The sequence below is a fragment of the Micromonospora sp. NPDC049139 genome (assembly GCF_055586845.1).
Genome location: NZ_JBVJHK010000002.1, coordinates 337,163 through 449,707, shown reverse-complemented (window position 1 = coordinate 449,707; position 112,545 = coordinate 337,163). Strand labels below are relative to the sequence as shown.

Here is a 112,545-nt window from a genome sequence, read left to right as displayed (position 1 = left end):
AGCAGCAGCGGCAGGCGGGCGTCCTCGGTCCAGCCGGCGCTGGTGACCCGGGCCTTCAGCGACCAGGTGCCCGCGGTGCGGCCCCCGTTGAGGGCGGTGAAGTCGATCGTGGCGGTGGCCCGGTGCACGACGTGCGCGGTGCCGTCGCCGGCGGGCACCCGCTCCGTGGCGAACGACACCGGCAGGAAAACCTCCTCGCTGGTCTGCCCGCGGCGGGCGACGACGTCCAGCCTGCTGCGGCCGAGCGCCCCGGTGAGGTCGCGCAGCTCCCGGTCCAGCCCGTCGACCGGGAGCACCAGCAGGTCCCGGCCGCCGTCCTCGGCGAAGGCGAGCGGCCGCCCGGCGGACACCAGCCGGGCGGAGACGTCGACGGTCAGCGTCCTGCCGGCCCGCTCGATGCGGTCGACGGCGCCGACGGCGCGGACGCCCGTCTCCCACTCGGCCAGCCGGCGCAGGTCCGCGACCCGGCCCTGCTCGGCGAGGTGCGCCAGCACCCGTTGCAGCGGGGGCAGGCCGGCGGCGACCTCGGGCGCGAACCGCTCCCGGATCACCCCCTGGATCTCCCGGACGACCTGCGCGAGCCACTCCTCGGGGGCGTCGAGCATCCGCCGGCCGCGTACCCGGTTGAGCATCTCGTTGCGCAGCCATCGCCGGTGCAGCCGGTCGCGCAGCGGCCCCGGCTCGGTGTGCGCGTCGACGATGTCGAGCGCCTCCCGCAGGCTGGCGTAGTACTCCGCCGGGTCCAGCCGGCTGGCCGTGACGTTCCCGGCGTCGCCGCGGCGGGCGTGGTGGTAGCAGGTGTAGTCCGACAGCACGCACGTCCGCCTCGACAGGAGGTACGACCGGACCACCATCCGGTGGTCCTCCAGGCGCCGCGGCGGCCCCTCCGGGAACCGCAGCCCGTGCTCGTCGAGGAAGGCGCGGCGGAACATCTTGTGGCAGGTGAGGCTGTCGATCAGCGGCGAGTTGGCGAGCGTGGCGTCGAACCGGTTCCGCCGGAACAGCTCGCGCGGCACGCCGCGCCCGTGCCCGGCCATCCGGCCGACCACCACGTCGGAGTCGTGGGCCCGCGCGCAGCCGTACATCCGTTCGAGCGCCTCGTCGCCGAGCCAGTCGTCGTCGTCGGCGAACAACACGTACTCGCCCCGGGCGTGCGCGACGCCGAGGTTGCGCGGCCGGGACGGCCAGCCCGAGTTCTCGATGCGCAGCACCCGGAAGTGCGGGTGCTCGGCGGCGATCTTCTCGAGCCGCTCGGGCGTGTCGTCGGTCGAGCCGTCGTCGACGAAGACCGCCTCGAACTCCGTCGCAGGCAGCGACTGGCGCAGCAGCGAGGCCACGAGTTTCTCGATGTGCGGCCCGCTGTCGTGCGTGGGAACCACCACGCTCACCTTGGGCAACGGCGTTTCGCCGGTCATGATCCTCCCCGTGTGTCGGTCGCCGGCGGACCCCGGTCCGTCCCGGCCAGCGGTGACCCCGCTCTAGAGTGGACGCATCACCGGCCGTCGAGGTTGCGGGCGGATTTCCGTGAGGTTCCCGGTCACGGGGACCGGACCCTAGGGGACTCGGGCCGCGAGGATCAGGGGAGCGCCGGGGGCGTGCCGCTCCCAGCAGGGGCGTCGGCCTCCTACGCTGGACGTCGTGACACTGATCGCGACCGAGTCGCTGACCAAGACGTACGGGGGTGGGGTCACCGCGCTGGCCGACCTGACCGTCGCGGTCGAGCCGGGGATCATCGGACTGGTCGGCGCGAACGGCGCCGGCAAGTCCACGCTGATCAAGATCCTGCTCGGCCTCCTCGCCCCGACCAGCGGGCGGGTCCGGGTGCTCGGGCTCGACCCGACCACCGACTCCGCCGGGGTCCGCGCCCGGGTCGGCTACATGCCCGAGCACGACGCCCTGCCGCCGGACCTCTCGGCCGCCGAGCTGGTCACCCACCTCGGCCGGATCAGCGGGCTGCCGCGTACGGTCGCCCGCGAGCGGGCCTCCGAGGCGCTGCGGCACGTCGGGCTCTACGAGGAGCGCTACCGCCCGGTCGGCGGCTACTCCACCGGCATGAAGCAGCGGGTGAAGCTCGCCCAGGCCCTGGTGCACGACCCCGACCTGCTGCTGCTCGACGAGCCGACCAACGGCCTCGACCCGGCCGGCCGGGACGCCATGCTGGCCCTGGTGCACCGGATCGGCACCGAGTTCGGCATCTCCGTGCTGGTCTGCTCGCACCTGCTCGGCGAGGTGGAGCGGATCTGCGACACGCTGGTCGCCATCGACGGCGGGCGGCTGCTGCGGGCCGACCACATCTCCGCCATGACGTCGGCCACCGACGTGCTCGCCGTCGAGGTCAGCGAGGGCACCGAGGAGTTGGCCGCCCGGCTCGCCGCGCTGCGCCTGCCGGTACGCCGGGACGGGCGGCTGCTGCTCGTCGAGCTCGCCGACGACGCCACCTACGACCTCATCCTCGGCGCGGTCGCCGAGCTGGACCTGCCGCTGCACCGGCTCGACCAGCGCCGGCACCGGGTCGCCGAGCTCTTCGCCACGAGGGAGCCCAGCCATGCCTGAACCCACCGGTGTCATCCACGACATCGGCTACCAGCGCTACACCGGCCCCCGCCTGGGACGCCGGCAGGTCTTCGGCGCGCTCTACCTGCACGGGCTGCGTACGGCGTTCGGGTTCGGGCGCAGCGCCAAGGCCAAGATCTTCCCCTGGCTGGTGGTCGGCATCGTCACCGTGGTGGCCGCGGGCCTCACCGCGGTGCGCAGCCAGATCGGCGAGGCGGTGATGACGTACGCCCAGTTCGCCGACAACATGAGCTGGCTCGTCATCTTCTTCGTCGCGGTGGTTGCCCCCGAGCTGGTCTCCCGGGACCTGCGCAGCGGGGTGCTGCCGCTCTACTTCTCCCGGCCGCTGCCCCGGTCGGACTACCCGCTGGCCAAGCTGCTGGCGCTGGTGACCGCGCTCTGGCTGCTGCTCGGCGGCCCGCAGCTGGTGATGTTCCTGGGCGCCGCCTTCACCACCGACGACGGCATGCGCGGGGTCTGGAACGAGCTGCTGGACCTGCTGCCGGGCCTGCTCTACGCCGGGCTCTGGGCGGTGGTCTTCGCCTCGGTCGGCCTGCTCGTCGCGTCGCTGACCGGCAAGCGGGCGTTCGCGGCCGGCGGGATCGTGGCGGTGTTCCTGATGACCACCCCGGTCGTCGGCACCCTGTCGATCATGCCGTCCCGGACGGTCAACGAGCTGGCCTTCCTCGCCTCGCCGTCCACGCTGGTGCGGGGCGTCGGCGACTGGGCCCTCGGCGACCTGCTCCCCAAGGGGCAGGAGGGGCTCATGATCGGCGACTTCGGCCCGGTCTACGCGGCCGCCGCCGTGCTGCTCGTGGCCGGCTGCGTCGCCCTGCTGCTGCTGCGATACCGGAAGGTGGCCGCCCGATGACCACGACGAGCGCCGAGCCCGCGGCGGGGGCCGCGACCGCCGCCAGCACCCTGGACCTCGCCGGCGTCTCCCGCTGGTACGGCAACGTGGTGGCGGTCAACGACGTCAGCATGACCCTCGGGCCCGGCGTCACCGGGCTGCTCGGCCCGAACGGCGCGGGCAAGACCACCCTGCTGCACATGATGGCCGGCTTCCTGGCCCCGTCGCGCGGCGCGGTGACCCTGGACGGCCGGCCCACCTGGCGCAACCCGGAGGTCTACCGCCGGTTGGGCCTGGTGAGCGAGCGGGAGGCGGTGCACACCTTCCTCAGCGCGTACGAGTTCGTGCTGGCGAGCGCGAAGCTGCACCGGCTGCCGGACCCGGCGGCGGCGGCCCGCCGGGCGATCGCCCTGGTGGAGATGGAGGGGGCGCAGGACCGCCGGATCGGCACGTACTCCAAGGGCATGCGGCAGCGCGCCCGGGTGGCCGCCGCGCTCGTGCACGAGCCGCAGGTGCTGCTGCTGGACGAGCCGTTCAACGGGATGGACCCGCGTCAGCGGCTGCACATGATGGAGCTGCTGCACCGCCTCGGCGACGCCGGCCGGACGATCCTGTTCAGCTCGCACATCCTGGAGGAGGTCGAGCAGGTCTCCGGCACCGTCCAGGTGATGGTCGCCGGCCGGCTCGCCGCCTCCGGCGACTTCCGCACCATCCGCCGGCTGATGACCAACCGGCCGCACGTCTTCGCCGTCCACTCCACCGACGACCGGGCGCTCGCCGTGGCGCTGATGGCGGAGGCGTCGGTGACCGGGGTGGAGTTGGGCCGCGCGGGGCTGACCGTGCGGGCCGGCGACTACGGCGCGTTCACCCGCGCGCTGCCGAAGATCGCCCTGGCGAAGGGCATCCGGGTGCGGCAACTGGTGCCCGAGGACGAGTCCCTGGAGAGCGTCTTCTCCTACCTGGTGGAGGCCTGAGCATGTCTACCGTTTCCTGGATCACCGCGCGGGGGCTGTTCGGGCGTCGCCGGTTCCTCCTGCTGGTGCCGCTTCCGGCGGTACTGGTGCTGCTCGCCGTGCTCTCCCGCTCGCTCGGGGTGGACCCGGGCGAGTGGGGCCCGCCGGTGCTGGTCGGCCTCGGCCTGGCCGTGGTGCTGCCGGTGGTCGCGTTGATCGTCGGCACCGGCGTGCTGGGGGCCGAGATCGACGACGGCACGGTCGTGCACATCCTGACCAAGCCGCTGCCGCGCTGGCAGATCGTGCTGCCGAAGCTGGCGGTGGCGACCGGCGTCACGGCGGTCACCGTCGCGGTGCCGCTCTACGTCGCGGGCGTGCTCGCCCATTCCGTACGCCTCGGCCTGGCGCTCGCCGCCGCCGCGGCGGTCGGGGCGCTGGCGTACTCGGCGCTGTTCGTGGCGCTGAGCCTGCTCACCCGGCGGCCCGTGCTGCTCGGCCTGGTCTACGTGCTCATCTGGGAGGGGCTGCTCGGCAACTTCGTCAGCGGCACCAAGGTCCTCTCCATCCAGCAGTACGTGATCGCCCTCGCCGATCGGCTGGCCCCCACCGGGCTGCTGGAGACCAGCGTCTCGGTGCCGGTGGCGGCGGTGATGACCGTGCTGATCAGCGTGGGCTTCACGGTGCTGGCGATCGACCGGCTCCGCTCGTTCAGCGTGGCCGGCGAGACGAGCTGACCCCCGCGTGACGGCCGTCCGGGCGGCCCGACCCCCGATGGTAGGGCTGGCCGGATGGACCGGGCCGCGCCACCCGGCGAGGCTGTGGAAGTGAGTGCGGAAGCGGGTCTGGTCATGTCGCGCGATTCCTACCCCGGTGCCGGCCGGCACTGGCTGGTCAGCCTGGCGGTCGCCGGGCTCGCGGCGGCGGCGACCACCACGGCCGCCCAGGCCAGCGGCCACTTCCATTGGTGGGCGGGGTTCGTACTGATCCCCGGGGCACTGATCGCCGCCGTCGGCGGGCCGCTGCTGGCCCGGGGCGGCGGGCGCGCCTTCGCCGGCTACGTGATCGCCTGCCTCGGCACGCTGGTGTTCGCGGTCGGGGCGCTGCTGATGTTCGGCGCCTTCGGCAGGGGCTGGCCGCTGATGGTCATCCTGCCGTGCCTGGCGGTCGCCGGCACCTACCACTGGCGGCCGGTCCACCCGCTGGCCCGGGGGTTGCACCGGGCGGTCGCCCTGCTGGCGCTGGCCGGCGCCCTGCTGCTCGGCGGGGCGCTGCAACTGACCCGCGTCGGCCTGGTCGACGTGGGGACCGCCCCGATGTGGGGCGCGTTCCTGATGCTGGCCGGGGTGATCGTGCTGGGCAACGCCGTCGAGCTGACCCGGCACCGGATGCCGTACCGACTCCAGGCGATCACCCTGCTGGTCGGCCCCGCCGTCGTCGCCTTCCTCCTCGGCCTGCGCCTGCTGCGCGGCTGGTGACCCCGCCGCGCCCCGTCGGGCGCGGCGGGGCCGCGCTCAGAAGGCGCAGGCGATCACCAGCTCGGTGGTGCGGTCGGGGAGCAGGTCCAGTTTCGTGATCCGGCCGGCGGCGCGGAGGTCGTCGGCGATCACGGTGAGCTGGTCCAGCAGGGCCGCCGGGCCGAGCGCCTCGGCCAGCGGCACCTCTGCCCGCATCGACAGTTTCCGCTCCGACTTGGCCCGGCGCACCTGGCTGAGCGCGTCCCCGGCCAGCCGCAGCAGCTCCGGCTCGCCGGCGCCCTCGATCGCCCGGCCCACCTCGTACGTGGTCGGCCAGGGCGCGCGGTGCACCGAGCCGTAGCGCCACCAGGACCAGACCTCCTCGGTCGCGTACGGCAGCACCGGGGCGAACAGCCGCAGCTGCACCGAGAGCGCGGTGGCCAGTGCCGCCCGGGCCGAGTCCGCCCCCGGCCCGGAGCCGTAGGCGCGCTCCTTCACCAGCTCGATGTAGTCGTCGCAGAACCGCCAGAAGAACGACTCGGCCGCCTGCAACGCCGCCGTGTGGTCGTACGCCTCCAACGCGGCGGTCGCGGCGGCGACCACGCCGGACAGTTCGGCGAGCATGGCGCGGTCCAGCGGCTCGGTCGCCGGGGCGCGCAACGCGTCGGCGGCGCCCAGCCCGAGGGCGAACCTCGACGCGTTGAGCAGCTTGGTGGCCAGCCGCCGGCCGACCTTGATCTGGGCCGGGTCGAAGGCGAGGTCCATGCCCGGCTTGCCGTTCGCCGCCCAGTACCGCACCGCGTCGGAGCCGTGCTGCTCCAGCAACGCCATCGGGGTGACCACGTTCCCCTTGGACTTGGACATCTTCTTGCGGTCCGGGTCCAGGATCCAGCCGGAGAGCACCGCGTCCCGCCAGGGCAGCACCCCGTGCTCCAGGTGCGAGCGGACCACGGTGGAGAAGAGCCAGGTACGGATGATCTCCTGCCCCTGCGGGCGCAGGTCCATCGGGAAGACCCGCGCGAACAGGTCCGGGTCGGTCTCCCAGCCGCCCACGATCTGCGGGGTCAGCGACGAGGTGGCCCAGGTGTCGAGCACGTCCGGGTCGCCGACGAAGCCACCCGGCCGGCCGCGCCGGGACTCCTCGAACCCGGGCGGGGCGTCGCTGGACGGGTCGACCGGCAGCGCGGACTCGTCCGGCGTGAGAGGGTGGGTGTAGTCCGGCTCGCCAGCGTCGTCGAGCCGGTACCACACCGGCACCGGCACGCCGAAGAAGCGCTGCCGGCTGACCAGCCAGTCACCGGTCAGGCCGCCCACCCAGTGCTCGTAGCGGTGCCGCATGTGCTCCGGCACCCAGCGCAGCTCCCCGCCCCGGGCCAGCAGTTCCTCGCGCAGGGCGGCGTCCCGGCCGCCGTTGCGCAGATACCACTGCCGGGTCGAGACGATCTCCAGCGGCCGGTCGCCGCGCTCGTAGAACTTCACCGGGTGGGTGATCGGGCGCGGCTCGCCGACCAGGTCGCCGCCGTCGGCGAGCAGCTGCACCAGCGTCCGCCGGGCACCGTTGACGGTCTGCCCGGCCAGCGCCGCGTAGGGCTGCGTCGGCACCCCGGCGGGCGCCTCCGGCAGCAGCCGGCCGTCCCGGCCGATCACCACCCGGGTGTCCAGCCGCAGCTCCCGCCACCAGGTCACGTCGGTCAGGTCGCCGAACGTGCAGACCATCGCGATGCCGGTGCCCTTGGCCGGGTCCGCCAGCGGGTGCGCCCGCACCGGCACCTCGACCCCGAAGACCGGCGTACGCGCGCTGCCGCCGACCAGGTCCGCGTACCGCTCGTCGCCGGGGTGGCAGACCAGCGCCACGCAGGCCGGCAGCAGCTCCGGCCGGGTGGTGTCGATCAGCACCTCGCGCCCGGCCGGCCCGGCGAACCGCAGCCGGTGGTACGCCCCGGGCCGCTCCCGGTCCTCCAGCTCCGCCTGGGCGACGGCGGTGGCGAACCCGACGTCCCACAGTGTCGGGGCCTCCGCCTGGTACGCCTCGCCCCGGGCCAGGTTGCGCAGGAACGCCCGCTGCGAGGTCGCCCGGGCCACCCGCCCGATCGTCGTGTACGTCAGCGTCCAGTCCACGGACAGCCCGAGCCGCCGCCACAGCGCCTCGAAGACCTGCTCGTCGGCGACCGTCAGCCGCTCGCACAGCTCGATGAAGTTGCGCCGGGAGACTGGCGTCGGGTCCCGGCGGGCGGCGTCGTCGACGGGGGCGGCCGGCGGCACCCACGACGGGTCGTACGGCAGCGTCGGGTCGCAGCGCACGCCGTGGACGTTCTGCACCCGGCGCTCGGTCGGCAGGCCGTTGTCGTCCCAGCCCATCGGGTAGAACACCGCCCGCCCGCGCATCCGCTGGAACCGGGCCACGATGTCGGTGTGCGTGTACGAGAAGACGTGGCCCATGTGCAGCTCGCCGGATACGGTCGGCGGCGGGGTGTCGATCGCGTACACGTCCGAGCGCTCCTTCGAGCGGTCGAACGCGTACGTGCCTTCCTCCTGCCAGCGGCGCGCCCAGGTCTCCTCGAGCCCGTCCAGGGTCGGACGCTCGGGGACGCCGGCGCGGGCCGTCCTCGCCGTATCAGTCATCCGTCGATGGTAGGCACCGGCCAACGGCCGGACCACGGGTTAACCGGCGTGCCACGATGGATGTCGTGCCGACACTCCCGCTGAGCCCCGACGAGCTGCTCACCACCACCCGCTCGGTCCGCAGGCGGCTGGACCTCACCCGGCCCGTGCCGATGGAACTGGTCCGCGAGTGCCTGGAGATCGCCCTCCAGGCGCCGTCCGGGTCGAACCGGCAGGGCTGGCAGTGGATCGTGGTGACCGACCCGGCGAGGCGGGACCTGATCGGCCGGATCTACCAGCGCGCGGCGCACGGCTACCTCGCCTCGGAGCGCTCGGCCGCCCGGCTCTTCGCCGACGACCCGGAGCGGGCCGAGGTGCAGCGCCGGGTGGGGGAGAGCGTGGCCTGGCTCGCCGACCGGATGGGGCAGGTGCCGGTGCTGCTCGTCCCGTGCATCCAGGTGGACTCCGGCGAGCTGCCGGCCGGCAACCAGGCCGGGCTCTGGGGGTCGGTCCTGCCGGCCGCGTGGAGCTACATGCTCGCCGCCCGGGCGCGCGGCCTCGGCACCGCCTGGACCACGCTGCACCTGGCGTACGAGGCGGAGGTCGCCGAGCTGCTCGGGCTGCCCGCGACCGTGCGACAGGCCGCGCTGATCCCCACCGCGTTCCACACCGGGGAGGGCTTCCGGCCGGCGCGGCGGCAGCCCCTGGACGAGGTCCTGCACGTCGACCGCTGGTGAGCCGCCGGCGCGACGGTCGATCGGCCCGGTGCCGGCGACCCGGTCACCGGGCCGCCGGCCGGGTCAGCGGGGGACCGGGCCGCTCAGCGGGCCCTTGGTGGCCAGCCGGATCCGCAGGCCCCCGTAGGTGCGGGCGTTCGCCCGGTCGAGGATCGTGGAGACCGGGGCGTACGAGTTGCGCTCGTTCGGGTTGGTGCACGCGCCCTGCCCCGGGTCGCCGTGCGACAGGATGCCCAGCGCCTTGCCGTCGGCCTCGGTGAAGAGCGGGCCGCCGCTGTCGCCCGGGCGGGCGCAGATGCGCACGTCGATGCCGCCGCTGGTCTTGCCGATGATCTCCCCGCAGCGGGTGCCGGGCACGTAGCCGGCCCCGGCCCCCGAGTCGACGTACTGCTCGCCGGCCTTCGGCGTGTACGCCGCCCCGGTGGCGCAGACCACCCAGCCGGGCTGGATGGCGCTCCACGGCACGTGCCCGGTGATCGCCACGTCGCGGCTGCCCCCGGTGGCGCACCGGGGGTTGTCCGGCACGCACCAGTAGTTGACCAGGCTGGGCACCTGCGTGGCCCCCGCCGGGTACGCCCACCGCCCGATCGCGCCCGGCTGGTACGGCATGATCGCGTAGTCGTACGGGTAGGCGTTCTCGGCCAGCCCCGACCTCGACGACTCGACGGTCATCGGCACCTTCGGGCCGAGGAACTGGTGCCAGGTGCGGTCCACCAGTTGGTGCCGCCCCCCGACGACGCAGTGCCCCGCCGTCAGCACGTACGGGTCGCGCAGCCCGACGAGCACGTTGAAGCCCGTCGTGCAGCCGCCCACGGTGCCGTCGTCGCGCGGCACGTCCAGCCGGATGCCGCCGCGCATCGGCGCCCGCGCGCAGTCGCGCGGGTCGCAGGCCTTCTGCACCACGGTGTCGGCGACCCGGGCCTGCGCGCGGGCCGGCACCCCGGCGGCGCGCAGCGCGTCGGCCAGCCGGGGATCGTCGGCGGCGATCCGGTCGCCGGTCAGCACGACGACCTCGTTGGTCCGCTCGTCCACCACCACGTCGGCGCCGGCCGTGGCGTCGAGCGCGGTGGCCAGCCGGGTCGCCGCCTCGGTGAGCTGCCGCAGCGGGTGACGCACCGGCACCACCCGGACGTGCGCCGCGTCCGGCATGCCGGTCAGCGCCGCCCGGACCGGTTCGACGCCGGTGGCGGCGACGGTCAGCACGCCGCCGGCGGCCTGGTCCAGCCACATCCCGCCGTACGCGGCGGGGAACTCCGTGGCGAGCCGGGCGGCCAGCGGCGCGGACAGCTCCTGGAGGGCGAGCCGCCGGGCCGCCTCGCCGGCGTCGACCCGGTAGCGGTCGCGCAGGTAGGAGACCGAGGCGGGGCTGTCGGCGGCGACCTCGGCGGCCGGGCGGCCCCGGAGGGCCGCCGCCGCGCCCGGCGTGGCACCGCCTCCGGGGCGGTTGCCGAGTCCGCTGTCGGCGCGGGCCGGCGCGCCCGTTGGGGCGGCGTCGTCGCCCGGCGACGCCGGGGATTCCTGCGCGGTGGGCGTGGCCGGCGTCCGGCCGGCGTCGCCGAACGGGATCCCGGCGACCGCCGCCGCCCCCAGCGCGCAGGCGACGACCACCCCGGCCACCAGCACCCGTCGTCCGAACCGCACTCGCAACCTCCCCCGTCGCCGCCGTCGGGACGACCACCCGGTGGACGCTCCGCTCGGCGCGGTGAGTCTAGTGGCACCGGTGATCTTCGTGGGGCCCGCCGACCGGGGGCGGCGGGGGCGCCACACGGACCGTGGCTCACACCAGCGAGTCGCGCCACTGCCGGTGCAGGGCGGCGTAGCGGCCGCCGGCGGCGGCGAGCCGGCCGGGCGGGCCGTCCTCGACGATCCGGCCGCCGTCGAGCACCAGCACCCGGTCAGCCGTCTCCACCGTGGAGAGCCGGTGCGCGATCACCAGGGCGGTGCGGTCGCGCAGGACGGTGCCGAGGGCGCGCTGCACCAGCCGCTCGGTCGGCACGTCCAGCGAGGAGGTCGCCTCGTCCAGGACCAGCACCATCGGGTCGGCCAGGAACGCCCGGGCGAACGCGACGAGCTGCCGTTGCCCGGCGGAGAGCCGGCCGCCGCGCCGGTGCACCTGCGTGGCGTACCCCTCGGGGAGGGCCGCGATGAAGTCGTGCGCGCCGATCGCCCGCGCGGCGGCCTCCACGGCGGCGTCGTCGGCGCCGGGACGGCCGAACCGGATGTTCTCCGCGACCGTGCCGCCGAAGAGATGGGTCTCCTGGGTCACCAGCACCACCGCGCGGCGCAGCTCTGCGTCGGCGACCTCGCGCAGGTCGACGCCGTCCAGGCTGACCGTGCCGGCGAGCGGGTCGTGGAACCGGGCGAGCAGCTTGGCGACGGTCGACTTGCCGGCGCCGGTCGGCCCGATCAACGCCACGGTCTGCCCGGCCGGGACGGCGAGGTCGAGCCCGGCGAGGATGGGCGCGTCCGGCCGGTAGCCGAAGGTGACCGCGCGGAAGGCGACCGCCCCGCGCCCCGGTCCGGCGGGCAGCGGCACGGGCCGGGCCGGCTCGGCCACCGAGGGCCGCTCGTCGAGCACCCCGGCCAGTTTCTCCAGGGCCGCCGTGGCCGACTGCAACGAGTTGTAGAACTGGCTCAGCTCCTGCATCGGCTCGAAGAACCGCCGCAGATAGAGCAGGAACGCGGCCAACACCCCGATCCCGGTCGCCCCGCCGAGCACCCGCCAACCGCCGTAGCAGAGCACCACCGCCACGGTCACGTTGCCGATCACCTTGATCCCCGGCGAGTACGTCGCCATCAGCCGGAACGCGTGCCGGCTCGCCACCCGGTAGTCGTCGTTGACCGCCGCGAAGATCCGCTGGTTGCGCGGCTCCCGGCGGAACGCCTGCACCGCCCGGATGCCCCGCATCGACTCCACGAAGTGGACGATGACCAGCGCCACGGTCTCCCGGGTGCGCCGCCACGCGTCCGCCGACGCCCGCGCGAACCAGCGGGACAGCCAGAACAGGAACGGGAACGCGAGCAGGGTCACCGCGGCCAGCGGCGGGTCCAGCCAGAGCAGGATGCCGGCCACCGACAGGATCGACAGCACCGCCAGCACCAGGCCGTCGATGCCGCCGCCGACCAGTTCGCCGATCGAGTCCAGGTCGCTGGTGAGCCGGGAGACCATCCGGCCGGAGGTGTACCGCTCGTGGAACGCCACCGACAGGCGCAGGAAGTGGCCGTACACCCGCTGGCGGAGGTCGAGCAGGATGGCCTGGCCGATCCGCGCGGAGAGGGTGAGGAACCCCCGGCGGGCGGCGTACTCGACGACGGTGGCGGCGGCGAACGCGGCGGCGACGGCCAGCAGCGGGCCGGGCTCGCCGGCCCGCAGCGGCGCGATGGCCCGGTCGATGCCGAGCATGACGAGGTACGGCCCGGCCATCGCGGCGGCGTTCTGGCCGAGCAGCAGCGCGACGGCCAGCCCGAGCCGGCGCCGGTGCGGGCGCAGCAGGTCGCGCAGCAGTACCCGGCTGCGGGCCCGGAGCCGGGCCACCGCCTCCGGCGCGGTGTCCTCGGCGTGGCTGCGGTCGGCGTCGGGGTCGGTGGCGACGCCGCGCCACCGGGTGAGGTCCGCCCCGCCCGGGTGGGCGGCCTCGCCGGTCACGACCGCACCAGGCCGCGACCGTCGGGCGGCGCCGGGGCCGGCTCGGCGGAGAGCACCGCGCGGTACGCCGGCACGTCGGCGAGCAGTTCGGAGTGCCGCCCGACGGCGGTGATCCGGCCCTCCTCCAGCAGCGCCACCCGGTCGGCGAGGGCGATGGTGGAGGGCCGGTGGACCACCAGCAGCGCGGTCGTGTTGCGCAGCACCCGCTTCAACGCGGCCTCTACAAGGGCCTCGGTGTGCACGTCGAGCGCGGAGAGCGGGTCGTCCAGCACGAGCAGCGCCGGCCGGCCGAGCACCGCCCGGGCCAGGGCCAGCCGCTGGCGTTGCCCGCCGGAGAGCGACAGCCCCTGCTCGCCCACCCGGGTGGCCAGCCCCCACGGCAGCTCGTACGCGAAGTCCGCCTGGGCCAGCGCGAGGGCGGCCCGGACCTCGTCCTCCCCGGCCTCCGGCCGGCCCAGGGTGAGGTTTTCCCACACCGACATGGAGAACAGCGTCGGCTCCTCGAAGGCCACCCCGACCAGCCGGCGCAGCGAGGACAGTCGCAGGTCGCGCAGGTCGTGCCCGTCCAGGGTGATCCGGCCACCGGTCACGTCGTGCAGCCGGGGCACCAGGGAGAGCAGTGTGCTCTTGCCGCAGCCGGTCGCCCCGACCAGCGCCACGGTCTCGCCCGGCTCGACGGTCAGGTCGACCTCCCGTAGCACCGGCGCCCCGGTGCCCGGGTAGCGGAACGAGACCCGCTCGAAGCGCAGTCGGCCGTGCACCTCGCCGCGGCGCAGGGCGACCGCGCCCGGGGCGTCCACGATGGCGGGCGGGCTGTCCAGCACCTCCAGCACCCGGTCGGCGGCGGTCGCCGCCTCCTGGCCGTTGGCGACGATCCAGCCCAGCGACTGCACCGGCCAGATCAGCATCAGCTGGAGGCTGACGAACGCGACCAGTTCGCCGATGGTCAGCACGCCTCCGGCGGCGGCCGCCGCGCCGGCCACCAGCACCACGCCCAGGGTCAGGTTCGGCACCAGGTCGAGCAGGGCGGAGGTGCGGGCCAGCAGCCGGCCCTTGTCGACCCCGGTGTCGTGCAGCGCCTGGGCGCCGGCCGCGAAGCGGGAGGCCAGTTCCCGCCCCCGCCCGTACGCCTTCATCGTGCGCAGCCCCTGCGCGGTCTCCTCGACCAGCGTGGCCACGTCGCCCTGCTGGTCCTGCATCCGGCGGGAGGCGGCGTGGTAGCGCCGGGCGAAGCGCCGGGTGATCAGGAACAGCGGCACCGCGCTCGCCGCCACCAGCAGCCCCAGCGCGGGGTGCAGCCGGATCAGCAGCGCCACCACGGCCAGGCAGGTCACCAGGTTGAGGACCAGGAAGAACAGGCCGAAGGAGAGGAACCGGCGCAGCACCGAGAGGTCGCTGGTGATCCGGGACAGGAGCTGGCCGGACTGCCACCGGTCGTGGAAGCTGGCCGGCAGCCGCTGCAGGTGGGCGTAGACGTCGGCGCGGATCGCCGCCTCGATCCGCATCGAGGACGACGACTGCACCCAGCGCCGGATGAAGATCAGCAGCGCCTCGACCAGGCCGAGCAGCAGCGCCAGCCCGGCCAGCCGGAACAGCCCCGCCGGGTCCTGCCGCGCGACCGGGCCGTCCACCACCCGCTGCGTGACCAGCGGTACGGCGATGCCCGCCCCGGTGGCGGCGAGACCGGCCAGCAGCAGCCAGCCGAACTCGGCCGCGTGGGGGCGCAGGTAGTGGCGCAGCCGCCAGAGGTTGCGCAGCGGATGCGGGCCGGCCTCGACCCCCCGGGGAGCCGGGTCGCCGTCGCCGTCCGCAGGCACTACCCGACGGTAGCGGCAAATGTGAATGGCGCCGCTGTCAGCTTCCCGTCACGGCCGCTCGTGTCCGAGAAGCCACTTCTTCACGTCCAGCCCCCAGCGGTAGCCGCCGAGCGTCCCGTCGGTGCGCAGCACCCGGTGGCAGGGGACGAACAGGGCGACCGCGTTGCGGGCGCAGGCCGCCGCGGCGGCGCGTACGGCCGCGGGGCGGCCGGCCAGCCCTGCGAACCCGGTGTAGGTCACCGGGTCACCCGGCTTCACCTCGCGCAGCACCTGCCAGGCGTGCGCCATGAACACGCCGCCGGTGTGCTGCTCCACCGGCACGGTGTCGATCGCGGTCAGCTCGCCGTCCAGGTAGGCCGCGACGGCGGCGGTGACCGGGCCGAGGTCGGCCCGGCGCCGCAGCGGCGCCCGCAGCGTCGGGTGCATCAGGGGGAGCAGGTGCTCGGGTTCGCCGGTGAAGCCCGCCGCCCGGACCGCCCCGTCCGGGCCGGCCACGATGCTGAGCGGCCCGGCGGGGGTGTCGACGACGGTGCTGTCGTTCATGCTCATGCTGCTCTCCAGAGTCGGATCACCGCGTACGAGCGCCAGGGGCGCCAGCGGTCGGCGTACGCGTCGAGGGTCTTCGGGTCGTCGGGCAGGCCGAGGGCGGCGGCGCCCCGGCGTACCGCGAGGTCGGTGGGGAGGAGGACGTCCGGGTCGCCGAGGGCGCGCATCGCGACGTAACCGGCGGTCCAGGGGCCGATCCCGGGCAGCGCCAGCAGCCGCCGGACGGTCTCCTCCCGGTCCCCGCCGGACGCCAGGTCCAGCGACCCGTCGGCGACGGCCCCGGCCAGGGCACGGATCGTCGCCCGCCGCCCCGCCGGCATCCCGAACACCTCGTCCGGCGCCCCAAGCACCTCCTCGGCGGTGGGGAAGCCGGCCAGCCACGGCCCAGGCCCCTCCCCGCCGTCGGAAGGGTCGGGGACGGGCGGGCGGAGGTGGTCCAGCAGGCGGGTGAGGGTGGTGCGGGCCGAGCGGACGGAGACCTGCTGGCCGACGATCGCGCGCAGGGCCATCTCGAAGCCGTCGACCGAGCGGGGGAGGCGGATGCCCGGCTCGGCGGCGACCGCCCCGGCCAGGGCCGGGTCGGCGGCGAGGGTGCCGTCGACGGCGACCGGGTCGGCGTCGAGGTCGAGCAGGCGGCGGCAGCGGGCCACCGCCGGGGCCAGGTCGCGCATGTCGGTCAACCGCAGCGTCGCGGTCACGTGCCCGTCCGCCGGGGTCAGGGTCGCCTCGCCCGGGCCGTGCGGCAGCCGCAGGCCCCGGCGGTACGTCCCGTCGCGCACCTCCTCGACGCCGGGCAGCGCGCGCAGCGCGAGGAAGTCCAGCAGCGCCCCCGCGTGCAGCGGCGGGCGGTACGCGAGCCGCAGCGTGATGGTGCCCGCCCCGCCCGGCGCGGCGCACCGGCCCCGGGCGGTACGCAGCTCGGACGGGGCCGTCCCGTACACCTCGCGGACCGTGTCGTTGAACTGCCGGACGCTGCCGAACCCGGCGGCGAACGCGATCTCCGCCATGCCCAGGCCGGTGGTCTCGATCAGGGTGCGGGCGGTCTGCGCGCGCTGCGCCCGGGCCAGGGCGAGGGGGCCGGCGCCCATCTCCGCCCGCAGCATCCGGTGCAGGTGCCGCTCGGTGTAGCCGAGCCGGGCGGCCAGCCCCGGGATACCGTCCCGGTCGACCACCCCGTCGGCGATGAGCCGCATCGCCCGGCCGACCACGTCCGCCCGGACGTCCCAGTGCGGGGAGCCGGGGGCGGCGTCCGGCCGGCACCGCCGGCAGGCGCGCAGCCCGGCGCCCTGGGCCGCCGCGGCCGAGGGGAAGAACCGGACGTTCTGCCGCTTCGGCGTCATCGCGGGGCAGGACGGCCGGCAGTAGATCCCGGTCGAGGTCACGCCGGTGTAGAACCAGCCGTCGAACCGCTGGTCGCGGCTGTCGACGGCCCGGTAGCACCGCTCGAAGTCCAATTCCACGTCACCGATGATGCCCCTGCTCGGCGCCCTCGGCTCGCGGAAATCGGACGCGGCCGTGCGGGTGGGAACGGGACGTCCGGCGCGGAAAGTGTCGGTTGTGGTCGGTACCGTCCGGGCCACCAACTCAAGAAGGGGTGCGGCAATGGCGAGCGTGGCGGGTCGGGAAGCGGCGTCGACACGGGACGGGCACCCCCCGCTGGACGACGCGGTGGTGCAGGGCTTCTACGACCGGATGCGCGCGGTCGCCCCGTCCGCCGTCGGCGCGATCGAGCGGGACCGGGCCGGTGACCCGGGGCGGGCGTTCGGCGACACCGCCTGCGGTCGGCTGGTGCGTTCGCTGGACGCCGACGGGCTCCGCGCGCTGGGCATGTGGGTGCACCACTGGTGCATGCGCTTCTACGACGACGACACCCGGGTGGCGCTGCGCCTGGTCCGGGAGATCGCCGGCCGGTCCGGGCTGGGCTGGACGGCCGACGAGGTGCGCTGGATGCTCCGCGAGTCGTACGCGGCCGGTCCCGCCGCCGACGCCCGCTTCACCCTGCCGCTCGCCGCCGCCGGGGCACTGGCCCCGGGCGCCCTGCGGATCGAGCCGGTCGTCCCGCGCCAGCCCGGCCCCCGCGACTGACCGACCGTCCGCAGCCCGGCCCGCGCGACCGACTGACGGCGCGGCAGGATGGGCGGTGCCGACACCGACGGAAGGACGACCGTGCCCGCCAGCGAACCGACCATCCTCGCCACCAGCATGGGCATCTACGCTCCCCGCCGCGAGGGCGGGGCCCGGCGGGTCAACCCCGTCTTCGACCTCGCCGCCGAGCTGGCCGGGGCCGGGCCCGAGCCGAGGCTCTGTTTCCTCAACCAGGCCGAGGGCGACCAGCCGACCACGCTGGCCCGGGTCTACGAGGCGTTCGCCGGCAGCCGGTTCCGGATGACGCACCTGGCGCTCTTCCCGATGCCGAACGTCGACGACATCCGCGCCCACCTGCTCGCGCAGGACGTGGTCTGGGTGGGCGGCGGCAGCGTCGCGAACCTCTGCGCGGTGTGGCGGGTGCACGGCCTCGGCGAGATCCTGCGGGAGTGCTGGGAGGCCGGCGTCGTGCTGGGCGGCGTCTCCGCCGGCTCGATCTGCTGGCACGCCGGCGGCGCCACCGACAGCTTCGGCACCACCCTGCGCGGCTTCACCGACGGGCTGGGCTGGCTGCCCTACGGCAACGGCGTGCACTACGACAGCGAGGAGCAGCGCCGGCCACTGATGCACCGGCTGGTCGGCGACGGCACGCTGCCGACCGCGCACTGCACCGACGACGGCACCGGCCTGCTCTACCGGGGCGAGCGGCTGGTCGAGGCGGTCGCGGACCGTCCGGGTGTCTGCGCGTACGAGGTCAGCCGCGGCCCGGACGGCAGCGTGCGGGAGACCCCGATCGGGCCGCGCCTGCTCGGCTGACTCCTACCGCTCCCGGCCGCGGCGACGCAGGACCGCGTCGAAGACCTGGGCCAGCTCGGCGGCGTCCTCCCCGGCGTGGTGGGTGTGCGGCACGTCGGTCAGGCCCAGCTCGTGCTTGATCGTGCCCTTGCGGGTCCGCACCCACTCGCAGCCGGTCAGCCCCATCCAGTAGCTGCGCAGGTCGACACCGGAACCGGTGGCGCCGAACGGGCTGTGCCCGACGAACCGGGTGAAGTACCAGTGCACGAACATGCCGTCCCAGACGGCGGGGGCGGCGAGGAACACCGGGCGGCCGATCTCGCGCAGCCCGTTGACCCATCTCGCGGCGGCGCCCATCGCCTCCTCGGCCGGGGGCGCCTCCCGGAGCAGCCGGTCCCGGTCCAGCCCGGAGACGGCGAGCGCGGCCGGCACGAACTCGTCGGAGATCGGCTTCAGCTCCGTGTAGAAGGCCAGCTCCGGGTGGCCGGCGACGGCCATGCCGAGCGAGATCATGCTGTACGGCCCGGGGATCGGCCCGTCCGCCTCCACGTCGACCGCGACGTACAGCTCCGGTAGCTGGCTCATCCCGCCTCCTTGGGGTCGCTCGCGCGGAACCGTGGCACGGTAACAACGGTCGGGCGGTCTCCGGCGGCTGTTTTCCGCCGGTGTGGAACCTGCCTGTCCAAGGGCGGCGGCGAACGGCGTAAGCTGGCTCGTCGTGAGTCTCACCATCGGCATCGTCGGCCTGCCCAACGTCGGCAAGAGCACCCTGTTCAACGCGCTGACCAAGAACGACGTGCTCGCGGCGAACTACCCGTTCGCCACCATCGAGCCCAACGTCGGCGTTGTCGGGCTGCCGGACGAGCGGCTGCACAAGCTCGCCGAGATCTTCAGCTCGCAGAAGGTGCTGCCCGCCCCCGTGTCGTTCGTCGACATCGCCGGCCTGGTGCGCGGCGCCTCCAAGGGGCAGGGCCGGGGCAACGCCTTCCTGGCGAACATCCGCGACGCCTCGGCGATCTGCCAGGTGGTGCGGGCCTTCTCCGACCCGAACGTGGTGCACGTCGACGGCAAGGTCTCCCCGGCCGACGACATCGAGACGATCAACACCGAGCTGATCCTCGCCGACCTCCAGACCCTGGAGAAGGCGGTGCCGCGGCTGGAGAAGGAGGCCAAGCTCCGCAAGGACCGGGCCGCCGCGGTGACCGCCGCCAAGAAGGCCGTCGAGCTGCTCGACACCGGCGTCACCCTCTACGCGGGTGCCAAGGACGCGGGCATCGAGCTGGAGCACCTGCGCGAGCTGCACCTGCTCACCACGAAGCCCTTCCTGTACGTCTTCAACGTCGACGAGGCCGAGCTGGGCAACGCCGAGTTCCTCGACGAACTGCGCGCCCTGGTCGCCCCGGCCGAGGCCGTCTTCATGGACGCCAAGATCGAGTCCGAGCTGGTGGACCTGCCCGAGGAGGAGGCCCGCGAGCTGCTGGAGTCGATCGGTCAGCAGGAGCCGGGCCTGGACCAGCTCGTCCGGGTCGGCTTCCGCACGCTCGGGCTCCAGACGTACCTCACCGCCGGCCCCAAGGAGGCGCGGGCCTGGACCGTCCCGGTCGGCGCGACCGCGCCGGAGGCCGCGGGGGTCATCCACTCCGACTTCCAGCGCGGCTTCATCAAGGCCGAGGTGGTCTCCTACGCCGACCTGGTCGCCGCCGGATCGATGGCGGCGGCCAAGGCGGCGGGCAAGGTCCGCATCGAGGGCAAGGAGTACGTGATGCAGGACGGCGACGTCGTGGAGTTCCGCTTCAACGTCTGAAACCGGCCGGTTCCCGCAGGTCAGGAGGGTGTGCCCTCGCTCTGGGGCACGCCGGGGGCACTGTCGGCGGTCGAGCCCACACCCCGCGCCGAGGTACGGGGTGTGGGCTCCAGCGTCGAGACCGTCAGGCGGCAGTGGATGATGGCCGGGGTGCGGCAGAGTTCACCCGAGGGCGATGTCGACGCGCTTGCGGTCGGCCTTCAGCAAGAATCGGCACCCGCGAAGACCCGAGGCAGGATCGCAACAGTGTGCGTCGAACTCGCGCCCGAAGGGTGGTACAAGCAGGGTCCGTCGGTGCCCCAGTCCCAGACAACCTTCGCCCACACCGCGTAGCTGCAGCCGTTGTATATCCTGGCCGTTTGGGTCGTGGCGGTGGAGCCTGAGATATAACGCTCTACACAGTAGGGCGCATTATCGGCGTAGGCGGGCGCGGCGAGAACCGTGGCGCCCAATCCCCCGCTGACCATCGCCACAGCAAGGGCCCTCTTCGTCAACTTCTTGATCATGCTACTTCCCCGTCGATCGTGGTCAAGGCCAGCGTAGGGTTCGCGAATCCCGCAGTGAAGATTATCAATCGCATCGATCATGGGCAAGCAGCGAATTCGTTGGCCCGCCAGCCCGGCCGACCGTGAACCCCTGTGCGACCGCACCAGCGATGAACGCATCCTCACAGGTCAGGAGTCAACCGAACCGGGGGCAGTGGTGTATGTCGGAGGTATCGATGACGCCGACCCAGTGGTGGAGGCATATCTTGTGTTGCGCCCCGGGTGTGCCGCGAAAGCGAGCAACCCGTTTTCCACCCCGGCTACGCGGGCTGCTTCGCGTACGGGCGGGTCCGTTCCGCCCACCGCACCAGGTGCGGCGTCATCAGACCCGCCACGACGAACACTCCGCCGAGCAGGAGCCAACCAGGGACTCCCCAGGCGACGCAGAAGAGTGCCAGTACGGTGGGAGCGACCACGTTCGCCAGGCCGGCCCCGAACCCGAACAGTCCCATGTACTGCCCGTGGGCGTGGGCGGGAGCGAGGCTGAATCGGAGTTCCAGCGAGCCGGCTGTGTGCCAAAGTTCACCGACCGTGTGGACGACGATGCCGACGACGATGCCTGTGAGCGCCAGCCACGAGGGAAGTCCTGCCGCTGCGGCCATCGCGGCCATGCCGACGAAGAACGCCACCCCGAGCGCCGCATGGCTTTCCCGGCGGTGACACTGTCATCGACCCCTCGGCTGGCCCTGACTTGGAGCAGTACCACCAGAGCGGTGTTGACCAGTGCTGCCCCGCCGATCAGCCACCGGGGCGCGTCGGTGTGTCCGACGATCCAGAGTGGCAGTGCGAAGAGCAGCACCTGGTGGTGAATCGACATGATGCCGTCGAGCACGGTGACGGCAACATAGGCCCGGTCCTTCAACGCCTCCCAGGGGCTGGCCGTTTGCGGCGCGGGTACGGGCGGTAGCGACGGCAGTGCTGCGATGATGGCGGCACTCGCCGCGAAACTGAGCGCGTTGCCCAGCACCAGGGCCAGGTAGGCCGGACGCGTGTCGTACTGGACTGCGAGACCGGCAGCCACGGCAGCGCAACTTCCGGCGAGATTCGCGACCGAGCGTAGGTAAGCACGGTATCTGGTGAGGTCGGCACCGCCGATTCCGCGAACCAGTGGGCCACGCGCCGCTCCCCCCGCTGAACGAGCGAGTTCCCCCATGCACAGCGCCACCAGGACCAGCCAGAACGACTGCACGAACACCAGCGCCGCCATCGCTGCGCCCTGAATGGCGAGCATCCACATGTAGATCTCTCGCGGCCCTTGTCGGTCAGCGAGATGCCCGACCGGCACGCCGGCAAAAAGGCCAACGGCAGCGGCGATGCCCATTCCGAGACCAACTTGAGTCAAAGGAAGTCCGACGACACGGGTGAAGAAAAGCGCCGCGCTGACCATAAAGGCGCCGCTGCCGATCATGTTGACGAACGTTGCCAGGGCGAGAATCCGTTGCGAACGCGTATCGGGAATCAGCCCCCGTCGGACCAGCGTCGACGGCTTTTGCTCTTCATCTTCGGCCAAGTTTCGCCCGGAAGGGTGGTTGGTCTTCTGACTCTGTGGAGTCTGCACAGACTTCGGTTCCTTCCCCGTTGATTAGCTCGGCGAATCTAGCGAGATCGCAGTGAGCTCGTAATCGGTCTGTCGGCCGATACCAAGAGCCCTTAGTCGGTGCTAGCTTCAATAGCGTCGGGAGGAGGGTGTCTGAAGCCTCCCGGCGCCCACGACGACGCGCTACGCGCCGCTGTGGGGCACGCAGGGAGGCACAGGACACCGCGAATCGACATCGGCCGGGACGTCCGCGAGGCGTACGGCGTGGTCCAGCTCCTCGTGCAGCTCGTCCAGGTCAAGCCCGCCTGACCCGCCGGCCTCGGCCCTCGCGACGACGGCTCGGGTCAGCGCGGTCCCGGCGCCGGGACCGCCTCACGGCGCCGCGCGGCCTCCGGCCACGCGACCGGTGGCCCCCCGCTGCTCCCTCCCGCGAGGGAGAAGGTTCCCTCAACGACGGGAGGGGGCGGGGGCCCGCCGCCAATACCGTCGTATCCATGGTCAATCACGTTCGCGCCCGGCGATGGCCGGCGTATTCCCTGGCGGTGCTGTTCCTCGGGTACGCCGCGGGAAAGGCCGTCTTCGCCGCGCAGTCCCGGCTCGGGTTCCCGGGTGGTCCGGTCGTGTCCGCCGCCGAGCACGAGAGCTACGCCCGCGACGTCATGGGCGTGGCCACCGCGCAGTGGTCGGCGACCGCTACCGGGTTGTTGGCCGCGTGCCTCGCCGTCGCCACGGTGACGACGCTGGGGCGCCGGGTGCCGAGGACGATGATGCTGCTGGCGCTCGCCGGCATGCTGCTGGCCGTCGGGGCCGGCGCGATGATCATGGTCGTGGACGGCTTCGTCGGCATCGGTGTGGGCTGGCAGTGGTACCACGCGATCCTCGGGCTCGTCGTGATCGGGCTGCTCCTGGAGACGATCCGGTCCTACGCGACGGCGACGAAGCGTGTCGCGGCCTGATCGCGCGCGCTGGGGCGCGTACGGGGCGGCGGCCTGTGCCGCGGCCTACGGCTCGATGAAACTCGCGCAGGCGCTGGGGGCCAACGCGCTGGCCGACAAGGACCCGCTGCCCCCGGAGCTGCGGGAGCGGCTGCTCGCGCGAGACCCGCTGTTCGTGGCGAGCCACTGGGTGCTGGCCACCGCCGCCGTGGTCGGCGTCGTGGTCGCGCTGGCGACGCTGCGGCCCTGGCGGGCGGCCCTCCCGCGCCGCCTGCTGCTCGCGATCGCCGGGACGCTGGGAGTCTTCATGGTCGCCCGGTCGATTGGGGTGCTGGGGTTCGGCTTCGTCGGTGACGCGCTGCTGTTGACCGGAGTCCGCCCGCCGCCGGCCGAACACGCCGTGCTGGCTCGCGAACTGGCACGGTGGGACCTGCTGCTGTGGTCGCCGTTCTTCCTGCTCTGGGGGGTGTGCTGGACGGCGGCGGGATGGCGGCTGCACCGGAGGTCCACTGTGACCGGTGGTCCGGCGTCGGCGGTGGGTGCGGTGAGCCCTACCATCTCGCCATGATCACTCCGCCGTTGGCACCCGACGTGCTCGCCCGCTACCCCGGGCTGGAGAAGCTCGGCCGCACGGCCACCAGGCTGCACCCCCGTCGCGGGGCGGTCACGGCCACCGAGAGCCACGTCGGAGGGCCGCTGCTGTGGCCGGCCGACGAGCCCTGGCCCACCTGCGCCACCCCGTGCATGGTGCAGGAGGAAGTGCCGATCCCGGCGGAGCTGTTGGCCCGGATGCGCGAGGCGGAGAGCCGCCGTACGGTGGCGCACGTGCTGGCCGACGGCGAGATCGAGCTGCACGAGGAGCTAGCGCGGCTGGTCGGCCCGGGTTTCAGCGGTTGGGGCTCGGTGAACGGCGGCCCGACGGTGGGCTACCGGTACGGGCCGCGACCCCACCCCCGGCCGAACCCGATGGTGGCGCTGGCGCAACTGCGCGCGGCGGACGTCCCCGACCTGCCCCGGCCCGGCGGGGCGGACCTGTTGCAGGTGCTGTGGTGCCCGTTCGAGCACGACACGCCGCCGTGGGGGCCGATCGTGGAGCTGCGGTGGCGGCGGGAGGCGGACGTCACCGCCACGCTGACGGAGCCGCCGCGCGGTGAGACCGGGACGGAAGGGTACGTGCCCCAGCCGTGCCGGCTGCACCCGGAGCAGATCGTCGAGTACCCGTACATCGAGGAGTTGCCGGCGGAGCTGCGGGCGCTTGCCGAGGCGGACGAGGACGAGGAGTACCTCGACACCTTCATGGCACCCGGTTGGAAGGTCGGCGGGTACGCCCGGTGGAGCCTCACGGACCTGAGCCCGACGCCGTGCCCCCGCTGCGCCGGTCCCACCACGCTGGCCCTCGTCATCGACTCCTCGGAGCACGGAGCCGACCGGTGGCGCCCGACCCGAGCGGACGGCGCACCGGACGACGACGACCCGTACGAGCCGACCGGCGTGGTCGTCGGCCGCTATGGCGCGCTGCGCATCTTCGTGTGCCTGACCTGCCCGGACGTGCCGTTCCTGCTCGACCAGCAGTGAGGCCTGTGGTGTCGACGAACCCGTGGCTGTCCGGGCCGACCCCCACCGGGCGGCTGCCGCGCGAACGCCTGGCCGAGCGCATCCTCAACCTGCTCTCGTCGCAGAACATGTGCGTGCTCGCCACCGTCGGGCCGGACGGGCCACTCGCCACGCCGGTGCGGTACTACCCGCTCGGCTTCGCGGTGCTGTTCACTGCCGCCCCGGCGTCGCCGAAGATGCGCAACATCGCGGCCGACCCCCGGGTGTCGGTCGGCATCTTCGCGCCGCTGGTGGGACTGGCCAGCAGCCGTGGCGCCCAGGTGTTCGGCTCGGCCCGGGTGCTCAGCCCCGACGATCCGGACCGGGCGCACTACTGGTCGGCGTTCCGGTGGGAGAACGAGCACGTCGAGCGGGGCCGGTCGCTGACCGAGCCGCCCCGCGACACGCTGGTGGTGGTGGAGGCGGACCGCATCGTGTACACCGAACACTGGCTGCGGCGCGAGGGCTACGCGCCCCGACAGGTCTGGCGGCGCTCGGACTGAATGCCATCCGCCGGGCTCGATCGACCCGCGACCGCGCTCGGTCAGTCGGCGGAAGATCAACGCGGCGAGGGCGAGCCAGTCGGCCGCCACCAGCAGCCTTCAGCCCGGCGTGGCGTGGTACGGCTGTGGACGGTCCCTGGTCGGGAACGGCGCGGACCGCTGTGGTGCCGCCGTCCCTCGGGGTGACGAGGAGGTGCGACGGGCGAAAGCTCGACGCCCCGGTGGCGTCGGCGCCCCCGGCCGCCACCCGTCGTCCAGACGGGACGAGTGGAACACCATGGGTGTCAGACAGGTGCGTTGGCAGCCATGGTGTTCCACTCGCGGGAGTAGCGGGACAGGCCCCGTTGTCGCCTGCGGTCAGCCGCCGGCGGGGCGGGCCGGCTCGACCTGATCGGCGGCCAGCACAGGCAGGGCGTTCGTGACCGGGCCGCCACGCTGTTCCGCCGGGCTGCCGAGGCGGAGTGTCGCGCCCTGCTCGAGTGCGCCGGCCAGCTCAGCTGATGTGGTGCAAGATCACGTTGTGCACGTGGTGGCTCTTCTGGGCGCCACGGAACTCCACCTCGTAGGTGTGCGTGCCGACGTGGATCGCGATCGCGCCGGTGGAGAAGAACGAGCCGCCCCAGGACTTGTTGCTGACCACGCTGACGCTCGTGATCTTCGAGTACGGGATGCTGGTGATGGCGTACCGCTTGCCGACGAAGGAGCGGTCCTGGATGATCACGCGCCGGTCGGTCAGGCCGATGAAGCCCGTGCCCGTGCCGACGGCGTCGTAGACGGCGATGATCTGTTCCCCCTGGAGCAGGCCGCTCTGGATCTGCTGGAACTGCTCCTTGCGGTCGTACGTCGCGTTGGCCATGACCTCACGGTAGGCCGGGCGTGCCAGCCCAAGATCACTCTCGGCGCGCCAGGACGAGGAACTCGCCGTCGCCCCGGCCCACCGGCTCTCCGCCCCAGCCGCCGTGGATCCGCTCGACTGCGAGCCCGGCGGCCCGCAGCGACCCGCGCAGCTCGTCCTCGGTGCGGAAGCGCAGGGTGGCCGAGCTGAGCAGCTCCTCGCCGTCACCGAACAGGTAGTGGTGGGTGAAGGCGACCGTGCCGCCGTCGACGGCGGTTACCTCCGTCCACGCCCGCACCATCTCGCCGCCCGGCAGGGTGATGCGCCGCCGCGAGTCGACCGGGTTCCAGCGTTCCCACCGCCGGTCCGCCGGATCGCGCGAGTCGAACGCCAACCAACCGCCGGGCACCAACGCCCGGGCCAGGTCGGCGAGGGTACGCGCCCACTCGGCGTCGTCCACGACGAACTGCGCCACGTGGCTGGTCAGCACCGCCACGTCGTACGACCGGTCCGGCAGCAGCGCCGAGGTGCCCTCGATCCAGGTCACCCGGTCCGCGCCCCGCTTGGAGCGGGCGGCGGCCAGCGAGGGGCCGGCCGGGTCGACGCCGGTGACGGTGTGGCCGGCGGCGGCCATGCCGAGGGCGAGCCGCCCGGTGCCGCAGCCCAGGTCGAGCACCCGGGCGGCGGGCGTCTCGCAGACCCGGGCCAGAAACCAGTCGTCATCGCGCGACCAGAGGCACTCGGCGTCGTAGACCCGGACCAGCCGCGGATGGTGGAACTCGCCGTGCCGCATCGACACCGATCATGCCATCCGGTGCTGGGTGCGGGCGACTTCGTTGCGGAACGACCGGCATCCGCCGAACGTGGCGCGGGTCAGCGTCCGTTCGCGTCGGTCGCGGCCCGGACGAACTCGCGGACCCGGGCCGTGGTGTTGCTCTCGCGCCAGACCAGGCCGCGCCGGATCGGGGGCGCGTCGCGGATCGGCACGTACGCCACGTCGGGGCGGGGGTAGTAGCGCCGGGTGTGCTCGCCCACGGGCAGCACGCCCCGCCCCATCGCGACCAACGTCAGCATCTCCGAGAAGGTGTTGCCGGCCGGCCCCTTCGGCACCGGCCGCCCCGACGGGGTGTGCTCGGGCGTGCGGTCGCGCTTGAACTCCACCGAGGTCACCGCCGGGTACTGCACCACCGGGTGGTCGCCGAGCACCTCCAGGGAGACGGACTCCTGCCGGGCCAGCGGGTGCCCCGCCGGCACCGCGAGCACCCGCTCCTCCTCCAGCAGCGCCGGCCCGCAGGCCATCCCGTCGAACGGGTACGCGGCCATCAGGATGTCGATCGAGCCGTCCACCAGGCTCGGCCGCGAGTTGAAGAGCTGGACCTCGTGCACCTCGACCTGGCAGTCCGGGTGGCGCTGCGCGAACAGGGCGACGGCCTTGAGCAGCACCGGGGCGGTCCACTCGCCGAGGAAGGCGACCCGCAGCCGCCCGGTGACGCCCCGCCCCGCCTCGACGGCCCGGCGTACCGCCTCGTCCATGCCGACGACCAGCGGCGCCAGGTCGTCGGCGAGCTGCCGGCCGATGGGGGTGAGCTGCACGACCCGGCTGGTGCGGGCGAACAGCGGGGCGCCGATGCGACGTTCCAGCTTCTTGACCACGTGGCTGATCCGCCCGGTCGTCACCCGCAGGCGTTCGGCCGTCCGGCCGAAGTGCAACTCCTCGGCGAGCGTCAGGAAGGTCTCCAGCTCGTGGCGTTCCAGCACGTCGGTGTCCCGTCGTTGAATCCGGCTCAACGATCGTAGTGTGATCGCGTCTTGGTCGGCCGGGCCGGTCGGCGCATCGTGGGGGCATGGAAACGACGACAGTGACCGACTACCTGGCGGGCCTCGACGCCCCGCTGCGGGAGATCGGCGAGAAGCTCCTCCCCGTCATCGAGGCGGCGCTGCCGGGCGCGACCGGGGCGGTGTGGCACGGCCACCCGGTCTGGGGCCTCGGCGACCGGCCGGGCCGGCGACCCGTCTGCCCGGTGAAGGCGTACGCCGCGTGAGCGCCGTGCGGGTCACGGGCTTCGACCACCTGGTGCTCAACGTCTCCGACGTCGAGCGGGCGTTGGGCTTCTACTGCGACGTGCTGGGCCTGGCCCCGGTGCGGGTCGACGAGTGGCGGGCGGGCAAGGTCCCGTTCCCGTCGGTACGAGTCAGCCCGGAAACCATCATCGACCTCGTCCGTCGGGACCGGGGCGAATCCAACGTCGACCACTTCTGCCTGGTGGTGGAGCCGCTGGACTGGCAGCACGCCGTCGACGCGGGGGTGTTCACAGTCCTGGCGGGACCGGTGGGCCGGTTCGGCGCGCGCGGCAGCGCCACCTCCCTCTACGTGCGGGACCCGGACGGCAACTCCGTCGAGCTGCGCTGGTACCCCCAGGACGCCGCGTAGCCGGCGCGTAGGTCAGGGCTGGGTGACAGCGCGGTACGCGTCCTCGATGCGCGCGGCCAGCAGCACCTCGCGCTCGGTCAGCGGGGCGTTGCCGTGCCCGACCTTGATGTGCGTGTGGTCGGCGCGGCGGCTGATCTCGGGCCGCAGGTGCAGTGCGTCGGCGACCACCTTCACCCGCTCGGTGAGGGCCGCGTGCTGCGTGTCGTCGATCACGAGGGTCCGTCGGATCTGCTCACCCTCCCGGGTCCAACCGGTGAGCAGGGTGAGGGCGTCGCTGAGGTAGTCGTGCTTCGCCCGGCCGTTGAACAGCACGCGCATCACCGCACCTCCCAGGCGCCGTTGCCGGCTTGTGGCCAAATCGTCGCCGTCCCGTGTCTTGTCGGTGCCCTCTAGTCTGTCGTCGCACGGTGGGTGTGTCCACGCCCACACTTCCGTCTTCTCCTGCCCTGACGGTCGGCCACGCTACCCAAACCGCCGATTGATCTGGCACGCTGGACGCCCGTGCGGACCGAACGGGCTAACGGCGGCGGGCAGGCCGAACGACGGGACCTGAGGGTCGTCGTCGGGGCGGCGATCATCAGGAACGGCAGGGTGCTCGCCTGCGCCCGGGCCGCCCCGCCAGAGGTGGCGGGCATGTGGGAGTTCCCCGGCGGCAAGGTGGAGCCGGGCGAGAGCGAGACCGCCGCGCTCGTCCGCGAGTGCGCCGAGGAACTCGCCGTACGCGTGGAAATCGGCGACCGGGTCGGCCGCAACGTCCGGATGGCGCACGGCCGCTCCGTGCTCAAGGTGTACGCGGCCCGCCTGCTGCACGGCGACCAGCCGCAGGCGCTGGAGCACTCGGCACTGCGCTGGCTCTCCGCCGACGAGTTGGACAGCGTCACCTGGCTGCCGGCCGACGCTCCCATCGTCGCCGCCCTCCGCCCGATCCTCGTGCCCGGCTGAGCCGAAGCGGACACCCGGGCGGAAACGGGACGGGGGCCGGCGGCAACAGCCGCGGCCCCCGTCATCGTCGACGCCCTCAGTGCTTGTCCTGCTCCGGGTGGGCGAAGTTCAGGTGCTCCGGCGGCAGCGGGAAGGTCACGTCCTCGCCGAACGGCGACGGCGCCGCCGCCCGGTCGAAGGTGAGCTCCGTCAGCGGAAGCCTGCCGTGGGTGTCCACGGCCGGCGCCGTCGGCTTCGGCACCTCGCGGTGCCAGTTGACGCCGCGCTGCGCCTGCACCTCGGACTGCGGGTCGTGCGAGCCGCCCGCGTGCGAGTGCACGCCCCCGTGGGCCGCGCTGCCGTGCACCGCACCGCTGGCGTGCCCGCTGGTCACGATGGTCTGAGGCACCTGACCCCTCCGGAAGATCTTGCTACCAAGCCACACGAGGGGATCGTACCTGCGGTCGACGACCCGCTCCTTCATGGGGATGATCCCGTTGTCCGTGATCTTGATGTGCTCCGGGCAGACCTCGGTGCAGCACTTGGTGATGTTGCAGAATCCGAGGCCCTGTTCGGCCTGCGCGTACTCCTTGCGGTCGGTCCTCGCGTCGAGCGGGTGCATGTCCAGCTCCGCGGCCCGGATGAAGAACCGCGGCCCGGAGAACGCCTGCTTGTTCTCCTCGTGGTCCCGGATCACGTGGCAGACGTTCTGGCACAGGAAGCACTCGATGCACTTGCGGAACTCCTGCGAGCGCTCCACGTCGACCTGCTGCATCCGGTACTCGCCCGGGGCCAGGTCGGCCGGCGGCGCGAACGCCGGGGTCTCCCGCGCCTTCTCGTAGTTGAACGAGACGTCGGTGACCAGGTCCCGGATGATCGGGAAGGTGCGCAGTGGGGTGACCGTGACCGTCTCGTCCTCCGCGAAGGTGGACATCCGGGTCATGCAGCTCAGCCGCGGCTTGCCGTTGATCTCCATCGAGCAGGAGCCGCACTTGCCGGCCTTGCAGTTCCACCGGCAGGCCAGATCCGGGGCGTCGGTGGCCTGGAGCCGGTGGATGACGTCGAGGACCACCTCGCCCTCGTTCACCTCGACCATGTAGTCCTGCAGGTCGCCGCCGTTCTCGTCGCCGCGCCAGATGCGGAACTGGCGCTTGGCGCCGGGCTTGCCGGCCCCGGGGGACTTCTGCTCCGCCATTACTTGCCCGCCTCCTCGGCCTCGGCGTCGGCGACGAGGGCGTCGAACTCGGCGAGCTCCTCGTCCGTGAGGTACTTGGCCAGCTCCGCGCGGTCGAAGAGGCCGATCAGCTCCGCGCGCATCTTCGGCAGCGGCTTGCGCTCCAGGCGCACGGTGTCGCCGTCCAGCGAGCAGACCAGGTTGACCCGGCGCCACATCGGATCCATCGCCGGGTAGTCCTCCCGGGTGTGACCGCCGCGCGACTCCTGCCGCTCCAGCGCCGCCTTCGCGGTGCACTCCGAGACCACCAGCATGTTGCGCAGGTCCAGCGCCAGGTGCCAGCCCGGGTTGTAGCGGCGGCCGCCGCTCGCGCTGACCTTGGCCACCCGCTCGCGCAGCTCCGCCAGCCGGCTCAGCGCGTCGGCCAGCTCGCCCTCGCGCCGGATGATCCCGACGAGGTCGCCCATCACCGCCTGGAGGTCCTGCTGGAGGGTGTACGGGCTCTCGCCGGTGCCCCGCTGCAACGGTGCCAGCGCGGTCTCCACCGCGGCCTCCACCGCCGCGACGTGGACCTTCGGGCGGGCCGGCAGGCTGTCGGCGTACGTGGCGGCGTGGCCGCCCGCGCGCTTGCCGAAGACCAGCAGGTCGGACAGCGAGTTGCCGCCGAGCCGGTTGGAGCCGTGCATGCCGCCGGAGACCTCACCCGCGGCGAAGAGCCCCCGCACGGTGCCGTACGCGGCGCCCGAGTCCGGGTCCACCTCCACGCCGCCCATCACGTAGTGGCAGGTCGGCCCGACCTCCATCGGCTCCTTGGTGATGTCGACGTCGGCCAGTTCCTTGAACTGGTGGTACATCGACGGCAGCCGGCGCCTGATCTCCTCGGCCGGCAGCCGGGAGGCGATGTCCAGGTAGACGCCGCCGGCGGGGGTGCCCCGGCCGGCCTTGACCTCGCTGTTGATCGCCCGGGCCACCTCGTCGCGGGGCAGCAGCTCCGGCGGGCGCCGGTTGTTGTCCGGGTCCTTGTACCAGCGATCCGCCTCGGCCTCGTTGTCCGCGTACTGCTTGCGGAAGACGTCGGGGACGTAGTCGAACATGAACCGCTTGCCGTCGGAGTTCTTCAGCACGCCGCCGTCGCCGCGCACCGACTCGGTGACCAGGATCCCCTTCACCGACACCGGCCAGACCATGCCGGTCGGGTGGAACTGGAGGAACTCCATGTTGATCAGCGTCGCGCCGGCGCGCAGGGCCAGCGCGTGCCCGTCCCCCGTGTACTCCCACGAGTTCGAGGTGACCTTGTAGGAGCGGCCGACGCCGCCGGTCGCCAGCACCACGGCCGGCGCCTCGAAGAGGACGAACTCGCCGGACTCCCGGTAGTAGCCGAACGCGCCGGCGACCCGGTCGCCGTCGAGCAGCAACTCGGTGATGGTGGTCTCGGCGAAGACCTTGATCCGGGCGTCGTACGAGCCGTGCTCCCGCTTGTCCTCCTGCTGGAGGGAGACGATCTTCTGCTGGAGGGTGCGGATCAGCTCCAGGCCGGTCCGGTCGCCGACGTGCGCCAGGCGCGGGTACTCGTGGCCGCCGAAGTTGCGCTGCGAGATCTTCCCGTCCTTGGTGCGGTCGAAGAGCGCGCCGTACGTCTCCAGCTCCCAGATCCGCTGCGGCGACTCCTTCGCGTGCAGCTCGGCCATCCGGAAGTTGTTGAGGAACTTGCCGCCGCGCATGGTGTCGCGGAAGTGCACCTGCCAGTTGTCCCGGCTGTTCACGTTGCCCATCGCGGCGGCGGCGCCGCCCTCGGCCATCACCGTGTGCGCCTTGCCGAAGAGCGACTTCGAGATGATCGCGGTCTTCTTGCCGGCGAGCCGGGCCTCGATCGCCGCGCGCAGGCCGGCGCCGCCGGCCCCGATCACGACGACGTCGTAGTGGTGTCGTTCGATTCGCGTGGTAGAGCTCGTGTGGTGGTGAGGATTGGTCATGTCAGGGGGCCCTCTAGTTGATGAACCGCAGGTCGTTGAACCAGCCCGCAGCGACCGCCATGACGTAGAAGTCCGTCAGGGCCAGGGTGCCGAGGGTGATCCAGGCGAGCTGCATGTGCCGGACGTTCAGGGCGGAGATGAAGGTCCAGGCCCGGTAGCGCACCGGGTGCTTGGAGAAGTGCTTGAGCCGCCCGCCGATGATGTGCCGGCAGGAGTGGCAGGAGATCGTGTACGCCCACAGCATGACCACGTTGCCGAGCAGGATGATGTTGCCCAGACCGAACCCGAAGCCCTTCGGCGAGTGGAAGGCCAGGATCGCGTCCCAGGTGTTGATCAGCGAGATGACGGCGGCGGCGTAGAAGAAGTAGCGGTGCAGGTTCTGGCCGAGCAGCGGGAACCGGGTCTCGCCGCCGTAGGACTGGTGCCCGTCCGGCACCGCGCACGCGGGCGGCGACAGCCAGAACGACCGGTAGTACGCCTTGCGGTAGTAGTAGCAGGTGAGGCGGAACAGCAGCAGGAACGGCAGGGTCAGCGCGGCGTCCGGGATGATCCACCAGCCGGGCAGGAAGCTGCCGAAGTGCGAGGAGCCCTCGACGCACCGTTCGGTGACGCAGGGGGAGTAGAACGGGGTCAGGTAGTGGTACGCGTCGACCCAGTAGTAGTCGTGCATGAAGACCCGGACCGTCGCGTACGCGACCCAAGCGCCGAGCCCGATCACGGTGAGCAGCGGGGCGAGCCACCAGCGATCGGTACGCAACGTCTTCGCCGCGATGGCGGCGCGCGCCCGCGCCCCCCGCGGCCTCGTTGCCGTTGATGTCATTCGAGTCGTCTCCCTGACGGGGCCCGCACGCGCGGGCGGATCAGTTTCCGGTCGGCACGCGGACCGGCGAACCCGCACCCGCTTGCCACGTCATGCGCACACCAACGACCGCGCCGGCGATACGGCGCAGCTAAGTGACACACGTTACGCCGATCTTTGCGGGCCGTCCGCGCAAGGCAGTGTCCCGTGTGTCCCGGCCGGTGGAAAGCCCCGAACGATGATCGATGTCCGGATGTTAAGAACCTCACCGGTCGCCTGTCCGTCGTACGCACGCGACTCACCCGGAAGCGTCGCCGGCCCCGACTCCGTCGTGGAGCGGGCCGCCGGGCTCCGGTCTGTGAGCGGGCCGCGGGGTCAGCCGGAGGCGCCGCCCGTGAAGTTCCAGGAGGCCAGCCGCAGCGGTGGGGCCTCCCACCAGACGCCGTCCGTCCGGTCCGGCTGGCGTACCGCCCGGCTGCCGACGCCGAGCACCGCGCCGGGACCGAGGGCTCGGGGGTAGGACTCGGTGAAGCGCAGGTCGCGGACCGCCCGGGTCACCACGCCGTCCTCCACCAGCCAGACGCCGTTGCGGGTCAGGCCCGTGACGACCAGGCTCTTCGGATCGAGCACCCGGGTGTACCAGAGGTCGCTGACCAGCAGCCCCCGCCGCACCCGACCGACCATCCCGGCGGTGTCCCCGTCGACCACCGCACCCGCCACGCCGCCGCCCGCGCCCGCCGTGCCGGCGCCCGACGTCGCCGCCGGCGCGCCGCCGGTGGCCCCGGCACCCGTCGGCCCGGCCGCGTGCAGGCGCAGGTTGCGGGGCATCGGGCCCCACGTCGCGGCGCCGGCCAGCGCGTGCCCGGTCGAGGCCGCGCCGACCTCGACGGCGGTGCGCCGGTCGTGCGCCACCGTCCGGGTGGTGCCCGCCTCGACCAGGGTCACGGCTCGCCGGGGCGTGCCCTCGACGTCGAACGGCAGCCCGGAGCCGCCGAGCGGGTCGTCGACCAGGGTGACCGCCGGGTCGAACTGGGCCGCCCCCGGCTCGGCGAAGGACTGCCGCTCGGCGTACCGCTTGCCGTTGAAGCCGAACCAGGAGAGATTCTGGAGCAGGTCGGCGACGGCGGCCGGCTCCAGCACCACCTCGTAGCGGCCGGGCGGCAACTCGACCGGGTCGGCCGCGGCGCGCGCCTTGGCCGCGGCCCGGGCGCCGAGCGCGGCGCCGTCGATATCGGCCAGCCGGTCGGCGCAGAACCGGGCCACGCCGTCGGAGCCGCCGGTGCGGGCGATGCCGTCCATCGCCGCCTCGGCGGCACGGCCCCACGCCGAGTGGCCGGCCGAATTGGCGAACGCGGAGGAACGGTGCGCCGTGCGGCAGTAGCCGGCCGCCTCCAGCCCGCCGGCCGCCGCCACGAACGCGCGCACCAGCTCGGCCCGCTCGTCCGGCTCGGCGTACGCGGTGGCCTCGTCGAAGGTCGCGGCAGTCGGCGCCGGCGCCGGCGGGGCGAGGCCCGGCCAGGCCGGGTCGGGCGGACAGAGCCGCGCCGCGGCGAGGGTGCGCTCGACCAGCGCGCGCAGCCCGTCGGCGGTGACCACGCTGCCGCTGCCGGCGGCCGTGCGCCCGCCGACGTGCAGCCGCAGCCGGACCTCGACACCGGACTCGGCCACGTTCTGGTGGATGAACGAGTTGGCGAACCGGGTCAGCGCCAGGTCGGCCCGGGTGACCACCGCCTCGGCCTGCGCGTCGGGCCCGCCGAGCCGGCGGACCAGCTCCACCACCTGACCGGCCATCTCCAGCTCACTCATGCTGCACCCTCTTCGTTCGCGACTGCGGGACTCGCTCGCTGCGCTCGCTCATTCCTCGCGCTCACGCACGAACTCCTACCCGGACGTTGCGGAAGCGGGCCGGCGCGGCCGGGTGGCCGGTGTGGCCCACCTGGCCGGGTTGGCCCTTGCCGCAGTTGGGCGTGCCCCAGGCGACGGTCTCCGAGGAGAGCATGTCCATCGAACGCCAGAAGAGGGGACCGATGCCGGTGTAGGTGGGGTTGCGCAGCATCCGCCCACGCCGGCCCTTCTTCACCTCCCAGCCGATCTCGCAGCCGAACTGGAAGTTGAGCCGCTTGTCGTCGATCGACCAGGAGCGGTTGACGTCCATCAGCACCCCGTCGTCGGTGGCGGCGACGATCTCCTCCAGGGTGTGCGGGCCGGGCTCCAGGCCCACGTTGGTCATCCGCACCATCGGCAGCCGGGCCCAGCCGTCGGCGCGTACGCTGCCGCCGTGGTCCAGGCCGGCGACGGCGGCCGAGTCCCGGCCGGCGAGCACGCCCACCCAACGCCCCTCGCGCACCGCGTCGCGCTTGACGGCCGGGGAGCCCTCGTCGTCGAAGCCGAAGCTGCCGAGCGCGCCGGGGATGGTGGGGTCGATGGTGACGTTCATCAGCTCGGAGCCGTAGCGCAGCGAGCCGAGCTGGGCCAGGTCCAACCAGGAGGTGCCGGCGAAGGCGGCCTCCCAGCCGAGGATCCGGTCCAGCTCGATGGCGTGCCCGACCGACTCGTGGATCTGCAGGGCGAGTTGCTCGCCGCCGAGGATGAGGTCGGTCTCGCCGGCGGGGCAGGGCGGCGCGGTGAGCAGCGCCCGGGCCTCCTCGGCGATCCGCGCCGCCTGCGCGGCCAGGTCGAGCGAGGTGACCAGCTCCCAGCCGGTGGTGCCGTATTGGCCTCGGTAGCTCGGGTAGGAGCGGCGCTGGGTCTCCCCGTCACCGACGACGGTGGCGGAGATGCCGCCGCCGCACTCCCGGATCCGCTGGTCGATCCGGTGCCCCTCGCTGGAGACGAACCACTTGGCCGTGTCCCAGACCTGGTAGAGGCCCTCGGCCACGTCGGCGCCGTGCTCCGCCATCGTCCGCGTGGCACCGACCAGCAGGTCGCCCTTGTCGGAGAGCGGCACGCCGAGCGGGTCCACCACGCAGGGGGACGCCCAGCTCGCGGTCACCGCCGCGGCCGGCACCAGGTCGATCGGCGGCCCCGGGACCCGCGCGCTCGCCGTGGCGATCCGCGCGGCGCGCCGGCCGGCCTCGCGGGCGGCGGCGTCGGACAGCTCCGGTACGGCGTGGAAGCCCCAGCTCGACCCGACCAGCGCGCGGACGCCCAGCCCGATGCTCTCGTCCTGGGTCAGCTCCTCGATGTCGCCGTTGCGGGCCGACATGGACTCGTAGCGGCGGTGCATCACCCGGGCGTCGGCGTATCGGGCTCCCGCGTCGAGCGCGGCCTGCACCGCGGCGGCCGCCGCGTCGAACTCGGTCACGACGGCACCACCGGGTTGCGTTGATGATTCGCTCGCTGGCGCTCGCTCATGCGCCCGACCCTAGGCGAGCCCACCGACATCCGTCAGGCGAGCAGGTCCTCCGGCCGGATCGTGACCCGTACGGGCTCGGTCAGCTCCAGCTCGTCGCCGGCCTTGGTCACCGACCGCTCGACGTAGTGGGCGCCCTGCCGCTGGTACAGGTGCATGGTCAGGTTCTCCTGCTCCACGAGGAGGTACCACTCGATGCCGGCCGCCGCGTAGTAGTGCATCTTGAGCACCTTGTCGGTAGCGGCGTTGCTCGGTGAGATGATCTCGCACACCAGCCGCACATCGCGGGCGTCGATGACGAGCACGCGGAGATCGACGTCGTTGGTGATCACAAGGTCGGGTATCGGGATGCGTCCCGGCCGGAGCCGGACGTTCACCGCTTCCAGCACGCGTAGGCCGGCTGCCCGGACCGGTGCCCGGAGCGCGGCGCGCAACTCGCCGGAGATGTTCTGGTGAAGAGGGGTGGGTCCTGGGGTCACGTGAAGGCTCCAGTCGAAGAGCTCGACGCGGTCCTGCGTCTCGCCGAGGGCGAGGTACTCCTCTTCGGTCCACGGGCCGTCGTGGCCGAACACCGCCGCGGTCATGGTCACCTCCACCTCATCGACGGGATCCTCCCGTGACTGACGCAGCCATGGTCGCACCTGAGGTGCGTCGGATGTTTCAGTTGTGGCGGTGGATGTGCTGGTGGGGGTGTCGGAGCCCGTTGCAGAGTCGTTACGCTGTGGCCCGCTGACAGCCCTCGGTTATGTAGCTTATTTTCACCCTCAGTGATTTCCTGTAGGTTCTCTTCGTCACTGAGGGAGGCGGTCGTGGGCAGTCCGGAGTCGGCGTCGTCCGGGGAACCGGGCCGCCCCAGCGTGCCGGAGCAGCGCTCCGGCCAGGATCCGTACCTGCGGGTGAGCGACCTGCGGGTCCGCTTCGACACCGAGGACGGCGTGGTGCGCGCGGTCGACGGGGTGTCCTTCGCGGTGGAGCGGGGGCGCACGCTCGGCATCGTCGGCGAGTCGGGCTCGGGCAAGAGCGTCACCTCGCTGGCCATCCTCGGCCTGCACAACGCCAAGCGGACCACCATCACCGGGGAGATCTCCGTCGGCGGGCGCCAACTGGTCGGCCTGCCGGAGGAGGAGGTACGCCGGCTGCGCGGCCGGGACATGGCGATGATCTTCCAGGACCCGCTGTCCGCGCTGCACCCGTACTTCACGGTGGGCAGGCAGATCGCCGAGGCGTACCGGGTGCACCACCCGAAGGCCGGCAAGCGCGAGGCCCGCCAGCGCGCGGTGGACATGCTGGGCCGGGTCGGCATCCCGCAGCCGGCCCGCCGCTTCGACCAGTACCCGCACGAGTTCTCCGGCGGCATGCGGCAGCGGGCGATGATCGCCATGGCGCTGGTCAACGACCCGGACCTGCTGATCGCCGACGAACCGACCACCGCCCTGGACGTGACCGTGCAGGCGCAGATCCTCGACCTGCTGGCCGACCTCCAGGCCGAGTTCCACTCCGCGATCATCATGATCACGCACGACCTGGGTGTGGTCAGCCAGGTCGCCGACGAGGTGCTGGTCATGTACGGCGGGCGGGCCGTCGAGCACGGCAGCGTCGAGCAGGTGCTCCGCCGGCCGCAGCACCCGTACACCTGGGGCCTGCTCTCCAGCGTGCCCTCCCTGCACGGCGACGCGGACGCGGACCTGGTGCCGATCAAGGGCAACCCGCCCAGCCTGATCAACCTCCCGCCCGGCTGCGCCTTCCACCCGCGCTGCCGGTACGCCGACCGCAACGGCGACCGCTCGCGCACCGAGGTCCCGGAGCTGCGCCCGGCGGGCGCGCCCGGCCACCTGGTGGCCTGTCACCTCTCCGCCGACGACCGGACCCGGTTGTACGCGGAGGACATCGCCCACGTGGGGGTTGCCCGATGAGTGTGGAGACGGTCGAGCCGCTGCTGCGGGTGCGCGGGCTGGCCAAGCACTTCCCGGTGCGCAGCGGGCTGCGGAGCACGGGCCTGGTGCGGGCCGTGGACGGGCTGGACTTCGACGTGCGCCCGGGCGAGACGCTCGGTCTGGTGGGGGAGTCCGGCTGCGGCAAGACGACGACCGGCCGGATGCTGGTCCGCCTGCTGGAGCCCAGCGCGGGGAGCATCGAGTTCGCCGGGCGGGACATCACCCACGCCGGCCGGCGTGAGCTGCGCCCGCTGCGGCAGGACCTTCAGATCATCTTCCAGGACCCGTACGCCTCGCTGAACCCCCGGCACACCGTCGGCCGGATCGTCGCGATGCCGTTGCAGGTCAACGGGATCGACCCGCCGGGCGGGATCAAGGCCCGCGTGCAGGAGCTGCTGGAGCTGGTCGGGCTGAACCCGGAGCACTACAACCGGTACCCGCACGAGTTCTCCGGCGGCCAGCGCCAGCGCATCGGCATCGCCCGCGCCCTGGCGCTGCGGCCGAAGCTGATCGTCGCCGACGAGCCGGTCTCCGCCCTGGACGTGTCGATCCAGGCGCAGGTGGTCAACCTGCTCCGCGACCTGCAGCGCGACCTGGGCCTGGCGTTCGTCTTCATCGCGCACGACCTGGCCGTGGTGCGGCACTTCTGCCAGCGGGTCGCCGTCATGTACCTCGGCAAGATCGTCGAGATCGGCGACCGGGACGACATCTACGAGCGCCCGCAGCACCCGTACACCCGGGCGCTGCTCTCGGCGATCCCGGACGTCACCAAGCTCGGCCCGGCCGGCCGGATCCGGCTGGCCGGCGACGTGCCCACCCCGCTCAACCCGCCGTCGGGCTGCCGGTTCCGCACCCGTTGCTGGAAGGCGCAGGACATCTGCGCCACCGAGGAGCCGGCGCTGGTGCCCCGCGACGGCGGAAGCCAGGCCGCGGCCTGCCACTTCCCGGAGCGGGGGCCCGTCGAGGCCGCCCCGGCCGGGCAGCCGGCGACGTCGGCCGCCGGGCCGGCGGACGGCGCGGGCGGCGAGCCGGCGGACGGCGCGGGCGGCGAGCCGGCGGACGGCGTGGGCGGCGAGCCGGCGGGCACGGGTGCGGGCGTCGAGGAGGTGTCGAGATGAGCATGTCCCCGGTGGAGGGCGTGGCGCTGGCCGAGATCGACTCGGGTGGCGGCGCCGACGCGCCGAAGGAGAAGGGCTTCGTCGGCCGGTCGCCCGGCCAACTCGCCATGCTCCGGCTGCGCCGCGACCGGACGGCGATGGCCAGCGGGGCGATGCTGGTCTTCTTCGTGCTGGTGGCGCTCGCCGCGCCGCTGATCGAGGCGTTCTACGGGATCAGCCCGCGCGACCAGTTCCAGGCCAAGCTGGACGGCTTCGGCATGCCGCTGGGCTACGCCGGTGGCGTGTCGGGGGACCACTTCTTCGGGCTGGAGCCCAACCTCGGCCGGGACATCTTCATCCGGCTGGTGTACGGCCTGCGTACCTCGCTGCTGATCGCCTTCGCGGCGGCGGTGATCACGGCGGCCATCGGCATCGCGCTCGGCGCGCTCGCCGGCTACCTCGGCGGCTGGCTCGACGCGGTGATCAACTGGATCACCGACCTGACCCTGGCCATGCCGTTCCTGATCATCGCGTTGGCCCTGACCCCGACCCTGACGCTGCGCTTCTACGGCGAGCGGGACGCGGTCTCGCCCGCCTTCGGGGTCGGGGTGCTGATCGCCGTCTTCGCGATCTTCGGCTGGACCGGCACCGCCCGGCTGGTCCGCGGCCAGGTGATCGCGCTGCGCGAGCGGGAGTTCGTGGAGGCCGCCAAGGCCAGCGGCGCCGGGCTGGCGCACATGCTCTTCCGGCAACTGCTGCCGAACATCTGGGCGCCGATCCTGGTGTCGTTCTCGTTGGCGGTGCCGCAGTTCATCACCAGCGAGGCCGCGCTGTCGTTCATCGGGGTCGGGCTGACCGAGGAGACGCCGAGCTTCGGTCGGATGATCTACCAGAGCCTGGACTACCTCCAGACCGACCCGGCGTTCGTCTTCTTCCCCGGCATCACGATCTTCGCGCTCGTGTTCGCGTTCAACCTCTTCGGCGACGCGCTGCGCGACGCGCTCGACCCGAAGTCGTCCCGGTAGGGGTTTCCGATGGCGCGCTTCCTGATCAAGCGGATCTTCTCCGCGGTGCTCACCCTGTTCGCGGTGAGCGTGCTGACCTTCCTGATGTTCTTCGCGCTGCCCCGCGACCCGGTCAGCGGCATGTGCCCGAAGAACTGCAACCCCGAGCGGCTGGAGCGGGTCCGCGAGGAGTTGGGCCTGCGCGACCCGCTGATCACCCAGTACGCCGGCTACATGAAGGGCATCTTCACCGGGCGGGACCTGGGCAGCGCCCAGGGCGGCCGGTGCGACGCGCCCTGCCTGGGCTGGTCGTACGTCAACAACGAGGCGGTGCTGGACACCATCGCCCGGGTGCTGCCGGTGACGCTGAGCATCGTGATCCCGGCGGCGATCCTCTGGCTGCTGCTCGGCGTCGGCCTCGGCATGGTCTCGGCGCTGCGCCGGGGCACCTGGCTCGACCGGGCCGCGATCGGCTTCTCGCTGACCGGTGCCTCGCTGCAGCTCTACTTCGTCGGCGCGGTGCTGCTGCTGGTCTTCGTCTACAACCTGCGCCTGCTGCCCGTGCCGAGCTACACGTCGATTTTCGACAATCCCCTGAAGTGGGCCAGCGGCCTGGTGCTCTCCTGGGTCGCGCTGGCCTTCCTCTTCTCCGCCATCTACGCCCGGCTGTCGAGGGCGCAGATGCTGGAGACGCTCTCCGAGGACTTCGTGCGCACCGCGCGGGCGAAGGGCCTGGCGAAACCGAAGGTGTACGGGCGGCACGCGCTGCGCGCCGCGATCACCCCGGTGGTCACCATCGCCGGCCTGGACGTCGGGGCGGCGCTGGGCGGCACGGTGATCACCGAGACCACCTTCGGCATCCAGGGGCTGGGGCGGACCGCCGTCGAGGCGGTGCGCGCCGGCGACCTGCCCACCATCATGGCGACCGTGCTCATCTCGGCGGTCTTCGTGGTGCTCGCCAACGTGCTGGTCGACCTGCTCTACGCCGCCATCGACCCCCGCGTACGGCTCGGGTGAACCGCCCGTCCCGGCCGGCGTGCCCGCCCCGGGTGTCCGCCGGTCGGATGGCGGTGAAATTTATCGACAACTGTTACACAACTCGTAGGTTTTCTTCTTTACGATCCTCGGGACGTCGGCGTTCACGCCCGGCGGCACCTGGGTGGAGGAGGTAGGAGATGCGACCACGCGTGGCGGCCGCCGCAGGCGGCGCGATCGCTCTGGTTGTGGCATTGGGTGCGTGCTCGGAGAACACGGGCGAGGGCACCACGGTGGACACCAACCGGCAGCAGACCGGGGTCATCGCGACGGACCCGAAGGACTCCAAGGGCCCGGCGGCCGAGGTGCCGGGCGCCCAGAAGGGCGGCACCTTCACGATCATCCGGGAGACCCCCATCTCCCACCTGGACCCGCAGCGGACGTACTCGTTCGCCGGCCTGATGACGTCGCCGCTGTTCTCCCGTTACCTGACCACGTGGAAGGACGACGGCAAGGGCAGCCTGGTCCTCGTCGGCGACCTGGCCGAGACGCCGGGCACCAACGTCAACAACGACTGCAAGGTCTGGGAATTCAAGATCAAGGACGGGGTCAAGTTCGAGGACGGCCGCCCGATCACCTCCAAGGAGATCGCGTACGGCATCGCCCGCTCCTTCGACCCGGACCTGTCGGGCGGCCCCACCTACATCCAGGAGTGGCTGGCCGACAGCCCGCAGTTCGACACCAAGTGGGACTTCAAGAAGAACAAGACCTCGCTGCCCCCGGGCCTGAGCACCCCGGACGCGAAGACCCTGCGCTTCGAGTTCGCCAAGCCCCGCTGTGACCTGCCGTTCGCGGTCTCGCTGCCGACCACCGCGCCGCTGCCGGCCGACAAGGACACCGGCGTCAACCTGGACCACCAGCCGTTCTCGTCCGGTCCCTACAAGATCGCCAAGAACCAGGTCGGCGTGCAGATCACCCTGGACCGCAACCCGCACTGGGACCCGAACACCGACCCGGTGCGGCACCAGTACCCGGACCAGTTCGTCTGGAGCTTCGGCGCGACGGCCGACGCCGCGAACAACCGGGTGATCGCCGACAACGGCGCCGACCAGAGCGCCGTCGCCTTCAACTACGTGCCCGCCTCGCTGGTCGCCAAGGTCGCCAACGACCCGGCGCTCAAGGAGCGGACCATCCTCTCCCCGACGCCGAGCTCCAACCAGCTCGTCATCAACAACCAGCGGGTGAAGGACCTGAAGGTCCGCCAGGCGCTGAACTACGCCATCGACCGCGAGGGCCTGATCAAGTCCGTCGGCGGGCAGACCGTCGCCTCCCCGATGACCACGCTGATGCCGTCGTCGACGATCGGCTACAAGGCGTTCGACGCGTACCCGGCCGGCGCCAACGGCAACGTCGACAAGGCCAAGGAGTTGCTCGGCGGCCAGACGCCGGAGCTGGTCCTGGGCGTCGCGGACAACACGACCGAGCAGCAGATGGCCACCCAGCTCAAGGGCAACCTGGAGCGGGCCGGCTTCAAGATCACGGTCCGTAACATCCCGGACGACTCGAAGCTCGACGAGGTCAAGAAGAAGGACAACCCCTGGGACCTGTACATCGGTAACTGGGCGGCGGACTGGCCGAGCGGCGCCTCGATCCTGCCGGTGCTCTACGACGGCCGCACCATCAAGGCCGAGGGCAACAGCAACAGCGCGTACTTCAACGACCCGGCGATCAACGCCGAGTTCGACCGGATCCTGGCCCTGCCGCCGGGCGAGCAGGGCCCGGAGTGGGCCAAGCTCGACGAGCGGATCATGAAGGAGCACGCCCCGGTCGTGCCGCTCTACGTCGACGTGGCCTACCTCGTGCACGGCTCCAAGGCCGGCGGGGTCTTCGTCTCCAGCGTCTTCGGCTACCCGGCCTTCGTGAACGCGTACGTCAAGAAGTAACCCTCAGGCACCAACCGCACGGACGGGCCCCGGTCGACAACGTCGTCGACCGGGGCCTCCGCGCATCCGCCCCGCGCCGCCCGTCGTGTTAGGAAGGGCCCCTTCCTCTACCGCAGGCGTTAACAAGGTGCCCTTCCTTACAGGTGCCGGCGGACGAAGTCCAGCTCCAGCCTGAGCAGGCGTTCCGCGGTGCCGCCGGCGGCCATGTGGGTGGCCCCGGTCAGCGGGAGCACCGAGTGCGGCCGGCCGGTCGCCAGCAGCGCCGCCGAAAGGCGCAGGGTGTGCGCGGCCACCACGTTGTCGTCGACCAGGCCGTGCACCAGCAGCAGCGGCCGGGCCGACTCCGGATCGGTCACCGGCTCGCCGGCCAGCTCCACCAGCGAGTGGTGCGCGTAGATGTCCGTGCCGTCGTCCGGCAGGCCAAGGTAGCGCTCCGTGTACGCGGTGTCGTACAGCGCCCAGTCGGTGACCGGCGCCCCGACGATGCCGCACCGGAACAGCTCCGGGTGCCGCAGCACCGCCAGCCCCGCCAGCCAGCCGCCGAACGACCAGCCGCGCACGGCCACCCGGCCGAGATCGAGGTCGGGGTGCTTGCCAGCCAACGCGGTGAGTGCGTCCACCTGGTCGAGCAGCACGACGTCGGCCACCCGCCGGTGGATCGCCTTCTCGAAGGAGGGGGCCACGCCCGGGGTGCCGCGGTTGTCGACGGTGACCACCGCGAAGCCGGCGTCGGCCCACCACTGGCGCTCCAGCCAGGCCGAGCGGGCGGCCAGCACCTCCTGGTGCCCCGGCCCGCCGTAGACGTCCAGCAGCACCGGCAGCCGCCGCCCGGTGACGTAGTTGTCCGGGTAGAGCACCGCCGTCGGCAGCCGCCGGTCGGTGACCCGCTCCAGCAGCGGCAGCGGAGAATACGGCGGGGTCGCGGCGAGCGAACGCAGCACGCCCACCTCGCGCTCGCCCTGCCACACCGTCCACCGGGTGCCCGGGTGGTCGAGCGAGGCGCTGCCCACCACCAGGACGTTCCCGCCGACGGCGGCGGTGTGCCAGCCCGGGTCGGTGGTGATCCGGCGGGCGTCGACGCCGCCGCCGATCGTGGTGCGTACCCGGAACAGGTGCCGCTCGCTCGGCTCCCCGTCGCTCGCCTCCACCAGCAGGTCGGCCGGGCCGGTGCCGCCGGGCAGCCGCCCCACCACCCGCCGCACGTAGAGCGACGGCGGGGTGAGCAGGGTGCCGTCGGCGAAGAGGCAGCGGGCGTCGTACCCGTCGTGGGCCAGTTCCCCGCCGACCAGCACCCGGCCGTCCGGCAGGTGCGCCGGGGTGCCGGGGATCGGCTCCACCCAGCGCGGGTCGGCCAGCTCGGCGTGCACCTGCGTCTCGCCGGTACGCGGGTCGACCGCGAGCACCAGGCCGTGCTGCTGGGAACGGCGCAGCACGGTGATCAGCGGCCCGCCGTCGGCCCAGTGCACCGCGGTCAGGTACGGGTAGGTCTCCCGGTCCCAGTGCACGTCGACCCAGCCGTCGTCGAGGTCGAGCAGGTGCAGGCTGACCTCGGCGTTCGGGCCGCCCGCCCGGGGGTACGCGACCGTGGTCGGCGGGCTCGCCGGGTCGGCCGGGTCGTGCAGGTGCCAGCGGTCCAGCCGGGACTCGTCCACCCGGGCGGCCAGCACGGAGCGCCCGTCGGGCGCCCACCAGTAGCCGCGGAACCGGTCGAACTCCTCGGCCGCGATGTGCTCGGCCAACCCCCAGGTCACCCCGGAGTCCTCGCCGGCCAGCAGGGTGTCCGTGCCGTCGTGCTCGACCACCCGCAGCTGACCCCGGCGGACCCCCTCGGCGGCGTCGGTCACGTACGCCAGGCGCTGCCCGGTCGGGTCGGGCCGCGGGTCGAGCACCGGGCCGACGGTGGCCACCTCGACCACGTCACCGTGCACCAGGTCGGCCCGGAACAGCCGCCCGGCCAGCGCGAAGACCGCCACCCGGCCGGCGGCGTCCAGCGCGTACGAGCCGATGCCGGAGGCGCTCAGCCGCAGCCGCTCGCGCAGCGCGCGCTCGCCCGGGCTGAGCGCGTCGACGTCGACGTCCGCCCCGAGCAGCGCCGCCGGGTCGGCGACCAGCCGTTCCTCGCCGGTCGCCACGTCCAGCAGCCAGAGCGCGTCGGCCGGGTCCTCCGGGCCGGCCGAGCGCAGGAAGACCACCCGGGAGCCGTCGTCGGCCACGGCGACCGCGCGCGGCGCTCCGCGGCTGAACCGGCGGGTGCGGGCGGCCAGCTCCGGAAAGTCCACAGGCCAGATCGTAGAGCGGCGCCGGGGGTGATGTGGCCGACCTGCGTGGACGCGTCACGGCCGGCGGAGGAGAACCGCCGGATAGAGTGACCACCGTGACGACGCTGCCCGACCGCCGCCTCCTGCTGGTCCACGCGCACCCCGACGACGAGTCCATCGGCACCGGCTCGACGATGGCGCACTACGCCGCCGCCGGTGCCCACGTCACCCTGGTGACCTGCACGCTCGGCGAGGAGGGCGAGATCCACGTGCCGGCGCTGGCCCAGCTCGCCGCCGCCGAGGCCGACCAGCTCGGCGGGTGGCGGATCGCCGAGCTGAACGCCGCGTGCGCCGCGCTCGGCGTCACCGACCACCGCTTCCTCGGCGGCGCCGGCCGCTACCGCGACTCGGGCATGATGGGGCTCGCCACCAACGAGCACCCCCGGGCCTTCTGGCAGGCCGACCTCGACGAGGCCGCCGGCCACCTGGTGGAGATCATGCGGGAGGTACGCCCGCAGGTCGTCGTCACGTACGACGGCAACGGCTTCTACGGGCACCCCGACCACATCCAGGCGCACCGGGTGACGATGCGCGCCGTCGAGCTGGCCCGCGCCGAGGGCCTCGCCCCGGCCAAGGTCTACTGGACGGCCATGCCGCAGAGCGTCCTGGAAGCCGGCATGGAGCACTTCGCCGACTCGTCGGACAACCCCTTCGCCGGCATCGACCAGGCCACCGAGCTGCCGTTCTGCACGCCCGACGCGCAGATCGCGGCGCGGATCGACGCCACCGACCAGCATGCCGCCAAGGAGGCGGCGATGCGCGCGCACGCCACCCAGATCCCCGACACCTCCTGGCTCTACTCGATCGCCGGCAACTTCGGCAGCGAGTTCATGGGCGTGGAGTACTACACCCTCGCGGTGGGCGGGAAGGGCCCGGGCAGCGGGCCGTACGGCTGGGAGGACGACCTCTTCGCCGGGCTCGATGTCGCCGACGGCCCGGACCGGTCCCCGGTCGGGGCGGCCGGCCTCCGGTGACACCGCCCGCCGCGCCGATGTCGGTCGTCCCCGAGGAGAGCGCCCCGCCACCGCCGCCCGGCCGGTCCCGGCTGCTGCTCGACCTGGCCCTGCGGGTGGCCGGCGGGCTGGTCGCCGTCCTCGGCGGGGTGCTGACCGGTGTGCTGGAGCTGCTGCTCGCCACGCTCCGGGTCGGCGGGCAGCTGATCGGCCTCTCGGTGGTCCTCGCCGTCGCCGCCAACATCGCGCTGAGCTGGTTCGCCCACGAGGCGGTCGGCCGTCGCTGGGCGGTGGCGCTGCCCGCGCTGCCCTGGTTCGTCCTGATGGCGGTCGCGGCGGTCCGCACCACCGAGGGGGACCTGCTCGTCGCCGGCGACAACTGGGTCGGCCTGGCGATGATCGTGGCCGGCGCGATGACCTTCGCGGTGATGGGCTTCCGGCAGGTCCTGGCGCCGCCGCCCGTCCGTCCGGGGGACTGACGAGACACCGGATCCGGTGGTAGACATTCCTGCCAGGAAGCCCGCCGCGGAGGCGGGCGGTACGGCGGGAGGCGTGCGATGAGGGAGCGGTGGCGCGCGATCGGGATACTCGCGATCGCGCTGTTCGGGGTCAACGTGGTCGCCCGGCTGGTCATCCGGTTCGGCTTCGACGGTGACGACACCGCCGCCGCCGACCGGGTGTCGCTCGGGATGTTCGCGGTGATCGGGCTGGTGCTGGCCGTGGTCGCCTTCCTCTGGGGCAGGCGTCGGCCGGTCGCCGCCTGGGGGTCCGACATGGCCGCCGCGGTCGGCGTCGCGCTGCTGCTGACGGTGCTGGTCGGGCCGCTGCTGGTCGGGGAGAACCCGTTCGGCGGGGGCGCGGGCACGTTCTTCGCCCAGATCTGGCTCTACCTCGCGGCCACCGGCGTCGGGGTGCTGCTCGGCTACCTGCTGCTCACGGCGCTCGGCCTCGACCACCGCTCGCAGTCCCTCAAGCGGTACGCCGAGCTGAAGGCCACCAAGCCCCGCAAGGTCGTCCGTCGCTGACCCGCGCGGCTCCGGTCCACGGGCGCGCGCCGGCCGCGCCGGGACCGGCCCTGGCGCTCGTGGCGGCAGCATGGCCCTGTGCGGCTCCTGTCGAGCTGCCCCACAGATGGGGCAGGGCCCCCGCCCAGAGGGCGCGGCCCGGATGCCGGGCGCGCCTCCCGTACGCGGCGGAAGGCGACGCGGTCAGTGCGGGGCGGTGCGGGTCAGGTAGGTGTGGTGGGTGGTGAAGCCGAGAGCCCGGTAGAGGGCCACCGCCGGGGTGTTGCGCTGCTCGACCTGGAGGAAGGCGCGCGAGGCGCCGGTCGCGGCGCCCCAGTCGGCGAGCGCGCGGATGACCCGGCCCGCCAGGCCCTGCCGCCTCGCCTCGGGCCGCACCTCGATCAGGCTGAGCCCGAGCCAGCGCCCCGACCCGGTGACCGTGCCGCGGCCGATGGCGACCAGCGCGCCGTCGGCGTACACGTGGGCGAAGCGGACCTGGCCCACGGCGGTGAGCACGTGCCGGGCGGCGTCCGGCAGGCCGCCCTTGCGGCCCGCGACGACGGCGAGCCAGTCGTCCGACGGCGCGGTGGCCAGCTCGACCGGCGGTGACCCGGCGGCGGCCGGCGGCAGCCCCGCCAGGGGCACGGTCTGCACCAGCACGGGCGGGCCGCTGCCCCAGCCCCGCGCGTCCAGTTCGGCGCCGACCGGGGCGGCGAGCGGCAGCGGGGTGTTGACCAGCGCCGGTTGGCCGAGGTCGGCGTACCAGCGCTCCACCGCGTCGAGCGCGGCGGGCAGCGGCCGGTCCGGGTCGCCGACCGGCAGCGCCGAGTTGGCCCGGCCGGTCCAGCCGTCGGCCGCGCGCAGCAGCCAGTCCCCGAGCCGACCCCGGACTGCGGCGGGCCACGCCTCGTCGGCGGCCAGTTCCAGCTCGACCACGGCCGCGGCGGTGGGCCGGCGGGTCGGCGGCACCCGCTTGGCCCGGTGCACCTCGGCCACCGGGACCCGGAGCCGGCCCTGTGCGGTGGCGAGAGTGAGATGGGTCTCGCTCAGCTCGACCAGCTCGCCGAGGGCGTCCGAGAAGAGGGGCCGGCCTTCGCGAATCCCCACAATCCGGCGAACCACGATCCGGTGTCCCACATCCTGCTGTCGGAGCACGATCGACCCCCTCCCCGGCGAGATACTAGGCTCTTACCGTCGCGGGTGATCGCGGCGTGTCTTGCGGAGGAGAAGACCGGTGACCTACATCATCGCCGAGCCGTGCGTGGATGTGCTCGACAAGGCATGCATCGAGGAGTGCCCGGTCGACTGCATTTACGAGGGCAACCGGATGCTCTACATCCACCCCGACGAGTGCGTCGACTGTGGTGCCTGTGAGCCCGTCTGCCCGGTCGAGGCGATCTTCTACGAGGACGACGTCCCGGAGCAGTGGAAGGACTACACCGGCGCCAACTACGAGTTCTTCGAGGACCTGGGCTCGCCCGGTGGCGCCTCGAAGATCGGCAAGGTGGAGAAGGACGCGTCCTTCGTCGCCGCGCAGCCGCCGCGCGGCGAGGGACACTGAACCGTCCCGTGCCGGTCTCGTCGCGGCTGCCCGAGTTCACCTGGGACACCCTGGACGCCGCGGCCGCGCTGGCCGCGGCGCACCCGGAGGGCCTGATCAACCTCTCCATGGGCACGCCGGTCGATCCGGTGCCCGAGGTGATCCGGCGGGCGCTCGCCGAGGCGGCGGACGCCCCGGGCTACCCGCTGACCGCCGGCACGCCGGCGCTGCGCGAGGCGATCGCCGCGTGGGTCGCGCGGGCCTGCGGGGCGGGCGTCGACGGCCTCGGCGTGCTGCCGACGATCGGCACCAAGGAACTCGTCGCCTGGCTGCCCACCCTGCTCGGGGTGGGCCCCGGTGACGTCGTCGTGGTGCCGTCGGTCGCCTACCCGACGTACGAGGACGGCGCCCGGCTCGTCGGGGCCACCGTCGTGCGCGCCGACTCGCTGACCGCGGTCGGCCCGACCCCCCGGGTGCGCCTGGTCTGGGTCAACTCGCCGGGCAACCCGACCGGGCGGGTACTGCCGGCGGCCCACCTGCGCAAGGTGGTCGACTGGGCCCGGGAGCGCGGCGCGGTGGTCGCCAGCGACGAGTGCTACCTGCCCCTGGGCTGGTCCGCCGAGCCGGTCTCGGTGCTCTCGCCCGAGGTCTGCGGCGGGTCGTACGACGGCGTGCTGGCGGTGCACTCGCTCTCCAAGCGGTCCAACCTGGCCGGCTACCGGGCCGGGTTCGTCGCCGGTGACCCGGCGCTCGTGGCGGAACTGCTCAAGGTCCGCAAGCACGCCGGCATGATCGTGCCCGCGCCCGTGCAGGCCGCGATGGTGGCCGCGCTGCGCGACGAGCGGCACGCCGACGAGCAGCGGGAGCGCTACCGGGCCCGGCGGGAGATCCTGCACGCCGCGTTCACCGGGGCCGGCTTCACCGTCGAGCACTCCGAGGCGGGCCTCTACCTCTGGCTGACCCGGGGTGAGGACGGCTGGGAGACGGTCGACTGGCTGGCCCGCCGGGGCATCCTGGCCGCCGCCGGCACCCTCTACGGCCCGGCCGGCCGGCAGCACGTCCGGGTGGCGCTGACCGCGTCCGACGCGCACGTGGCGGCGGTCGCCGGCCGGCTGCGCGGCTGAGCACGGCCGGCGTCCTCGACATGTACCGACCGAAACGCCGAGGTGCCTGATGCGTGAGAGACCCGGCGGGCCGTTGCGGGCCGCCGTGGTGGGCACCGGCCTCATCGGCGGGTCGATCCTGGTGCGGCTGCACGAGGCGGGCGTGGACGTCGCCGGCTGGGATCCCGACGAGGCCACCCGGGCGGAGGGGCGCCGGCGGGGGATCGCCTTCCCCGACGAACTGGTCGAGGCGGTGCGCGACCGTGACCTGGTGTTCCTCTGCGGGCCGCTGCCGACCCTGCCGGACGCCCTGGTCACCGTCGCCGCCCACACGCCCGAGGGCTGCGTGGTCACCGACGTGGGCAGCACCAAGGGCGGGTTGGCGGCCTTCGCCGTCGAGCGCGGCCTGACCGGCCGGTTCGTCCCCGGGCACCCGATGGCCGGCACGGAGCGGTTCGGGCTGACCGCCGCCGTGCCGGCGCTGTTCGAGGGGGCGGCCTGGGTGCTCTGCCCGGAGCCGGAGGGCATCGACGCGTTCCGGCTCCTGGCCGGCCTCGTCGTGGACGTCTTCGCGGCCCGGGTGGTGCCGATGTCCCCATCCGTGCACGACGCGGTGGTGGCCCTGTCGTCCCACGTCCCCCACCTGCTGGCCGGCAGCCTCGCCGGGGCGGTGGCCCGGTCGGACGTCCGGGACGCCGTGCTCGGGCTCGCCGCGGGCAGCTTCCGGGACGGCACCCGGATCGCCGGTACGCCCGCGAAGCGGACCGCGGACATGTTGTTCCACAACCGCGAGCAGGTCGTCCGGCAGCTCGACCGGGTGCGCGCCTACCTGGACGAGTTGTCGGCGGCATTGGTCGGCGACGACCTGGACGCGCTCGTCGAGGGCTACCGGCAGGCCCGCGACCTGCGGACGGCCCTGCTCGACCGGGACCTGCACGCGTCCCGGCGGGAGTTCCCGACGAGCGGGGACCACGCCGACGAGCTCGCGTACCTGCTGGCGCTGGGCGAGGCGGGCGGGCACCTCACCGGCTGCCGCGTCGGCCCCGGCACCGTCGCCTACACCGGCCACCTCCCGGCATCCGCCGACCCCGCCTGACCGGGCGGCCCGCAGGGTCTCCTGCACCCGCGAACCGGCGCCGAGGACGGTCGGCGCGCCGCGGCACGTCGGCCGGTCGTCGCGCGCGTCGCTTCCCGCGCGTGGCGGGCGGGCGGGCGGGAGCGCGGTTAGGGTGAGGGCATGGTGGACGGGCCGGTGGTGGCGGTGCGCGGCGAGGCGTACCGGGAGGTCCCTCCCGAGATCGCCCGGTTCACGGTGACCGCCACGGCCCGCGACCGGGACCGGGAGGCCACCCTGACCCGACTGGCCGAGCGGGCCGCCGCCGTCCGGGTGCTGCTCGACGGCTACGGCCCCGCGATCGACCGGCGGGAGACCGGCGAGCTGCGGGTCCGGCCGGAGACCCGGCGCTCCGGCGAGCGCGTGGTCGCGTACCACGGCAGCGTGGCGACCACCGTGACGGTCAGCGACTTCACCGCGCTCGGCGACCTGATGCTGCGCCTGGCCGACCAGGACCAGGTCGAGGTGGCCGGGCCGTGGTGGTCGCTGCGGCCGGACAGCCCGGCCCACCGGGAGGCCCGGCACGCCGCGATCGCCGACGCGCTGTTGCGCGCCCGCGAATACGCGGAGGCGCTCGGCGCCCGGGTGACCGCCCTGATCGAGCTGGCTGACGTGGGCGCGGCGGAGCGGCCCATGATGAGCCGGATGGCGTACGGGATGGGCGGCGGCGTCGAGGGCGGGCCGCCGGAGCTGGAGCTCGACCCGCAGCCGCAGACCGCGCAGGCGGCGGTGCAGGCGCGGTTCGCGATCAGCGAGCCGGTTCTCGGCTGATGACGGCCGCCCGGGTCGTCGGGGTCGACGAGTTGGTCGCGCGGGCGCGCGCCCTCGCCGACGCCGGCCCGCGTCAGCTGCTCGGCATCGCCGGGGCGCCCGGCGCGGGCAAGTCCACGCTGGCGGAGCGGATCGTCGAGGCGGTCGGCCCCGCCGCCCGGCTGGTGCCGATGGACGGCTTCCACCTGGCCCAGGCCGAGCTGCACCGGTTGGGCCGGGCCGAGCGCAAGGGCGCCGTCGACACGTTCGACGCCAACGGCTATGTCTCGATGCTGCGGCGACTGCGCCGGCTGGAGCCGACCGCCGTCTACGCGCCGGCGTTCCGGCGGGACCTGGAGGAGCCGGTGGCCGGGGCGATCGAGGTGCCGCCGTCGGTGCGGCTGGTGGTCACCGAGGGCAACTACCTGCTGCTGGGCGCGCCGCCCTGGGACGAGGTGCGGTCGTTGCTGCACGAGGCGTGGTTCCTCGACCTGGACGTCGAGCTGCGGCTGCGCCGGCTGACGGCCCGGCACCAGGCGTACGGGCGGTCGGCGGAGCAGGCCCGGGCGTGGGCGACGGGCAGCGACGAGGCCAACGCCGCCCTGGTGGCGGGCACCGCGCACGCCGCCGACCTGGTCGTCCGGCTCGACGAGCCGCCGCCGGCCTGACCCGCGCCCCGCCCACCGCCACCGGCCGGGGTCAGCCGGCGCCGCGCCGGGGCGCTGGCACGCCCCGCCGCAGCAGCCGCGCCACCCGCGAGCGCTCCCGCTGGAACTCGGCCGCCTCCGGATAGCCGCTGTGGTTGCGGATCGGCGGGTCGGCCACCTCCCCGTCGCTGGGGTGCAGCGCCTCCGGGTCGCGTACGGCGACCTCGCGTTCCCCCGCCGTCACCTGCCAGCCGAGGGGGTCGGTGGCCCGCCAGAAGTTGGTCCAGCGGCTGCGCCCACCGGGCGGCGTGAGCGCGTCGGCCAGCACCGGCAGCCGGTCGGGCCCGAAGTACGCCGGGAAGACGCGCCCGTAGAGCCGGGTGAGCTGGCAGCCGTAGGAGAAGTACCAGATCCGCCGCCGCGACCGGGCGGGAAGCTGGAGGATCACCGCGGCGCAGATCACCGTGCCCTGGCTGTGCCCGGAGAGGATGATCCCGTCCACGGCCCGGGGGTCGTGCTCGTCCAGCGCCAGCAGCCCGGCCGTACGGGTCTGCAACTCGGGCACGGCCCGCTCGGCGTAGCTGGGCGGGGCGAGCGGGTGCGCGGCCCGGGGCCAGAAGGTGCCGACGTCCCAGAGCACGCCGACCGAGCGGCGGACGAGGTCGTTCCGGTAGACCAGCAGACCCACCGCGCCGACGAGCACCGGCAGCCAGCCGAGCATCCGGTCGCCCACGCCGGAGATCCACTCGACCACGGCGGCGCCGCCGGTCGCCGCCGTGGGGTGGGGCCGGCCGCCGGAGAGCGCGGCGGCGTAGCCGAGGGTGACCAGCACCCCGGACGCGGCGGCGTAGCGGCCGACCAGTCGCACCGCGTGCTCGCCGACCAGGCGGTGCAGCGCCCGCCAGGCGCTCGCCTGCCGGCAGCGCCGCAGGTCGTGGCCGGAGAGCCGGTGACCGGCGGGCACCAGCTCCGCGTACTCGTGGCGGCGCAGGCGGAGGAAGATCAGGCCGGCCCGGGCGGCCGTGGCGACGAGCGTGAGCAGGGCGACGGCGAACGCGAGCCCGGCCCAGGTCACCGGGACCGGGGGCGTCACGGGGGAGACCGCGTCGGCCGTCGCGCCGCCGCCGAGCCGGCCGGTGACCCAGTAGAGCAGGCCGGCGCAGTAGGAGACGCAAAGCACCCAGCCGAAGCCGGCGATGAGCGCCGGGGCCCGGCCGCCCCAGGCCAGGTCGGTGTGGGGCTCCGGCGGCTGCCGCTCGGCCGGCGTCGGCACGCGCGGCAGCAGCAGGCCGGTCGCGGCGAGCGCGACGACCCCGACGGCGAGCATCCAGACCTCCAACGGCGGAGGCGCGGGCGGGATCCCGGGCAGTCGGCCCGCGATCCAGGCGACGCCGAGGGCGAGCAGCAGGGCGGCCGCCGCCGGCGCGGCGAGTGCCCGCCGCCCCGACCGGCTCACCGACCCGATCGCGATCAGCAGCAGCAGTTGCCCGGTGCCGAGCCAGGCGACGACCCGGTCGACGCCGGGCAGCGACCGGTCGGCCGGGCACGGTGGCGCGGCGGGCTGCCGGCCGCAGCCGGGCACCTGGCGCAGGTCGGCCAGCGGGGTGCCCGCGGGCCCGTCGGGCAGCAGCAGGATCAGCAGGGTGCCCGCCAGCCCGGCGCCGGTGAGCACGGCGACCGCCACGCTCCAGCGGCCGAGCGGGGTGCGGCCGGCGCGCCGGGTCAGCCAGGGCCGCGCGAGCGCCACGACCGCGATCAGCACGGCGGCGGCGAGCGCGGCCACGGTGGGCCAGGCGACGGCGGCCCGGGCGCCGTGGGGCGGGTCCATCGCGAGGACCGCGCCGAGCGGTACGGCGGCGGCCACGACGGCGCCGGTGCAGAGGTGCAGCACGGCCGCGCGGCGGAGCTGCCCCTCCCCGTCCCAGAAGGTGGGGTGCTGGAGCGGGTTGCCCAGCGGGCCGGGTGGCGGCTCGGGCGCCGGTGGCTCCGGCACGGGCTGCCCGGGCTCGCCCGTCGGGGTCCCGTCGGGCGGCCGGGCGCCGGTGAGGGGGACCGGCTCGGCCGGCATCTGCGCCTCGTACTGGTAGGTCCGCCAGCTCACCAGCCCGAGCAGGGCCAGCACGCCGAGCGGTGCGAGCAGGCCGACGGCGAGGGGCCGCGCGTCCTCGCTCCACCAGCCCTGCCCGAGGAACTCCCAGGGGCCGGGGATCCGGCGCAGGCAGTCCTCATCGACGCACTGCCAGCCCACGAGGTCGACGCCGACACCGGTGAAGGTGAGCGCGAGCGTGCCGGTGAGGCTCAGGCAGAACAGCCGGATCAACCAGGCGGTGACCCCCGACCTGCCGGCCGGGCGTTCGTCGTCCGGGTCCGCCGGGATGCCCGGCCGGGCGTGCAGCGCGACGTTGGCCAGGGTGAAGGGCAGCAGCAGCGTCCACAGCGCCCGTTCCACGTCACGCGCGGTCCGCCCGCCGGAGGTCAACTGCCCCCAGCTGTACGCCTCGACGACGATCGGGTCGTCCGGCCCGGCGGCGGGGGAGCGGTAGAAGCCGGTGACCGGGTCGCCCGCGACGCGCCACGGCGGGGGCGGGTCGGCCCCCGGCGCGGGCCGCAGGCCGAGGATCTGGCCCGGGGGCGTGTTGGAGACCCCGTGCACGCGCAGTTCGAGCACCCGACCGATCATCCCCGCCTCCTGGTGACGACGTCACCACCCACAGTGCCGTGGACGGGTTGTCCGCGCCAGTCGCGGATGGACGTTTGTGCAGGTGGTGGGCTTGATCGGGGGTCAGTCGAGCTGGCGTACGACGCGAGCCGGATTACCCAACGCGACGACGTTGGCCGGCAGGTCCTTCGTCACGACGGCACCCGCGCCGACGACGGTGTTCTCCCCGACGGTGACACCGGCGAGCACGATCGCGCCGCCGCCGAGCCAGACGTTGTCGCCGATGGTGATCGGCTTGGCCGCCTCCCACTTGTCGCGGCGCGGCCCGGGCTCGACGGGGTGGGTGGGGGTGAGCAGTTGCACGTTCGGTCCGATCTGGACGTCGGCGCCGATGGTGATCGGGGCGACGTCGAGGAAGACCGCGTTGAAGTTGACGAAGCTGCGCGGCCCGATCCGGATCTGCCAGCCGTAGTCGCAGTGGAAGGGTGGCCGCACCCAGGCCTCCTCGCCCACCTCGCCGAGCAGGTCGCGCAGGGCCGCGAGCCGGCCCTCGGGGTCGGCTGCGGGACTGGTGTTGAAGCGTTCCATCAGCCGCGCGGCGCGGTCCAGGTCGGCGACGATCTCCGGCTCGTTGGCGATGTACGGCTCGCCGGCCAGCATGCGTTCCTTCATGGAGGTCACCGGTCGATCTTCCCGGAGGGCGGGCACGTCCGTTGGTTGGTTCGTCATCTTCGCGTCTTCATTTTGCATACCCGGTATGTAAATATGATGACCGTCAATGCGCGTCTCTCCACAGGTAGTAACGCCCGACGAGGAGGATCCGTTGCAGCGAACAAGAAAACTGGCCGGTCTCGGTCTCGTGCTCGGCCTGGTGCTCGGCACTCCGGGAATGGCCGTGGCCCAGGCGCCCGTCGGCCCCGCCGCCCGTCCTGACCCGACCGCCGGCCCCGGTGCCGCAGCCCCGGCGCCGCAGCCGGGCAGCCGTCCCACCACCGTCACCCTGATCACCGGGGACCGGGTCACCGTGACCGGCGCCGGGGCGAGCGTGCGTCCCGGGCCGGGGCGCGAGAGGATCCGCTTCCTGACCCGCCGCGAGCAGGGCCGGCTCAGCGTCGTGCCGCAGGACGCGGTGGCGCCGATCCAGGCGGGGCGGGTCGACCGGCGGCTGTTCGACGTCACCGGGCTGATCGAGGCCGGCTACGACGACGCCCGCCGCGACGACCTGCCGGTGCTGATCACCGGCGGGTCGGGCGCCGCCCGGCGTGTGGCGGCGCCGGCCGGGGTGACCGTCACCCGCGAGTTGCCCGCCGTCCGCGGGGTCGCCGCGACGGCGGCCAAGGACCGGGCCGGCCAGGTGTGGGCGGCGGTCACCGCCGCCGGGGCTCGGGTCGGCGCGGCGGGGGGTGTCGACCGGATCTGGCTCGACGGCCGGCGGCGGATCACCCTCGACCGCAGCGTGCCGCAGATCGGCGCGCCGGCCGCCCACCAGGCCGGTCTCACCGGCCGGGGCGTGCGGGTGGCGGTGCTGGACACCGGGCTGGACGCCACCCACCCGGACCTGGCCGGCCGGGTGGCGCAGGCGCACAACTTCACCGAGGAGGCCGCGTCCGGCGACGTGGTCGGGCACGGCACCCACGTCGCCTCGATCATCGCCGGCAGCGGCGCCGCCTCCGGTGGCCGGCACCGGGGCGTGGCCCCCGACGCGACGCTGCTCGACGGCAAGGTCTGCGAGACGTACGGCTGCCCCGAGTCGGCGATCCTCGCCGGCATGCAGTGGGCCACGGTCGAGCAGCGGGCCGACGTGGTCAACCTGAGTCTCGGTGGCTTCGACACCCCGGAGATCGACCCGCTGGAGGAGGCCGTCAACGCGCTCACCGCGCAGACCGGCGCCCTCTTCGTGATCAGCGCCGGCAACGACGGCACCTTCGCCCCGGTCAGTTCCCCCAGCACCGCCGACGCCGCCCTCTCGGTGGGTGCCGTCGAACGGGACGACAGCCTCGCCAACTTCTCCAGCCGTGGCCCCCGGGTCGGCGACGACGGGCTCAAGCCGGACCTCACCGCCCCCGGCGTGGGGATCGTCGCGGCGCGCAGCCGGGACGGGGTGATCGGCGAGCCGGCCGGGGACGGGTACGTCGCCCTGTCCGGCACGTCGATGGCCGCCCCGCACGTCACCGGCGCGGTGGCGCTGCTGGCCCAGCAGCACACCGACTGGACCGCCGGCCGGCTCAAGGCCACCCTGATGGCCTCGGCGAAACCCCGCCCGGAGCTGACCGCGTACCAGCAGGGGGCCGGGCGGGTCGACGTGGCCCGCGCGATCGGCCAGACGGTGACCAGCGACCCGCCGAGCGTCTCCTTCGGCCGGGCGCTCTGGCCCCACCACGACGACACCCCGATCACCCGCACGGTGACCTGGCGCAACGACGGCCCGGCCGCGGTCACCCTGGACCTGGCCGTCGAGGTGAGCCGCCCGGACGGCGAGCCGGCCCCGGCCGGCATGTTCGCGCTCGACGCCGAGCGGGTCAGCGTGCCGGCCGGCGGCACGGCGAGCGCCACCGTCACCGCCGACACCCGGGTCGACGGGCCGGACGGCCACTACACCGGCCGGGTCGTCGCCCGCTCCGGCGACACGGTGGCGGTCACCCCGCTGGCCGTGCACCGGGAGGTGGAGAGCTACAACGTGACGGTCCGCCACCTGGGCCGGGACGGCGCGGCCGTCGGCGAGCACGGCACCACGCTGGTCTCGCTGGACGGATTCGCCACGTACGACGTGTACGACCCGGACGGCACCGCCGAGCTGCGGCTGCCGAAGGGCCGGTACGGCCTGAACAGCCTCGTGTTCGAGCTGGACGGCGAGCAGTTCGCCGGGGTCACGCAGATCGTCCAGCCGGAGCTGGTGGTCGCCGGGGACACCCGGGTCACCGTGGACGCCCGGCAGGGCAGGCCGGTCCGGATGAGCGTCCCGCAGGGCGCGGCCACCCCGGTGCTGGTCGACACCGGCGCGAACTTCCTCCTCGACGAGGGCAGCTACGGCTTCGGCCTGCTGGCCTCCGACTTCGACGGTCTCTTCAGCGCCGGTCTCGGCCGGTCGGTGTCCGGGGAGCGCTTCGTCGCCACGATCAGCAGCCAGTGGGCCGACCGGGAGGCCGCCAGCAGCCCCTACCTCTACGCCCTCAGCGAGGCGACGCCCGGCCGGATGCCGACCGGCTTCGTCCGGGACTATCGGGCGAAGGACCTGGCGACCGTCACCCACCGGTTCCGGGCCGCACCGTCCGGGCTGGTGACCGAGCGGATGGTCTTCCCGCACCTGGAGCCCGACGTCGGCGGCTGGGCGGTCGTCCTGCCCACCGCGACGCCGGGGCAGCGGGTCGAGCACTACAACACGCGGGGCGTGCGCTGGTCCTCCGAGCTGAACTTCGGGGTGCCGACCGAGGACGGCTGGACCGACGTCAAGGCCGTGCTCGTCTCCGAGGAGCGGAGCCTGCGGGCCGGCCGGCACTACCGGGAGAGCTGGAACGGCGCGCCGTACGGGCCGTCCCTCCCGGGGGCCGCGATCACCCGCCAGGGCGACCACATCGAGGTCGGCGTACCGTTGCACGGTGACGCCGAGGGGCACCCCGGCGGCTCCGTCGCCGACACCGCCCGCACCGCCCTCTACCGCGACGGCGAGCTGGTCGGGGAGACCCCGGAACCGGCGTACGGCCGGTTCGAGGTGCCGCCCGGCGCGGCGGACTACCGGCTGGAGGTGCTGTCGAAGCGGAGCTTCACCGACCTCGCCACCGAGGTCGCGGCGACGTGGACGTTCCGGTCCCGGCACGTCGCCGGGGACGACCCGGCCGCACTGCCGGTGTCGGCGATCCGCTTCGCGCCCCGGCTCGACCAGGACCACGCGGCCCCGGCCGGGCGCACCTTCGCCATCCCGGTGCTTGTGCAGCGGCAGCCGGGCGCACCGTCGGCCCGGGTGGCCGCGTTGACCGTCGACGTCTCCTACGACGGCGGGAAGACCTGGCAGCCGGCCCGGGTCCGGCCCGGCGGGGACGGCTGGACGGCCATCGTCGAGCACCCGGTCGGCGCCGGACACGTCTCGCTGCGGGCCACCGCCCGGGACACCGCCGGCAACACGGTCACCCAGCGCGTCATCCAGGCGTACCGCCTGCGGTGAGGCGTACCCCCTCCGGGTCCGCGGCCGGCCGCGGACCCGGAGGGGCGGCCGTCAGTCGTTGGCGTGCAGGGCGGCGTTCAGCTCGATGCCCCGGCCGGTGCGCTGCTTCGCCTCCAGCGCCCCGGTGACCGAGTTGCGCCAGAACAGCAGCCCGTCCACGCCGGAGAGCTCAAGGGCCTTGACCACCCGGCCGTCCGGCAGCGTGATCTTCGACGCGGCGGTGATGTAGCACCCGGCCTCGACCACGCAGTCGTCGCCGAGGGAGATCCCGACGCCGGCGTTCGCGCCGATCAGGCTCCGCTCGCCGATGCGCACCTTCTCGGTGCCGCCGCCCGAGAGGGTGCCCATGATGGAGGCACCCCCGCCGATGTCGGAGCCGTCGCCGACCAGCACGCCCTGCACGATCCGCCCCTCCACCATCGAGGTGCCGAGCGTGCCGGCGTTGAAGTTCACGAATCCCTCGTGCATGACGGTGGTGCCGGCGGCCAGGTGCGCGCCGAGCCGCACCCGGTCGGCGTCGGCGATCCGGACCCCGGAGGGCACCACGTAGTCGGTCATCCGGGGGAACTTGTCCACCCCGTAGACGGCCAGGTGGCGGCCCGCCGCCCGCTCGACGACCCGCAGCTCGTCCACCCGCTCCGGCGGGCACGGCCCGGCGGAGGTCCACGCGACGTTCGCCAGCTTGCCGAAGATGCCGTCGAGGTTCAGCTCGTTGGGACGCACCAGGCGGTGCGAGAGCAGGTGCAGCCGCAGGTACGCGTCGGCGGCGTCCTTGATCGGGTCGTCCAGCGAGCCGATCACGGTGACCACCTGGACGGTACGCAGCCCGGGCAGCGCCCGGTCGCCGACCGCCCCCGGCGGCAGGTCCAGCACGTCCGCCTCGTCCTCGCCGGCGACCAGCGGCAGCTCGCCGAGCCCCAGCTTGCCGGTCGGGTACCAGGTGTCGAGCACCTGGTCGTCAGCGGTCACGGTGGCCAGGCCGATGCCCCAGGCGGATTCGGACGTCACTGATTCACCTCTCGTTCGTGACTGCGGGTCGCGGGTTCCCCTCGCCCCCGCGCGGCCGTGTCCCACGCCGGCCGCCCGGGGAGCGCTCGCTCCTCGCGCTCACCCGACCTGACGGTACCGTGCGAACCATGGAGAACCCGCTGACCCCCGAGGTCCTGGCCGATCCGGTGGCCCTGACCCGTGCGTTGGTCGACATAGAGTCCGTGTCCCTCGACGAGAAGGCCATCGCCGACTGCGTGGAGGAGGTGCTGCGGGGCGTGCCGCACCTGACCACCTACCGGCACGGCAACACGGTGATGGCGCGGACCGACCTGGGCCGGGACCAGCGGATCGTGCTCGCCGGCCACCTGGACACGGTGCCGCTGAACAACAACTTCCCGTCGAGCATGCGCGGCGACCTGATGTACGGCTGCGGCACCTCCGACATGAAGTCCGGGGTGGCGTACGCGCTGCACCTGGCGGTGACGCTGCCGGACCCGCGCTACGACGTGACGTACTTCTTCTACGAGGCCGAGGAGATCGAGTCGAAGTACAACGGCCTCTTCCTCGTCGCCGAGGCGCACCCGGAGTGGCTGGAGGCGGACTTCGCGGTGCTGCTGGAGCCGACGTACGGGATCGTCGAGGCCGGCTGCCAGGGCACCATGCGGTGCGTGGTCACCACCACCGGCGTACGCGCCCACTCGGCCCGCTCGTGGCACGGGGTGAATGCGATCCACGCGGCGGGCGAGGTGCTCGACCGGCTGACCCGGTACGAGGCGCGGCGCGTCACCATCGACGGCTGTGACTACCGGGAGGGGATGAACGCGGTCCGCATCAACGGCGGCGTGGCCGGCAACGTGGTGCCGGACCGGTGCGAGGTCGAGGTCAACTACCGGTTCGCGCCGGACCGTACGCCGGCCGAGGCCGAGGCGCACCTGCGGGAAGTCTTCGCCGGCTTCGACGTGCGGGTCACCGACTCGGCCGCCGGCGCCCCGCCCGGGCTGGAGGCGGCCCCGGCCCGGGAGTTCCTCGCGGCGGTCGGCGCCGCGCCGATCGGCAAGCTGGGCTGGACGGACGTGGCCCGGTTCGCGGCGATGGGCATCCCGGCCCTGAACTTCGGCCCCGGCGACCCGAACCTGGCCCACCACCCGGACGAGCACGTCGAGATCAGCAAGATCCGGGACGGCGCTGCCACGTTGCACCGCTGGCTCGCCCCCGCCTGACGGACTCCTGGGCGGTCGTCCTGGCGTCTGCCGGCCGCCCGCCCCGGTGGTCGCCCCGTGCGCGACCGGGAGGCCCGCGTCACTGGGCGGTGCCCGGTGACGCGAACCTCCCGGTCGTGTGTCGTCGGTGCGGTCGGACGGCGGCGGTGCGGTCAGACGGCGGCGGTGCGGTCGGACGGCGGTGTGGTCAGACGGCGGCGGACGCGTCGGCGGTGGGCCGGGCGTCGGCCGGGCCGCCCTGGTCGGCGGCGGACGGCTCCATCAGGCGGGCGCGGCGGCGCTCGGCCACCACGTCGCGGATCCGGCGCTGCATCTGTCGCCGGATCCGGATCATCTCGCTGTTGCTGATCACGCTGGCTCCTCCCCCGAAGGCGCGCGCCGGGGCATACCCGGTATGTGAATAGTAAGACGTGCGGGCGACCGAATTAGTTGCCCATGATCCGGAACTAATTTCCGGGCTCGTCGCCCCGCGCACCCGACGGGTGTCGCTCCACTACGGTTGCTCCCATGGGTCAGAGCAACGGGCGGGAGGCCGGCCGCGAGCCGGGACGGGAACGGCACCGGGGCGCCGTGACGCTGCGTCGGCAGGCGATCACGAACAGCACCGCAGACCAGCGCCTGCTCGACTCGCGGGGGCGCGGCGACTGGAAGACCAAGGACGCCTGGCGGGCCCTGCGCATCCTCTCCGAGTTCGTGGAGGGCTTCGACACCCTCGCCGACCTGCCCCCGGCGGTGAGCGTCTTCGGCTCCGCCCGCAGCCGGCCCGAGAGTCCGGAGTGCCGGCTGGCCGAGGCGCTGGGCGGGGCCCTGGCCCGGGCCGGCTACGCGGTGATCACCGGCGGCGGGCCGGGCGTGATGGAGGCGGCCAACCGGGGTGCCAGCGAGGCGGGCGGGCTCTCCGTCGGGCTCGGCATCGAGCTTCCCTTCGAGCAGGGCCTCAACGACTGGGTCGACCTGGCCATCGACTTCCGCTACTTCTTCGCCCGCAAGACGATGTTCGTCAAGTACGCGCAGGCGTTCGTCGTGCTGCCCGGCGGGTTCGGCACCATGGACGAGCTCTTCGAGGCGCTCACCCTGGTGCAGACGGGCAAGGTCACCCGGTTCCCCGTGGTATTGATGGGCGCCGACTACTGGCGTGGCCTGCTCGACTGGCTGCGCGACACCATGGCCGCCGACGGCAAGATCGGGTCGATCGACCTGGAACTGATCTGCGTGACCGACGACGTCGACGCGGCGGTCCGGCACATCGTGGAGGCCGAGGCCGCCCTCTCCGTCGAGCAGGACGCGGTCCGCGATGAGGCCGTCGCCGTCGCCGCCGCCGAACAGCAGGCTGCCGCCGCGGCCGGGGCGGCGAACGGCGCCGGGTCGACCGGCGGCGCCGACGTGCCCGGCGACGCCCCGTCGCGCGGCGCTGCTTCGGGTGGCGCTGCTTCGGGTGGCGGTGCGTCGGCCGGGGCCGCGTCGGCCGGGCCGCGCCGGGCGGGCGACGCGAGCGGGGAGCGCTGAGGCGTGGCGGCGATCTGCGTGTTCTGCGCCTCCTCCCGTACGCTCGACCGCCGCTGGCTGGACCTCGCGGCCGAGACGGGCGCGGAGATCGCCCGGCGCGGGCACACGCTGGTCAGCGGGGGCGGGTGCGTCGGCATGATGGGCGCGTTGGCGGACGGCGCGCGGGCCGCCGGCGGGCGGACGATCGGGGTGATCCCGCAGTCGCTGGTCGACCTGGAGGTCGCCGACCTGGCGTCGGACGAGCTGCTCGTGACCGACTCGATGGCCAGTCGCAAGACTTTGATGATCGACAAGTCGGACGCGTTCCTCACGCTGCCCGGCGGCCTCGGCACCCTCGACGAGCTGTTCGAGGTCTGGACGACGGCGACGCTCGCCCTGCACGCCAAGCCGATGGTGCTGGTCGACACCGACGGCTTCTACCGCCCGATGCTCGACTGGCTGCGCGCCCTGGCCGACCAGACCTTCCTCAAGCCCGCCGGCCTGGACCTGCTCACCCTGACCGACACGGTCCCCGCCGCCCTGGACACCCTCGAACTCCGCCTAACCTGACACACCCCACCCTCCCCTGTCCCGCCGCGATCTTGCACTTGTGGCCCCTGTTGTGCCCCTTTCGTATGCGTTCGTCGGGGCCGAAAGTGCAAGATCGCGGAAGGAAAGGAGGCGGGGCGGGGTGGCGGGGCGGGGCGGGGGTGTCGTACCGGCGTGGTGGGATGGGGGGATGCAGGCGTACCGGCTGGTGCGCCGGCCCGCCGAGGCGGCCCCGGGGGGCCACCGGTCCGGTGGGCCGGCCCGGGGGGACGGGCGGCCAGGTGGGCCGGCCGGCGGTGACGCGCACCGGGGGACGGCGCGGCTGACCGACCCGCGCCAGGCCGAGATCGTCGCGCACACCGACGGGCCGATGCTGGTGCTCGGCGGCCCCGGCACGGGCAAGACCAGCACCCTGGTCGAGGCGGTCGCCGCGCGGGTGGCCGAGGGCGTCGACCCGGAGCGGATCCTGGTGCTCACCTTCGGCCGCCGGGGCGCCACCGCGCTGCGCCAGCGGATCGAGGCCCGGGCCGCCCGGGGCGGGCACCGCGTGCTGCGCGAGCCGCTGGTGCGCACCTTCCCGGCGTACGCCTTCGGGCTGCTGCGCCGGGCCGCGGCCGAGCGGGGAGAGCCGTCCCCCCGGCTGCTCACCGGCCCCGAGCAGGATCTGATCATCCGCGAGCTGCTCGACGTGGTCGGCGAGGAACCGGGCGACGACCCGGTCGGCTGGCCGGAGGACCTGCGCCCCGCGCTGCGCACCCGGGCCTTCGCGGCACAGCTACGCGACCTGCTGATGCGCGCCGCCGAGCGCGGGGTCGGCCCCGTCGAGCTGGCGCGGCTGGGCGAGAAGCTCGGCCGCGCCGACTGGCCCGCCGCCGCACGCTTCCTCCGGGAGTACGTGGCCGTGCTCGCCCTGCGCGACGTCAGCAACCGCGGCTCCGTCGCGTACGACCCGGCCGAGCTGGTCCGGGCCGCCACCGGGATGCTGCTCGACGACCCCGAGCTGCTCGCGGCCGAGCGACGCCGGCTGGCGTACGTCTACGTCGACGAGCTGGCCGACACCGATCCCGCCCAGCAGGAACTGCTCGCGACGGTGGCCGGCGGCGGCAAGTCCCTCGTCGCGTTCGCCGACCCTGATTCGTCCACGTACGCCTTCCGCGGCGCGGACCCCGCCGTGGTGACCACGTTCCCGCACCGCTTCCGCACCGCCTCCGGTGCGCCCGCGGCGCAGGTGGTGCTGACCACCTCCTACCGGGCCGGCCCCCGGCTGCTCGCCGCGTCCGGTCGGCTGGCGCGGCGGCTGCGCGGCCCGGCGGCGCACCGCAGGCCGCACCCGCTGCCCGACGCGCCGCCCGGCTCGGTGGAGGTGCGCACCTTCCGCTCGGCCACCAGCGAGGCGGCCTGGCTGGCCCATGCCCTGCGCGAGGCGCACCTGCTCGGCGGCGTGCCGTGGTCGGAGATGGCCGTGCTGGTGCGCTCCACCGGGCGGCAGCTGCCCTCGCTGCAACGCGCGCTGCACGCCGCCGGGGTGCCCACCGTGGTGCACGGCGAGGACCTGCCACTGCACCTGCAACCGGCGGTCGCGCCGCTGCTGCTCCTGTTGCGCTGCGCGCTGGAGCCCGAGCGGCTCGACGAGGAGGCCGCGGTCGCCCTGCTGCACTCGCCGCTCGGCGGCGCCGACCCGCTGGCCGAGCGGCGGCTGCGGCAGGGGCTGCGGGCCCTGGCGCTGGCCGCCGGCGACCGCCGGCCCTCGGGCGAGCTGATCGTCGAGGCGCTGCGCGACCCGGCCGAGCTGGCCGGGATCGAGCGGCGCTGGGCCGAGCCGGCGCAGACGGTGGCCGGCCTGCTGGCCGTCGCCCGGGAGACCGCCGCCCGGCCCGGCGCCACCGCGGAGGACGTGCTGTGGGCGGTCTGGCGGGCCAGCGGGCTGGCCGAGCTGTGGTCCGCCGCGATCGGCCGGGGCCAGACGGTGGCCGGCGAGGGGGACGTGGCCCGGCGCCGGCGCGCCGAGGCTGCCGACCGGGACCTCGACGCCGTGATGGTGCTCTTCGACGCGGCGGCCCGGTTCACGGACCGGCTGCCCGGCGCGCGCACCGAGGTCTTTCTCGACCACGTCCTCGGCCAGGACCTGCCGGCCGACACGATCGCCCCCACCGCCGACCGGGGTGAGGCGGTCCGGCTGCTCACCGCGCACGCCGCGAAGGGGCTGGAGTGGGACCTGGTGGCGGTCGCCGGGGTGCAGGAGGGCGTCTGGCCCGACCTGCGGCTGCGCGGCAGCCTGCTCGGCTCCGAGCGGCTGGTCGACGTGCTCGCCGGCCGGGCGGCCGGCGCCGGCACGGTGGCCACCCTGGTCGGGCAGACCTCGGCGCTGCTGGACGAGGAGCGGCGGCTGTTCCACGTGGCGGTCACCCGGGCCCGGCGCCGGCTGCTGGTCAGCGCGGTCGCCTCCGCCGCCGTCGGCGGCGACGACCACGAGGAACAGCCGAGCCGCTTCCTCTACGAGCTGGGCCCGACCGACCCGCCCGCGCCGGACGACGGCCCCCCGCCCGGCCGGCCGGACCCGGCGGGGCCGACGCAGGCCGGGCCGACGCAGGCCGGGTCGACGCAGGCCGGGCCGGGCGCCGCGGGGCCGGTCCCGCCGGGGGCGGGCGACGGCCCAGTGGTGACGGGCGAGGAGGAACCGGACCGGCCGAGGACGCTGCCGGTGAGCCGGCCGCCCCGCGCGCTCACCCTGCCGGCGCTGGTGGCGGAGCTGCGTACGGCGGTCAGCGACCCGGACGCGCCCTACGCCCGGCGGCAGGCGGCGGCGGCCGAGCTGGCCCGCCTCGCGGCCGCCGGGGTCGCCGGTGCGCACCCGGACGACTGGTGGGGGCTGCGGCAGCTCTCCGACGACCGCCCGCTCGTCGACGAGGGGGAGCCGGTCCGGGTCACCCCGTCGGGCATGGAGAGCGCGCTGCGGTGCAGCCTGCGCTGGCTGCTGGAGCGGCACGGCGGCAGCGCTCCGGCCAGCGCCGCCCAGGGGGTCGGCAACCTGGTGCACGCCGCCGCGATGCTCGCCGAGGACGCGAGCGTCGACCGGGGCGCCCTGCTGGACTACGTCGCCGCCCGGTTCGACGCGATCGAGCTGGCCGCCCGCTGGATGGTCGGGCCCGAGCGGGCCCGCGCCGAGGGGATGGTCGACAAGCTGCTGCGCTGGCTGGCGGCCAACCCTCGCCGGCTGCTCGCGATCGAGCACGAGTTCGCGGTGCGCCTCGACGACCCGCACCGGCCCGTCGAGCTGGTCGGCCGGGTGGACCGGCTGGAGGTCGACGCCGACGGCCGGCTGGTCGTGATCGACCTGAAGACCGGGAAGTCCACCGCGGTCACCGCGCACGACCTGGCCGAGCACCCGCAGCTCGGCGCGTACCAGGCGGCGGTCGAGGCGGGAGCGTTCGTCGAGTTCGGCGAGGAGTCCGGCGGGGCGGCGCTGGTGCAGCTCGGCACCGGGGCGAAGGACGCGAAGGAGCAGAGCCAGCCGCCGGCCGGGGAGGGCCCGGAGGCCGGCTGGGCGACCGCGCTGGTGCGGCGCACCGCCGATACGATGGCCGCCGCCACGTTCGCCGCCGTCGCCAACTCGAAGTGCCGGGTCTGCCCGGTGCGGTCGAGCTGCCCGGTGTCCGGGCAGGGCCGCCAGGTGGTCGAGCCCCCGACCGACCGCCGCCCCGACCAACCGTGAGCCTGAGTATGCGGTTGCGAGCCCCGCAGTCGCGAACCAGGACGGCACCGTGAGTGTGAGGAGTGAGCTTGCGAGCCCCGCAGTCGCGAACTGAGGCGGAGCGGTGACCCAGCCCGCCCTGTTCGGCACGGCGACACCGACGCCCCGGGTCGCCGACGCCGGCCCCCGGTACACGCCGGTGGAGCTGGCGAAGCTGCTGCGGCTGCCGGCGCCCACCCGGGAGCAGGCGGCCATCATCGCCGCGCCCGTGGAGCCCCTGCTGGTGGTCGCGGGCGCGGGCTCGGGCAAGACCGAGACGATGGCGGCCCGGGTGGTCTGGTTGGTCGCCAACTCGCACGTGCGGCCGGAGCAGGTGCTCGGGCTCACCTTCACCCGCAAGGCCGCCGGCGAGCTGGCGCACCGGGTGCGTACGCGGCTCGACCAGTTGGTGCGGCGGCTCGGGCGGCGGGGGCGGGACCCGCTCGACGACCCGCTGGTGGGGGAGCCGACCGTCTCCACCTACCACTCGTACGCGGGCCGGATCGTCACCGAGCACGGGCTGCGGGCCGGCTACGAGCCGTCCACCCGGCTGCTCACCGAGGCGTCCCGCTGGCAGCTCGTCGACCTGCTGGTGCGCAACTACGACGGCGACATGTCCGAGGTGGACCGGATGCCGAGCACGGTCACCGACGCCGTGCTGGCGCTCGCCGGCGAGCTGGACGAGCACCTGGTCGACCCGGACGAGCTGGCCGCCTGGACGGGCCGGTTCTTCGCCGAGGTGCAGGCCCGCCCCGGCCGGGTCTACGCCGACGTGCGCAGGGCCCTGGCCCTCCAGCAGACCCGGCTGAAGCTGCTCCCGCTGGTGCGCGCGTACGCCCGGCGCAAGGAGGACTTCGAGGCGATGGACTTCGCCGACCAGCTCGCCCGGGCGGCCCGGGTGGCCCGGGACCACCCCGGGGTCGGCGAGATCGAGCGGGACCGCTTCCGGGTGGTGCTGCTGGACGAGTACCAGGACACCAGCCACGCCCAGGTGGTGCTGCTCAACGCGCTGTTCGGCGGCGGGCACCCGGTGACCGCGGTCGGTGACCCGTGCCAGTCGATCTACGGCTGGCGGGGGGCGAGCGCCGGCACCCTGGACCGCTTCCCCACGGAGTTCGCCCGCGCCGACGGCGCGCCGGCCGAGGTGCTCGGCCTCACCACGAGCTGGCGCAACCGCCCCGAGATCCTCGGCGTCGCCAACGCCCTGGCCACCCCGCTGCGGGCCGCCGGCGCCCGGGTGCCGGAGCTGCGCGCCGCCATGAGCGTCAAGGACCCGGTGCCGCACCGCAGCGCCCGCGGAGCCGCCGGCGGCACCGTCCACTGCGCCCTGCTCCCGACGTACGCCGACGAGGCCGACTGGATCGCCGACAGCGTGCTGCACGCCTGGCGCGGGGCGGCTGCCATGCCCGGCGCGCTGCCCGAGCACATCCCGGTGCCGCTGCGGCCGACGACGGCCGTGCTCGTGCGGCTGCGCAGCCAGATCCCCGCGATCGAGTCGGCGCTGCGCGAGCGCGGGCTGCCCGTCGAGGTGGTCGGCCTGGGCGGCCTGCTGGACACCCCCGAGGTGCGGGACGTGGTGTGCACGCTGCGGGTGCTGGCGGACCCGACGGACGGGGCGGCCCTGCTGCGGCTGCTGACCGGCGCGCGCTGGCGGATCGGCCCACGTGACCTGGTGGCCCTGCACCGCCGGGCGAAGGGCATCGCCGCCGCCCGGCGGAAGCTCGCCGACGACGGCGGCCCGGAGATCACCCCCGACCTGCTCGACGAGGCGACCCTGGTCGAGGCGCTGGCCGACCTCGGCCCGGCGCAGGCGTACTCGGCGGAGGGCTACGCCCGGCTACGCGCGTACGCCCGGGAGCTGGGGCTGCTGCGCTACCGGCTGGACCAGTCCCTGCCGGAGCTGATCGCGGACATCGAGCGCACGATCGGCCTGGACGTGGAGGTGGCCGTACGCGCCGGCCGGGACGGCGCCGGGGACGCCGGCCTGGCCCGGGGCCACCTGGACGCGCTCGGCGACGTCGCCGCCCGGTTCGGCGGCGAGACGCCGGGCGCCACCCTGTCGGGCTTCCTGGCCTACCTCGCCGCCGCCGAGGACGAGGAGCGCGGCCTCAGCCCGGGCGAGGTGGAGGTGGTCGAGGGGGCGGTGCAGATCCTCACCGCGCACGCCGCGAAGGGCCTGGAGTGGGACGTGGTCGCGGTGGCCGGGCTGAGCCGGGGCGTGTGGCCGGGGCCGGTGCGCAACTCCGACCACTGGCTGGGCGGGCTCGGCGTGCTGCCGTTCCCGCTGCGCGGCGACGCCGACGGGCTGCCCGAGCTGGGCCTGGGCGGCACCGAGGACCAGCGCGGGGTGGCCCGGGCGCTGGAGGACTTCACCGACGCCTGGCGGGCGCACGACGAGCGGGAGGAGCGCCGGCTGGCGTACGTGGCGGTGACCCGGCCCCGCCGGCTGCTGCTCTGCTCCGGCCACTGGTGGGGGGAGGGGACCAAGCGGCCGCGCGGCCCGTCGGTGCTGCTGCGGGAGGTGCACGACGCCTGCGTGGACGGCCGCGCGGGGCACCTGGTCGACGAGTGGGCGCCGGAGCCGCCGGGCGACGCGGTCAACCCGACCACCGAGGTGGTGCTTCGCGCCGAGTGGCCGGCCGACCCGCTCGGCGCCCGCCGCCCGGCGCTGGCCGAGGCAGCCGTCCTGGTCCGCCGCTTCCTCGCCGACGGCGACGCGGCGGGCCGCCCGCCGGCCGGCGAGCGGGGCGCGGCCGGCCCGGAACCCGGCGACGGGGCGGGCCCGGAACGCCGGGCCGCCGGCGACGACGCCGCCGGGGCGGCAGCCGAGCCGCCGGCCGGCGACCCGGACGTGGCGCGGTGGCGGCGGGAGGCCGACCTGCTGCTCGCCGAGCGGGCCGAGCTGACCCGGCAGGGCGGCGCGGTCGAGGTGGCGCTGCCGGGGCAGCTTTCGGTGACCCAGCTGGTGGCGCTGCGCCGGGATCCGGCGGCGCTGGCCCGGGCCCTGCGCCGGCCGGTCCCCACCGAGCCGAGCCCGTACGCCCGCCGGGGCACCGCCTTCCACACCTGGTTGGAGCAGCGGTTCGGCGCCGACCGGCTGCTCGACCTGGACGAGTTGCCGGGCGCGGCTGATGCCGACGCCGCGCCCGACGAGGCGCTGGCCGAGCTCCAGGAGCGCTTCCTGGCCAGCGAGTGGGCCGACCGGGTGCCGGTCGAGGTGGAGGTGCCGTTCGCCACGGTGATCGCCGGGGTGGTGGTGCGGGGCCGGATGGACGCGGTCTTCGCCCGCCCCGGCGGGCGGTTCGACGTGGTCGACTGGAAGACCGGCCGGCAGCCTGCCGGCCCCGCCGCCGAGGTGGCCGCGGTGCAGCTCGCGGTCTACCGGCTGGCCTGGGCGGAGCTGGCCGGGGTGCCGGTGGAGCGGGTCGGCGCGGCGTTCCACTACGTGCGCGACGGCGTCACCGTGCGCCCGGCCGACCTGCTCGACGCCGACGGGCTCACCGCGCTGATCACCTCGGTGCCGGAAAATCCGGCAGACGGTGGGCCATCCGGCGAATCCGTGATAGGTTGATCGCGTTGCAGTTATGGTTCCCAGAGACTCTGTGTGCGCCTGGAGGATTGTGGCCCAGGCGCTCTTTGTTGTGTCCGGAGTTCTCCGGGCGGGGCGACCAGAAGCGACAAGCGAGCCAGGCAGTTCCGCGTGGCGCGCTCCTCTTCGAGCCCGCAACAAGTGCGGGTTCGACGTTCCGTCAAGGAGACGAAACAAAAATGGCTATTGGCACCGTCAAGTGGTTCAACGCTGACAAGGGCTTCGGCTTCATCACCCCGGACGGCGGCGGCGCCGACGTCTTCGCCCACTTCTCGGCGATCCAGTCCTCCGGCTACCGGAGCCTGGACGAGAACCAGCGGGTCGAGTTCGAGGTGACCCAGGGCCAGAAGGGCCCGCAGGCGGAGAACATCCGCCCGCTCTGATCTTCGGATCTTCCAGGTAACACCCACCGCGCCCTCCGGGCGCGGTGACGGGACCGGTCCGCCGCACCGTCGACCTGCGTGAGCAGGCGGCGAACGGCGGCGGGCCGGGGCCCGTACCCCTTTCGGTTCGTGCTTGTGAGTCACCCGCGGCCTGGTCCGCCGGTGACAGCGCCGCCTCCGGCGCCCTCCCTCGACACGTGCCGCGTCGAGGAAGGCTTCCGCATGACCACTGTCGTACCGTCTTTCGCCCATACCGGGCTGGCCCCGGCGCTGCTCGCCGAGCTGGCCGCCCAGGGCATCACCGAGCCGTTCCCGATCCAGTCGGCGACCCTGCCGGACTCGCTCGCCGGCCGGGACGTGCTCGGCCGGGGCCGCACCGGCTCCGGCAAGACGCTCGCCTTCGGGCTTCCCGTGCTGTCCCGCACCGCCGGCCGCCGGGCCCGCCCGGGACGGCCGCTGGCCCTGGTGCTGGTGCCGACCCGGGAGCTGGCCCAGCAGGTCACCACCGCGCTCGACCCGTACGCCCGGGCCGTCGGCCTGCGCTGCGCGACCGTCGTCGGCGGCCTGTCGCTGCAACGCCAGGCGGACGCCCTGCGCGCGGGCGCCGAACTGGTCGTGGCCACCCCCGGGCGGCTGCACGACCTCATCAACCGCGGCGACGCCCGGCTGGACCAGGTCGCGATCACCGTGCTCGACGAGGCCGACCAGATGGCCGACATGGGCTTCCTGCCGCAGGTGACGAAGCTGCTGGAGCAGGTCGCCCCGGACGGGCAGCGGATGCTCTTCTCGGCCACCCTGGACGGCGGCGTGGACAAGTTGGTCCGTCGCTTCCTTACCGACCCGGTCTCGCACTCGGTCGACCCGGGCACCGCCACGGTGACCGCGATGACCCACCACGTGCTGCACGTCGACGCGGTGGACAAGCCGGCCGCGCTGACCTGGATCGCCGCCCGCGAGGGCCGCACCATCCTGTTCATGGGCACCAAGCACCGCGCCGACCGGGTCGCCCGCCAACTGTTGGCCAAGGGCGTACGCGCTGCCGCGCTGCACGGCGGCAAGTCGCAGCCGCAGCGCACCCGGATCCTGGAGCAGTTCCGCACGGGGCAGGTGACCGCGCTGGTCGCCACCGACGTGGCGGCCCGGGGCATCCACGTCGACGGGCTGGACCTGGTGGTCAACGTGGACCCGCCCACCGAGGCGAAGGACTACCTGCACCGCGGTGGGCGTACCGCCCGGGCGGGGGAGTCGGGCACGGTGGTCACCCTGGTCCTGCCGGAGCAGCGCCGGGACGTGTCCCGGCTGATGAGCACTGCCGGCATCCGCCCCGAGTCCGTCCAGGTGCGCCCCGGCGACGAGGCACTGGCCCGGGTGACCGGCGCCCGTGAGCCGTCCGGGGTGCCGGTGACGATCGCGCCGCCCCCGCCGCAGGCCGCCTCCTCGACGTCGGCCGCCGGACGCTCGGGTGGCCGGGCCGGCGACGGTGGGCGTGGCGGCGAGGGTGGCCGGGCTCCGCACCGCGCCTCGGGACGGCCCCGCCGCCCGCGGCGGCCCCGGACGCCCCGCGCCTCCTGACGCCCGCCCTCCCTCGGTCCGGCCCCGGTCGCTCTCGGGCGTGGGCAGGACTCCCGCCACACAGGCCGCCGCGATCTCACCCTGCGAATGGCACCCGTATCGGACCGGTCGTGCCGGTCCGTGAACACCCGTTCCAGACCGGCGCCGGCTGAGTCGGGAATCAGCGGACGTTACGTCCGATCGGCGACTGTTCCGGTGGCCGGTGGTGGTGGAAGCTGGGGGCCGGGGGGAACGACCCGGGCGGGACCGCCCGGCGCGGGAGGGGTGATCATGGCGGGCGACGTCGGCACGGGCGCGGTGCGTGAACTGCTGCTGGTGCTCGCGGTCGCGCTCGCCGGGCTGCTGCTCGCCATGGTCGCGGTCTTCACGCCGTGGCACGCCACCCCGGACGGGGCCGCGCCGGCCGCTCCGGTCGAGCTGCACAGCCCGACCGGGGGGCCGACCACCATCGCCGGCTGAGTCACGGCCATCGCGGTGAGCCACCGCCGTCGCCCTGGGCCGCGCCGTCGCCCTGCGTCATTGCCGTCGCTCTGGGCCGCCGCCGTCGCCGGCTGAGCCACCATCGTCCGAGCGCTGCGGCGGGGCCGCCGCCGGGGGCGACGGTCAGCGGGTGGGGGCCTGCCGCGTGTCGACCGCCGGGTGCTCCGTGCCCAGCAGGTCGGCGAGGGTGGTCCGGTCGACCACCAGGGCGACCGCGCCGTGCACGGCCAGCCAGACGTCCCGCAGGCCGGTCGCCGCGCCCCGGTAGCCGGCCTGTTCGGCCGGCAGCCCGCGGACCGTCGTCAGCGATCCGCCGACCGCGCGGAGCACGTCGCCGACGCTGATCTCGGCCGCGGGGCGGGCGAGGGTGTACCCGCCGTCCGTGCCGCGGTGGCTGTGCAGCAGGCCTGCCCGGCGCAGGTCGACCAGGATGCCCTGGAGGAAGCTCAGCGGGATGTCCTGGCGGCCGGCCAGGGCCGCGGCCTTGACCAGCCCGCCGCCGCCGACCGGGTCGGCGGCGGCGACGGCGAGCATGGCCTGGAGTGCGTAGTCGCTGCGCGCGGAGACGTACACGTCACTGACCGGCCTGGTCCAGTACGCCCCAGCGGCGCCGGATCGCCTTGTCGGCCGCCCCGAACGCGGCGTCGACCACCAGACCCAGGACCAGGATCACGATCATGGTGGAGATCAGCCAGGGCGAGTCCGACAGCTCCCGGGAGTAGGTCAGCTGAGCGCCCAGCGAGGTCTGCGAGATGCCGACCACGATCAGCTCGCCGGCCATCAGGCTGCGCCAGGAGAACGCCCAGCCCTGCTTGAGGCCGGCCACGATGGCCGGCAGCGCGGCGGGCGCGATGACGTACCGGTACAGGTTCAGCCCCCGGGCGCCGAGGTTGCGGCCGGCGCGCAGCAGCAGCGGCGGCACGTAGTCCACGCCGGCGATCACGCCGTTGGCGATGGACGGGGCGGCGCCGAGCACCACCACGAAGAAGATCGCCTTCTCGCTCAGCTCGAAGAGCAGGATCGCCAGCGGGAACCAGGCGATCGAGGGCATGGTCTGCAGTGCCGTGATCATCGAGCCGATCGCCGCCCTCAGGATCCGCGACCGGGCCACCGCGAGGCCGACCAGCAGGCCCACGGCGACCGAGAAGAGGTAGCCGACCGCCGCCCGGCGCAGCGTGGTGGCGAGTCCGTCCCAGAGCTGGACGCCGCTGACCTGCCGGAGCAGCTCCTGCCCCACTGCGGCCGGGCCGGGCAACGCGTACTCGGGCTTCCAGCCGGTCCAGACCACGACCTGCCACGCGCCGACGGCGATGCTGAGCGCGGCCAGCTTCGGCCAGGTCGCGGCCCAGAGCCGGGCGGCCCGCGGCCGGCTCTGCTCCCGGCCGGCCAGCTCCAGGGCGTCCAGCCCCGAGATCTCCGCGTCGGTACGCGGGACGGCGGCGAGGGTGTCACCGGCCATGGCGGCCCACCTCCGTACGCAGGCGGTCGGTGACCTCGGCGGCGACCGCGGCGACCTCGGGGGAGTCGATGCGTCGCGGCCGGGGCACGTCGACCGCGGTGGACCAGATGATCCGGCCGGGCCGGCTGGAGAGCAGGATGATCCGGTCGGCGAGCCGGGCCGCCTCCCGGACGTTGTGCGTCACGAAGAGCACGGTGAGCCGCCGCTCGGTCCAGATCCGTTCCAGCTCGTCGTGCAGGATGTCGCGGGTCATCGCGTCCAGCGCGCCGAACGGCTCGTCCATCAGCAGCACCGGCGTGTCCAGGGCGAGGGTGCGGGCCAGCGCCACCCGCTGGCGCATGCCGCCGGAGAGCTCGTGGGGGCGCTTGCGGCCGAAGTCGGCCAGGTGCACCGTGCCCAGCAGCTCGGCGACCCGTTCCCGGCGCGCGGCCCGGGGCAGCCCGCGCAGCTTGAGCGGCACCTCGACGTTGCCCTCGACGGTCAGCCAGGGGAAGAGGGCCGGCTCCTGGAACATCAGCCCCGGCTCGACCCCCTCGCCGAGGGCGATCCGCCCGCCGCTGGGCCGGTCCAGGCCGGCCACGAGGTTGAGCAGCGTGCTCTTGCCGCAGCCGGAGGCCCCGACCAGGCAGACGAACTCGCCGGGCGCGACGTCGAGGGAGACCCCGTCCAGGGCGAGGACGGCGTTCGCCCCGCGCCCGTACACCTTGGTGACGCCGTGCAGCGCGACCGAGCCGGTCGCGCTGCGGGGCGCCGTCGTCGTCGACGTCATGGTTGGACGACCTCGGCCTTGCCTTGGCCCTTGAGCACCTCGTTGAGGTACGTCAGGTCGTAGAGCCCGTCGAGGCTGACCGGCTGGGTCAGCCCGACCGCGACGGCGTGGTCGAGCCCGGTCTTCAGCGAGGAGGCGATGGGGTCGTTGGTGAACTCCAGCGTCGGCCAGGCCTGCTTGATCAGCTTGAGGTCCAGCGGCTTGCCGCTGATCTTGCCGATGTGGTCGGAGATGGCCTGCTGCGCCTCGTCGGGCTTGCCGTTGACGAACTCGTTCGCCGCCACCTGCCCCTCGACCAGCTTCTTCACCACGTCGGGGTGGGCCTTGAGGAACTTGGTGCTGACGATCAGGTTGGTGATCACGAACTTGCCGTCCGGCCAGAGGTCGCGCTCGTCGACGAGCACCTTGCCGCCCGCGTTGACCAGCCGGGAGACGAACGGCTCGGGCACCCAGGCGCCGTCGATCGCCCCGCTGCCGAACGTCTCCACCGTCTGGGCGTTCTCCTGCGGGATGATCTTGACGTCGCCGCCGCCCTCCTTGGTCGTCGTGAGGCCCTTCTCCTTGAGCCAGTGGCGGATCGCCACGTCCTGCGTGTTGCCCAGCTGCGGGGTGGCGATCTTCTTGCCCCGCAGTTGCTCGACCGACGTGATCTCGGGCTTCACCACGAGCGCGACGCCGCCGGAGGCCGCGCCGGAGACGACCCGGACCGCCTCGCCCTTGGACTTCGAGAAGGCGTTCACGGTGGGGTTCGGGCCGATGTACGTGGCGTCGAGCGCGCCGGAGAAGATCGCCTCGATCGCGGCGGGGCCGGCGTTGAAGGTCTTCGTCTCCAGCGTGACGCCGGTGCCGAGCTTCTCGGCGAAGATGCCCTTCTCCACGCCGACCACCGCCGGCGCGTGGGTGATGTTGGGGAAGTAGCCGAGCCGCAGGGTCACCGGGCCGGAGCCGCCACCCGCGCTCTCGCTGTCGTCGCCGCAGGCGGCGGCGGTGCCCAGGGTCGCCGTGCCGACGACGGCGAGGGTGGCCAGGGAGACCAGCCGACGCAAGGGGAGCCGTCTCATCGTCCATCCAATCCGCAGTATTCCTACTTAGTTGGTAGGAAGAATGGGTCAGGCGGTGAGCTGGAGTCAAGGGTCAACCGCATGACGGGACTGGCGTCTCGTCAAAGACGGCAATCTCTACCTATTGGATGGGTTTCGCGGCGTCCGGGACCGGCGTCGCCGCCGGCCGCCGAGACCGGCGGGCGCGCCGGTTGGTACGCCGGCCGCGGCGGCTGGCCGAAGGTCGGCGATGGCGCGGGTGTCGACGCGCTAGGGTCGATCCCGTGGCGGCGCGGAGATCGAGAATTCCAGCGACGAAGTACCCGGTCGAGCGGTTCACCCTCGACAACGGCCTGCGGGTGGTCCTGACCCCCGACCGCAGCGCCCCGGTGATCGGGGTGGCGGTGGTCTACGACGTCGGCATCCGCTCGGAACCGGAGGGGCGCACCGGCTTCGCCCACCTCTTCGAGCACCTGATGTTCCAGGGCTCGGAGAACCTGGAGAAGCTGGCCCACTTCCGGCACGTGCAGGGGGCGGGCGGCACCTTCAACGGCTCGACCCACCTCGACTACACCGACTACTTCGAGACGCTGCCGAGCAACGCCCTGGAGCGGGCGCTGTTCCTGGAGGCCGACCGGATGCGCGGCCCGCGGCTGACCGAGGAGAACCTGCGCAACCAGGTCGACGTGGTCAAGGAGGAGATCCGGGTCAACGTGCTCAACCGGCCGTACGGGGGCTTCCCCTGGCTGACCCTGCCGCCGGTCATGTTCGACACCTTCCCGAACGCGCACGACGGCTACGGCTCCTTCGTCGACCTGGAGTCGGCCACCGTCGCCGACGCCGCCGACTTCTTCCGCCGCTACTACGCCAGCGGCAACGCGGTGCTGGCCGTCAGCGGCGACATCGACGTCGCCGAGGCGACGGCGCTGGTCGAGCGGCACTTCGGCGACGTGCCGGCCCGGCCCGCGCCGGAGCGGCCCGACTTCGCCGAGCCCGACCTGACCGCGGAGCGGCGCACCTCGTGCACCGACAGGCTGGCCCCGCTGCCGGCGGTGGCCGGCGCCTGGCGGGTGCCCGACCCGGTCACCGACTTCGCCGGCTACCTGCCGTACGTCGTGCTGGCCGAGGTGCTCACCGACGGCGACGCCTCCCGGCTGGTGGAGCGGCTGGTGCAGCGGGACCGGGCGGTGACCAGCCTCGGCGGTTACCTCGGCTTCATGGGCGACCCGTTCGACGTGCGGGACCCGACGGCGCTGCTGCTCCAGGCGCACCTCCCACCCGGCGGGGACGTGGACAAGGTGCTGCGCACCATCGACGAGGAGCTGGACCGGCTGGCCACCGACGGTCTGACGGAGGGTGAGCTGGCCCGCACCCAGGCCCGGATGGCGACCCACCTGCTGCGCGACACCGACGCGGTGCTCGGCCGGGCGCTGCGGATGGCCGTCCTGGAGCAGCAGCGCGGCGAGCCGGGGCTGCTCAACGACCTGCCCCGGCTCGTGGGCGAGGTCACCGACGAGCAGGTCCGGGCCGCCGCGGCCACCCTGCGGCCCGAGCGCCGTGCGTCCATCGAGGTCATCGCCGGAGGTGCCCGGTGAGCGCGAGGAGTGAGCCGGGTTTGCGAGCCCCGCAGTCGCGAACGAAGGCGGGTCCGGTGAGCGCGAGGAGTGAGCCGGGTTTGCGAGCCCCGCAGTCGCGAACGGAGGAGGGCCGATGACGGTAACCGCACCGGCCGGGCCGCGGGAGCTGCCGCCGCTCGGCCCGAACCGCAGGCTCAAGCTGCCGAAGCAGGCCGAGCGCACGCTGGGCAACGGGCTGACCGTGATCGCCGTACGCCGGCCGGCGGTGCCCCTGGTCGAGCTGCGGCTCTGGATGCCCTTCGGCCGCAGCCACCTCGCCCGGGGCGCGATGCTCGCCCAGACCCTGCTCTCCGGCACCGAGGGCATGTCCAGCGTGCAGATCGCCGCCGAGCTGCAGAAGGTCGGCGGCGGGCTGTCCGCCGGGATCGACCCGGACCGGCTGATGCTCTCCGGCGCCGGCCTGGTCACCGGACTGGACCGGATGCTGGAGATCCTCGCCGACGTGCTCACCGGCGCGACCTACCCGAACGAGGACGTGGCGACCGAGCGGGACCGGCTGGTCGACCGGATCCAGGTCGCGCAGAGCCAGCCCTCGCACCTGGCCCGCACCGCCCTGCTCAAGCGGGTCTACGGCAGCCACCCGTACGCGGTGCAGACCCCGGACCCGGAGGCGGTCCGCGCGGTCCGGCCGGGGGTGTTGCGCACCCTGCACGCCCAGCGGGTGCATCCCGCCGACGCGGTGCTGGTGCTGGTCGGCGACGTGCAGCCGGAGCGGGCGCTGGACGCCGCCGAGAAGGCCCTGTCGGGGTGGAACGGCGCCGGGCACACCGCCGACCTGCCGCCCGCCCCGCCGCTGGAGCCCGGGCCGCTGCTGCTGGTCGACCGGCCGGGGTCGGTGCAGTCCTCACTGCGCATCGCGCTGCCGGCGGTGCCCCGCACCCATCCCGACCACGCCGCGCTGCAACTGGCCAACCTGCTCTTCGGCGGCTACTTCTCCTCCCGCTGGGTGGAGAACATCCGCGAGGACAAGGGCTACACCTACGGCCCCCACTCGCTCGTCGAGCACTCGGTGGCCGGGTCGGTGCTGGTCGCCGCCGCCGAGGTGGCCACCGAGGTCACCGGGCCGGCGTTGCTGGAGACGACGTACGAGCTGGGCCGGCTGGCCAGCCTCCCGCCCCGCGAGGACGAGCTGGAACAGGCCCGCCAGTACGCGCTCGGCACCCTCCAGCTCGGCATGTCCACCCAGGCCGGGCTGGCCTCGTTGACCAGCGCGTACGCCGGCAACGGGCTGCGGCTGGAGTTCCTGGCCGAGCACGCCGCCCGGCTGGCGAAGGCCACCGTGGCCGACGTGGCGGAGGCGGCGGCCCGCTACCTCGCCCCGGCCCGTGCGGTGACCGTGGTGCTCGGCGACGCCGAGCGGATCGCACCGCAGCTCGCCGCGCTGACCCCGGTCGTCACCGAGCCGGCGCGGCCGTGAGCGGGGAGCCCACGCCGCCGCTGGCCCGCTCCACCCTGGACCGGGCGGCGCACCGGCGCACGGACCCGGGATGGCTGGCGCAGGCGTGGGCCAGGGCGCGGGTGCTGGTGCTCGACTCCGGCGACGAGGGCCGGGCGCTCGTGCGCACCGACACGTCGCCGCCGGCGTTGGTGCTGCTGGACGCGGCCGACCTGCCGCCGGCGGCGTCCCCGATGTTCCTCGGCGTCGAGCCCGACGGCGTGCCGGTCTTCGCCGTGGACGCCCCGCTGCCGGCGGTGCCCGGGGCCCGGCCGGCGCACCTGCGCGAGGTCGGTCACCTGCTGGTCGACCGGGACGCCGGGCTGTTCACCACCGCGCTGGCGCTGGTCAACTGGCACCTGCGGCACCGTTACTCGTCGGCCACCGGGCATCCGACGGAGGTGGACGAGGCCGGCTGGTCCCGCGTCGACCGGGCCGGGGAGCGGATCTGGCCGCGTACCGACCCGGCGATGATCGTGCTCGTGCACGACGGCGTGCCGGGGCCGGGCGGGCGGTGTCTGCTCGGCAACAACGCCACCTGGCCGCAGACCCCCGGCGAGCGCCGTTTCTCCTGCCTCGCGGGCTACGTCGAGCCGGGGGAGTCGGCCGAGGCCGCCGTGCTGCGTGAGGTCCGTGAGGAGGTCGGCGTCCCGGTCGAGGACATCGCGTACGCGGGCAGCCAGGCGTGGCCGTTTCCCGGCTCGCTGATGCTGGGCTTCCTCGCCACGGCCGACCCTGAGCACCCGGTGCGGCTCGACCCGGCGGAGATCGCGTACGCCCGGTGGTTCACCCGCGCCGAGATCGGGGCGGCCCTGGCGGGGCGGCCGGTGGAGGTGGGCGGCGCCCGACTGGTCCTGCCGCCGCGGTCGTCCATCGCACTGTTCCTGATCCACCGCTGGCTCGACGGCCACTGCTGAACCGGCACCTGCGAGGCCGGGCCGGTGACCGCGCGGACGTGCGGTCCCGGCCCGTGGCCGCCGTTGCCGCGACGGTCACGGGCCGGGAACACGGGCCGTCGTGGTCGGCTGGGCAAGGAACGCGGCGGGGGAGCCGGTCGGCCACGACGGACGTCTCGGGCCGGGTCAGCTACCCCGGTCGCTTCGGGTTCGCCAGCCGAGGGCCGGCTCGTCGAGCGGGAGCACCTTGACCCGCTGTTTCCCGGAGCGGACCGCGCCCACCGTGGACAGGGCCCGGGCCAGCAGCAGCGCGGCGTCCCGGTCCTCGGCGTGCACGATCTGTCGGCGTGGTTCGGGCGTGGTGGTCTCGTCCCGCAGGCGGCCACCGCACGCCCAGGTGGCGGCGATGTCCACGTCGGCTGCGGCGCGGATGTCGGTGCGAACGATCAGGAAACGCATGTGGGTCTCCGGATGAACCGCGACGGTGGGGAACGGGTGGAAGTTCCACGTCACACTCTGTCGCCATGCTACGCCCCGCACACGTCTCAGCAAGTGAAACCCGACGATCGGTGCGGAGCCTCGTCCGATCAGCGGATGCCTGGTCAACGCGGACGCGGGCCGGAGACGCGGCGGGGGCGCCGGCATCGTGCCGGCGGCCCCGCGACGGTCGGCGGATCAGTTCAGATCGAACTGTCCGTTCTTGGCACCGGCGATGAAGCCCAGCCAGCCCGCCCGGTTGAACAGCAGCACCGGGCCGCCCTGGTCCTTGCTGTCCCGCAGGGCCACCGCGGCCGGCCCCGTCCCCAGTGGCGCGACCTCGACGCAGTTCGAGGTCTGGCTGCGCGTGCTCTTGCGCCACGGGGCGTCGGCGAGCCGCGCGCGGACGGACGGCGTGTTGCGGATCTCGTTCATGGTCTCACTCCTGAGGTGAACTGCACCGATGGAACGAGTGGCGTCGCACGACCCGACGGTGGTCCCCCGTGATCACCGTTCCGTCAGGCGCCCTGAGTGCCGGCGGCGCTGGGTCGGCGCCGTTGCCGACCCGTACGCCACCGTGGACGCGGTCGCCGTGCCGGGCAGCCGTCCCGTCGCCTCGATCAGCCAGGAGAGGGTGTCCGATGCGGAGAGTGCCGCCGTGCATAACCACTCGAACACCACTTTATAGCGATTTAGCGCGTTTACCTCGGTCGACATGACGTCGGTGAACCCCCCTTCGATGGCCAGCGTCTCCGGATCGAGGGGGTCCGCGAACCGGTAGACGGAGAACGCCGTCGGCGGGAGGTACCAGTTGTCGATCTGGGTGTCGCGGGGCAGCACGTGCAGCGTGATGTTCGGCAGCATCGCCAGCTCGCAGAGCTGCCCCAACTGCTCGCGCAGCACCTCGGGCGGCGCGGTCCGGACGCCGAGCGCCGCCTCCTCCAGCACCGCCGTGTAGCGGGGCGCGTCGGACGTGCGGGTCAGCAGCGACTGGCGGGCCAGCCGGGCCCGCACCTCGGTGTCGACGTCCTCCCCGGCCTCCGGGTCGCCCGCCTCCTCGTCGACCTGGCGGGCCGAGGCGATCCGCACCGACGCGTAGCCCGGCGTCTGGAGCAGGCCCGGGACCAGGACCGGGTTGTACTCGGAGATCTCCGCGCAGCCCGCCTCCAGCTCGGCGAAGCTGCGCTGCTGCTGGGTCATCACCGGGTAGTTCTTCAGCCAACCGCGTATGTCGCCGGCCTCCTGGGTGATGCCGAGGAGTTCCTCGCGCAGCGCTCGCTCGGCGCCGTAGAGGTCGAGCAGGACGCGGACGTCGTCGGGATCCGGACGGCTGCGGCCGTTCTCCAGGCGGGACAACTTGGACGCGGAGGCCCAGCCGATCCGCTCGATGACCTGGTCCCCGGTGAGACCGCTGGCCTCGCGCAACCGGCGCAGTTCGGTGCCCAACCTGCGGCGGCGCAGGATCGGGCTGGGTGAGGCAGGAGGCACGACGTCCTCTTTTCCGTGGACCGCCGCAGACGCGACGGTAACTGTATGAAATTCGCCCCCCACGGTCAGTATGGACGGCGCAACCCCCGCCGGAGGTCCCGGCGGGGGCGTGTCTCGCAGAAAAGAGGACCGTGGAAGGGCGTGGCGGCCGGTACGACGCCGTCCCGACCCGACCGTGGGACTCCCGACCGCGCCGAGGCGCGCACCACCCCGCCGGAGGGACCCCATGCGCACCGTCCTGCGCCGCCCGGATTTCCGCCTGCTCTTCGCCGGCCTGCTCGCCAGCATGGCCGCCGAGTCGATCCTGCTGCTCGCCCTCGCCATCTGGGTGAAGGACCTGACAGGGTCGGACGGGCTGGCCGGAGCCACCATCTTCGCGGTCATCGCGCCGATGACACTGGCCCCGCTGGTCGGGTGGTTCGTCGACCGCTACCCGCGCCGCCCGTTCTTCGTGGCGGCGAACCTGGTGACGGCGGTGCTGCTCACCCCGCTGTTCGCCGTCCGCGACCGGGCCGATGTGTGGATCATCTACGCGGTGGCGGCCCTGTACGGCCTGTCGTACATCACACTCAGCGCCGCGCTCAGCGGCCTGATCCGGCAGCTCGTTCCGCTGGACCTGCTGGCCGAGGCCAACGGCGTGCTCCAGACCGTACGCCAGGGGCTGCGGCTGATCGGCCCGCTGGCCGGCGCCGGCCTCTACGCCGCCGTCGGCGGGTGGATGCTGGCGGCCATCGGGATGGTCGGGTTCCTGTCCGCGGCAGCCGTGGTCGGGGCGCTGCGGACGACGGAGTCACCGCCCGCCGGGTCCGGCTCGCGCTGGCTCGCGGAGGTGGGCGCCGGGCTGCGGCACCTGGCCCGGGAGCCGGCGCTGCGCCGGGCGCTGTTCGGCTACGGGCTGGGCTCGCTGGCGATGGGTTTCAGCGAGTCGCTGATCTTCGCGTACGTCGACCGGGGTCTCGGCCGGGACGCCGCGTTCGTCGGCGTGCTGGTCACCGTGCAGGGGATCGGCGGGCTGGTCGGCGGGCTGCTCTCCCCGGCGGTGGTGCGCCGGGCGGGCGAGGTGGGCACGCTGGCCGCCGGGGTGGCGTTCTTCGGGCCGGCCTCGCTGGCGCTGACGTACCCGAACCTCTGGCTCGGCTTCGTCGCGGTGCTGCTGGCCGGGGTGTCGTTGCCGCTGACCATGGTCGGCCTGCACACGCTCATCCAGCGACGCACCCCGCCCGGGCTGCTCGGCCGGGTCGCCGCGGCCTCGGAGGCCGTGGTGAGCGGCCCGCAGGCGTTCTCCATCGGCGCCGGGGCGCTGCTCGTCGGGGCGCTGGACTACCGCCTGCTATTCGCCCTGATCGGCCTGGCCACCCTGCTCGCCGGCGGCTACCTCTGGCACGGCCGCACCCTCAGCCCCCCGCCGGTGGCCCGGATCCCCGCCCCGCGCCGCCCGGCCGACCGGCCCGGCCCCGCCGAGGGGCTCGCCCCGGCCGACCGGCTCGTCCCCGCAGGGCAGGAGGCCGTCGGCACGAGTCGCCCGCGTCGGGGCCGGTGACGGCTCCGGCGGGGTCGGCCCCGCACCCGGCCGCCCGGGCCGCCGGGCGGCCGGACGCGACGAGCGGCCGACCCGTCCGGGCCGGCCGCTCGTCGGGTGGTGCGCCAGGTCAGGCGGACAGGCCGGCCAGGTGCTGCTTGACCTGCGTGATCGAGGGGTTGGTCAGGGCGCTGCCGTCGGCGAAGCGCAGCGTCGGGACGGTCTGGTTGCCGCCGTTCACGCTCATCACGAAATCCGCGGCCTTCGGGTCCTGCTCGATGTCGACCACCTCGTACCCGATGCCCTCCCGGTCGAGCTGCGACTTCAGCCGGTGGCAGTAGCCGCACCAGGGGGTGGAATACAGCGTCAGCATGGTCAGATCCTCCAACGGTCCGCCCGGCGGCTTGCCGATCAAGCCCAGGCTAACCGCTGCAACGCCCGGCGGAGCTGAGACAATTCCTCGCTGTGGTGGTTCACTCAGCGTCCGAACGCGTGCTCGCCGGTCTGGATCCGGAGCAGCGGTCGGCGGTGACCGCCCCCGCCGGCCCCGTCTGCATCCTGGCCGGCGCCGGCACCGGCAAGACCCGGGCCGTCACCTCCCGGATCGCCCACCGGGCGTTGTCCGGGGAGATCTCGGCCCGGCACGTGCTGGCGGTGACCTTCACCGCCCGGGCCGCCGCCGAGATGCGGAGCCGGCTCGCCGTGCTCGGCGTGCCGGGGGTGCAGGCGCGGACCTTCCACGCGGCGGCGCTGCGCCAGGTGCGCTACTTCGCGCCCCGGCTGCTGGAGGGGCGGGCCATGCCCGAGCTGCTGGACAGCAAGGTCCGGCTGGTCACCCTCGCCGCGGCCAAGGCCGGCCTGCGCGCCGACCGGGCGGCGGCCCGGGACCTGGCCGGTGAGATCGAGTGGGCCAAGTCGTCGCTGGTGGAGCCGGCGGAGTACGTCGTCGCGGCGGCCAAGGCGCTGCGGGACACCCCGCACGAGCCGACGAAGGTCGCCGACGTCTTCGCCGCGTACGAGCGCCTCAAGCGGTCCAACGGCGTGATCGACTTCGAGGACATGCTGCGTGCCGCGGTCTGGGGGATCGAGGAGCACCGGGACGTCGCCGAGCAGGTCCGCGCCCAGTACCGGCACTTCGTGGTCGACGAGTACCAGGACGTCAACCCGCTCCAGCAGCGGCTGCTGGAGGCGTGGCTCGGCGGCCGGGACGACCTGACCGTGGTCGGCGACGCCAGCCAGACGATCTACTCGTTCACCGGGGCCACGTCGTCCTACCTGGTCGACTTCCCGCGCCGGTACCGCGGGGCGACGGTGGTCCGGCTGGTCCGCGACTACCGCTCCACCCCGCAGGTCGTCGGGCTGGCCAACGCGGTGATCTCGCAGGCGCGGGGCGCCGAGGCGCGGCTGCGGCTGGAGCTGGTCGGCCAGCGCCCGCCCGGCCCCGAACCGGAGCTGCGGATCTTCACCGACGAGCCGGCCGAGGCCAACGCGGTCGCCGCCCGCTGCCGCGCGCTGGTCGACGCCGGCACCCCGGCCAAGGAGATCGCCGTGCTGTTCCGGACCAACGCGCAGTCCGAGGCGTACGAGAAGGCGCTGACCGAGGCGCGGGTGCCGTACGTGGTGCAGGGGGCGGAGCGGTTCTTCGAGCGGGCCGAGGTGCGGCAGGCGATGGTCGCGCTGCGGGCCGCCACCCGCGCGATCCCGGGGGAGACCCCGCTGCCGGCCGCCGTGGTCGAGGCGCTCGCGGCGGTCGGCTGGGCCCCCGACGCCGCCCCGGCCGGTGGCGCCGCCCGCGAGCGGTGGGAGGCGCTCGCCGCGCTGGTCCAGCTCGCCGAGGAGTACGCGGCCACCCCGGAGGTGCTACCGATCGGGCCGGCCGCCTCCGTCGAGCGCCCGGTCAGCCTGGCCGACTTCAACGACGAGCTGGCCCGGCGGGCCGCCGCCCAGCACGTGCCGACCGTCGACGGGGTGACCCTGGCGTCGCTGCACTCGGCGAAGGGGCTGGAGTGGGACGCGGTCTTCCTGGTCGGCCTCTCCGAGGGCACCCTGCCCACCACGTACGCCAAGACCGTCGAGCAGGTCGAGGAGGAGCGCCGGCTGCTCTATGTCGGCATCACGCGGGCGCGGGAGTGGCTGTGGCTGTCGTACGCCTCGGCCCGTTCGCCGGGCGGGCGGGCCCGGCGGCCGTCGCGGTTCCTGCCGCAGCTGGACCGCTCGGGCGGCGCGGAGCGGGCCGGCGCCGGCCCGGGGCGGCGGCCGGAGCGGCGACGGACCCAGATCGTGTCCTGCCGGATCTGCGGCGCCACCCTGCTCGCCGGGCCGGACCGCAAGCTCGGCCGTTGCCCCACCTGCCCCTCCGACATCGACGACGAGCTGCACGAACGGCTGCGCGAGTGGCGCCAGCGGGTGGCCGGCGGGCAGCGGGTTCCGGCCTATGTGGTCTTCACCGACGCCACACTGGTCGCGCTGGCCGAGCGGCGTCCCGCCCGGGCGGAGGAACTGATCGCGATCGCCGGCATCGGGCCGCGCAAGCTCGGCCTCTACGGGGAGGCGGTGCTGGCGCTGGTGGCGGGCGCGGCGGTCGACGACGTCTGCCCGGAGAAAAACTTCGAAATCTCGTCGTAAATTCGTTTGCCCTCGCCCCCGGGCGAGGAATAGCCTCATGGCACACCTCGCGAGCGGCGCCATTCGGGCTGCTCATGAGGGGTCGAGACCGTGTCGGCACGAGAGAACGTCAGGGAGGTGGCACCAATGGAGATCTTCTACACCAACGAGCGTCCGGCGGCGCTGCCCGCTGCCGTCGTTCCGCTGTCGGCTGTCCGGGTGGCCCTCGCCGCTCCGCGACCGTCGGTTCCGCAGGTGCACCAGGTCGAGGCTCAGGCCGAGCTGATCCTCGTCCCCGCGCCGACCGGAATCCAGGGGACCAGTGGCTTCACGGGCAAGGGTGTCGATGTCGCCAACAAGCGCATGGACGTCCGCGGAGTTCCACCTCGAGGTAGACCAGTCTGATTCATCAGACGACCGGCTCACCTCGAGGCCGCGGAACCCGCTACCGGGATCCGCGGCCTCAGTTTTTTGCCCGCCAAGTACGTCGGAAGTGCGATCCACGAGATCGAAAACGAGAGAGAGGTGACCGGGCGATGAGTCTGGCGTTGGCCCCGCTCGACGTGAGCGTCGAGGTGGAGGCGAACCTGCCCTGCCGGAAGTTCGACCCCGACCTGTGGTTCTCCGACTCGCCCGCCGAGCTCGAGCTGGCCAAGTCGCTCTGCGGGGACTGCCCGCTGCGCGTCGAGTGCCTGGCCGGCGCGGTGGAGCGGGCCGAGCCCTGGGGCGTCTGGGGCGGCGAGATCTTCGAGCGTGGCGCGGTCGTCCCGCGCAAGCGGCCCCGTGGTCGCCCGCGCAAGGAGGACCTCGCCCGCGACGCGGCGCTCCGGGTCGAGGCCGAGGCGCGGCTGGCGGCCAGTGGGCTGTCCGAGTCGCGCAACGCGGTCCGGCTGGCGGCCTGACATGAACCCGATCCGTCCCACCCACGCCGGTCTCGCACCGGCGACGAGAGAGCTGACCACCATGCTGAACGTTCTTAACGGAGTCGCCGAAATGCAACTACTTCACGAAGCGTTGTCCCGGGCTCGAATGCGCCGGCCTCAGGCCGGTCGTACCACCACGAGCACTGAGGCAACCCGTTCCGCCCGTACCGTCGCCATGAGTAGCCGCAACCGATCGGCTCGCGACCTGGGCGTTCTCTAGATCCACACTGATGCCCGAGGGGCGGTGGCCGGTTCGGCCACCGCCCCTCGGCGTGTTCCGTGCGTCGTCCTCCGGCGCCTGTCGCGCGTTGTCGCGTCGCGGGGGCGGGTCAGGGGACCGGGGCGAAGCCCGGCAGCCAGCGCTCCAGGATGCCCCGGTAGGGCGCCTTGGCCTCCAACTGGCAGAGCACGCCGATCGACCCGAGCGTCACCCGGTGGATGAGCAGGTACGACGGCGGCAGGTTGAGCTGCCGGCTCAGTTGGTACGCGGGGGAGCGGGGGCTGGCCAGCCGGGTCGCCTCGGCGCGCAGCCAGGCCCGGCTGAACCGGAATTCCTCGGCGGCGATGGGCTCCAGCATGGGGCGGAGGAAGTCGAGCACCGCCTGGGCGTCGATCTCCTCGGTGGGGGCGATGAAGCCCTCGGACCGCAGGCCCGCCACCACCTCGTCGGCGTTGCCCCGCAGGGCCAACGCGGCGATCCGGCCGATCGGCTCGGGAGTGCCCTCCGGCATCCGGGCCACCGCGCCGAAGTCGATCACGCCGAGCCGGCCGTCCGGCAGCAGCCGGAAGTTGCCCGGGTGCGGGTCGGCGTGCAGCAGCCCGGCCCGCTGGGGCGCGGACAGGTGCAGGATGGCCATCAGCCGGCCGGCCTCGTCGCGCTGCTCCTCGGTGCCCTCGCGGATGATGTTCGCCAGCGGGGTGCCCTCGACCCACTCGGTGACCAGGACCCGGGGCGACGCGGAGACCACCGCCGGGATGTAGATCTCCGGGTCGTCGGCGTACGCGGCGGCGAAGGCGCGCTGCGACTCGGCCTCCAGCTCGTAGTCGAGTTCCTCGGTGATCCGTTCCCGCAGCTCGACCAGGAGCGGCTTGACGTCCAGCCCGGGCTGGATCGCCCGGAACATCCCGCCCAGCCGGGAGAGCTGCTTGAGGTCGGTGAGCAGGGCGTCGCCCGCGCCCGGGTACTGGATCTTCACGGCGACCTCGCGGCTGTGCGGCACGCCCGACGGGCCGTAGCCCGGCTCCCGCCACACCGCCCGGTGCACCTGGCCGATGCTGGCCGCGGCGGCCGGCGCGTCGTCGAACTCCACGAACCGGTCCCGCCAGTCCGGGCCGAGCTGCTCGGTGAGCACCTTGTGCACGCTGGCCGCCGGCAGTGGCGGCGCGGCCTCCTGGAGCTTGGTCAGCGCCTGCCGGTAGGGGGCGGCGATCTCCTCGGGCAGGGCGGCCTCGAAGACCGACAGCGCCTGGCCGAACTTCATGGCACCGCCCTTGAGCTGCCCCAGCACGCTGAACAGCTGCTCGGCGGTGCGCTGCTGGATCTCGGCGGAGATCACGTCGGAGGCGAGGCCGGTGACGCGCTTACCCATGCCCAGGACGGTCCGACCGGCGAAGCCGAGCGGCAGAGCGGCGAGCTTGGCGGTCCGGGACACGGCCCGGCGCGGGATGTCGGTCACCCGGTCATTGTTACCGACTCAGGGGGCCTGCGGCTGCTCTGCCGCCGGGCTGGGTGGCTGGACCCCGCCCTTCGCGGGCCGCCGGCCGGGCCCGGGGGCCCGGCGGACGGCCGTCGCCGCGTCCCCGCGCGGGTCACCATCGGCCGGGGCGGCCCACTTGCGGTGGTCACCGGCGTCCGCCGGGGCGGCGCACTTGCGGCGGTCACCGGCGTCCGGCGGGGCGGCCCACCGGTGGTGGTCACCGGCGTCCCCGCGCGCAGCCGCAGGAGGGGTGCGGGGGCCACACCCGGCGGCGGAACCGGCCGGGCCCGGGGATCTCCACCGCGCAGCCGAGCGTCTCCGGGGCGCTCCCGTCGAGCTGGGCGAGCGCCTCCGCCGCCGCGTACGCCCCGGCCGCGAGGAGCGTCGCGGTGGCGCACGCCTGCTCCGCGCCGCCGGCGAGCTGGGCGGCCAGCGCCGGCCAGTCCGGGTCGAGGTCCGTCCGGTGCAGGTCGAGGCAGTTCAGGCAGGGGCCGGCGGGCGGGCGGACGAGCGGGCCGACCACGGGCACGCCCTCCCGGAGGGCGACCAGCAGGTGCGGCTGGCGGCGCCGGGCGTGCGCGGCGGCGAGCAGGGCGGCCGGGCGGTCCGCGCCGAGCAGGACGACCAGGTCGGCCCGACCGGGCCGGAGCGGACCCGTGCCCGTGCCCGGGGCGGCGCGCTCGACGGCGTCGCGTACCGCCGGGGCCAGCGGACGGCCGATCGCGGCGGCCGGGATCCCGGTGCCGACCAGGTCCGCCGGGCGGACCGGGCCGGTCAGGTCCGGGTGCACGTGCCCGACTCCGGCCTGGGCCAGGGCGAGGGCGATCGGGGCGCCGAGGCGGCCGGCTCCGCTGACCACGACCCGGGCGGCCAGCCGGCGGCGCAGCACCTGGGCGGGCGTGCCGGGCAGCCGGGCGGCGACCAGCGCCAGCGCCCCGGCCTCGGCGGCGAGCCGGGCCCGGGACGGGCCGGCCAGGTCCCTCGGCAGCAGCGTGTGCGCGGGTACGACCAGGCCCGCGGCCCGCAGGGCGTCGAGCAGGGTGCGGGCCGCGTCGGGCGCCACCTCGGCGGTGACGGCCTGCTCCAGCACCAGCCGCTCGCTGCGGGTGCCGTCGAGCAGGTCGAGCAGCCGGGCCGCCCGGGGATCGGCGATCTCCAGCAGGACGGCGCGGCCCGGCTCGACGCCGAGCTGGAGGGTGTGCCGGTCCCGCCAGAGGCGGGTGAGGCCGGGCAGCAGCGTGGGGCGGGGGAGTGGGGCTCGACGCATGACAACGAATCGTGACCGCGTCCGTGCTGTCCGTCGATCGTTGTCCACAGGTGCGCGGCTCCCTGTCCAGCGCTGTCCACAGGACATCCCGCGATATCCACAACCGGCCGGTAACCATGTCGGTGAGCCGACAGTGGCGACGGGTGGGGAGCGCGACCGGCGCCGGCCGGGTCGTTCGGCCGGGTCGTTCGGGTGGTGGCCGCGACCCGGACCAGGTGCGGGGACGCCGGAGGGGGCGGCCGGCGGCCACCCCCTCCGAAGCACCCGTACGGGTCAGACCTTCGCCTTGCCCAGGATGCGGTTCACTGTTGTGCCGCACACCGGACACTTGCCCTTGGCCATGTTCATCCCGGTCTTCGAGACCTCGACGCGTCCCTCGAAGTCCCGCTTCTCCTTGCACTTGACGCAGTAACCGTTGTAGGTCTGGGCCTGGTCGGCCACGGTGCCCTCCTCGTCTCGTCCGCCGGCCGATGCCGTCCCGGCGGGTTGCCCGGCGGCGGGCCACGCGGGCGCCGGCGCTGGGTCGTTCTCCCGCAGCCACCGTCGTGACCGCTGGTGCGCGGACCCTACCCAGGTCTGGGCGGTTCCATGTCAGCTGTGCTTCGCCACTGTGAGCAAGTCGACGTCGAGAGTGTGCATGGCGAATTACGTCTGATAAGTCAGTTTGGCGGGGACACGCCGACCGAACCCGGTCGAATGCCCCGTGCGGGGCCCCGAGCTGCGCCCCGCCGGGTGATCGCCTACGGTTGTGGTGCGTCGGCGCCCGCCCGTCGTCGGTCGCCACGAAGGGTGACGACGGCGATTCTCAGCCACCCGTTCAAAGTTTTTTCGGGACTCTGCCGACCAATCATCATTTTCCGGGCGCGTGTCGTCGTGTTGACTCTTGCGGACCCCTGGTCAGTACGCATTAGCTTTCCTTCGTGGCAGGAATCCGAGGCTGCGCGGTCTGCTGATGGCAGGGGCGCGCAAGCCGGTCGTCGAGGTACGGCGCAGCCAGCGCCGGCGACGGACGGTGTCCGCGTACCGCGACGGTGAGCGTGTCGTCGTCCTCATTCCGGACCAGTTCTCCCGGGCCGAGGAGAGCGAGTGGGTCGACCGGATGCTCGCCCGGCTGGCCGCCCGGGAGGGGCGCCTCGCCCGGTCCGACGCCGAGCTGCTCGCCCGGGCCACCCGACTGATCAGGCTCTATCTGGCCGACCACGGCACGCAGGCGGTGCCGACGAGCGTCCGCTGGGTGACCAACCAGAACGGCCGCTGGGGGTCCTGCACCCCCGCCGACGGCACCATCCGCATCTCGCACCGTGTCCAGGACATGCCGGACTGGGTGATCGACTACGTGCTCCTGCACGAGCTCGCGCACCTCATCGTGCCCAGCCACAACGCCCGGTTCTGGGCGCTCGTCGCGCGCTACCCGAAGACCGAGCGGGCGCGCGGCTATCTGGAGGGCGTCGCCGCGGTCGCCGGCGCCCCGCTGGCCGACTGACACCCGCCGCCCGCGCCGTCGCCGGCCTGCCGGCGCCGGGCCGACCTGCTCTGCCGCGCGTCGGTACCCCGTCGGCCGGCTTCCGTGCCTCCGCATCCCGCGCCTTCGCTCGTCCCGGGGCGGCGGGCTAGGGTCGCGGGGTGGCCCGACGTGTGGTGGTGGCGTTGCTCGGACCGGTGACCTGGTCGCCGCCCGGCATCGACCGGGTGGACTGGCGGGCCGCGCTCGCCGAGGACGTGGTCGACCTGTTCGCCACGCTCAACGAGGTCGAGACGGCGGTCGCCGTCACGCCGGAGGATCGCTGGCTGGCCGACGCGGTGGTCTGGCCGGACACGGCCGTCCACGAGGTGCCCGAGCCGACCCCGAACGCCGTCTTCGCCGCCCTCGCCGGCACCGGGTACGACCAGGTGGCGGTGGTCGCCGGGGACGCCCCCGACGTGCCGGGCCTGACGATCGGCAAGCTGCTCCGCCCGCTCACCACCCGACCGGTGGCGGTCGCGCCGGTCGAGGGCGACGGACCGGGGCTGCTCGGCGTGGCCGTGCGGCTGCCCGTGCCGGCGTGGCTGCCGCCGCTGGACCTGGACACCGCGCGGCCCGCGGCCGTGCGCGCGGCGGCGCCGCGCCCCGGCGACCTTGCGGTCACCCCGGCGTGGCGTCGCCTGCGCGGACCGGCCGACCTGGCCTTCCTCGACCCGGCCGTGGAGGGCTGGGAGACCACCCGCGCCCTGCTCTCCGGCACCGGTCGGCCCTGCTGACGGCACCGCGAGGGGGGCGCTGACCGGGCGTGCCGCCCGACCCGGGCAGGTCGGGCGGCACCCGTCGGTGGCCACGGGTCAGGGGCGGGCGTCGCCGCCCTCGGTGTCGTCCGGGCGCTGCTCCGGCTCGCCCGGGGCCTTCTCCTCCGGGCCGCCCGGCGCGCTGAAGTCGAAGCTCTCCAGCTCGCTGAGGTCGAACTGGGCCATCGCGAAGGCCACCGGGTCGGCGAAGTCGGCGTCCGAGGGGAGCAGGTCGGGGTGGCCCCAGAGGGCGTCCCGGCCGGCGATGCCCCGGTGCTCGGTGAGCGCCGCCCAGAGCGCCGCCGCCTCGCGCAGCCGGCGTGGACGCAGTTCCAGGCCGACGAGGGCCGCGAAGGTCTGCTCGGCCGGGCCGCCGGCCGCCCGGCGCCGGCGGAACGCCTCGCCCAGGCTGACCACGCTGGGCAGCCGGCCGCCGGCCGCGCTGTCCACCACGTGGCAGACCCACCCCTCCACCAGGGCCAGGGCGGTCTCCAGCCGGGCCAGGGAGGCCTTCTGCGCCGGGCTGTCCTCCGGGGTGAAGATGCCCTCCAGCGCGATCGCCTGCATCGACTCCGGGTCGGTCGGGTCGACCCGGCCCATCGCCTCCTCGATCGCCTCCCGGTTGACCCGGATGCCCGCGGCGTACATCTCCACGGCGCTGAGCACGTGCCCGCGCAGCCACGGCACGTGCTGGAAGAGCCGCTGGTGGGCGGCCTCGCGCAGGGCCACGTAGAGGCGGACCTCGTCCTCCGGCAGCTCCAGGCCCTCGCCGTACGCCCGGATGTTGGCGGGGATCAACGCGGCCGTGCCGGCCGGGCCGAGCGGCAGCCCGATGTCGCCGGCGGAGAGCACCTCCGCGGCGAGCGAGCCGAGCGCCTGGCCGAGCTGGCCGCCGAAGAGCGCGCCGCCGAGGGTGGCGACCATGGACTGCATCGGGCCGAGCTGGGCGCGCGCCTCCGGCGGCACCAGGTCGCCCATCGCGCCGACCATCCGGCTGGCCACCGGGTCGCAGAGCTTGCGCCAGACGTCGAGGGTCTTGAAGATCCACTCGTTGCGGTTCCAGGCCACCGAGGTCTGGATGCCCGAGGGCAGGGCGGACGCCGGCTCCAGCCACAGGTCGGCGAGCCGCAGCGCCTCCTCCACCGCGTTGCGCTCGTAGGGCGAGACCGCCGGGTCACCGGCGGCGGCGAGCTGGCTGGCGGCCACCTGCCGGGCCAGGTCCCAGTTGACCGGCCCGCTGCCCGACGCGGAGAGCAGGTGCTGCAACTGCGACATGAACTGCTGCATCTGCGCGGGATCGTTGGGGTCTGGTGGTTGCCCACCCGGGAGCGCGAAACCGAACGGAATATCAGGCACGACGTCTACGGTACGCGCGCCGCGCCCCAGGTCGCCGCCGCTGGCGTTCCGCTGAGGGCGAAGTCGCGGTTCGCCCGCCGGGGCGTCCCACCCCGGTCGGTACGCTCTGCCGCATGAGACGTCGTGGCGTGACCGTCCTGCTCGGTGCTCTGCTCACCACCCTGCTCAGCATCGGCGTGCTCGGCGCGCCCATCCCGTACGTGGTGCTCGGCCCCGGGCCGACCGTGAACACGCTGGGCAAGGAGAATGGCAAGGAGGTCATCCAGGTCAGCGGCCGGGAGACCTCCACGTCCGCCGGGCAGCTCCGGTTGACCACGGTCGGGGTGCAGCCCACGGTCAAGCTGCGCTCGGCGATCCAGGGCTGGTTCTCCGACGACGAGGCGGTCGTGCCGCGCGAGCTGGTCTACCCGCCCGGGGAGAGCCGCGAGGAGGTCGACGAGCGCAACGCCGAGGACTTCAAGGTCTCGCAGACCAGCGCGGAGACCGCGGCGCTGAGCGAGCTGGGGTACCCGGTCCAGGTGGTGGTCAAGACCGTGGCCGCCGACGGACCGGCCGCCGGCGTGCTCAAGCCCGGCGACGTGGTGACCTCGGTGGACGGGCAGTCGGTGCCGGTGGCCGCCCGGCTCACCGAGCTGGTCCGGGCCAAGCCCGCCGGGACCGCGCTGGAGATCGGCTACACCCGGGGCGGCGCCGCCGCCACGGCGAAGGTGACCAGCCGGGAGCAGGACGGCCGGCCCCGCATCGGCATCGAGATCGAGCAGCAGCAGCCGCACCCGTTCACCCTCAACATCGACCTGGAGGACATCGGGGGGCCGAGCGCCGGCCTGATGTTCGCCCTCGGCATCGTGGACAAGCTGACCCCGGAGGACCTGACCGGCGGGAAGATCATCGCCGGCACCGGCACCATCGACGACGCCGGTCGGGTCGGTCCCATCGGCGGCATCGCGCAGAAGCTCGTGGGCGCGAAGGAGGCCGGCGCGGTGGCGTTCCTGGTGCCGGCGGACAACTGCGCCGAGGCCGTCCGCAACCCGCAGCCCGGGCTGCCGCTGCTGCGGGTCGGCTCGCTGGACGAGGCGCTGACCGCCCTGGAGACGCTGCGCGCCGGTGGCCAGCCGACCCGCTGCTGACCGCCGCACGCGGCCGGTTCCGCCGCTGACGTCGACCCCGTCGCCTCGGGGAGCGCGCGCCGATCAGGTGCGGAGACGGTCGCCGCGACGAGGGCCGTCGGCCGAGCGTGGGGCGGCTCCGCGTGGTCGCCACGTGACCTTGGACCGACGCGTTCAGGAACACCCCGTACTCTGGGTGCCTGGTCGGAGCCGATCACATCGAGCGTGCGGAGCCAACAGTGGTCATGCGTAGCAGCAGCCCCCTGCCGAGGATGAGCCGACGCGGACGCGTCACGATCGGTGTGCTGGTCGGGGTGTTCGTGCTCTTCACCCTGCTCGGCTGGGGTGTCCAGGCGTGGACGGACTGGCTGTGGTTCGACGAGGTCCGCTACACGCAGGTCTTCACCGGCGTGCTGGCGACCCGGTTGCTGCTCCTCCTCGCCGTCGGCCTCGGCATGGCCGTGATCGTCGGCGGGAACCTCTGGCTGGCCCACCGGCTGCGCCCCCGGATGCGGCCGCACTCGCCGGAGCAGGCCACCCTCGAGCGCTACCGGATGCTGCTGAGCCCCCGGCTCGGCCTGTGGATCGCGCTGGTCGCCGGCGTGGTCGGCCTCTTCGCGGGGCTGTCGGCGCAGAGCCGGTGGAACCAGTGGCTGCTCTTCCGCAACGGCGGGGACTTCGGCGTCGAGGACCCGGAGTTCGGGGTGGACGTCGGCTTCTACGTCTTCCAGCTGCCGTTCTGGCGCTACCTGCTCGGGGTCGGCTTCACCGCGGTGGTGCTGTCCGTGGTCGGCGCGCTGGCCGTGCACTACATCTTCGGCGGCGTCCGGCTCCAGGGCGTCGGCGACCGGATGACCAACGCCGCCCGGGCCCACCTGAGCACGCTGGTCGCGGTCTTCGTCCTACTCAAGGCCATCGCGTACGTGCTGGACCGGCGGGCGATGCTGCTGGAGTACAACGACGGCGCCAACGTCTACGGCGCCGGCTACGCCGACGTCAACGCGCTGCTGCCGGCCAAGGAGATCCTCGCGTACATCTCCATCGTGGTGGCCATCGCGATCATCGTCTTCTCCAACGCGTGGATGCGGAACCTGGTCTGGCCCGGCATCTCGCTCGCCCTGCTCGGCGTCTCCGCGGTCGCCATCGGCGGCATCTACCCCTGGGCGGTGCAGACCTTCGAGGTCAAGCCGAGCGCCAAGGAGAAGGAGGCGCCCTACATCGATCGCAGCATCAAGGCCACCCGGGCGGCGTTCGGGCTGGGGTCGGTGACCACCACGCCGTACGCGGCGAACAACCTGACCCCGCCGGCGAGCCTGGCCACGGACACCTCCGTGGTGCCGAACATCCGGCTGCTCGACCCGCAACTGGTCTCGGAGACCTACACCCAGCGCCAGCAGGTCCGGCAGTTCTACGACTTCGGCGAGAAGCTGGACGTCGACCGGTACGGGGTCAACGGCAAGGTACAGGACTACGTGGTCGGCCTCCGCGAGGTCAACTACCGGCAGCTGACCCCCCAGCAGAACACCTGGATCAACCGGCACACCGTCTACACCCACGGCTACGGGCTGGTGGCGGCGCCGGGCAGCCGGGTGGTCTGCGGCGGCCAGCCGTTCTTCGTCTCCGGCTTCCTCGGCGACCCACAGGAACAGCAGAAGCAGCAACAGGGCCAGGCGCAGACGAACGAGCAGTGCGCCGCGCAGACCGAGCAGATCTCGGCGAAGCAGCCCCGCGTCTACTACGGCGAGCGGATGGACGAGGGCGACTACGCGATCGTCGGCCAGACCGACCCGGAGCGGAAGGCGGAGTTCGACCGCCCCGTCGGCGAGGGTGGCGAGTCCTACACCTACACCGGTCAGGGCGGCGTCGAGATCGGTTCGTTCACCCGCCGGCTGCTCTACGCGATCAAGGAGCAGGAGTCGAACTTCCTGCTCTCCGACGCGGTCAACGACAACTCGAAGCTGCTCTACGTTCGCAACCCGCGCGACCGGGTGGAGAAGGTCGCCCCGTTCCTCACCCTCGACGGCGACCCGTACCCGGCGGTGGTGGACGGCCGGATCCAGTGGATCATCGACGGCTACACCACGGCGGCGACCTACCCGTACGCCGAGCGGATCAACCTCCAGGAGCAGACGGCCGACGAGCTGACGGGGCGGGGCACCTTCCAGCTCGCCCGCGAGAACGTCAACTACATCCGCAACTCCGTGAAGGCCACCGTCGACGCGTACGACGGCACGGTCCGGCTCTACGAGTTCGACGAGACCGACCCGGTGCTCAAGGCGTGGAACAAGGCGTTCGGCGGCGACCTGGTGGTGCCGAAGTCGGAGATCCCGGCCGAGCTGGCCGAGCACTTCCGCTACCCGTCCGACCTGTTCAAGGTGCAGCGCAACCTGCTGACCCGGTTCCACGTGACCGACCCCGGCGCCTTCTACTCGGAGACCGACTTCTGGCAGGTGCCGAACGTGCCGGACGCCCCCGACACCGGCCAGAAGCAGCCGCCCTACTACCTCTTCACGCAGTTCCCCGGCCAGGAGTCGCCACGCTTCCAGCTCACCTCGGCGGTCACCCCGAACGGCCGGGAGAACCTCGCCGCGCTGATCTCCGGGTCGTACGTGGACGGGCAGCCGAAGCTCGAGGTGCTCGACCTGCCCGACCAGACCCGGGTCTCCGGGCCGGTCCAGGTGCACCAGTCGATGACCCAGAACGGCAACATCCGGCAGCAGCTCAACCTGCTCCAGTCCGCGCAGGCGCAGGTGCAGTACGGGAACCTGCTCTCGCTGCCGTTCGGCGACGGCATGCTCTACGTCGAGCCGGTCTACGTGAAGACCGCCGCGCAGAACGCGCCGCCGCTGTTGCAGCGGGTGCTGATGTCCTACGGCGACGGCGGCTCCTACGTGGTGCTGGCCAACAACGTCGCCGACGGCATCAAGCAACTCGTCGAGCAGGGCAAGCAGGCCGCCACCCCGGGCGCGCCGCCACCGACCGGCGGCACCCCGCCGGGCGGCACGCCGCCCGCGCTGACCGGTGAGTTGGCCGAGGCGGCCAACCGGGTCCAGACCGCCATCGCGGAGGTCCGGGCCGCGCAGACGTCCGGCGACTTCGAGCGGTACGGGCGCGCGCTGAAGGCGCTGGACGAGGCGCTCACCGCCTTCCAGCAGGCCCAGCGGGCGGCGACCGCACCGGCGCCCGGCGCCACGCCCAGCGGCAGCCCGCCGGCGTCCCCGGCGGCCAGCGGCAGCGCCGCACCGACGCCGAGCGGCTGACCAGGCAATCCGCCGCAGCGCCCCCGGCCCGCGGACCGATCCGGTCCCCGGCGCCGGGGGCGCTGTCGCTTTCCCGACCGGCGGCCGGACCCCCGCAACCCGCCCCCTCCTGACGCCGTCTTCCCTGCAAGAGGCGGGAACGGCCGGGGGAGCGTGGTCGGGAGATGAGGGACGCAACAAGCTTCGACGAGTTCTACCGGAGCACCTCGCGGCGGATGCTCCGCTACGGCTACGCCGTGGCAGGCGACCACACCGAGGCGCAGGACCTCGTGCAGGAGGCGTACGCCCGGGCCTGGCGGCAGTGGGGCCGGCTGACCACCCACCCGGCGCCGGAGGCCTGGCTGCGGCTCGTGGTCGCGCGGCTGGCCACCGACCGGTGGCGCCGGCTGCACGGCTGGCGCGCGATGCTGAGCCGTACGGGTCCGCCGGAGCCGGTGCCGCCGCCGGGCGAGGAGGGCGTGCTGCTGGTGGGCGCGCTGCGCCAACTGCCGGCCGCCCAGCGGCAGGCGCTCGCCCTGCACTACCTCTTCGACATGTCGGTGCAGGACATCGCCCGGGAGACGCAGGTGCCCACCGGCACCGTGAAGTCCTGGTTGGCGCGGGGGCGGGCCCGGCTGGCCACGCTGCTGCCCGACCTGTCCGTCGAGGATCTGGAGGCGAACGATGTCGCGTGAACTGTCCGATCTCTACCGGTCGCTCGCCGAGGACGCCGACGGCCGCACCCTGGCCGCCCCCGAGCAGGTGCGGCGGCGCGCCGACCGGCGGGCCCGGGTCCGGCTCACCGGTGCCGCCCTCGCGACGGCACTGCTGGTCGGTGGGCTGGCGACCGGCACCCGGCTGGTGCTGGCCGGGGATGCCACCCCCCTCCCGCCGCCCGCCGGCACCCCGGCGCCGCCGGCGACCGCCCCGTCCCCGTCCTCGGCGGCGACGGGCACGCCGACCGGCGGGCCGTCGGTGACGGGCACGCCCCCGACGAGGGGCACGCCCGCGACGACGGCGGGGAGCACCGGCGCCGCGCCGCCGCGTACGCCCACCTCGGTTCCGGACCGGGCCTTCTTCGTCCAGGCGGCCGCGAACCGGACGGGCATCGACCCGGTCTTCCGCGACACCGCGGCGCTGCCGGGGCTCTGCGACGCCCGGTACGGCAGCGACGCCGGGATCGTGCAGCGCCGCACCCGGAACCTCGCCTACAAGCTGCCGCAGACCCCGCAGGGGTACGTCCCCGACGGCAGCTACGCGCACAGCGTCACCGTCTACCGTTCGGGCCGGGCCGACGACTTCCTCCGCGAGCTGCGGGCGGCGGTGCGAGCCTGCCCCGAGCAGCCGGGCGTGAGCGGCGGCAACCCGTCGACGTCCCGGGTGCGGCTGCTGGCCGACGGCGGATTCGGCGACGACTCGGTGCTGTTCGAGATCCGGACGCCGGGCCGGGACGTCGAGGGCGAGCCGACGGGCGGCGAGGAGGTCCGGCTGATCCGGGCGATCCGGGTGGGGGACGTGGTGACCGTGCTCTGGGAGCAGGGCTGGGAGGGCACCTCCGCCGAGCGGTCCCAGGTCGACGCCGACAGCCGGCGGGCGGTCGACGCGATCGAGGAGTGGCTGGGTTGAGCCGTACGGCGGTCCGGGCTGCGGCGCGCGGCCCGGACCGCCCCGCTCGGGGGTCGTTTTGCGGCGGCCGGGGGTGGTGAGATACGGTATACGAGCCGACGCGGGGTGGAGCAGCTCGGTAGCTCGCTGGGCTCATAACCCAGAGGTCGCAGGTTCAAATCCTGTCCCCGCTACCACATCGGAACGGCCCCGAGGAAATCCTCGGGGCCGTTCCGCGTTCTCGGGCGGGCAGCGGGCTCCGGCCGTGCCTCCGGCGGCGGACGCGACCCGGAATTCCCGCCAGTCCCGGCCCCGGGCCAGGCGTCCCCGGCTGCCTCGGCGGTGCGGCCCGGGAGGGAATCCGGGTGGGATCGGGGGCCCGCTGATCATCGGGGCGGGGGATGCGATAGAGTAAACGAGCCGACGCGGGGTGGAGCAGCTCGGTAGCTCGCTGGGCTCATAACCCAGAGGTCGCAGGTTCAAATCCTGTCCCCGCTACTCTCGCGAAAGACCCCGGAGAAGATCTCCGGGGTCTTTCGGCATCTCCGGGGTCTTTCGGGTGCCTCCGGCCCGACCGCGCCGGTCCGGATTTTGCGGGCGGGTCCCCGCCGACCAGCGTGCCAGGGTTGCGGTCGTCGGCGAGGATGTCAGCATGTCTTCCTTCGGTAAGTGGTGGGGCCGGCTCAGCACGGTCCTCGGTGCCGTCGTGCTGTCGGTGTTCGTGCCCGTCGCGGCCTGGGCGTCCACCGGCACGGGTGAGCTGGTGGTGGAGGCCGCGCGGCGCCGCCGCAGTGGCGGCTTCGGCTTCCTCAGCCTGCTCTGCTGCCTCGTCGTGGTCGCCGTGATCGTCTTCCTGGTCCTGCGGATGATGCGCAACCGGCGCGGCGGCCCGCCGCGCTGAGCCGGACGGGTCGGCGCCTGCCGGTCGGCCGCTATCCGGCCAGGGCGGCTTCCGCCCTGGCCATGAAGCGCGACGTCGCCGCCCGGCTGCCGGCCGCCCCGCTGCGGATGCTCTCGGCGGCCTCCAGCAGCAGCGCGCGCACCCGGGGATGGCCCTGCGGTGGCGGGCTGGGCGCCGGCCCCAACCGGGCGTCCAGTGCGGTGCCGAACGCCGCCGCGCGCTTCTGCGCCGGGTCGGTGATGCTGCCCTCCACGTAGCGGCGGACGGCGAGGCTGGGGCTGAGCCCGCGTTCGTGACCGAGCACCGCGCCCGCCTCGCCGTTGCCGGTCAGGAAGTTGATCACGTCCGCCACCACGGCGGGACGCCGTGTGCCGCGGAAGCCCGCCCAGAACATCGACGCCCGCGCCCACTGTGCCTCCGGCGGGCCGGGCAGGGCGGCCAGGCCGAGCTCGGCGCCGGTGAGCCGCTGGAGCTCCGGAAGCTGGTGCGACCAGGCGAAGGAGGCGGCCGCGGCGCCGGTGACCACCAGCTGCCGGGCCGGTTCGCCGCTGTCGGCCTGCTCGACCAGGGCGGCGCTCGGGGTGGCCCGGTCGGACCGGGCGCGCCGCCACAGCTCGAACCACTCGACCAGCGCGTCGGCGTCGAAGCCGAGCTGCCGGCCCCGGTAGAGCTCACCGCCCTGGCCGCGCAGCCAGTGCCAGAACGCGCGGTAGTCGCCGGAGGCGTCCATCGTGCCGGCCACCCGGCCCTCGCTGGCCCGGGTGACCCGTCGCGCCCAGGCGACGTACTCCGGCCAGGTCATCCCGCCGTCCGGCTCGGGCACGCCCAGCCGGCGCAGCAGCGTGCGGTTGTGGACCAGCGCGGCGGCCGTCTGCCCCGCCGCGACGCCCACCGTCCGCCCGTCGACCTGCCCGTAACGGACCAGGCCCGGCGGCAGGCTCCGCAGGTCCAGCCGGTGGTCGGCGACGTACCCGGTGAGGTCCAGGACGATCTCGCGGCGGGCGTACTCGGCGAGCATGCTGTCGTCGACCTGGATCAGGTCGGGCACGTTGCCGCCCGCGGCCTGAGTGGCCAGCCGGTCGTAGTAGCCGTCGACGCCCTGCCAGGTGATCCGGAAGCCGACGTGGGGGTTGCGGTCCGTGTAGAGCCGCAGCACCTGCTCGGTGAGCGCCGCCCGCTTCGCCCCGCCGTACCAGAAGACCGACAGCTCGACCGGGCCGCTCTCCGCCGGGGCCGCCTGCTCCTCGCTGCACCCGGTGAGCCCACCGGTGGCGAGCACCGGCGCCCCCAGCAGCGCGGCGAGCACCCGCCGTCGGCCCGGGTCCGCCCCGTGACGGGGCAGCGGGGAGCGGGCAGCGGGCACGGAGTCTCCTGGTGGACCGGGTGGGCGGGGCGGCCGGATCATTCACGCAGGCGGCGCGGGAGGGTGTCAACGTCCGTCCGGCCACACCGCCGCACCCGCGGTCGCCGGCATCGATGCCGTCCGCCACCGCCGGAGGCCGTACGCAGGTCGCGTGGTGTACTAGGCCGCGTGGAACTTCTGCACTCGGGCAAGGTACGGGACGTCTACGCCGACGGCGACGACCTGATCCTGGTCGCCTCCGACCGCATCTCGATCTACGACGTGGTGCTGCCGACGCCGATCCCCGACAAGGGCAAGCTGCTCACCGCGCTGTCCCTGTGGTGGTTCGAGCAGCTCTCCGACCTGGTGCCGAACCACGTCATCTCCGCCACCGACGTGCCGGCCGAGTTCGCCGGCCGGGCGATCCGCTGCCGGCGGCTGGAGATGGTGCCCGTGGAGTGCGTCGCCCGGGGCTACCTGACCGGCGGTGGCCTCAAGGAGTACGAGCGCACCGGGGCCGTCTCCGGCGTGGAGCTGCCGCGCGGCCTGGTCGAGGCGTCCATCCTGCCCGAGCCGATCTTCACCCCGTCGACCAAGGCGCCGGTGGGGGAGCACGACGAGCCGATCACCTTCGCCGAGGTGGTGAACAAGGTCGGCGCCGAGACCGCCGAGCGGCTGCGCCAGATCACCATCGACCTCTACCGCCGGGGTGCCGAGCTGGCCGCCGACCGGGGCATCCTGGTCGCCGACACCAAGATCGAGCTGGGCTGGGCGCCGGACGGCACCCTGACGATCGGCGACGAGCTGCTCACCTCCGACTCGTCCCGGTTCTGGCCGGCCGAGTCGTACCAGCCGGGCCGGGCGCAGTTCTCCTACGACAAGCAGTACGTCCGGGACTGGGCGGTGGAGAGCGGCTGGGACAAGCAGGCCCCGGCGCCCGAGGTGCCGGCCGAGGTGGTCGAGGCGACCCGGGCCCGCTACGTCGACGTCTACGAGAAGCTCACCGGCAACAGCTGGGGCTGATTTCCCGACCGGTGCAGCACCTCGGCCACCCCACGGACTTTCCTGGGGCGGAGGTGCCATGCAGCCGACGTTCGAGGAGTTCGTGACCGCCCGCGGGGGAGCCCTGCTGCGGTTCGCGCTGATGCTCACCGGGGACCGGCACCAGGCCGAGGACCTGGTGCAGTCGGTGCTGGCCAAGGCGTACGTGCGGTGGGCGCGGGTGGCCGGGATGAGCCGGCCCGAGGCGTACCTCAAGCAGGTCCTGGTCAACGAGAACCTGCGCTGGTGGCGGCGGCTCTCCTCGCGTGAGTTGCCGGTGGCCGCCCCCGGTGACGGGGCGGCCGGCCCGGACGCCGCCGGCAGCCACGCGGCGCGCGACGCCGCCTGGGCGCTGCTGCGCCGGCTGCCGCGCCGCCAGCGGGCGGTGCTGGTGCTGCGCTACTACGAGGACCTCTCCGACACCCAGATCGCCGAGGTCCTCGGCTGCGCCCCGGCCACCGTGCGGTCGCAGGCTGCCCGGGCCCTCGCCACGCTCCGGGCCACGGTGCCCACGATCGATCGGGAGGCGCTGCCATGAGCCGGTACGACGTCGAGACGCTGGTCCGGGACACCTTCCTCAGCCACGAGGCCGAGGCCGACGAGGGCGGGGGAGACCTGGCCGGGGCGGTGCGGGCGCGGGTGGCCCGGCGGCGTCGCCGGGCCCGGGCGGCCGGGGCCGGGGCGGCTGCCGTGGCGGTGCTCGTCACCGCGGGGGTGGTTCCGGCGCTCACCGGCGAGCGCCCGGCCCGGCCCTCGGCGGTCGACACGGCGGCGGAGGACCGGGCGGCGACCGCCGACTGGCGCTGGGAGAGCTCCCTCGGCGCGGAGATCCGGGTGCCGGCGCACTGGGCCGTCAACGACTCCGGCTGCGGGATGACCGACGCGCCGAGCGTGGTGCGGGGCAAAACCGTGGAGCGCGCTTGTTGGAGTCCCGAGCCGGCCGACAAGGAGATCGCCGTCCTCGACCAGTGGCCGATGGAACCGAGTCAGCCCGGCGGTGCCGGGTTCGTCCAGCGGGCGGTCGACGTGGGCGGGGTGCTCGCCGTCCGTGCCGAGGGGCGGCTGCCCGACGGGCGGTTCGCCGGCACCGTGACCGTGTCCGGGCGGCAGGTCGCGGTGACCGTGCGGACCCGGGACGAGGCCACCACCCGGCGGATCCTCGACAGCTTCCGGCTGGTGGAGACCGACCACGCCGGCTGCCCGACCCGGCTCGTGCCGGTCGCTCCCGCGCCGCTGCCCGGGCAGAGGTCGCCGGGCCCGCCGACGGCGCAGACCACCGAGGATCAGAAGCAGATGCCCTTCGTGCCGGGCGATCCGTCCTCGATCTCTGTCTGCTCCTACGGATCGTTGGACTCGTACAGGGAGCGGCGCGACCGGATCGAGGCGTCGGCCCGGCTCTCCGGCGCCGAGGCGACAGCGCTCGCCGCCGCGCTGAACGCCGCCCGCCCCGGGGGAAACCCCGCGCCTCCCGGTCTGGCCTGTGCCCCGCCAGACCCGCTCGGTTACGAGGCCCTGCTCCTGGTGCGGCACCAGGGCGAAGAGGTGCGGGTACGGGTCAACTGGAACGGCTGCACGCGGGGACTGGACAACGGGGCGAGCCGGGCCCAACTGACCATGTCGCTGCTCAGGAACATCATGGGACCGATGAAGACTGGTTACTCCCTCTCCCACGACCTGCCCGACTGATCCCGACCGACGCCCGCGCCCGTCGCGGTGTCGTCAGTCGACCCAGTCCAGGGTGCGCTCGACGGCCTTGCGCCAGTTGCGCAGCTCGCGCTCGCGGTGCGCCGCATCCATGGTCGACTCCCACTGCGCGTCGGAGCGCCACTGGGCGCGCAGCGTCGCCAGGTCCGGCCAGAAGCCGACCGCCAGGCCGGCCGCGTACGCGGCGCCGAGGCAGGTGGTCTCGGTGATCCGGGAGCGGACCACCGGCACGTCGAGCACGTCGGCGAGGAACTGCATCAGCAGCCCGTTGGCGGTCATGCCGCCGTCGACCCGGAGCCGGCGCAGCGCCACGTCGGAGTCGGCGTTCATCGCGTCGACCACCTCGCGGGTCTGCCACGCCGACGCCTCCAGCACGGCCCGGGCCAGGTGCCCCTTGGTGATGTAGCCGGTCAGCCCGGCGATCACGCCCCGCGCGTCGCTGCGCCAGTGCGGGGCGAACAGGCCGGAGAAGGCCGGTACGACGTAGCAGCCGCCGTTGTCGTCGACGGTGCCCGCCAACTCCTCCACCTCACCGGCAGTGGAGATCAGCCCGAGGTTGTCCCGCAGCCACTGCACCAGCGAGCCGGTGACCGCGATCGCCCCCTCCAGCGCGTACGCGGCGGGCTGGCCGTCGATGCGGTAGGCGACCGTGGTGAGCAGACCGTGGGCGGAGGGGACCGGGCTGGCACCGGTGTTGAGCAGCAGGAAGCTGCCGGTGCCGTAGGTGCACTTCGCCTCGCCCGGCTGGAAGCAGGTCTGCCCGAACAGGGCGGCCTGCTGGTCGCCGAGCGCGCTGGCCACCGGCACCCCGGCCAGCACCCCGGTCGCCTCCCCGTAGACCTCGGCGGAGCTGCGGATCTCCGGCAGCATCGCGGCCGGCACGCCCATCGAGTCGAGCAGCTCCGGGTCCCAGTCGAGGGTGGTCAGGTCCATCAGCATGGTGCGGCTGGCGTTGGTCACGTCGGTCACGTGCCGGCCGGTCAGCTTCCAGATGAGCCAGCTGTCCATCGTGCCGAAGAGCACCTCGCCGGCCTCGGCGCGCTCGCGCAGCCCGTCGACGTGCGCCAGCAACCAGCGCAGCTTCGGCCCCGCGAAGTAGGTGGCCAGCGGCAGGCCGGTGCGGGAGCGGAACCACTCCTCGCCGTACGCCTGCGCCAGCTCGCGCAGCAGCGGCCCGGTGCGGGTGTCCTGCCAGACGATCGCGTTGGCCACCGGCCGCCCGGTGGCCCGGTCCCAGACGAGGGTGGTCTCCCGCTGGTTGGTGATGCCCACGGCGGCGAGCCCGGCGGCGTCGGTCCCGGCGGCCCGCAGCGCCTCCCGGACCACCAGCTCCACGTTGTCCCAGATCTCCTCGGCGTCGTGCTCCACCCAGCCGGGCCGGGGGAAGATCTGCCGGTGCTCCCGCTGCGCCGCGGAGACGATCTCCCCGGCCTGGTCGAAGACGATGCACCGCGAGGAGGTGGTGCCCTGGTCGATGGCGGCGACGTACTGGGGGGTCACGGCAGCACCGTACCCGGACCGGCCGCGCTCCGCCGACCGGCGCGGCCCCGATCGGGGCCCGGCCCGGGTGCCGTCCGTACGATGTGCGGACGTGCGCGACATCGCCGTTTTCAGTGGTACCGCCCATCCCGACCTCGCCGCCGAGATCTGTGCCCACCTCGGTGTGCCCCTGCACCCGGTGCGGGTGTCCCGGTTCGCCAACGACTGCCTGGAAGTGCAGTTGCAGGCCAACTGCCGGGAGCGCGACGTCTTCCTGATCCAGCCCCTGGTCCCGCCCGTGCAGGAGAACCTGGTCGAGCTGCTGCTCATGATCGACGCGGCCCGGGGCGCCTCCGCCGGCCGGATCACCGTGGTGCTGCCGCACTACGCGTACGCCCGGTCGGACAAGAAGGACGCGCCGCGCATCTCCATCGGCGGGCGGCTCGTGGCCGACCTGCTCACCTCGGCGGGGGCGGACCGGGTGCTGGCGATGACCCTGCACTCGCCCCAGGTGCACGGCTTCTTCAGCGTGCCGGTCGACCACCTGCACGCGCTGCGCGAGCTGGCCGCCCACTTCACCCGCTACGACCTGAGTAACACGGTGGTGGTCTCGCCGGACCTGGGCAACGCCAAGGAGGCCGCGGCGTTCGCCCGCCGGCTCGGCACGCCGGTGGCGGCCGGGGCGAAGCAGCGGTTCAGCGACGACCGGGTCAAGATCAGCGCGGTGATCGGCGACGTGGCCGACCGGGACGTGATCGTGCTGGACGACGAGATCGCCAAGGGCAGCACGGTGATCGAGCTGATGGAGCACCTGCGCGAGCGGAAGGTCCGCTCGATCCGGCTGGCCTGCACGCACGGCCTCTTCTCCAGCGGCGCGCTCCAGCGGCTCAGCGAGCAGGAGGGCGTGCTGGAGATCGTCTGCACCAACACCGTGCCGATCCCGGCCGACAAGCGGGTGCCGAAGCTGGCGGTCCTCTCGGTGGCTCCGGCGCTCGCCGAGGCGATGCGCCGCATCCACAACGGCGAGTCCGTCAGCGCCCTCTTCTCCTGACCCCGCCCTCCCCACTCCCGCGATCTTGCACTTGTCGCCCCGGTGAATCGGGCAAGGCGCGCATTTCGAGGGCCGAAAGTGCAAGATCGCCGGGCCGGGGCCGGGGGAGGGAGGGCAGGGGTCAGTCGCGGCGGTGGCGGCCGATGTGTTCGGGGGCGCCGACGGCGGCGCTGATCCGTACGGTCGTGCCGGCGGCACCGGTCTCGACCTCCATGCTGTCGCTCAACTCCCGGGCCAACCAGAGGCCCCACCCGCCGGCGGTGTCCGGTGCGGGGCGGGCCCGGTCGCCGAGCCGCTGCGTGCTGATCCCCCCGCCGTGGTCGGAGACCTCGCAGACGAGCAGGCCCGACTGCCGCCACAGTCGCAGCCAGCCCCGGCCCCCGCCGTGCCGGACCGCGTTCGTGATCAGCTCGTTGACCGCCAGCACGAAGTCGTCCAGGCGCTGGCCGGCCAGCCCGGCGTGGTGCGCGCAGGACGTGACCGAGTGTCGCAACTCGGTCACCTGGGCCTGGTCGAAGGCTTCGGCGATCAGGAGGGAAGGTTCGATGGGCACAACCGTACGCGGTACCGGGGATTCTGCACTCGTCATGGCCCCGTCCCGACAGCGGATCACAGAACTTGTTGCGGAATTCCCACCGTACGCCAGCGCTTCCCGGCGTGCATCCGCCAGCCCGTCGGTCGCCGGGCGGGCTGTGGCATCGTGACGACCGTGCCGACGCCGCCCGGTGGTTTCGAGGTCCCGCTCTGGCGGGCCGTCGCCGTGTTCCGGGTGGCCTCCCTGGCGTACGTCTGCGTGCTGGCGCTCCGGGACTTCGACCGGTACGCCCACCCCCTGGCGGCCGGCGGCGTGGTCCTGCTGATGGCGGCCTGGACCGGGGTGACCGCCGTCGGCTACGCCCGCCCGGCCCGGCGGGGCTGGCCGCTGCTCGCCGCGGACCTCGCGGTCGTCCTCGGCATCCTGCTGGTCAGCCCGTGGGTGGTCGGGCGTGCGGCGCTCGCCGCCGGGGTGCCGACCCTGGCGGTGGCCTGGCTGGCCGGCCCGGTGCTCGCCTGGGCCGTCTCCGGCGGGCGGCGCCGGGGCACGGTGGCCGCCCTGGCGATCGGCGCGGCGGACCTCGTCACCCGCGAACGGTTCGGCCAGTCCTCGCTCACCGGGGTGATCCTGCTGCTGCTCGCCGGGGCCGTCGTCGGGCACGTCGCCCGGCTGGCGGTGACCGCCGAGGAGCGGCTGCACCGGGCGGTGGAGCTGGAGGCGGCGACCCGGGAGCGGGAGCGGCTGGCCCGGGACATCCACGACGGCGTCCTCCAGGTGCTCGCTTTGGTGCAGCGGCGCGGCGCCCACCTGGACGGCGAGGCCGGCGAGCTGGCCCGGCTCGCGGGGGAGCAGGAGGCCGCGCTGCGCGCCCTGATCGCCGGCACCGCGCCGGCCGGCGCCGACACCGACGGCGGGCCGGTGGACCTGCGGGCGCTGGTCGGCCGGTACGCCTCGGCGGCGGTCTCGCTCTCCGCGCCGGCCACCCCGGTGCCGCTGCCCGGGCCGGTGGCCCACGAGCTGGTGGCCGCGACCGCCGCCGTGCTGGACAACGTCGCCCGGCACGCGGACGGGCGGGCCTGGGTGCTGATCGAGGACGAGGGGGCGACGGTGACGGTCTCCGTCCGCGACGAGGGGCCGGGGTTCCCGGACGGCCGCCTGGCCGAGGCCGCCGCCGAGGGGCGGCTCGGCGTCGCGCGGTCCATCCGGGGCCGCCTCGCCGACCTCGGCGGCACGGTGCGGATCACCTCCGCGCCGGGTGCCGGTACCGAGGTGGAACTGACCGTCCCGAGGGGGAGCGACGGTGCGCGCGAGGAGTGAGCCGGGTCTGCGAGCCCCGCGGGTCGCGAACGAAGATGGGCTCATGACGGGTGTGCGCGTGATGGTGGTCGACGATCACCCGATGTGGCGGGAAGGGGTGGCCCGGGACCTCACCGAGGCCGGCCACGTCGTCGTCGCCACCAGCGGCGAGGGCCGGCAGGCCGTCCGGGTGGCCGCCGCCGCCCGGCCCGACGTGGTGGTCCTCGACCTGCAACTGCCGGACGTCTCCGGGGTGGAGGTGATCCGTGGGCTGCGCGCCGCGCTGCCGGAGGTGCGGGTGCTGATGCTGTCGGCCAGCGGCGAGCAGCAGAGCGTGCTGGACGCGGTGAAGGCGGGCGCCACCGGCTACCTGGTGAAGTCGGCCGCCCCGGCCGAGTTCCTGGACGCCGTGCGCCGGACGGCGGCGGGGGAGCCGGTCTTCACGCCCGGCCTGGCCGGCCTGGTCCTCGGCGAGTACCGCCGGCTGGCCGCCGCCCCGGTCGGGGCCGCCCCGACGGCGGGCCGGGACCCGGCGCCCCGGCTCACCGACCGGGAGACCGAGGTGCTGCGCCTGGTGGCCAAGGGAATGTCCTACAAGCAGATCGCCGACCGGCTCGGGCTGTCGCACCGTACGGTGCAGAACCACGTGCAGAACACGCTGGGCAAGCTCCAGCTGCACAACCGGGTCGAGCTGACCCGGTACGCGATCGAGCGGGGCCTGGACGACTGAAGGGCTGCCGGACCACGCCGACAGCCCTCCGGCCGCCTCAGACCGAGTGCGGCGGGCGCGTCTCGTGGATGGCCAACTCCTCGGCGCTCGCCCCGCCGCCGGCCGACCCGGCGTCGTACGCGACCGAGTCGGTCTCCTGGTCGGTGTGCGCCCCCTCGTCCGGTTCGACGAGCCGGCCGACCTGGGCGTCGGCGGTGGTGCCGAGCTTGCCGTGGTCGTAGAGGGAGACCGGCGAGTCCGGGTCGGAGGTGGGCCCCGGCTCGATCACGTCCGCGTCGAGCTGGGCCTGCGCCGCGGCCTCCTCGCTGTCGGCCTCGGCGGCGATGTCCGGGTCGACGGGGCCGGCCAGCGGGTCGTCGGCCGGGCGTTCGCGCTGCTCCCGGTCGAGCTTGTAGTCCAGCGACTCGCCGTCGAGCTGCTCCTCGGCGGTGGTCCCGTACCGGTCCACCGCCACCGGCGTCCGGTCGGCGGGTAGCTGTGCCGGCTCCGGTCCGTCCGCCTCGCGCCCGGTCAGGACGTCGTCGTTGGCGGTCGAGTCGTCGTCGGCGGTGTCGGGCAGGCCCTCCGCCTCCGGGTCGGACACGGGGGTCGGGTACTGGTCGTCGCGCATGGCTGACCACTACCCACTGCCCTCCCGGCGTAACCGGTGCCGGGCGTGGCCATCCGGGCGGAAGCGTCGCCTTCCGGGACGGACGGGGAGGATCGGGGCGGCGGTCAGCCGCCGAGGCCGGCCTCGTCCGCGGCGTGCAGGACGCACCAGACGACCTTGCCGTCCGGCACCCGGCTGCTGCCCCAGCGGCGGGCGACGGTGTCGATCAGCAGCAGGCCGCGCCCGCCGACGGTGTCCACCGGCGCCGGCCCGGCGAAGGTCGGCTGCCGCGACGAGTGGTCGCGCACGGCGAGGTGCAGGGTGTCGTCCCGGGGCGCCAGCCGCACCGTCATCGCGGTGTGCGCGTGGGCAACCACGTTGCCGACCAGCTCGGTGACCGCGATGCACCCCGGCTCGGCCAGCTCGTCCAGCCCCCAGCGGCGGCAGCCCTCGGTGACGAGGTGCCGGGCCTCCCGGGCGGCCTCCACGGCGGGTGGGAAGTCGGCGCTGACCACCGCGGCCATCGGCGCGGCGGCCAGCCCGGCCGTCGCCCCCTCCAGGGTCGGCCAGGCCGGCGCGCCGTCGACGGTGCCGGTCGGGTCGCAGAGGAGCAGGTCGGCGGCGGGCCAGTCGAGGACCTCCCGGCGCACCTCCGCGAAGACGCCCCGGGCGGCCGGATCGGGCATCTCCAGGCCGGTCAGGTCGGCCACCACCGGGCCGGGCCGGGCGCAGAGCCGGGCGAGCAGCCCGGCGCGCACCGTGTCGACCGCAAGCCGGTCGAGGACGCCGGTCAGCCGGACCACCCCGGACGACTCGTCCGTCTCCACCCGGCAGCGCACGTCGGTCGGCATGATCGTCCCATTGTGCCCTCCCGGGCCGGGCCCCGCACCGCTCCGCTCGGCCCGGCGCATCAGCGGTCCGTCCGCGCTCGGCGGGCCATCGCCGCCACCGTCCCGACGGCCGTTCCCGCCGCCGCCAGCCCGAGGGCGGCGGTCATCCGCACCAGGTGCCGGCGCCGGCCGTGCCAGCCGCCGTCGCGCCGCGCCGCCGCGTCGGCCTGGAAGACGTTGCCGGTGCTGTCGAGCCGCGGGGCCGGTCCGAACTGGGTGCGGTGGGCGTACCAGCCGAGGGCCCGTTCGGCCAGCGCCGGGGCGACCCGCCACTGCAGGCCGATCAGCCGGGCGGCCCCACCGGCGTACGCCTCGCGCCGCGGCCGGCGCAGCATCCGGACGATCGTCTCCGCCACCACCTCCGGCGGGTAGACCGGGGGCGGCGGCACCAGTTCCCGCCCGCTGTGGTTGGCGGCGTGCCGGAAGAACGGGGTGTCGATGGTGGCCGGCAGCACCGTGCAGATCGAGATGTTGCCCCGCCCCGTGACCCGCAGTTCCTGGCGGACCGTGTCGGCCAGGCCGCGGATGCCGTGCTTCGTGGCGTTGTACGCCGACTGGTAGGGCATCGCCACCT

100 protein-coding genes, 2 tRNA genes and 1 pseudogene (2 of these 103 only partly in view) are annotated in these 112,545 nt (G+C 74.1%); 60 read left to right on the top strand and 43 right to left on the bottom strand.

The genetic code is table 11. The annotated features are described in order from the left end of the window. Positions 1-1,415: the 5' portion of a glycosyltransferase family 2 protein gene (locus ACZ6Q9_RS05620; RefSeq protein ID WP_393450670.1), read on the bottom strand. 100 nt of this gene lie to the left of the window's left edge; the window shows 1,415 of its 1,515 coding nt (coding positions 1-1,415); the start codon lies at positions 1,413-1,415; its stop codon lies off the left edge, out of view. Between the two features lie 223 nt (positions 1,416-1,638). On the opposite strand from ACZ6Q9_RS05620, the gene ACZ6Q9_RS05615 reads away from it, so the two are divergent. The 5 genes from ACZ6Q9_RS05615 to ACZ6Q9_RS05595 all read left to right on the top strand — a co-directional run bounded on the left by ACZ6Q9_RS05615 (position 1,639) and on the right by ACZ6Q9_RS05595 (position 5,831). Continuing rightward, on the top strand, positions 1,639-2,553 hold the full coding sequence (locus ACZ6Q9_RS05615; protein WP_350703954.1) for an ABC transporter ATP-binding protein: 915 nt from the start codon (positions 1,639-1,641) through the stop codon (positions 2,551-2,553). Beyond that, positions 2,546-3,424 (top strand): ABC transporter permease, encoded by an 879-nt coding sequence (locus tag ACZ6Q9_RS05610; RefSeq protein ID WP_363701158.1) that lies wholly within the window; start codon positions 2,546-2,548, stop codon positions 3,422-3,424. The genes ACZ6Q9_RS05615 and ACZ6Q9_RS05610 overlap by 8 nt, the downstream gene beginning before the upstream one ends. Beyond that, complete coding sequence (locus ACZ6Q9_RS05605; protein WP_393261419.1) at positions 3,421-4,377, top strand: ABC transporter ATP-binding protein; 957 nt, start codon at positions 3,421-3,423, stop codon at positions 4,375-4,377. Before ACZ6Q9_RS05610 ends, ACZ6Q9_RS05605 begins: the two co-directional genes overlap by 4 nt. A 2-nt stretch (positions 4,378-4,379) precedes the next feature. Continuing rightward, complete coding sequence (locus ACZ6Q9_RS05600; RefSeq protein WP_393261418.1) at positions 4,380-5,090, top strand: ABC transporter permease; 711 nt, start codon at positions 4,380-4,382, stop codon at positions 5,088-5,090. Between the two features lie 114 nt (positions 5,091-5,204). Next, entirely contained in the window at positions 5,205-5,831 is a 627-nt protein-coding gene (locus tag ACZ6Q9_RS05595) for a hypothetical protein (RefSeq protein ID WP_393450673.1), read from the top strand. Between the two features lie 36 nt (positions 5,832-5,867). On the opposite strand, the gene valS is transcribed toward ACZ6Q9_RS05595, so the two are convergent. Beyond that, the gene (gene valS / locus ACZ6Q9_RS05590) at positions 5,868-8,432 is read right to left on the bottom strand and encodes a valine--tRNA ligase (protein ID WP_396827921.1); all 2,565 of its coding nucleotides are present in this window, start codon (positions 8,430-8,432) and stop codon (positions 5,868-5,870) included. A gap of 56 nt (positions 8,433-8,488) precedes the next feature. Here valS and ACZ6Q9_RS05585 point away from each other — a divergent pair, with 56 nt between their 5' ends. Then, the gene (locus ACZ6Q9_RS05585) at positions 8,489-9,148 is read left to right on the top strand and encodes a nitroreductase family protein (RefSeq protein ID WP_396827919.1); all 660 of its coding nucleotides are present in this window, start codon (positions 8,489-8,491) and stop codon (positions 9,146-9,148) included. Between the two features lie 63 nt (positions 9,149-9,211). Here the strand turns inward: ACZ6Q9_RS05585 and ACZ6Q9_RS05580 are convergent, their stop codons facing one another. From ACZ6Q9_RS05580 to ACZ6Q9_RS05560, 5 genes are all read right to left on the bottom strand, one after another. Beyond that, complete coding sequence (locus tag ACZ6Q9_RS05580; protein ID WP_396827917.1) at positions 9,212-10,789, bottom strand: trypsin-like serine protease; 1,578 nt, start codon at positions 10,787-10,789, stop codon at positions 9,212-9,214. Positions 10,790-10,925: 136 nt separating this feature from the next. Further along, entirely contained in the window at positions 10,926-12,794 is a 1,869-nt protein-coding gene (locus tag ACZ6Q9_RS05575) for an ABC transporter ATP-binding protein (protein ID WP_393450685.1), read from the bottom strand. After that, the gene (locus ACZ6Q9_RS05570; RefSeq protein WP_396827914.1) at positions 12,791-14,611 is read right to left on the bottom strand and encodes an ABC transporter ATP-binding protein; all 1,821 of its coding nucleotides are present in this window, start codon (positions 14,609-14,611) and stop codon (positions 12,791-12,793) included. The genes ACZ6Q9_RS05575 and ACZ6Q9_RS05570 overlap by 4 nt, the downstream gene beginning before the upstream one ends. 48 nt (positions 14,612-14,659) lie before the next feature. Further along, complete coding sequence (locus ACZ6Q9_RS05565) at positions 14,660-15,160, bottom strand: methylated-DNA--[protein]-cysteine S-methyltransferase (protein ID WP_393450691.1); 501 nt, start codon at positions 15,158-15,160, stop codon at positions 14,660-14,662. Beyond that, positions 15,157-16,617: an AlkA N-terminal domain-containing protein gene (locus ACZ6Q9_RS05560; RefSeq protein ID WP_393450693.1), complete on the bottom strand. Its 1,461-nt coding sequence runs from the start codon at positions 16,615-16,617 to the stop codon at positions 15,157-15,159. Before ACZ6Q9_RS05560 ends, ACZ6Q9_RS05565 begins: the two co-directional genes overlap by 4 nt. 142 nt (positions 16,618-16,759) lie before the next feature. Between ACZ6Q9_RS05560 and ACZ6Q9_RS05555 the strand changes: the two genes are divergently transcribed. Further along, positions 16,760-17,242, top strand: coding sequence for a hypothetical protein (locus ACZ6Q9_RS05555; protein WP_393261401.1), 483 nt, complete (start codon positions 16,760-16,762; stop codon positions 17,240-17,242). 81 nt (positions 17,243-17,323) lie between these two features. Next, a complete protein-coding gene (locus tag ACZ6Q9_RS05550) occupies positions 17,324-18,058 on the top strand; it encodes a Type 1 glutamine amidotransferase-like domain-containing protein (RefSeq protein WP_396827911.1) in 735 nt (244 codons plus the stop codon). A 3-nt stretch (positions 18,059-18,061) separates the two neighbouring features. Here the strand turns inward: ACZ6Q9_RS05550 and ACZ6Q9_RS05545 are convergent, their stop codons facing one another. After that, on the bottom strand, positions 18,062-18,622 hold the full coding sequence (locus ACZ6Q9_RS05545; protein WP_396827909.1) for an exonuclease: 561 nt from the start codon (positions 18,620-18,622) through the stop codon (positions 18,062-18,064). A gap of 133 nt (positions 18,623-18,755) precedes the next feature. On the opposite strand from ACZ6Q9_RS05545, the gene ychF reads away from it, so the two are divergent. Then, on the top strand, positions 18,756-19,841 hold the full coding sequence (ychF, locus tag ACZ6Q9_RS05540) for a redox-regulated ATPase YchF (RefSeq protein WP_350703927.1): 1,086 nt from the start codon (positions 18,756-18,758) through the stop codon (positions 19,839-19,841). Positions 19,842-20,708: 867 nt separating this feature from the next. On the opposite strand, the gene ACZ6Q9_RS05535 is transcribed toward ychF, so the two are convergent. Beyond that, positions 20,709-21,944 carry an MFS transporter gene (locus ACZ6Q9_RS05535; protein WP_396827906.1) on the bottom strand — a complete coding sequence of 412 codons (1,236 nt, stop codon included), beginning with the start codon at positions 21,942-21,944 and terminating at the stop codon, positions 20,709-20,711. 473 nt (positions 21,945-22,417) lie between these two features. Between ACZ6Q9_RS05535 and ACZ6Q9_RS05530 the strand changes: the two genes are divergently transcribed. The 4 genes from ACZ6Q9_RS05530 to ACZ6Q9_RS05515 are packed head-to-tail and all read left to right on the top strand — an operon-like array spanning position 22,418 to position 24,954. Further along, positions 22,418-22,879, top strand: a complete 462-nt coding sequence (locus tag ACZ6Q9_RS05530; RefSeq protein WP_393261387.1) for a hypothetical protein — start codon at positions 22,418-22,420, stop codon at positions 22,877-22,879. 55 nt (positions 22,880-22,934) lie between these two features. Further along, the gene (locus ACZ6Q9_RS05525; RefSeq protein WP_396827904.1) at positions 22,935-23,426 is read left to right on the top strand and encodes a DUF3995 domain-containing protein; all 492 of its coding nucleotides are present in this window, start codon (positions 22,935-22,937) and stop codon (positions 23,424-23,426) included. Beyond that, the gene (locus ACZ6Q9_RS05520; RefSeq protein ID WP_393450713.1) at positions 23,423-24,433 is read left to right on the top strand and encodes a hypothetical protein; all 1,011 of its coding nucleotides are present in this window, start codon (positions 23,423-23,425) and stop codon (positions 24,431-24,433) included. Before ACZ6Q9_RS05525 ends, ACZ6Q9_RS05520 begins: the two co-directional genes overlap by 4 nt. 5 nt (positions 24,434-24,438) lie before the next feature. Further along, positions 24,439-24,954: a pyridoxamine 5'-phosphate oxidase family protein gene (locus tag ACZ6Q9_RS05515; RefSeq protein WP_393450716.1), complete on the top strand. Its 516-nt coding sequence runs from the start codon at positions 24,439-24,441 to the stop codon at positions 24,952-24,954. 493 nt (positions 24,955-25,447) lie between these two features. Here ACZ6Q9_RS05515 and ACZ6Q9_RS05510 read toward each other — a convergent pair whose 3' ends face one another. From ACZ6Q9_RS05510 to ACZ6Q9_RS05500, 3 genes are all read right to left on the bottom strand, one after another. Beyond that, positions 25,448-25,810: a PH domain-containing protein gene (locus ACZ6Q9_RS05510; RefSeq protein ID WP_091103067.1), complete on the bottom strand. Its 363-nt coding sequence runs from the start codon at positions 25,808-25,810 to the stop codon at positions 25,448-25,450. A gap of 34 nt (positions 25,811-25,844) precedes the next feature. Continuing rightward, the gene (locus ACZ6Q9_RS05505; RefSeq protein ID WP_393450718.1) at positions 25,845-26,582 is read right to left on the bottom strand and encodes a class I SAM-dependent methyltransferase; all 738 of its coding nucleotides are present in this window, start codon (positions 26,580-26,582) and stop codon (positions 25,845-25,847) included. An 80-nt stretch (positions 26,583-26,662) separates the two neighbouring features. Beyond that, positions 26,663-27,547, bottom strand: a complete 885-nt coding sequence (locus ACZ6Q9_RS05500) for a LysR family transcriptional regulator (RefSeq protein ID WP_393261694.1) — start codon at positions 27,545-27,547, stop codon at positions 26,663-26,665. Between the two features lie 86 nt (positions 27,548-27,633). On the opposite strand from ACZ6Q9_RS05500, the gene ACZ6Q9_RS05495 reads away from it, so the two are divergent. Further along, the gene (locus tag ACZ6Q9_RS05495) at positions 27,634-27,831 is read left to right on the top strand and encodes a hypothetical protein (RefSeq protein ID WP_393450721.1); all 198 of its coding nucleotides are present in this window, start codon (positions 27,634-27,636) and stop codon (positions 27,829-27,831) included. After that, positions 27,828-28,220, top strand: a complete 393-nt coding sequence (locus ACZ6Q9_RS05490; RefSeq protein ID WP_393450724.1) for a VOC family protein — start codon at positions 27,828-27,830, stop codon at positions 28,218-28,220. Before ACZ6Q9_RS05495 ends, ACZ6Q9_RS05490 begins: the two co-directional genes overlap by 4 nt. A 12-nt stretch (positions 28,221-28,232) precedes the next feature. Here the strand turns inward: ACZ6Q9_RS05490 and ACZ6Q9_RS05485 are convergent, their stop codons facing one another. Next, positions 28,233-28,538: a 4a-hydroxytetrahydrobiopterin dehydratase gene (locus tag ACZ6Q9_RS05485; RefSeq protein WP_350703912.1), complete on the bottom strand. Its 306-nt coding sequence runs from the start codon at positions 28,536-28,538 to the stop codon at positions 28,233-28,235. Between the two features lie 183 nt (positions 28,539-28,721). On the opposite strand from ACZ6Q9_RS05485, the gene ACZ6Q9_RS05480 reads away from it, so the two are divergent. Next, entirely contained in the window at positions 28,722-29,162 is a 441-nt protein-coding gene (locus tag ACZ6Q9_RS05480; protein ID WP_393261374.1) for a (deoxy)nucleoside triphosphate pyrophosphohydrolase, read from the top strand. Positions 29,163-29,238: 76 nt separating this feature from the next. On the opposite strand, the gene ACZ6Q9_RS05475 is transcribed toward ACZ6Q9_RS05480, so the two are convergent. The 6 genes from ACZ6Q9_RS05475 to ACZ6Q9_RS05450 form a co-directional block, all read right to left on the bottom strand. Beyond that, positions 29,239-30,336 (bottom strand): succinate dehydrogenase/fumarate reductase iron-sulfur subunit, encoded by a 1,098-nt coding sequence (locus tag ACZ6Q9_RS05475; RefSeq protein WP_393261372.1) that lies wholly within the window; start codon positions 30,334-30,336, stop codon positions 29,239-29,241. After that, entirely contained in the window at positions 30,336-32,288 is a 1,953-nt protein-coding gene (locus ACZ6Q9_RS05470; RefSeq protein ID WP_393450727.1) for a fumarate reductase/succinate dehydrogenase flavoprotein subunit, read from the bottom strand. Before ACZ6Q9_RS05470 ends, ACZ6Q9_RS05475 begins: the two co-directional genes overlap by 1 nt. Before the next feature lie 13 nt (positions 32,289-32,301). Next, complete coding sequence (locus ACZ6Q9_RS05465; RefSeq protein ID WP_350703904.1) at positions 32,302-33,108, bottom strand: hypothetical protein; 807 nt, start codon at positions 33,106-33,108, stop codon at positions 32,302-32,304. Between the two features lie 354 nt (positions 33,109-33,462). Then, positions 33,463-34,893 carry a TldD/PmbA family protein gene (locus tag ACZ6Q9_RS05460; RefSeq protein ID WP_393261368.1) on the bottom strand — a complete coding sequence of 477 codons (1,431 nt, stop codon included), beginning with the start codon at positions 34,891-34,893 and terminating at the stop codon, positions 33,463-33,465. 61 nt (positions 34,894-34,954) lie between these two features. Next, positions 34,955-36,391, bottom strand: coding sequence for a TldD/PmbA family protein (locus tag ACZ6Q9_RS05455; RefSeq protein WP_393450730.1), 1,437 nt, complete (start codon positions 36,389-36,391; stop codon positions 34,955-34,957). An 83-nt stretch (positions 36,392-36,474) separates the two neighbouring features. After that, positions 36,475-37,023, bottom strand: a complete 549-nt coding sequence (locus ACZ6Q9_RS05450; RefSeq protein ID WP_396827897.1) for a Uma2 family endonuclease — start codon at positions 37,021-37,023, stop codon at positions 36,475-36,477. A gap of 273 nt (positions 37,024-37,296) precedes the next feature. On the opposite strand from ACZ6Q9_RS05450, the gene ACZ6Q9_RS05445 reads away from it, so the two are divergent. The 5 genes from ACZ6Q9_RS05445 (at position 37,297) to ACZ6Q9_RS05425 (ending at position 43,392) form a co-directional block, all read left to right on the top strand. After that, positions 37,297-38,352: an ABC transporter ATP-binding protein gene (locus tag ACZ6Q9_RS05445; RefSeq protein ID WP_393261689.1), complete on the top strand. Its 1,056-nt coding sequence runs from the start codon at positions 37,297-37,299 to the stop codon at positions 38,350-38,352. After that, positions 38,349-39,491 (top strand): ABC transporter ATP-binding protein, encoded by a 1,143-nt coding sequence (locus ACZ6Q9_RS05440; RefSeq protein ID WP_396827896.1) that lies wholly within the window; start codon positions 38,349-38,351, stop codon positions 39,489-39,491. The genes ACZ6Q9_RS05445 and ACZ6Q9_RS05440 overlap by 4 nt, the downstream gene beginning before the upstream one ends. Further along, positions 39,488-40,495 carry an ABC transporter permease gene (locus ACZ6Q9_RS05435; protein ID WP_393450739.1) on the top strand — a complete coding sequence of 336 codons (1,008 nt, stop codon included), beginning with the start codon at positions 39,488-39,490 and terminating at the stop codon, positions 40,493-40,495. Before ACZ6Q9_RS05440 ends, ACZ6Q9_RS05435 begins: the two co-directional genes overlap by 4 nt. Before the next feature lie 9 nt (positions 40,496-40,504). After that, on the top strand, positions 40,505-41,491 hold the full coding sequence (locus tag ACZ6Q9_RS05430) for an ABC transporter permease (RefSeq protein WP_393261362.1): 987 nt from the start codon (positions 40,505-40,507) through the stop codon (positions 41,489-41,491). Positions 41,492-41,649: 158 nt separating this feature from the next. Then, the gene (locus tag ACZ6Q9_RS05425) at positions 41,650-43,392 is read left to right on the top strand and encodes an ABC transporter substrate-binding protein (RefSeq protein ID WP_393450742.1); all 1,743 of its coding nucleotides are present in this window, start codon (positions 41,650-41,652) and stop codon (positions 43,390-43,392) included. Positions 43,393-43,529: 137 nt separating this feature from the next. Here ACZ6Q9_RS05425 and ACZ6Q9_RS05420 read toward each other — a convergent pair whose 3' ends face one another. After that, positions 43,530-45,671, bottom strand: a complete 2,142-nt coding sequence (locus ACZ6Q9_RS05420; RefSeq protein ID WP_393450745.1) for a S9 family peptidase — start codon at positions 45,669-45,671, stop codon at positions 43,530-43,532. 86 nt (positions 45,672-45,757) lie between these two features. On the opposite strand from ACZ6Q9_RS05420, the gene mshB reads away from it, so the two are divergent. From mshB to ACZ6Q9_RS05405, 3 genes are all read left to right on the top strand, one after another. Continuing rightward, positions 45,758-46,684, top strand: a complete 927-nt coding sequence (mshB, locus tag ACZ6Q9_RS05415; RefSeq protein WP_393261356.1) for an N-acetyl-1-D-myo-inositol-2-amino-2-deoxy-alpha-D-glucopyranoside deacetylase — start codon at positions 45,758-45,760, stop codon at positions 46,682-46,684. A 17-nt stretch (positions 46,685-46,701) separates the two neighbouring features. Next, complete coding sequence (locus ACZ6Q9_RS05410; RefSeq protein ID WP_393261687.1) at positions 46,702-47,142, top strand: hypothetical protein; 441 nt, start codon at positions 46,702-46,704, stop codon at positions 47,140-47,142. 78 nt (positions 47,143-47,220) lie between these two features. Continuing rightward, on the top strand, positions 47,221-47,688 hold the full coding sequence (locus ACZ6Q9_RS05405) for a hypothetical protein (RefSeq protein ID WP_393450748.1): 468 nt from the start codon (positions 47,221-47,223) through the stop codon (positions 47,686-47,688). Positions 47,689-47,871: 183 nt separating this feature from the next. Here ACZ6Q9_RS05405 and ACZ6Q9_RS05400 read toward each other — a convergent pair whose 3' ends face one another. Beyond that, positions 47,872-48,822, bottom strand: a complete 951-nt coding sequence (locus tag ACZ6Q9_RS05400) for a GNAT family N-acetyltransferase (RefSeq protein WP_393450751.1) — start codon at positions 48,820-48,822, stop codon at positions 47,872-47,874. A gap of 79 nt (positions 48,823-48,901) precedes the next feature. Between ACZ6Q9_RS05400 and fdxA the strand changes: the two genes are divergently transcribed. The 5 genes from fdxA (at position 48,902) to ACZ6Q9_RS05375 (ending at position 52,842) form a co-directional block, all read left to right on the top strand. Beyond that, complete coding sequence (gene fdxA / locus ACZ6Q9_RS05395; RefSeq protein WP_089005361.1) at positions 48,902-49,228, top strand: ferredoxin; 327 nt, start codon at positions 48,902-48,904, stop codon at positions 49,226-49,228. Then, entirely contained in the window at positions 49,225-50,331 is a 1,107-nt protein-coding gene (dapC, locus tag ACZ6Q9_RS05390) for a succinyldiaminopimelate transaminase (protein WP_393451441.1), read from the top strand. Before fdxA ends, dapC begins: the two co-directional genes overlap by 4 nt. 49 nt (positions 50,332-50,380) lie before the next feature. After that, positions 50,381-51,406 (top strand): prephenate dehydrogenase, encoded by a 1,026-nt coding sequence (locus ACZ6Q9_RS05385; RefSeq protein WP_393450754.1) that lies wholly within the window; start codon positions 50,381-50,383, stop codon positions 51,404-51,406. A gap of 141 nt (positions 51,407-51,547) precedes the next feature. Continuing rightward, positions 51,548-52,195, top strand: a complete 648-nt coding sequence (locus ACZ6Q9_RS05380) for an SIMPL domain-containing protein (RefSeq protein WP_393261346.1) — start codon at positions 51,548-51,550, stop codon at positions 52,193-52,195. Next, a complete protein-coding gene (locus ACZ6Q9_RS05375) occupies positions 52,195-52,842 on the top strand; it encodes a nucleoside/nucleotide kinase family protein (protein ID WP_393261344.1) in 648 nt (215 codons plus the stop codon). The genes ACZ6Q9_RS05380 and ACZ6Q9_RS05375 overlap by 1 nt, the downstream gene beginning before the upstream one ends. Before the next feature lie 31 nt (positions 52,843-52,873). Here the strand turns inward: ACZ6Q9_RS05375 and ACZ6Q9_RS05370 are convergent, their stop codons facing one another. Together ACZ6Q9_RS05370 and ACZ6Q9_RS05365 are read right to left on the bottom strand one after the other, a co-directional pair. Beyond that, positions 52,874-55,501 carry a hypothetical protein gene (locus tag ACZ6Q9_RS05370; protein WP_393450757.1) on the bottom strand — a complete coding sequence of 876 codons (2,628 nt, stop codon included), beginning with the start codon at positions 55,499-55,501 and terminating at the stop codon, positions 52,874-52,876. A 102-nt stretch (positions 55,502-55,603) separates the two neighbouring features. Then, a complete protein-coding gene (locus tag ACZ6Q9_RS05365) occupies positions 55,604-56,161 on the bottom strand; it encodes a sugar O-acetyltransferase (RefSeq protein WP_393261339.1) in 558 nt (185 codons plus the stop codon). A gap of 97 nt (positions 56,162-56,258) precedes the next feature. Here ACZ6Q9_RS05365 and ACZ6Q9_RS05360 point away from each other — a divergent pair, with 97 nt between their 5' ends. After that, positions 56,259-59,639: a S8 family serine peptidase gene (locus ACZ6Q9_RS05360; protein ID WP_393450760.1), complete on the top strand. Its 3,381-nt coding sequence runs from the start codon at positions 56,259-56,261 to the stop codon at positions 59,637-59,639. Between the two features lie 51 nt (positions 59,640-59,690). Here the strand turns inward: ACZ6Q9_RS05360 and dapD are convergent, their stop codons facing one another. After that, a complete protein-coding gene (gene dapD / locus ACZ6Q9_RS05355; protein WP_393450763.1) occupies positions 59,691-60,647 on the bottom strand; it encodes a 2,3,4,5-tetrahydropyridine-2,6-dicarboxylate N-succinyltransferase in 957 nt (318 codons plus the stop codon). A gap of 128 nt (positions 60,648-60,775) precedes the next feature. Between dapD and dapE the strand changes: the two genes are divergently transcribed. After that, positions 60,776-61,849 (top strand): succinyl-diaminopimelate desuccinylase, encoded by a 1,074-nt coding sequence (dapE, locus tag ACZ6Q9_RS05350; protein ID WP_393261331.1) that lies wholly within the window; start codon positions 60,776-60,778, stop codon positions 61,847-61,849. A gap of 187 nt (positions 61,850-62,036) precedes the next feature. On the opposite strand, the gene ACZ6Q9_RS05345 is transcribed toward dapE, so the two are convergent. Beyond that, positions 62,037-62,201: a hypothetical protein gene (locus ACZ6Q9_RS05345; RefSeq protein ID WP_357455643.1), complete on the bottom strand. Its 165-nt coding sequence runs from the start codon at positions 62,199-62,201 to the stop codon at positions 62,037-62,039. Positions 62,202-62,356: 155 nt separating this feature from the next. On the opposite strand from ACZ6Q9_RS05345, the pseudogene ACZ6Q9_RS05340 reads away from it, so the two are divergent. The 7 genes and pseudogenes from ACZ6Q9_RS05340 to ACZ6Q9_RS05310 all read left to right on the top strand — a co-directional run. Continuing rightward, positions 62,357-63,196: pseudogene (locus tag ACZ6Q9_RS05340) on the top strand (LOG family protein); the annotation flags it as partial. Between the two features lie 162 nt (positions 63,197-63,358). Further along, positions 63,359-63,904 carry an LOG family protein gene (locus tag ACZ6Q9_RS05335; RefSeq protein ID WP_393261329.1) on the top strand — a complete coding sequence of 182 codons (546 nt, stop codon included), beginning with the start codon at positions 63,359-63,361 and terminating at the stop codon, positions 63,902-63,904. A gap of 169 nt (positions 63,905-64,073) precedes the next feature. After that, entirely contained in the window at positions 64,074-67,595 is a 3,522-nt protein-coding gene (locus ACZ6Q9_RS05330) for an ATP-dependent helicase (protein WP_396827887.1), read from the top strand. Positions 67,596-67,698: 103 nt separating this feature from the next. Further along, the gene (locus ACZ6Q9_RS05325) at positions 67,699-71,184 is read left to right on the top strand and encodes an ATP-dependent helicase (RefSeq protein ID WP_396827885.1); all 3,486 of its coding nucleotides are present in this window, start codon (positions 67,699-67,701) and stop codon (positions 71,182-71,184) included. Between the two features lie 197 nt (positions 71,185-71,381). Then, positions 71,382-71,585 (top strand): transcription antiterminator/RNA stability regulator CspE, encoded by a 204-nt coding sequence (gene cspE / locus ACZ6Q9_RS05320; protein ID WP_007464836.1) that lies wholly within the window; start codon positions 71,382-71,384, stop codon positions 71,583-71,585. 222 nt (positions 71,586-71,807) lie between these two features. Continuing rightward, positions 71,808-73,157, top strand: a complete 1,350-nt coding sequence (locus ACZ6Q9_RS05315) for a DEAD/DEAH box helicase (RefSeq protein ID WP_396827883.1) — start codon at positions 71,808-71,810, stop codon at positions 73,155-73,157. A gap of 270 nt (positions 73,158-73,427) precedes the next feature. Further along, positions 73,428-73,616, top strand: a complete 189-nt coding sequence (locus ACZ6Q9_RS05310) for a hypothetical protein (protein ID WP_357455658.1) — start codon at positions 73,428-73,430, stop codon at positions 73,614-73,616. A 144-nt stretch (positions 73,617-73,760) separates the two neighbouring features. Here the strand turns inward: ACZ6Q9_RS05310 and ACZ6Q9_RS05305 are convergent, their stop codons facing one another. Genes ACZ6Q9_RS05305 through ACZ6Q9_RS05290 form a run of 4 tightly spaced genes read right to left on the bottom strand, consistent with a single transcriptional unit; the run spans position 73,761 to position 76,926 of the window. Beyond that, on the bottom strand, positions 73,761-74,210 hold the full coding sequence (locus ACZ6Q9_RS05305) for an RrF2 family transcriptional regulator (RefSeq protein ID WP_393261318.1): 450 nt from the start codon (positions 74,208-74,210) through the stop codon (positions 73,761-73,763). Position 74,211: 1 nt separating this feature from the next. Then, positions 74,212-75,096 carry an ABC transporter permease gene (locus ACZ6Q9_RS05300; RefSeq protein WP_393261316.1) on the bottom strand — a complete coding sequence of 295 codons (885 nt, stop codon included), beginning with the start codon at positions 75,094-75,096 and terminating at the stop codon, positions 74,212-74,214. Continuing rightward, positions 75,086-75,865, bottom strand: coding sequence for an ABC transporter ATP-binding protein (locus ACZ6Q9_RS05295; RefSeq protein WP_393261313.1), 780 nt, complete (start codon positions 75,863-75,865; stop codon positions 75,086-75,088). The genes ACZ6Q9_RS05300 and ACZ6Q9_RS05295 overlap by 11 nt, the downstream gene beginning before the upstream one ends. Next, a complete protein-coding gene (locus tag ACZ6Q9_RS05290) occupies positions 75,862-76,926 on the bottom strand; it encodes an ABC transporter substrate-binding protein (RefSeq protein ID WP_396827881.1) in 1,065 nt (354 codons plus the stop codon). Before ACZ6Q9_RS05290 ends, ACZ6Q9_RS05295 begins: the two co-directional genes overlap by 4 nt. Before the next feature lie 263 nt (positions 76,927-77,189). Here ACZ6Q9_RS05290 and ACZ6Q9_RS05285 point away from each other — a divergent pair, with 263 nt between their 5' ends. The 3 genes from ACZ6Q9_RS05285 (at position 77,190) to nudC (ending at position 80,894) form a co-directional block, all read left to right on the top strand. Continuing rightward, positions 77,190-78,500 (top strand): M16 family metallopeptidase, encoded by a 1,311-nt coding sequence (locus ACZ6Q9_RS05285; RefSeq protein ID WP_393450778.1) that lies wholly within the window; start codon positions 77,190-77,192, stop codon positions 78,498-78,500. Between the two features lie 115 nt (positions 78,501-78,615). Then, a complete protein-coding gene (locus ACZ6Q9_RS05280; RefSeq protein WP_393450781.1) occupies positions 78,616-79,959 on the top strand; it encodes a M16 family metallopeptidase in 1,344 nt (447 codons plus the stop codon). Further along, positions 79,956-80,894 (top strand): NAD(+) diphosphatase, encoded by a 939-nt coding sequence (gene nudC / locus ACZ6Q9_RS05275; RefSeq protein WP_393450784.1) that lies wholly within the window; start codon positions 79,956-79,958, stop codon positions 80,892-80,894. The genes ACZ6Q9_RS05280 and nudC overlap by 4 nt, the downstream gene beginning before the upstream one ends. 165 nt (positions 80,895-81,059) lie before the next feature. On the opposite strand, the gene ACZ6Q9_RS05270 is transcribed toward nudC, so the two are convergent. The 3 genes from ACZ6Q9_RS05270 to ACZ6Q9_RS05260 all read right to left on the bottom strand — a co-directional run bounded on the left by ACZ6Q9_RS05270 (position 81,060) and on the right by ACZ6Q9_RS05260 (position 82,838). After that, positions 81,060-81,332: a hypothetical protein gene (locus tag ACZ6Q9_RS05270; RefSeq protein ID WP_393450787.1), complete on the bottom strand. Its 273-nt coding sequence runs from the start codon at positions 81,330-81,332 to the stop codon at positions 81,060-81,062. Positions 81,333-81,548: 216 nt separating this feature from the next. Then, positions 81,549-81,785 (bottom strand): DUF397 domain-containing protein, encoded by a 237-nt coding sequence (locus ACZ6Q9_RS05265; protein WP_350682274.1) that lies wholly within the window; start codon positions 81,783-81,785, stop codon positions 81,549-81,551. A gap of 72 nt (positions 81,786-81,857) precedes the next feature. Continuing rightward, a complete protein-coding gene (locus ACZ6Q9_RS05260; RefSeq protein ID WP_393261301.1) occupies positions 81,858-82,838 on the bottom strand; it encodes a helix-turn-helix domain-containing protein in 981 nt (326 codons plus the stop codon). A gap of 226 nt (positions 82,839-83,064) precedes the next feature. On the opposite strand from ACZ6Q9_RS05260, the gene ACZ6Q9_RS05255 reads away from it, so the two are divergent. Further along, positions 83,065-84,378, top strand: coding sequence for an MFS transporter (locus tag ACZ6Q9_RS05255; protein WP_396827878.1), 1,314 nt, complete (start codon positions 83,065-83,067; stop codon positions 84,376-84,378). Between the two features lie 109 nt (positions 84,379-84,487). On the opposite strand, the gene ACZ6Q9_RS05250 is transcribed toward ACZ6Q9_RS05255, so the two are convergent. Further along, positions 84,488-84,730, bottom strand: a complete 243-nt coding sequence (locus tag ACZ6Q9_RS05250) for a mycoredoxin (protein WP_393261298.1) — start codon at positions 84,728-84,730, stop codon at positions 84,488-84,490. A gap of 92 nt (positions 84,731-84,822) precedes the next feature. Here ACZ6Q9_RS05250 and ACZ6Q9_RS05245 point away from each other — a divergent pair, with 92 nt between their 5' ends. From ACZ6Q9_RS05245 to ACZ6Q9_RS05235, 3 genes are all read left to right on the top strand, one after another. Beyond that, a complete protein-coding gene (locus tag ACZ6Q9_RS05245) occupies positions 84,823-86,982 on the top strand; it encodes an ATP-dependent DNA helicase UvrD2 (RefSeq protein WP_396827876.1) in 2,160 nt (719 codons plus the stop codon). 126 nt (positions 86,983-87,108) lie between these two features. Then, positions 87,109-87,366, top strand: coding sequence for a hypothetical protein (locus tag ACZ6Q9_RS05240; RefSeq protein ID WP_396827874.1), 258 nt, complete (start codon positions 87,109-87,111; stop codon positions 87,364-87,366). 131 nt (positions 87,367-87,497) lie between these two features. Next, positions 87,498-87,863: a WhiB family transcriptional regulator gene (locus ACZ6Q9_RS05235; RefSeq protein WP_350682265.1), complete on the top strand. Its 366-nt coding sequence runs from the start codon at positions 87,498-87,500 to the stop codon at positions 87,861-87,863. A gap of 350 nt (positions 87,864-88,213) precedes the next feature. Here ACZ6Q9_RS05235 and ACZ6Q9_RS05230 read toward each other — a convergent pair whose 3' ends face one another. From ACZ6Q9_RS05230 to ACZ6Q9_RS05220, 3 genes are all read right to left on the bottom strand, one after another. Then, positions 88,214-89,560 (bottom strand): ABC1 kinase family protein, encoded by a 1,347-nt coding sequence (locus ACZ6Q9_RS05230; protein WP_396827872.1) that lies wholly within the window; start codon positions 89,558-89,560, stop codon positions 88,214-88,216. Positions 89,561-89,798: 238 nt separating this feature from the next. After that, positions 89,799-90,848, bottom strand: a complete 1,050-nt coding sequence (locus tag ACZ6Q9_RS05225; protein WP_396827870.1) for a hypothetical protein — start codon at positions 90,846-90,848, stop codon at positions 89,799-89,801. Between the two features lie 273 nt (positions 90,849-91,121). Next, a complete protein-coding gene (locus tag ACZ6Q9_RS05220; RefSeq protein ID WP_012014940.1) occupies positions 91,122-91,289 on the bottom strand; it encodes a DUF5679 domain-containing protein in 168 nt (55 codons plus the stop codon). 511 nt (positions 91,290-91,800) lie between these two features. Between ACZ6Q9_RS05220 and ACZ6Q9_RS05215 the strand changes: the two genes are divergently transcribed. Both ACZ6Q9_RS05215 and ACZ6Q9_RS05210 read left to right on the top strand, forming a co-directional pair. Continuing rightward, the gene (locus ACZ6Q9_RS05215; protein WP_393261286.1) at positions 91,801-92,331 is read left to right on the top strand and encodes a M48 metallopeptidase family protein; all 531 of its coding nucleotides are present in this window, start codon (positions 91,801-91,803) and stop codon (positions 92,329-92,331) included. Between the two features lie 140 nt (positions 92,332-92,471). After that, a complete protein-coding gene (locus ACZ6Q9_RS05210) occupies positions 92,472-93,086 on the top strand; it encodes a hypothetical protein (protein ID WP_396827868.1) in 615 nt (204 codons plus the stop codon). Positions 93,087-93,164: 78 nt separating this feature from the next. On the opposite strand, the gene ACZ6Q9_RS05205 is transcribed toward ACZ6Q9_RS05210, so the two are convergent. Beyond that, on the bottom strand, positions 93,165-94,463 hold the full coding sequence (locus tag ACZ6Q9_RS05205; RefSeq protein WP_350703824.1) for a zinc-dependent metalloprotease: 1,299 nt from the start codon (positions 94,461-94,463) through the stop codon (positions 93,165-93,167). Positions 94,464-94,576: 113 nt separating this feature from the next. On the opposite strand from ACZ6Q9_RS05205, the gene ACZ6Q9_RS05200 reads away from it, so the two are divergent. The 7 genes from ACZ6Q9_RS05200 to ACZ6Q9_RS05170 all read left to right on the top strand — a co-directional run bounded on the left by ACZ6Q9_RS05200 (position 94,577) and on the right by ACZ6Q9_RS05170 (position 101,314). After that, positions 94,577-95,590 carry a PDZ domain-containing protein gene (locus ACZ6Q9_RS05200; RefSeq protein WP_396827867.1) on the top strand — a complete coding sequence of 338 codons (1,014 nt, stop codon included), beginning with the start codon at positions 94,577-94,579 and terminating at the stop codon, positions 95,588-95,590. Positions 95,591-95,814: 224 nt separating this feature from the next. After that, the gene (locus tag ACZ6Q9_RS05195) at positions 95,815-98,829 is read left to right on the top strand and encodes a UPF0182 family membrane protein (RefSeq protein WP_396828023.1); all 3,015 of its coding nucleotides are present in this window, start codon (positions 95,815-95,817) and stop codon (positions 98,827-98,829) included. A gap of 164 nt (positions 98,830-98,993) precedes the next feature. After that, on the top strand, positions 98,994-99,503 hold the full coding sequence (locus ACZ6Q9_RS05190) for a SigE family RNA polymerase sigma factor (protein ID WP_393261276.1): 510 nt from the start codon (positions 98,994-98,996) through the stop codon (positions 99,501-99,503). Further along, positions 99,493-100,434: a hypothetical protein gene (locus tag ACZ6Q9_RS05185; RefSeq protein ID WP_396827864.1), complete on the top strand. Its 942-nt coding sequence runs from the start codon at positions 99,493-99,495 to the stop codon at positions 100,432-100,434. The genes ACZ6Q9_RS05190 and ACZ6Q9_RS05185 overlap by 11 nt, the downstream gene beginning before the upstream one ends. 99 nt (positions 100,435-100,533) lie before the next feature. Next, positions 100,534-100,610, top strand: a tRNA-Met gene (locus ACZ6Q9_RS05180). 227 nt (positions 100,611-100,837) lie between these two features. After that, positions 100,838-100,911: transfer RNA gene (locus ACZ6Q9_RS05175), tRNA-Met, on the top strand. Between the two features lie 154 nt (positions 100,912-101,065). After that, complete coding sequence (locus ACZ6Q9_RS05170) at positions 101,066-101,314, top strand: hypothetical protein (RefSeq protein WP_393261272.1); 249 nt, start codon at positions 101,066-101,068, stop codon at positions 101,312-101,314. Positions 101,315-101,345: 31 nt separating this feature from the next. Here ACZ6Q9_RS05170 and ACZ6Q9_RS05165 read toward each other — a convergent pair whose 3' ends face one another. Further along, positions 101,346-102,677, bottom strand: coding sequence for an ABC transporter substrate-binding protein (locus ACZ6Q9_RS05165; RefSeq protein WP_393261269.1), 1,332 nt, complete (start codon positions 102,675-102,677; stop codon positions 101,346-101,348). 168 nt (positions 102,678-102,845) lie between these two features. On the opposite strand from ACZ6Q9_RS05165, the gene ACZ6Q9_RS05160 reads away from it, so the two are divergent. From ACZ6Q9_RS05160 to ACZ6Q9_RS05150, 3 genes are read left to right on the top strand one after another with little or no spacing between them, the layout of a single operon-like run. Beyond that, the gene (locus ACZ6Q9_RS05160; RefSeq protein WP_396827862.1) at positions 102,846-103,679 is read left to right on the top strand and encodes a phosphoribosylaminoimidazolesuccinocarboxamide synthase; all 834 of its coding nucleotides are present in this window, start codon (positions 102,846-102,848) and stop codon (positions 103,677-103,679) included. A gap of 58 nt (positions 103,680-103,737) precedes the next feature. Continuing rightward, on the top strand, positions 103,738-104,235 hold the full coding sequence (locus ACZ6Q9_RS05155; protein ID WP_396827861.1) for a SigE family RNA polymerase sigma factor: 498 nt from the start codon (positions 103,738-103,740) through the stop codon (positions 104,233-104,235). Next, positions 104,232-105,383 carry a hypothetical protein gene (locus ACZ6Q9_RS05150; RefSeq protein ID WP_396827859.1) on the top strand — a complete coding sequence of 384 codons (1,152 nt, stop codon included), beginning with the start codon at positions 104,232-104,234 and terminating at the stop codon, positions 105,381-105,383. The genes ACZ6Q9_RS05155 and ACZ6Q9_RS05150 overlap by 4 nt, the downstream gene beginning before the upstream one ends. Positions 105,384-105,416: 33 nt before the next feature. Here ACZ6Q9_RS05150 and glpK read toward each other — a convergent pair whose 3' ends face one another. Beyond that, positions 105,417-106,901: a glycerol kinase GlpK gene (gene glpK, locus ACZ6Q9_RS05145; RefSeq protein ID WP_396827858.1), complete on the bottom strand. Its 1,485-nt coding sequence runs from the start codon at positions 106,899-106,901 to the stop codon at positions 105,417-105,419. A gap of 91 nt (positions 106,902-106,992) precedes the next feature. Between glpK and ACZ6Q9_RS05140 the strand changes: the two genes are divergently transcribed. Further along, a complete protein-coding gene (locus ACZ6Q9_RS05140; RefSeq protein WP_393296022.1) occupies positions 106,993-107,931 on the top strand; it encodes a ribose-phosphate diphosphokinase in 939 nt (312 codons plus the stop codon). Between the two features lie 121 nt (positions 107,932-108,052). Here the strand turns inward: ACZ6Q9_RS05140 and ACZ6Q9_RS05135 are convergent, their stop codons facing one another. After that, entirely contained in the window at positions 108,053-108,520 is a 468-nt protein-coding gene (locus tag ACZ6Q9_RS05135) for an ATP-binding protein (RefSeq protein ID WP_393261257.1), read from the bottom strand. A gap of 120 nt (positions 108,521-108,640) precedes the next feature. On the opposite strand from ACZ6Q9_RS05135, the gene macS reads away from it, so the two are divergent. Then, a complete protein-coding gene (gene macS, locus ACZ6Q9_RS05130) occupies positions 108,641-109,783 on the top strand; it encodes a MacS family sensor histidine kinase (RefSeq protein WP_466021391.1) in 1,143 nt (380 codons plus the stop codon). A gap of 43 nt (positions 109,784-109,826) precedes the next feature. Further along, on the top strand, positions 109,827-110,492 hold the full coding sequence (locus ACZ6Q9_RS05125; RefSeq protein ID WP_393261252.1) for a response regulator: 666 nt from the start codon (positions 109,827-109,829) through the stop codon (positions 110,490-110,492). A 37-nt stretch (positions 110,493-110,529) separates the two neighbouring features. Here ACZ6Q9_RS05125 and ACZ6Q9_RS05120 read toward each other — a convergent pair whose 3' ends face one another. The 3 genes from ACZ6Q9_RS05120 to ACZ6Q9_RS05110 form a co-directional block, all read right to left on the bottom strand. After that, positions 110,530-111,102 carry a DUF5709 domain-containing protein gene (locus ACZ6Q9_RS05120; protein WP_393261250.1) on the bottom strand — a complete coding sequence of 191 codons (573 nt, stop codon included), beginning with the start codon at positions 111,100-111,102 and terminating at the stop codon, positions 110,530-110,532. 104 nt (positions 111,103-111,206) lie between these two features. Beyond that, entirely contained in the window at positions 111,207-111,932 is a 726-nt protein-coding gene (locus ACZ6Q9_RS05115; protein ID WP_393450808.1) for an ATP-binding protein, read from the bottom strand. Positions 111,933-111,991: 59 nt separating this feature from the next. Continuing rightward, positions 111,992-112,545 carry the 3' portion of an SDR family oxidoreductase gene (locus ACZ6Q9_RS05110; RefSeq protein WP_393450811.1) on the bottom strand. 445 nt of this gene lie beyond the right edge of the window, so 554 of the gene's 999 nt are visible here — the last part of the coding sequence; its start codon lies beyond the right edge, outside the window; the stop codon is at positions 111,992-111,994.

Bases quoted from the DNA above. Each gene is read 5' to 3' on its own strand.
- ACZ6Q9_RS05610 (WP_363701158.1), top strand. From the start codon at position 2,546: ATGCCTGAACCCACCGGTGTCATCCACGACATCGGCTACCAGCGCTAC.
- ACZ6Q9_RS05605 (WP_393261419.1), top strand. From the start codon at position 3,421: ATGACCACGACGAGCGCCGAGCCCGCGGCGGGGGCCGCGACCGCCGCC.
- ACZ6Q9_RS05600 (WP_393261418.1), top strand. From the start codon at position 4,380: ATGTCTACCGTTTCCTGGATCACCGCGCGGGGGCTGTTCGGGCGTCGC.
- ACZ6Q9_RS05595 (WP_393450673.1), top strand. From the start codon at position 5,205: ATGTCGCGCGATTCCTACCCCGGTGCCGGCCGGCACTGGCTGGTCAGC.
- valS (WP_396827921.1), bottom strand. From the start codon at position 8,432: ATGACTGATACGGCGAGGACGGCCCGCGCCGGCGTCCCCGAGCGTCCG.
- ACZ6Q9_RS05585 (WP_396827919.1), top strand. From the start codon at position 8,489: ATGGATGTCGTGCCGACACTCCCGCTGAGCCCCGACGAGCTGCTCACC.
- ACZ6Q9_RS05565 (WP_393450691.1), bottom strand. From the start codon at position 15,160: ATGAGCATGAACGACAGCACCGTCGTCGACACCCCCGCCGGGCCGCTC.
- ACZ6Q9_RS05555 (WP_393261401.1), top strand. From the start codon at position 16,760: ATGGCGAGCGTGGCGGGTCGGGAAGCGGCGTCGACACGGGACGGGCAC.
- ACZ6Q9_RS05545 (WP_396827909.1), bottom strand. From the start codon at position 18,622: ATGAGCCAGCTACCGGAGCTGTACGTCGCGGTCGACGTGGAGGCGGAC.
- ACZ6Q9_RS05530 (WP_393261387.1), top strand. From the start codon at position 22,418: ATGGTCAATCACGTTCGCGCCCGGCGATGGCCGGCGTATTCCCTGGCG.
- ACZ6Q9_RS05525 (WP_396827904.1), top strand. From the start codon at position 22,935: ATGAAACTCGCGCAGGCGCTGGGGGCCAACGCGCTGGCCGACAAGGAC.
- ACZ6Q9_RS05520 (WP_393450713.1), top strand. From the start codon at position 23,423: ATGATCACTCCGCCGTTGGCACCCGACGTGCTCGCCCGCTACCCCGGG.
- ACZ6Q9_RS05510 (WP_091103067.1), bottom strand. From the start codon at position 25,810: ATGGCCAACGCGACGTACGACCGCAAGGAGCAGTTCCAGCAGATCCAG.
- ACZ6Q9_RS05505 (WP_393450718.1), bottom strand. From the start codon at position 26,582: ATGCGGCACGGCGAGTTCCACCATCCGCGGCTGGTCCGGGTCTACGAC.
- ACZ6Q9_RS05495 (WP_393450721.1), top strand. From the start codon at position 27,634: ATGGAAACGACGACAGTGACCGACTACCTGGCGGGCCTCGACGCCCCG.
- ACZ6Q9_RS05485 (WP_350703912.1), bottom strand. From the start codon at position 28,538: ATGCGCGTGCTGTTCAACGGCCGGGCGAAGCACGACTACCTCAGCGAC.
- ACZ6Q9_RS05475 (WP_393261372.1), bottom strand. From the start codon at position 30,336: ATGGCGGAGCAGAAGTCCCCCGGGGCCGGCAAGCCCGGCGCCAAGCGC.
- ACZ6Q9_RS05470 (WP_393450727.1), bottom strand. From the start codon at position 32,288: ATGACCAATCCTCACCACCACACGAGCTCTACCACGCGAATCGAACGA.
- ACZ6Q9_RS05465 (WP_350703904.1), bottom strand. From the start codon at position 33,108: ATGACATCAACGGCAACGAGGCCGCGGGGGGCGCGGGCGCGCGCCGCC.
- ACZ6Q9_RS05460 (WP_393261368.1), bottom strand. From the start codon at position 34,893: ATGAGTGAGCTGGAGATGGCCGGTCAGGTGGTGGAGCTGGTCCGCCGG.
- ACZ6Q9_RS05450 (WP_396827897.1), bottom strand. From the start codon at position 37,023: ATGACCGCGGCGGTGTTCGGCCACGACGGCCCGTGGACCGAAGAGGAG.
- ACZ6Q9_RS05440 (WP_396827896.1), top strand. From the start codon at position 38,349: ATGAGTGTGGAGACGGTCGAGCCGCTGCTGCGGGTGCGCGGGCTGGCC.
- ACZ6Q9_RS05435 (WP_393450739.1), top strand. From the start codon at position 39,488: ATGAGCATGTCCCCGGTGGAGGGCGTGGCGCTGGCCGAGATCGACTCG.
- ACZ6Q9_RS05430 (WP_393261362.1), top strand. From the start codon at position 40,505: ATGGCGCGCTTCCTGATCAAGCGGATCTTCTCCGCGGTGCTCACCCTG.
- ACZ6Q9_RS05425 (WP_393450742.1), top strand. From the start codon at position 41,650: ATGCGACCACGCGTGGCGGCCGCCGCAGGCGGCGCGATCGCTCTGGTT.
- ACZ6Q9_RS05410 (WP_393261687.1), top strand. From the start codon at position 46,702: ATGTCGGTCGTCCCCGAGGAGAGCGCCCCGCCACCGCCGCCCGGCCGG.
- ACZ6Q9_RS05405 (WP_393450748.1), top strand. From the start codon at position 47,221: ATGAGGGAGCGGTGGCGCGCGATCGGGATACTCGCGATCGCGCTGTTC.
- ACZ6Q9_RS05385 (WP_393450754.1), top strand. From the start codon at position 50,381: ATGCGTGAGAGACCCGGCGGGCCGTTGCGGGCCGCCGTGGTGGGCACC.
- ACZ6Q9_RS05380 (WP_393261346.1), top strand. From the start codon at position 51,548: ATGGTGGACGGGCCGGTGGTGGCGGTGCGCGGCGAGGCGTACCGGGAG.
- ACZ6Q9_RS05375 (WP_393261344.1), top strand. From the start codon at position 52,195: ATGACGGCCGCCCGGGTCGTCGGGGTCGACGAGTTGGTCGCGCGGGCG.
- ACZ6Q9_RS05370 (WP_393450757.1), bottom strand. From the start codon at position 55,501: ATGATCGGTCGGGTGCTCGAACTGCGCGTGCACGGGGTCTCCAACACG.
- ACZ6Q9_RS05360 (WP_393450760.1), top strand. From the start codon at position 56,259: ATGCGCGTCTCTCCACAGGTAGTAACGCCCGACGAGGAGGATCCGTTG.
- dapE (WP_393261331.1), top strand. From the start codon at position 60,776: ATGGAGAACCCGCTGACCCCCGAGGTCCTGGCCGATCCGGTGGCCCTG.
- ACZ6Q9_RS05330 (WP_396827887.1), top strand. From the start codon at position 64,074: ATGCAGGCGTACCGGCTGGTGCGCCGGCCCGCCGAGGCGGCCCCGGGG.
- cspE (WP_007464836.1), top strand. From the start codon at position 71,382: ATGGCTATTGGCACCGTCAAGTGGTTCAACGCTGACAAGGGCTTCGGC.
- ACZ6Q9_RS05315 (WP_396827883.1), top strand. From the start codon at position 71,808: ATGACCACTGTCGTACCGTCTTTCGCCCATACCGGGCTGGCCCCGGCG.
- ACZ6Q9_RS05310 (WP_357455658.1), top strand. From the start codon at position 73,428: ATGGCGGGCGACGTCGGCACGGGCGCGGTGCGTGAACTGCTGCTGGTG.
- ACZ6Q9_RS05300 (WP_393261316.1), bottom strand. From the start codon at position 75,096: ATGGCCGGTGACACCCTCGCCGCCGTCCCGCGTACCGACGCGGAGATC.
- ACZ6Q9_RS05295 (WP_393261313.1), bottom strand. From the start codon at position 75,865: ATGACGTCGACGACGACGGCGCCCCGCAGCGCGACCGGCTCGGTCGCG.
- ACZ6Q9_RS05290 (WP_396827881.1), bottom strand. From the start codon at position 76,926: ATGAGACGGCTCCCCTTGCGTCGGCTGGTCTCCCTGGCCACCCTCGCC.
- ACZ6Q9_RS05280 (WP_393450781.1), top strand. From the start codon at position 78,616: ATGACGGTAACCGCACCGGCCGGGCCGCGGGAGCTGCCGCCGCTCGGC.
- ACZ6Q9_RS05270 (WP_393450787.1), bottom strand. From the start codon at position 81,332: ATGCGTTTCCTGATCGTTCGCACCGACATCCGCGCCGCAGCCGACGTG.
- ACZ6Q9_RS05265 (WP_350682274.1), bottom strand. From the start codon at position 81,785: ATGAACGAGATCCGCAACACGCCGTCCGTCCGCGCGCGGCTCGCCGAC.
- ACZ6Q9_RS05255 (WP_396827878.1), top strand. From the start codon at position 83,065: ATGCGCACCGTCCTGCGCCGCCCGGATTTCCGCCTGCTCTTCGCCGGC.
- ACZ6Q9_RS05250 (WP_393261298.1), bottom strand. From the start codon at position 84,730: ATGCTGACGCTGTATTCCACCCCCTGGTGCGGCTACTGCCACCGGCTG.
- ACZ6Q9_RS05240 (WP_396827874.1), top strand. From the start codon at position 87,109: ATGGAGATCTTCTACACCAACGAGCGTCCGGCGGCGCTGCCCGCTGCC.
- ACZ6Q9_RS05235 (WP_350682265.1), top strand. From the start codon at position 87,498: ATGAGTCTGGCGTTGGCCCCGCTCGACGTGAGCGTCGAGGTGGAGGCG.
- ACZ6Q9_RS05225 (WP_396827870.1), bottom strand. From the start codon at position 90,848: ATGCGTCGAGCCCCACTCCCCCGCCCCACGCTGCTGCCCGGCCTCACC.
- ACZ6Q9_RS05215 (WP_393261286.1), top strand. From the start codon at position 91,801: ATGGCAGGGGCGCGCAAGCCGGTCGTCGAGGTACGGCGCAGCCAGCGC.
- ACZ6Q9_RS05200 (WP_396827867.1), top strand. From the start codon at position 94,577: ATGAGACGTCGTGGCGTGACCGTCCTGCTCGGTGCTCTGCTCACCACC.
- ACZ6Q9_RS05195 (WP_396828023.1), top strand. From the start codon at position 95,815: ATGCGTAGCAGCAGCCCCCTGCCGAGGATGAGCCGACGCGGACGCGTC.
- ACZ6Q9_RS05190 (WP_393261276.1), top strand. From the start codon at position 98,994: ATGAGGGACGCAACAAGCTTCGACGAGTTCTACCGGAGCACCTCGCGG.
- ACZ6Q9_RS05185 (WP_396827864.1), top strand. From the start codon at position 99,493: ATGTCGCGTGAACTGTCCGATCTCTACCGGTCGCTCGCCGAGGACGCC.
- ACZ6Q9_RS05170 (WP_393261272.1), top strand. From the start codon at position 101,066: ATGTCTTCCTTCGGTAAGTGGTGGGGCCGGCTCAGCACGGTCCTCGGT.
- ACZ6Q9_RS05155 (WP_396827861.1), top strand. From the start codon at position 103,738: ATGCAGCCGACGTTCGAGGAGTTCGTGACCGCCCGCGGGGGAGCCCTG.
- ACZ6Q9_RS05150 (WP_396827859.1), top strand. From the start codon at position 104,232: ATGAGCCGGTACGACGTCGAGACGCTGGTCCGGGACACCTTCCTCAGC.
- ACZ6Q9_RS05135 (WP_393261257.1), bottom strand. From the start codon at position 108,520: ATGACGAGTGCAGAATCCCCGGTACCGCGTACGGTTGTGCCCATCGAA.
- ACZ6Q9_RS05125 (WP_393261252.1), top strand. From the start codon at position 109,827: ATGACGGGTGTGCGCGTGATGGTGGTCGACGATCACCCGATGTGGCGG.
- ACZ6Q9_RS05120 (WP_393261250.1), bottom strand. From the start codon at position 111,102: ATGCGCGACGACCAGTACCCGACCCCCGTGTCCGACCCGGAGGCGGAG.
- ACZ6Q9_RS05115 (WP_393450808.1), bottom strand. From the start codon at position 111,932: ATGCCGACCGACGTGCGCTGCCGGGTGGAGACGGACGAGTCGTCCGGG.